The sequence below is a fragment of the Floricoccus tropicus genome (genome assembly GCF_001832905.1).
Taxonomy (GTDB): domain Bacteria; phylum Bacillota; class Bacilli; order Lactobacillales; family Streptococcaceae; genus Floricoccus; species Floricoccus tropicus.
The window spans coordinates 1-115343 of the sequence record NZ_MKIR01000026.1; the positions used below are offsets into that span (position 1 = coordinate 1).

The window sequence follows — 115343 nt, forward strand, 5'->3', positions numbered from 1 at the left end:
ATACACCCACAACAGTTGACAAAGAGCCAAAAAGATGAACTCTTCCGAGTTCACCTTTTTTTACTTCACAATAGTTAATTTTTTCAAATCTTTTTCAGTCTCACGAATAATATAAATTGGACGACTTTTTGTCTCTAAGAAAATTTTACTAATGTACCGACCAATAATTCCAAGCATGAGAAGATTTATACCACTACAGAACAATATAATAATTACAAGCGAAGGCCATCCACTTGTTCTGTCGCCAAAAACCAATGTGCGAACAATAATAAATATCGCTCCAATTATCGAAATGAATACCGATAACATTCCACCATAAGTAGCAATATTTAATGGTGCCTCTGAAAAATTAATAATACCTTCCAATGAGTATTTTAATAATGACCAAAAATTCCAGCTAGTCTCACCAGCAACTCGTTCACGATTTTCATACTCTAAATAAATTGTATTAAAACCAACCCATGTGAAAATACCTTTTGAAAAACGATTATATTCTCTTACTTCCAAAATTGCATCAACCATTTGTCTAGTCATCAATCGGAAATCACGCGCTCCATCAACCATTTCTGTTTGCCCAATTTTATTGATAATTTTATAAAACATACGAGCAAAAAAACTGCGTATTGGTGGTTCACCAGTACGGCTAACACGACGACATCCAACGCTATCAATATCTGGATCTTGGATTTTATTGAACATCTCTAACAGAAGCTCAGGTGGATCCTGTAAATCAACATCCATCACAGTTACATAATCACCAGTAGCATTTTCAAGACCTGCATACAAAGCAGCTTCCTTCCCGAAATTACGAGAAAATGAAATATAATGAACGTTGGAATTATTCTTAGCTAAGCTTCTTAAAACATCAAGTGTCTTATCTTTGCTTCCGTCATTAATAAAGATATACTCAAAATCCAAAGGTAGCTCGTCATTTACCTTTTGCATCTCAGCAAAAAATAATGGGATTGACTCTTCTTCATTATAACAAGGTACAATTACTGATAATTTCATAACTATCTCCAAATTTCTTTCTCATAAAATTTCTCAAGTGTTCTTTACATTATTTTAGCATATCTTTCACAAGATGTCGCTTTCCTACAAAAAATACAGCTAGGTCTAGCCAAGCTGATTATACTCTAATAAGATTTTATCAAGTAAAGATTCTTTTTCAATATCTGTTATAAATGATCCCTCTACTGCATTAATATTTACCTTCAAAAAATCAGCAATTGTAAAATCATACCAATCTCTGATTCTGCAGTACTCTTTCACCAAGTTTGTATTACTTACCGTCCTATTATCAGTATTGATAGTTACTGCAACACCAGCATCAAACAGTTCCTTAAAGGGATATAGTTCCAAGCTTTCAATAGCCTTAGTCTGAAAGTTACTAGTTGGAGCCATTTCAAAGGTTATCTTTTTTTCTTTAAGAAAAGAAAATTCATCTGGATTTTCATGAATAGCAACACCGTGGCCAATTCTACTTGCTCCAAGTTCAATTGAATCAAAAATATTTTGAGCACAGCCACATTCACCAGCATGAAGTGTCAAATTCACTCCTTTTTGCTTAACTTTTTCTAAAAGAGGGGTAAAAAGTTTTGGCGGAAAATTCTCTTCATCTCCGGCCAGATCAAAACCTACAATATAGTCAGAAATTAGATTTTCATCCTCTTCCGCAAAAATGTTCAATAAAGTCATTAATGTATCAACGCTTTCATGACGCAAGCCACATATGAGACCACGGACTTTAATATCAAAATCAGCTTCTGCTTGTTCAAAGCCTTTACAAATAGCTTTTGTAACTTCAATAATATTTAAGTCTTTTTTTGCATGGTGCATTGGGGCAAAACGAATTTCAATATATTTAACATTTTCATCAGCTGCCTGTTTAGCAACATCGTATGCTGCTAATTCAAGATTTTCTTTTGTTTGTAAGAGAGGTAATACGTAATCAAAACACGCTAGATAATCGAGTAAAGAATGAGTTTCTTGAGGTGCATGAATATTTACTTTTAAATCCTCATCTTTTTCTGGGAGCTGAATATTCTCATTTTTTGCCATTTGTCTGATGGCATCTATTGATAAAGAGCCATCTAAGTGACAGTGTAATTCAATTTTTGGCATTTCTTTAATAGTCTTATTGTCTAACATTTTTCATCTCCCAAAATTATTTCTCACCATAATACGACTTTTTGCAATTCTAGTCAAGCACTTTTTTGATTTTTTAAAGTTTTATATATAAAAACCGAACATTATTTCTGAAAATAGGAATTTAGTTCGGTTTAGTTTTAAAAATTTATTTAATAAATAAATTTGAATTGTTGAATAAATCACCAATTGCTTGCTGAATGATAATCTTATCCCTTAGAGTTAAAAACTTCTGTTGTTCAGTTTCTGGAATTTGGTATAGTAAAATCTTAATTCCTTCAAATAAGGGATACCAACTTATCTCAAGACCATCTTCTTCTTCGTGTGTATCCAAATTTTGATTTTGTACATTTTTATTACAAAGTTTCGCTAAGAAACAATAATTTGTTTGCTTATAGTCTTGCTTATTTCGTAATTCCACTACATTAGGAAGTTGTTTTATTATTTCACATCTCAATCCTGCTTCTTCTAATACTTCCCGTTTAAATGACTTAGATGGCTCTTCATCATTTTCAATTCCACCACCTGGTAATGTATAAAGATTGTATTTCAAAAATTTTTCAATCAGAATTTCATTTTTATCATTTAATACAATTCCTCGACTAGCATTACGAACTTGAGAAAACTTAATTGATTGATTATTACTTTCCTCATCTGAAATAATGATAGATTTGTTCATCCCATACCTCAATCATAATATTAAAATAGTATTTAATTTTATAATAAAACTAGTAGTGTTTCGTTGTCAGCTACTAGTTTTATTTATATTTGAAAGCAAAAGTAACTTTGGAATCAAAATTATTTTTACAACTTGCACGGCAAATTTTTAAGCTTCAAATCCTTCTGTTAATACTTCAGGAAATTCTTCTGTTACGATGTCTGCACAACGTTTACAGAAGTGCGCTAGGTGTTCGTTTTCACTTTGTCCAACTGTTAAGTCAGTACGACGACAACGATCACACACTTCACCTTCAGCATGCTTAACTGAAATAGCTACATCTTCAAATTGTTGAGCATCTGCTGGAGCATCACCATTAGCTACAACAAATTCTGAAACGATTAGAAGTTTTGCAATATCTTCATCCATAGATGCAAGAAGAGTTCTTACAACTTCATTCGGATAAACAGTAACGCTTGCTTCAAGTGATTTACCGATTACTTTTTCATCACGAGCTACTTCAAGAGCTTTTAATACTTCATCGCGGAAGTCCATAAATGCTGACCATGTATCAGTTAATTCTTGTGAATTAACATATTCAACAGTAGTTGGCATTTCAGCAAGGTAAACATATTCTTCCTTTTCATCCAAATATGACCAAATTTCTTCGGCAGTATGAGGGATGATTGGAGACAATAATTTAGTAAGTTTAACCAAAATTTCGTTAAATACAGTTTGCATTGAACGACGGGCTTTACTATCAGCTCCTTCGATATAAACAACATCCTTAGCGAAGTCTAAATAGAATGCTGATAGATCATTAGTTAAAAAGTTAAATACAGTTTTGTAAACAGTCATAAAGTCATATTTATTATATGCTTCAAGAGAGGCGGTAACAACTTCATTCAAACGGTTTAAGATATATTTGTCAGATCCTTGTAATTCTTCATAATCAACACTATTATCATCTTTAGAAAAATCACTTGTATTTGCGATTAGGAAACGAAGAGTATTTCTGATTTTACGATATGTTTCTGATACTTGACCAAGAATTTCCATTGAAACACGTACATCGCTCTCAGCATCAACACTTGCAACCCAAAGGCGAAGGATATCAGCACCGTATTGTTTAACGACTGTCCCAGGTGCGATGATGTTTCCAATTGATTTAGACATCTTACGTCCTTGTCCATCAAGAACAAAACCTTGTGAAAGAACTGCTTTATATGGAGCAACACCATTGATTGCTACACTTGTAGTAATACTAGAGTTGAACCAACCACGGTATTGGTCACTTCCTTCAAGATATAAATCAGCTGGGAATGATAATTCTTTACGTCCACGAAGAACTGCTTCGTGTGAAGAACCTGAATCAAACCATACATCCATGATATCTTTTTCTTTAGTGAACTCACCATTTGGTGAACCTGGGTGTGTAAATCCTTCAGGAAGTAAATCCTTAGCATCACGTTCCCACCAAACTTTCGAACCATGTTCTTTAAATAAATCAGCAACATGATTAGTTGTTTCTGGAGTAATAATTTCTGTACCATCTTCAGCATAGAAGATTGGAAGTGGAACACCCCAAGCACGTTGACGAGAAATTACCCAATCACCACGGTCACGAACCATGTTATAAAGACGAGTTTTACCCCAAGGCATCACCCAATCAACTTTTTCAACTTCCGATAAGATATCTTGACGGAATTTATCAATTGAAGCAAACCATTGAGGAGTAGCACGGAAGATAACAGGCTTCTTAGTTCTCCAGTCATGAGGATAGCTGTGAGTAAAGAAACTTAATTTTAGTAATGCACCTTTTTCTTCAAGTAATTCTGTAACTTTTTTATTACCTTCATCATAGAATAGCCCTTCAAAACCTGGTGCTTCCTCTGTATAGTAACCACGGTCATCAATTGGACTTAATACTGGAAGGTTATATTTACGACTAAAGAAATAGTCATCTTCCCCGTGTCCAGGAGCTGTGTGGACTAAACCAGTACCACTATCAAGAGTTACATACTCAGCATTCATTACAAGACTGTCACGATCATAGAATGGGTGACGAGCTATCATCCCATCAAGTTCACTTCCTTTGATAGTTTGAATAACTTCATAGTCAGTCCATTCAAGATTTTCAGCAACGTCATTTAATAAATCACTGGCAATAAGGAATTTACGTCCATCTACAGCAACTAAAACATATTCATAATCTGGATGAGTAAAGATACCCATATTTGATGGAATTGTCCAAGGAGTAGTTGTCCAGATAACAAATTCAGTATCCTCTGGTAATTTACCTTTAGTATCTACAGCTTTAAAAGCTACATAGATTGATGCAGATCGTACATCTTGATATTCAATTTCAGCTTCAGCTAAACTTGATTCACTAGATGGAGACCAATAAATTGGCTTTTGTCCTTTATAGATGTATCCTTTTTCAGCCATTTTGCCAAATACATGAATTTGAGCCGCTTCATAACTTGGATCAAGTGTAATATATGGATTTTCCCAATCACCCATAACACCAAGACGTTTAAAATCTGCTCTTTGTGTATCAACTTGACTAAGAGCATATTTACGACATTCTTCTAAGTAGTCTAGAAGATCCATCTCTTTACGTTTAACACCATTTTTTGCTAATACTTGTTCAATTGGTAGTCCATGAGTATCCCATCCTGGAACATAAGGAGCACGGAAACCTGCCATATTTTTATAACGAACAATTATATCTTTTGAAATTTTATTTAATGAGTGTCCCAAATGGATATTTCCGTTAGCATATGGAGGTCCATCATGTAGCATAAATGATGGTTTACCTTCATTTAATTCTTGACGTTTATTGTATAAATCAGCTTCTTCCCAGTTTTTTTGCCATTCTGGCTCTTTATTAGGAAGACCAGCTCGCATTGGAAATCCTGTTTTTCCTAAATTTAAAGTATCTTTAACTTTCATTATTCCTTACCTCGTTAATTTTTTAATATAAAAAAACGATCTCTCGTCAAGGGACGAAAGATCGTGGTACCACCCTAATTTATATGATAAATAAAGTTTATCATATATCTCAAACTCTTAACGCGAGTAACGTTCCAACTTACTATTTTCAGGAGAAATTTGAATCAGATGATAAAAGTACACTGAGTGATTACAAGGCTTACACCATATCCTTGCTCGCTTTAAATATCATAGTCTTTCTTGTTCTGAATTTTTACTTATTTTATTCTTATTTAGCTTCTGAATTAACTTTAATTTCTGGAACTACATCAACTTCTACTGTTGATTTTTCAGATTCAGCATTTTCAGCAAGTTGTTTAGCAGCTGCTTTAATTTCTTCAGCTGGCAACTTTGTTGTATATTGTTGATTACCTAGTGCTTCATCAATAACATTTTTCAAAGTTTCATCATGGGTTGGGATATATGTTGATACTGGTTTGAAAATTTCATCCCAATCTTCATTATTAATATTGTCCATTTGAGCTTGGACCAACAATTGTATTTTTTGATGGTATGAACGCATATTTCTCTTCAAATCATCAGTTTCTTTAACTAAACGAACTGCATCATTACGTGCTGTATCAAGAATCAATGCTCCTTCTTTTTTAGCACCTTCAATAATAATATCAGATTTTTGACGAGCATCTGTCAAAATGTTATCAGCTTCACTTTCAGCCTGTGCACGAACATTATCAGAAGTGTCTTGAGCAATTATTAATGACTTGTTAAGAGAATCTTTCATTTCTTCAAAGTAGCTAACTTTTTCTTTCAAATGTTTATTTTCACGTTCCAAATCTTTAACTTTTTGCGCGTATTCATCATAATCTCGAATAATAATATCCATAAATTCTTCAACTTCTTTTTTACTATAACCGCGCATTTCTTTAGAAAAGACTTTATTTTGGATATCTAAGCTATTTAAAACCATCACGTTCCTCCATTATTTTTTGTTTGTAATTTCCACTTCAACTCTATTCTTATCTTTTTTACTTAAAGAAAGCTTATTTATCAAAGTGAATCTTCCATATCCCCTAACACTTACTAAATCTCCGATTTCAAGTATAGTTTCTTTTCGTTCTTCTACTGAATAATTTAATTTAACAAGTCCTTTATCAATTAAATCTGCTGCTGTTTTTCTTGAAATATTAAAACTTGAAGCCACAAGTTTATCAAGACGCAGACTAGAGACGACTAATACTTTTTGTCTAGTATTAGAAACATTATTGCTTATAGTTATTAACATATCAAAAGGAACCTGATATAATTTTACACCTAATTTACCTATTTTACTAATATTTTCAGATAAAAGATTAGTAAATTTAGAATCTACGAAAAATTGAGCTTGACTATCAGAAACTATAATGTCACCAATTTTATTTCTTTCAAGTCCAGTTTGTCCAAGAATTGTTCCTAGTATTTGTGGATGACTAATCTTTGCAAATTTACTAGGGAAATCAATTTCTATCAAAGATAATTGAAAATCATCTAGAGTAAGTTCATAAAAATTTGGTGCTAAAATAATTTTCACCATTTCAGTTCTCACTATATCAAAACTTGAAAATATTTTTATATCAGCTCCATTAGCCAATGATTTCAATATCTCAACTTCTCTAGGGTTTAAAAAATTGGTAGAGATAACTTCGTAATTTTCTCTTACCCTATCCACCCAATCGCTAGCTTTGTCTATAAATTCCTTTTCTTCATGTTTAAAATGCTGATATATTTCATTCATATTAGAAAAGCATATTATAAATAATATATATAAATCTTTTAATTAATTGTAGTGCTGTAATTCCCGCTACAACAGTAAAATCAAATCCACCAAATTGTAATGGTAAGCTTTTAAAAAGATTTAAATAAGGCACGGAAATTTTCGAAATGATTTCTCCTACTTTTGAATCTCTCAAAGAAGGTATCCAACTTAGTAGCGCATATATAACAAGAACCCAGCTATATAAATCTATTAATTTAAAAATTAAATATAACAATTTTATCTCCTATAAGTCAAAATCATCATAATTTTGACGCGCTAACAAACTCATCTCTGCACTTGCCTCTACTGAAACACTTGATGGCGTTAATAAGAAAATTTGTCCACCAACATTTTGAATGTCCCCATCTAGAGTGTATACAACCCCGGTAAAGAAATCAATGCTTCGACGAGCTTGGTACTCATCCATTGTTTTAAAGTTAACTAAGACGCTTTCGTCATTTTTCACGATTGTTGCAATTTCCATTACATCGCCGTAAACTCTTGGCTCTTTAATTACAATTGTTGAAAATTTATCATCATTAGTCATTCTTTTATCTTGGCTCTTTCTTGTATTATTCTCTGTTTGTATTGGTTTATTATAAGTTTCTGTACTTTGTCTAGTAGGGGCAGATTGTTGTACCCTTTGATTCTGTCTATTTGAATCAGATTGTTGATTATATGTAGTATGCTGACTTTTACTACCAATAGTTTGTTTGTTTTCTTGTTTATTAACAGGTCTTGAATTTGGAGTAGTTGATTCTTGACGCTGCCTAATTGGTCGTTCTTGGTTTTTAGGAGAGCTAGTTTGATTTCTGTCTGACTGTTGACTAGTACTACTAGCTACATATCCAGTTGAACCTTCCTCAGAAAATTCTTCTTGCTCATCTTCGTCATCACCAAGAAAAAAATCTCGCATTCTTCCAAACACATCTTTTACATTATCCATAATTAATCTCGTTCCTTAAAAAATTCACTCCCGATCCTGACAAAAGTTGCTCCGTTTTCAATCGCAAGTTGATAATCTCTACTCATTCCCATACTTAATTCACTACAAGGAATATTTGGTAAGTTTAATTTCGAAATAACTTCTTGTAATTCTTTGGTTTCTGAAAAAATTACAGCAAGTTCTTCTTCTTGAGCATCAAACGGTGCCATAGTCATCAAACCGACAATTTTTATGTTTTTCAATTCGTTTAGGTCTTTTACTATATCAAATGCTTCTTCTTTTGTAAAACCATGCTTACTTTCTTCGCCTGAAACATTAACCTGTAAAAAACAATTAATCTCATGTTCTGCACGTTTACTAATTTCTTGCGCTAATTTCATCGAATCTAAAGCATGAAAGTAATCAACATAATTTATTACATCTTTAACTTTGCGTCTTTGAAGCGTCCCGATTAAATGCCATGTTATATCTAAATCATTCAAAGCATGATACTTATCTAGAAATAATTCAGCCCTATTTTCAGCTATGTTATTAATTCCTGATATTACAAGTTGTCGCGCAGCGATTTCATCTACGTATTTGGTTACACCAATTACAGTTACTGAATTCTCTGCACGACAGGCATGTTTTTCTGATTTACTCACATTATCGAGAACATTTAGTACATTCTCAGATATTGTCATGTTAATTATTTATTGTTACGGAAGAATGGAGGTGTATCTAAGTTTTCACCTTCATTTTGTGATGTTTGACTTGGAGCATTATATTTACTCACTGAAGCTTGTTCTTCACGATTTGTACTTTGTGCTGGACGTGGAGCACTTGTCTCACGTCTCAAATCCCACTCGCCAAAAGCAGATTGTTGATTTTGGTTATTTGAAGCTGTTTCTTTACGACGAATATCATTATTTGTTGAATATTCCCCAGAAGATGCACCTAAAATACGACGACGTGGTTGCTCTTGTTTTTGATTAACAACACGATTAACTTCTTCTTTATCAACACCAGTTGCAACAACAGTTACACGAATTTCACCTTGCAAACTATCATCAATTGCAGTTCCTAGTAAAATATTAACATCATTTCCAGCTGCTTGAATAACAATTTCCGATGCATCTTGAGCTTCAGTAAGACTCATATCAAGTCCACCTGTAACGTTTAAGAGAACATTTTCAGCTCCATCGATAGTAGTTTCTAATAATGGTGAATAAATGGCTTGGCGAGTTGCTTCGATAACACGATCGTCTCCCTCTGCAACACCAATACCCATTAGCGCATCACCTTTGTTTGCCATTACAGTCTTAACATCAGCAAAGTCTAAGTTGATCATACCAGGGCTTGTAATCAAGTCTGTTATTCCTTGTACACCTTGACGTAAAACATTATCAGCCTCACGTAAAGCTTCAGTCAATGGAGTTTTCTTATCAACAATTTCAAGTAAATTATTATTTGAAATAATTAATAAAGTATCAACATTTTCTTTAAGTTCAGCAATTCCTTCAGCAGCATGATAACCACGTTTTGAACCTTCAAATCCAAATGGACGTGTAACAACACCTACTGTTAAAGCACCTAAATTTTTAGCGATATTTGCAATTACTGGAGCAGCTCCTGTACCAGTTCCGCCACCCATACCTGCTGTGATAAATACCATATCACTTCCACGTAGGATTTCTTCAAGAGCTTCTTCACTTTCTTCAGCAGCTTTTCTTCCAACTTCTGGTTGAGCACCTGCTCCAAGTCCGCGAGTTAACTTTGGACCAATTTGAATTACTGTATCTGCTTTCGAAGAACGCAACGCTTGAACATCAGTATTAGCAGCAATAAATTCAACTCCACCAACTTGTTCTTCAACCATACGGTTAATTGCGTTACCGCCACCGCCGCCGACACCGATTACTTTTATAATTGCACCTTGATTTAAATCACCATCAAATGAAAATTCCATGTTTATTCCTCCTATTAGTCGAACATGTTTCCAAACATGTCTCTTACTCGGTGGAATACCCCACCTTCTTTTTTATTATCTTGTTTTACCTGCTCAGATGTTGATGTGACATTAGAAACAACCACATCATTTTCTTGATAAACAGGAATAAAGTTTGTATATTCTGTACTTTGAGAATTATGGCTCATAACGTTTTCTGTAGGTGACTCTAACTTAACCACCGCATTTTGAACTAAAGTTTCAATTTCACTTCGACTTCCAACATAGTTCACAATGCTTAAAACATTAGCGAAAATTGGATTTCTCAATCCCATTTCTGCTGGGACAAATAGTCGAACATTAACACCAAGAATTTGACTTGCTAATTCTACAATTCCAGGCATTGCTGCACCACCACCAATTAGAACAACACCTCCAGGATAGTCAATTGCTCTGCTTTGCTCTAATTCACGTTTAACGTGAGTAAATATTTGAGATAGACGGGCTTCTAAAATCTGTGCTAAATAATATTCATTGATAGCTTCAGGTTCATTTTTCCCAACTACGTCAACCAAGAAACGTTCCTCTTTACTCGCTCTTTCAGTGCTAGCTTCACCGTAATTAATTTTTAGATCTTCAGCAATCTCAATCGAAGTATTTAAAACAGTCGAGACATCTTTAGTAGCATAATCTCCACCTTCAGGACTTACATCTATATTTTGCAATTCTTGATCTTTTATTGCAATAGTTGAAGTATGTCCGGCACCCATATCAACAATTACAGTACCAAATTCACGTTCACCTTCATTTAAAACATATTTTGAAAGTGATAATGGAGTGATAACTATATTATCAACCACTAGTCCTGCACGTTCAACTGCCTTACGCAAGTTATGAATAATAGTCTTTGGTCCTGTATAAAGTAGACCTTTCATTTCAAGACGAACTCCAAACATTCCGCGTGGGTCAGTAATTCCTTCAAAACCGTCAACAGTAAATTCTTTAGGAACTACTGCGATAATTTCTCTCTCAGGAAGAACGCTACGTAGTAATGCATTGTCCACAACTTGATCGACATCATTATCTGTAATTTCTTTTGATTCATTTGATATTGGAATCATTCCTTGACAAGGATCAACTTCCAACATATTTGCAGGTAATCCCACATTAACATTTGTAATTTTAATTCCAGAACGTTCTTCTGCTGCTTCTACAGCTTTACGAAGTGAGGTTGCTACTTTATCGATATCAACGATAATTCCGTTCTTCAACCCTTCACTTTTGGCATTTCCTACACCAATTATATTCATATCCCCACGGATGTATTCAGCAACTAACACCTTGATTGTGTTTGTTCCGATATCTACACCCGTAAAAAGTCCACTTTTGGCCATGAAAGTGACTCCTTTCCTATTCTTAAAGTACATTATTATTAAAGTAGATAATATTCCTAATTCTAGATATTAACACTCATTCAATATTTTAACATAAAAACCGAGTAAAGCAATAACTTACCCTTGTTTTTATCACATTTCTTTTGGATTTTATAACAAAATTTTAAAACAATTTTTTAATATTTAATCCAGTTTATTCATAAGATTTTTCAGCTGATTTATCTGTTCTTCACTCCACTGAGTTGCTCTTGGTTTCACATCCATCAGAGAATTTGTAAAAGATTTCACATCTTTTTGACCTAAGTCCACCATTTTTTCAAGTTCTCGAGCGGAAATCCGAGCAGCCCCTTGGCTGAAAACAACCCATTGTTCTGCTAAGTCACTTGTAGCAACAAATACCTGTGTTAATATATCATTACATTCACCCGCTAAGCGTTCAATGTAATCATCAGCTGTTTCATCTTCTTCTGTAAAAACAACTAGTACATTGTACTTTTTATACGATGTTCTAACTCCTGGTACATATTGTGCATCAAAGACACACACAACCTCTATTCCTTCAAAATTGGCATATTCAGAAAGCTTTTCAAGTAAGTAATCACGAGCTTCTTCTAATCTATTTTGTTGAAATAGTGTATGAGTTTCTTTCCATGATCCAATCATGTTATACCCATCAACTATCAGTAGCTGTCTCTTCATCTAGAAGCCTCGCTTTCTGGCTACCTCATACATTAAAATTGCCCCAGCTACACTTGCATTAAGGCTTTGAACATGTCCACTCATAGGAATAGTGATCATCTCATCAACTTGTTTTTTTATGTTTGTAGAAACGCCTTTGCCTTCGTTACCGATAATTAAAGCTATCTTCCCTTGAGTATTCCAATCTGTGTACTTTGTACCATTCATATCAGTTCCAAAAATCCAGAAACCATCATCTTTGAGTTTATCAAGTGTTTGGCTAAGATTTGTTACTCGACTTACAGGTACATACTGGACAGCTCCCGTACTTGCTTTTACAGCAGTTGGTGTAATTCCAACTGCCCTATGTTTAGGAATGATTACACCTGTAACTCCAGTTACATCTGCTGTTCTTAAAATAGAACCTAAATTATGAGGATCAGTTAATCCGTCAAGAATAATTATGAATGGATTATCTTGGTCTTCTGAATTTGCCAATTTCAGCAGATCATCAAGATCTGTGTATGCATATGCGCTAACCTTCAATACAAAACCTTGGTGAACTCCATTATCGCTCATTTTATCAAGTTCTTGTTTTTTCTCAAAAGATATTGAGACTTTTTTATCAGCTGCAAGAGCCTTCATCTCCTCCAAGTTCTTTCCTCTGAGATCTTCTTGGATATATAACTTGTTACCAGTATCAGCCTTCAAAGCTTCTACAACAGCATGTACTCCATAAACAATGTCATTAGCTCTAGTTTCATCTTCCCATTCATTTTCTTCAGCTTTTTTATCTTGCCTTACAAAATCTTTTTTATTATTTTTTCTTGGGCGATTAAAATCTTTTTTAAAATTTCTGTCAAATTTCTTATTATCTTGTTTTCTCATGTCTTTTCCTATTTCTATAAATAATAAAGTCTTACACTAATTATAGCATAAGACTTTATATCAATTAATTACGTTCACCTAACAGTTTTGCTTGTTCCTCTTCGATTTTCGCAATACACCAGTTAACAACTTCATCCAATCTTTCAGTTTGTCCAGTAAGATGAAGATATCCCATAACTGCTTCAAATCCTGTTGATATACGATATGTTAAAATATCAGCATTTTTTGCTTTAGTTTTACTGTTTGCATTTCTTCCTCGTTTGAAATAAGTCCATTCCTCTTCAGTCAAAAGGCTCGCTTCTTCCATCTGACTAATTAGCCAAGCTTGTGCTTTTGCTGAAACAAATTTAGTTGCAGATTTGTGAAGTCTATCCGGTTTTGTCAAACCATTAAAAATCAAATGATCCCGTACGTAGACTTCATAAATCGAGTCTCCCGCATAGGCAAGAGCAATTCCATTCAATAATTTAACATCAACTTTAGCCACGTTTCCACCTTACTCCATCTGGAGTATCTTCTAAAATAATTCCTTGTTCTGACAATTCATTTCGAATTGCATCAGCAAGGGTAAAGTCACGATTTTTTCTAGCAGTTTGTCTTTCCTCAATTTTTGCTTCAATATATTCATCATCAGTTTCTTTTGAAGAATTTTCTTCAAAATCTAAGCCAATAATTCCATTTATTTCGTCAAAAAGTTTTTTTGCTTCTTGGCTCGAACCACCAGAATTAATAAATTTTATAAAGTCATAGAAAACTGTTAATCCATTGGCAATATTGAAATCATCATCCATTTCTTGGATAAATCTGCCACGAAACTCATCAACTTGAATTTCATTGTCAGCATCTTTTCCATTTGATAAATCAAAGATTAAATTTTCGTATGCATTCTTTATCTTTTGCAAGTTATTTTCAGCATCACGAACATTATCATCTGAAAACGGCAATGGTTTACGGTAATGAGTAGTTGCTAAAAAGAATCTCAAAACTTGAGGATTTGCTACTTCAAGCATTTCATGAACAGTTTTAAAGTTTCCAAGAGATTTACTCATTTTTTCACCGTCAGCTGCTGTTACAAATCCATTATGCATCCAATAATTAGCAAAAGTTTTTCCAGTTTTACTTTCAGATTGTGCAATTTCATTTGTGTGATGTGGAAACTCTAAGTCTTGTCCTCCACCATGAATATCAATTGTATCACCTAAAATTTCAGTTGCCATTACTGAACACTCAATGTGCCAACCAGGACGTCCTGGTCCCCATGGACTTTCCCATGATGCCTCATCATTCTTGACTGATTTCCATAATGCAAAATCAAGCGGGTCTTCTTTAAACGATTCATTATCTAATCGTCCACTTGCACCTTCTTCAAGTTCAGAGATATTCTTGTTGGCTAATTTCCCATAATCAGGAAATTTACGAACTCTAAAATATACATCTCCATTGACTTCATATGCAAATTCTTTTTCAATCAAAGTCTCTACAAACGAAATTATCGAGTCCATAAAGTCAACAACACGTGGATGTTGACTTGCTTTTTTGACACCCAAAGAAGTTACATCATCGAAAAAGGCTTCAATAAATCCATCTGAAAAATCTTTAATATCAAGACCTGCAGCTTTTGCACCTCTAATTATTTTATCATCTACATCCGTGAAGTTTGAAATATAGTTGACTTCAAAGCCACGGTATTCCAAATATTTGCGTATCATATCGAAGGCTACTACACTTCTAGCATTTCCGATATGGATGTAGTTATAAACTGTTGGTCCGCAGACATACATCTTAACTTTCCCAGCTTCCAATGGTATGAAATCTTCTTTTTTTCGACTTAAAGTATTATAAATTTTAATCATATTAAATCTCTTTCGCTATTTTCAAGGCAATATCCCAAAATACCAAGACATCTTCTTGTCGCTCATCTGTTCTCTCTTCCCATATTTCATCTTCGTGATTAACAAAATCAGCTGTATAGAAGAACTGGTAGGCAGGTAAATTCCTAAATTGTGACCAAGCTGTTATTGCTGAGCATTCCATATCAACAACTTGAACGCCACTTTCAAGTCTTCTTTTGACCTTGGCAGGCGTTTCACGGAAGAAAGCATCTGTAGTCCAAGCCTTGGTAAGAACATAACCAATATTATTTTTCTTAAAAATATCTATCAGCTTTTCTGTAATTTCTGTTTTAATATCAATTTCATCACTAGTAGGGGCATAATGATAACTTGTCCCTTCATCTCGTACAGCAGAAGTCGGAAGAACAATTTTATCTGCCTCTAGATCTCTATCAAGCACACCACATGAACCCATATAGATAAATTTTTCAAATCCAAGTGCATGCAGCTCTTCAGACATACCTACTGTCGACGGAGCCCCCAAAGTAGCCAAACAAAAGGCAACTTTTATGTCCGATTTTTCATAAATGTAGACTGGTAATAATCCATTAATATTAGATATATTGCCGATGTGTCTACTTTCAGGTTGAGCAATAAGTGTATCAACAATCACTCCAGAAAATGGCATTATCATTACATCACATACTTCCTTAAAATCAGGATAGTGTGAACGTAAATCTTCAGGGTTGATAACAGCTTTTGTATTTTCAAATTCCTCTAAAATCATAAATAACACCTTTCTAGATAAATATCTTTTTCTAATATTAATAAATGGAATCAATTTAGTTATAAGCATATACAGAAAAAGGAAATAAAAGCTTTTCCTTTTTTGCATATTATGAGTATTAATTTTAACCTTGTTTTTCTTCAGCTTTTTCAGCAGCTTTTACAACTTCTGATTTTTCTTCTGTTTTTGGCTTAGCTGGTCTTTCAGGTCTTGGCAGTAGTCTTTTACGGCTTACATCAATACGTCCACGGTCATCAATTTTAATAACCTTAACTTTTACAACATCACCAATATTTACCACGTCTTCAACTTTATCAGTTTTAGCCCAATCTAATTCAGAAATATGAAGTAGAGCTCCTACATTTCCAAATAGATTTACGAAAGCACCGAATTTTTCAACTCTTTGTACCTTAGCTTCGTAGACGTCGCCAACCTTAGCAACACGAACAAGTTCTTCAATGATTTCTTTAGCACGTGCAATTGCTGCTGCATCGCTAGAGAAGATTGCAACAAGTCCATCTTCATCAATATCAATTTTAACGCCAGTTTCTGCGATAATCTTATCAATTGTTTCTCCACCTTTACCGATAACAATCTTAATCTTATCAACATCAATCTTGATTGTTTCAATCTTAGGAGCAGTTGGTGCAAGTTCAGGACGAGGAGCTGGGATTGTAGCTTCAATTACATCAAGAATTTCAAATCTTGCTCTCTTAGCTTGTGCTAGGGCCTCAGTTAAAATCTGAGGAGTAATACCATCAATCTTAATATCCATTTGAAGGGCAGTAATTCCTTCACGAGTTCCTGCAACCTTAAAGTCCATATCGCCAAAGTGATCTTCTAAACCTTGAATATCAGTTAAAACAGTGTAATTCTCACCATCAGAGATAAGTCCCATTGCAATACCTGCTACGGGTGCTTTGATAGGCACACCACCAGCCATTAGAGCAAGAGTTCCGGCACAAATAGAGGCTTGCGAACTTGACCCATTTGATTCCAATACTTCAGCAACTAAGCGAATAGCATAAGGAAATTCTTCCAGACTTGGCATAACTTGTTCAAGAGCACGTTCACCTAGTGCACCATGTCCAATTTCACGACGTCCAGGAGCACCATAACGACCAGTAGAACCTACTGAATATTGTGGGAAGTTATAGTGGTGCATGAAGCGTTTTTTGTATTCATCATCAAGTCCATCAATAGTTTGAGCTTCTCCCATTGGAGCAAGTGTTAATACTGATAAAGCTTGAGTTTGTCCACGTGTAAATAGACCTGAACCATGTACTTGTGGTAAGAAATCAATTTCTGCATCTAGTGGACGAATTTCATCAATTTTACGACCATCAGGGCGAACCTTGTCTTCTGTGATAAGACGACGAACTTCTGTATGTTCCATGATTTCAAGAATTTCATTTACTTCGCGCATTAAACGAACTTTATTTTCATCTTCTGCAAATTTTTCTTCATATTCTTCAATCGCACGGGCACGAACTTCGTTTGTTGCATCTTCACGAGCTAATTTTTCTTCAACTTGAACCGCTTTTTGCAAATCGTCATTGTATTTAGCAACAATTTCTGCTTGTAAATCTGCATCAACTTTTAGAAGTTCTACGTCTGCTTTTTCAACTCCCACTTCTGCAACGATTTTATCTTGAAATTCAATCAACTCAACAACTGCTTCATGACCTTTTAAAAGGGCTTCTAGCATAATTTCTTCAGAAAGCTCTTTAGCTCCTGATTCTACCATATTGATAGCATCTCGGTTACCTGCTACTGATAGATTTAAAAGGCTTTTTTCCTTTTGTTCAGCAGTTGGGTTAATTATAATTTCGCCATCAACGTACCCTACTTCAACACCAGCGATTGGACCGTTGAATGGGATATCAGAAATTGATAGTGCCAAGCTTGAACCAAACATGGCTGTCATTGCCGCTGTTGCATTTTCATCATATGAAAGCACAGTGTTGATAACTTGCACTTCGTTACGGAATCCTTCTGCGAACATTGGACGAATAGGACGGTCAATCAAACGAGCGTTTAAAGTTGCTTCTGTTGAAGGGCGCGCTTCACGTTTGTTAAATCCTCCAGGGAATTTACCTGACGCATACATTTTTTCGTCATAATTTACTTGAAGAGGGAAGAAATCTCCATCTTTCATTTGTTTACTCATTGTTGCTGCTGTAAGAACTGTAGTTTCACCGTAGCGAATTACTGCTGCTCCATTAGCCTGTTTAGCAACTTGACCAACCTCAACAACTAGAGGACGACCATAAAATTCCATTTCAAAAGTTTTTTTCGACATTTTCTCACCTTTACTTTAGTGGTGTTTTAACACCCTTGATTTACAAACATAGCTTCTTAGTCTACTCACTAGTCAGTTTTTCCTAGGAAATTGAATATTAACTATATTTTTTTGATAACGTCTTTCTAGACAAAGATCAACTAGATTTTCCAAAATTTAGCTCAACTTTGCTTAGAATTTGACGTATCGTCTCATTTTACCAAAAAAAAAGCAAGCTTTCTAGCTTGCAGTCAAAATATATAAGATTAAAATTTTATTTTTTCAAAAACAGTTTTATTATTTTCTATTTATATACAAAATATCATTAATTCTGTTGCTATTCGTCATTAGTATTAGTTTGAATTTCAGAATCTTGTTTCTCTTGAGAGATAGGATAACTGAATATTCCAGCTTCCATATCAATAACACTAGGCACTGACAAGCTCTTCTTAACACTACTATAATATGGAAGCTTGATATCCATTTCAGAAAGCGGAACCAGCACCTTATTTCCATCTCTCATATCCAATGTCAAAAAATCAGGCGTTGATTTAGTAGGAGTTTTATTAACGACAGAAATTTGACTTCTGACCTCTACATTCAACTCAGAATATGAATCAACAAACGATTTAACCTCTTTTTTATCTAACATTTTATTTAAGACTGGTAATTTTTTATCAATTTTATTCTGTTCGATTTTTTCAGTATCAATATAACTACCATTTGAAATAATTGGGTAATAAGTATTATTATTTTTAACATATGCTACTACCGGATACTCTTCAACATTTACAACAACAGTGTTAGGCAATTTAATTTTCAAATCTGCATTTTTAATTCGTAAAAATTTTTCTTCAATTTGTTTTGAAATTTTAGTACGATGTTCATAAATATTTAAAATTTTATCATTCAACCTAATGCCGCTTGCAGCAGCTATTGCCTCTGTAGATTCGTGAGTTTCACCCTTAACAGTAAAGGTCTTAACACTACTATACGGACTCACATTATAGAGGTTAAAAATAAGCACAACCAAAAAACCTAGGATAACCCACCACATTTTTTTCAATATAGGAAAAATTTTCCTTTTATTAACTTCTTGTGCTTCCGATTCACCGAAATTCTCAGATTCAATCTGTTCTTCTTCAAAAAATTCTACATCTTCAACTTTATTTTTTTTGGATTTTGATTTTTTATCCTTTACATTCTCAGATGATTGAACTTCTTCAGTTTGTTTATTTTTCTCTTTTTGATATTCCAAGTGCTTTTGTTGCCAAGGACTCAGTTCTTTATTCTCGTTATTTTCTTTTTTATCTGACATATAATTTATTCTAAACACCTATTGATCACTTTTAACAAGCGAACACTTGAATCTAAAACTCCCTCTCTAATCGAAGCATCTGACATATTGCGATACATCTTCCCATCATCTAAAATTCTTTCAATTTGTTTTATAATCTTATCACCCGTTAGTTCAGCATCAGTTATTATAAGTGCAGCACCTGATTTTTTAAGGGCTTCTGCATTCTTAGTCTGATGATCTGCTGTAACATACGGGCTTGGAATAAGAATTGAAGGAATACCTAGGGATGTCACCTCTGCAAGAGTAGTAGCTCCAGCGCGACTTACCAATATATCTGCATTAGACATTACTTCAGACATATTTTCTATATATGACCTAATGGCAATATTAGGCTCAATATTATATTTTTCAAATACTTCCTTAAATTCATTATAGTATATCTCACCAGATGCATATATAACCTGATAATTTTTACCAACAAATTTAGGAAGTGCTTCTACCATTGCTTGATTAATCTTCAGTGCACCACGAGACCCACCAAAAATCAAAACTGTCTTCTTATCCAATGACATTCCAAACTCACTTATTGCTTCTTCTGCATCAATATCAGCAATTTCTTGTGATCTTGGATTACCAGTAAAATGTGTTTTCTCTTCTGGAAAGTAATTAGCTGCCTCTTGAAAACCAACAGCAATTTTTGTTGCAAATCTACTCAAAAATTTATTGGTCATTCCAGGAATGCTATTTTGTTCGTGGATTACCGTTGGGATATTGAGACGACTAGCACCGTAAATAACAGGTGCGGACACATAGCCTCCCGTACCTAAAACGATATCAGGACTAAAGTCTTTTATAATTTTTTTTGCTTGGTTTGTTGATTTAATAAATTTAAAAATAGTTTTTATGTTTTGAGGGCTCATACTTCTTTTCAAGCCTTGAACATCAATTGTTTCAAATGACAATCCAGCTTTAGGAACTATTTTACTCTCCAAACCTTTTTCTGTACCAATGTATAGAACTTCAGCACCCGGTGTAATTTTTTTCAAGTAACTAATAAAGGCAAGGGCAGGATAAACATGCCCTCCTGTTCCTCCACCTGTCACAATAATTCTCATATTTCTTCTTTCAACTTGTTAAATTCTTGAATAAAAACATCTCCGCGAATTTCAAAATTCGGATATTGATCCCAGCTTGCATTTGCTGGGCTCAAAAGAATTACTTCACCTAGTTCGGCATTATCAAATGCAAGTCTCGCAGCAGTTCCTACATTTTCACTCTCCAAAACAGTGATATTTAATTTTTCTGCAATTTCTTTTAGCTTGGGAGCTGTTTCCCCAAAAACAATCATACCTTTTAGATTTTCAATATCAGGTATGAGATCATCAAAACCATTACCTCTATCAAGACCTCCAGCCAACAACCATAATTTATTATTTTCAAAACCACTTAATGCTTTTTGAGTAGCTAAAATATTTGTGGCTTTACTATCATTATAGAACTTCACACCCTCAATGTCTCCCAAATATTGAAGACGATGCTTAACACCTGAAAAAGTAGTCAAAATATTAATAATTGATTGATTAGATACACCTTTCAACTTCGCCACTGCAATTGCTGCTAGAGCATTTTCAACATTATGCTCTCCTGGAAGTGATAGGCTGTCCACATCTAATATATATTCATCGCGGAAATAGATTTTACCATCAAGCGCGTATGCCCCATCAACCTTTTCAAGAGTTGAAAACGGTATAACCTGAGCCTTAGTTTCTTCACTAAGCTTTCTTAGCTTTTCCTGGTTAAAATTAATCACCAAGAAATCAGAGTCTTTCATATTTTCCTGTATACGCCACTTAGCTGCCTCATAGTTTTGTTGATTGCCATGATAATCTAAATGTGCAGAAAAAATGTTAGTAATTACTGCAATTTCAGGTCGAAACTTTTCAATTCCCATAAGTTGAAAACTTGACAACTCCATAACTAGAGTATCATTTTCAGTAGCTTTTTCAGCAACCTCACTAGCAGGAAATCCAATATTACCTGATAATTTCGCCGAAAGACCACCCTCATTTAAAATATCCGCAATCAAAGTAGTTGTTGTTGTCTTACCGTTCGTACCAGTAATACCAATTATGTCAGCCTCGCTAATTAAATAAGCAAGTTCTACTTCAGTAATTACTGGAATATCTTTTTCCATTGCTTTAACAACCATAGGGTTTTCGTATGGAATGCCAGGATTTTTAACCATAAGCGAAAAATCTTCATCTAGTAACTCTACTGGATGACCTCCACTAATGACACGAATACCATTTTCCAAAAGATCCTGAGCTTCTTTATTTTCACCAAGCTCTTTTCCATCATTGACAGTTACTATCGCTCCCAAATCACTGAGAACACGAGCTGCGCTTGCTCCACTCTTAGCAAGCCCTAAGACTAAAACTTTTTTATTTTCAAATGTTGATATTTTCTTCACGTCAAAATTCCGTCACTTTCTCTCATTATATATGAGTTTACTTGTTTTAAATATTTTTTTCAAGTTTTTGACGTAATTAAATGAATAAAAAATATGATATTTTTAATATAATTACATAAAAAAGATGGTCAATGGACCACCTTATGATTATTTGTTTTTTTCAATCTGAATTCCTGTTAGATTTAAACCGTTAATATTATCTTTTTCCTCAGCAGCTGTACGAATCTTAATTACTTTTTCAATCGGATAAATAAATATTTTCCCGTCACCTGCCTCTCCAGTAGTTACAGCTTGACGAATCTCTTCAACGATAGCATCAACGTTGGCATCCTGGCATACTACTTCAATTTTCACCTTAGCGAGTAACATTGGCTGAACTGCCTTACCACGTACATACTCTTTAAATCCTTTTTGCTCTCCAAAACCTAATACTTGAGATACTGTCATCCCCGTAATTAATGTTTCATCAGCAAATTTCATTTTTAAATCTTCAAGTTTCTCAGTTCTAATTACGGCTTCAATTTTTTTCATAATAACTTTGTCTCCCAATTAACTATCTAATCCCATGAACGTTGGATATGCTGTTTCATCTAATTCACTATCATCCAAGCCAATTGCCTCGGCTTTATCTTCAACACGTAGTTTAGTAAATAAACTAATAACTTTTGCAATAGCGAATGTCACTACTGCAGAAAAGATGATTGTAAAAACGATAGCTTCTACCTGAGCAATTAATAACTTAGGATCTCCAAACACTAAACCAATATAATCCTTATCAGGTGCTAAAGTTTTGCTTGTAAACAATCCAGTTGTAATTCCTCCAAAAATCCCTCCGATTCCATGGCATCCAAATGCGTCTAAAGAATCATCATATCCTAACTTTTCTTTTATACTTGATACTGCAAAATAGCATACAGGACTTACTAACAATCCAATTACTAACGAAGCCCATAAAGGTACAAATCCTGCTCCAGGTGTGATACCTACAAGTCCAACCACTAAACCTGTTGATGCTCCTACGACGGTTGGTTTCCCAATATGAATCATTTCAATTAACATCCAACTAAACATTGCCGCTGCTGCTGCAATATGAGTAGTCATGAATGCATGTACTGCAAGTCCATCTGCAGCAAGAGCACTTCCCGCATTAAAACCAAACCAACCAAACCAAAGTAATCCAGCACCAAGTAAAACAAAAGGTACATTATGAGGACGATAGACTAACTGGTTATATTCTCTACGTTTACCCAGAACCAATGCCAAGACAAGTCCTGAAATCCCACTAGAAATGTGGACCACATTACCACCAGCAAAGTCAATAGAATGTATTTTATCAAGGAAACCTCCGCCCCAAACCATATGTGCTAACGGATAATATACTAAAACTAGCCACAAAGGAATAAAAATCATTAGCGGAAGAATCCTGATTCTACCTGTAACAGAACCTGTAAGTATCGCTACAGTAATAATTGAAAACATCATTTGAAAGCCTGCAAATAAACCATCTGGAATTTCAAGTCCATGAAGTGTGTTATTGGCCATGTCTACTCCTTCAAAAAAAACATGTTTGAAGTTCCCTATAAATGAACCATCCCCACTAAAAGACAATGTATAACCAACTGCAAGCCACAAAAGTGAGGCTAATGCAATTGGGATTATAGCCATCATCATCGTGTTCAAGACATTTTTCCTTCTCTCTAACCCTCCATAAAAGAAGGCTAATGCCGGTGTCATTAAAAATACTAAAGCTGCACATACAATAATAAATGCAATACTTGCTCCATCCATAAATAAACTCTCCATTCTTCTTAAAAAATATATTTCATTTCCTATGTTAGAAAATATAACATATGATCTTAGAGATGTAAAGTATAAATTGTCAAAAAATTCAATTAATTAGTATAGGCCAAATTAAAAAGCACTGCCATAGCAATGCTTTAAAGGAATTAATTTATTTCAATTATATATTCACACTCAAATTTTTCATCCGGAAGTAGCTCATTGATTCCAAATTTTGTAGCAATATTACCATCAGTTTGGTCATCATCAGCTATTCCACACCATGGCTCAACACAAACGAATGGCGCTTCTGCTGGATAAGGACTCCAAATTCCCAAAAATGGCATATTTTCATAAGAGATTTTTACATTTCTATCATCAATAGTGTTAGAAATTATTACATCTGTTTTTTCAGGAGTTTCAAAAACTAGAGCATCCCCAGAAAAAAGCTCCCTTGTTAATGGAAATTCACTTTCACCTTTCACAACAGACTGATCCAAAAATAAAGTACCTTCTGCTGTATTTAGCGGGATTGTTTTTCGCTCTTTATCAGGAAGAATTGAAATTTTGTAATCTTCAAAATTTCCTTTTTTAATCGGTGCATTAAAAGCTGGATGTGCACCAATTCCAAAAAACATTACTTTTTCATCAAGATTTTTTACAATATATTTTACTTCAATAGCACTATCATTTAGTTTGTATTGAACTTTTAAAGAAAATTTAAAAGGATAAGTATTTAGAGTCCCTTCATTTTCTCTAAGTTCATATTCTAGTTCATGTTTTAACTCACTCAACAATCCTTGTTTAACTTCAAACTCATTGTCTCGTGCAAATCCATGTCCTGACATATTATATTTTTGATCATTATAAATGTAAGAACCGTTTTTCAACTTTCCAACAATAGGGAATAGAATAGGGGCACGTCGTGACCAAAATTCTTTATCACCTTGCCATAGATATTCCGTCCCATCTGCAGTTTTTATACTTTGCAACTCTGCACCTAAACTATCAACAATAACGGTCAGTTTTTGATTTTTCAAAGTTTCTTGGCTCATGCCCATTCTCCATTTCTAAAGATTGGAACTATAGTACCGTCTTCTTTAACTCCATCAATATCCATCTTATCGCTTCCTATCATGAAGTCAACGTGAACGTCACTTCTATTAAGCCCTGCTTCATCAAGTTGTTCTTGACTCATTTCAGTCCCACCTTCAACACTAAAAGCATATGCTTGTCCAATAGCTATGTGATTAGAAGCATTTTCATCAAATAATGTTTCAAAGAAAATAATACCACTTGCAGAAATTGGGCTAGAATTTGGAACTAGAGCGATTTCACCAAAATAATGACTTCCTTCATCAGTAGCAACTAACTTTTCTAACGTTTCTTGTCCTTTGTCTGCATAAACATCTACGATTCGACCTTCTTCAAGCGTCAATTTAATTCCATCAATTATTGTACCAGCATAACTTAAAGGTTTTGTACTTGATACAACCCCATCAACTCTTTTTTTATCTGGTGCTGAAAAAACTTCCTCAGTTGGCATATTAGCGATAAATCTTTCATTACGCGAATTGTATGAACTTGGTCCTTCAAAAACATAATTTTTAGGCAATCCAACGACTAGGTCAGTACCTGGTGCTGTGTAATGAAATCTATCAAATTTTTGCTCATTTAGCCATTTAGCTTTTGAAGTCAATAACTTATCGTGTTCATTCCAAGCTTTAACTGGATCTTCTAAATTAGTACGTGTTGCTTTAAAAATTTCATCCCAAAGCTTATTAGTTGCCTCGTCTTCCGATAATTCAGGAAAGACTTCTTTAGCCCATTCAGGACTTGCTGCTGCAACAACCAGCCAAGAAAACTTATTAGCTTGTAAACATGCACCTAATTTACGACTTGCTTTACCATTTGTTGCTTGAGCAAGAGCAATCCTTTCAGGATCGACACCTTCATATGCTGCTGGATTATCTGACACTACGCTAATACGACTGGCTCCATCTTCAATCCATTCATCAAATATTTTTGTTGTTGATTCCTTTATCTCATCTAAATTTTTTGCTGAAATCAATCTTTCTCGATTAACAGACTCATCAGACCATCTCACAATCACATCACGTGCACCTTGCTTGTATGCTTCTTTTACGATTAGGCGAGCTAATGGTGCTTGATCAACTGCAATATTTAACACCACAGTATGATTATCTTGAACGTTTACTCCGATTTTAACAATTAATTCTGCATATTTTTTTAAATTTTCTTCAAATGTTGCCATGATTTCCTCCAATTTTATGAGATAATTATATCATAATGTACACAGATAAACATTATGTGGTACTGCAAAATAATAAAACATAAGTTATAATGTTAATAACAATTCAGGGGGATTAATATTAATATGGCAAGAACTCAAGAAACTAGTAAGCAAGATATTCTAGAAGCAGCCTCTAAATTTATCGTCTTATACGGACCAGCAAAATTTAAAGCAAGACAACTAGCCGAATATATGGGAATTTCGACTCAACCACTTTATCAACAATTTGAAAATATGCAAACCCTTCGAGATGAACTTCTAGAATATTTTTACGAAAAATTAAAAAATGACTATGATAATAATATTTCCCAATACACTCCGATTGTCAATCTAATGATTGGATTTTCAAAATTTCCTAACGGACATCCCATAGCAACTGAAGATCTTCTAAAAGATTTATTCAGTACAAAAAAAGATACCGCAAAGAAAACTGCAAATTTTTCTTATGAATTATTTTTAAAATTTTTATCTGAAAGCTCTGAGTCAGATGATTTAAACGAAGAAGAAAATAGAACGCTTGCATACTGTCTTTGGATTTCAGCAACAGGTATCTCAAATTTTATGAGAAGCGGGACTGCTGAACTTACGGATGATGAGTTAGGCACTTACTTCAATGGTGTTGTTAAAAATATGAAAGAAATAAATTTAGAAAAACTAAAATTATAGTTTTGAAAGAATTAAAAAAAGATTTCCTTGAACCAATTGGTTTAAAGAAATCTTTTTTTGTTATTCAAAACCTCCCCAGCTACTTATTCTTTTTCCATTTAACGATTCACCAGTAGGTAGATATCCATATCTTCCATCTTGTCGAATTTGTCTTATCCATATGTACCCTTTGTCATCAATCTTATATTGATCATATCTAACTACATCACCTTCTTTAAGCAAAATTTCATCACCACTTAACGGATATTCAAAACTTAAATACACGGGTGTATTAAGCGTGAAGGTACCAACTTCTTTTACCCATTCACCTTTTTTAGGTGATATTTCAAAATCATCTTTTGAGTATTTATTTCTATAGATATAAAAGTATGGAGAACCGGCATTACCCCAATAATTGTCAAATTCATACTCTTGAATTGCTGTATTAGCAACTCCACCAGTTGAATAATCACAAGAAATTTCTCTGGCAATAGGATCACCACTTATTAAAACTCCAGTATGACCTGCGCTTCCTCCAGACATATCTTTCATACCAAAAATATAAATATCACCGATTTTAGCATCCCACTCTTGATTCTCGCTGATAAGCTCATATCCATTTTTAATTAAATAGTCATGTAAACTATCAGTATTATATAACCATGTTGGTTCTAACCCACCAGCTTCATAAATAGCTTGAACGACAGATCCTGAGCAATCTGCTGTTCCGTCATCTCCATTTCTACTTCCGTACATAGAATATGTAATTTTACCTATATTATTAACAAACCACGAAAGTACTTTTTCATTGTTTACTGTCATCAATATTCTCCTTATTTATTTTTTCTTTCTCTTTTAATTGCATTTCAATTACCTTATCTACAAGCTTCACATTATCCATACGCCTTTGCTTTGATTGCAACTCCTGGTCCGCAGATAAAGATTTACTCAAGAAATCTCCAACATCAAATTCATAAATAATACTCAGATTAGCAACTATGCTAGATAATTCTTTTCTCCCATAAGCTATTATAGTAACAGGTAAAGTAATTTTTATTAGTCTTATGTATTCTTCCATTGACGGTATATTAAAAAAATCAGCAAAATCAGCAACTAATACTACAACTGTAAATAAGATAAAAGCGATAAATTTTTTCATTAATCCTTCATTTCCTTTTTCAGAAGAGTACAGATTATGTTTTTTTGCTACAAAACTGCCTAATATATAATCTACAGTTAATATAACGGCAAAAATAGTAAGTAAGACCAACATTGTTTTATTGAATACTAAATCCATTTTTCCTCCTTTCTTCAAACAAAAAATCCAGTAAAATTATTTACTAGATTTTTTTAATATATTTACATAGTAATAATGTAGCATGCCTGTCGTTTACCAAAATTACTATACTATCATAATATCTCATTTTATAAGTTTTTTTCCCCGTACTATATTCAAAAAATCCCCGTTTAAATACTACAAGTTATTAATTCATAGTTTCTTTAATTATTTGCCCTTTATGATATGATTCCGCAAACATTATAAGCGCTTTACGCATCTGTCTATCATAATGGCTTGATGAGTAACCTATTTCATTTTCGTAAAAACACCTTCCTTTATCATCTTTTGTTTCTATATATCTTAATTTCAGCATATCATAAAATATTGGTTCAAATATCTTTATGCTTTCCACAGCTCTTTCAATTTCTTCAATTTCTACACCATAATCAATCCAAGATTCCCACAACTCATTATTAGTTTTTCCTTTTACTCTTGGTGCACTAGTAACTAATTTTGAATTTATTGGAGAAGGCTTCATTTGAATGTATCTTCTCTTTTTATCATGATATGTTTTCAATAATTTCTTAGCTGATTTTGCAATTTCTTTTTCATTTAATTTAATCATACTTATCCTCTCTTTTTATAATTATCTATCTCTTCTAACCCAATTTTCACCATCAACAATATATTCCACTTTATTTTTATTATCTCTTACTATTTCTATGACTCTATCACTATCACCAAAAGGTACTACTTTTTCAATTTCAAATTCATTCTCCATAAGGACATCCCTCCTATTACTTTTGTGGAGTATTAATAAAAACATGGTCATGTTTAATATTATAAGTGACACTAATAAATACACAGCTTTTTTCTTATTTTTCATTTTCTTTCCTCTTATTATCTAAATATAATAGATAAGTTTCATTAATTTATTTTTCTTCTTCAAGACAAGATAGAGTTAATTCAAATACTCTATTTTGTTGTAAATTTCTCTGGGCACTTCTATACTTTGCTCTATCGCTTTTTGTCAAAATACGACTCTCATCCCCTACTTCAATCCTATCAGTACCTGGACTAGTTATCATTTTCCCATCATTATCAAAAATTTGTGGTATTAAATTTAAACTATTGTCAATTACAATTTTATATGAATAGCCAAATGTATTACAAAGATTTTCAAAAATTTCCCACCTTACTTTTGATTTATTTTTTATTTTAATTGTTCTAAAAGTCATCCTTACCTCCTAGCAAATATTTACCAAGAAACAAATTAATTATATGTTTCCCTTGACCAAAAGAATATAATTATATACAATTGGATTAACAAAAAAGTCAATATTATGTGTTTTATAAACTTATCAATAAGTGTTTTCACTTAATATTTACTTAACAAAACAGATTATAGAATATAATTATATTCCAGTCAATAAAAACATCTATAACATTATATACTTTTAGGAGGAATTTTATGACCTTATACGATAAAATCCAGTCACTCGCTAAAAAAGAGCATATAAGTTTAAAGACTCTTGCCCTAAATCTTGGATTTAGCGAAAATTATTTTTACATAATGAAGAGACAAAACTCTAGGCCCTCTCAAGATAAACTAGAAAAAATAGCTGATTACTTCCATATTTCAGTTGATTATCTTCTTGGAAGAACTGATAAAAACGCCTCAGAAAATATAGAAAATGACCTGGAAGTAATGGTCAATAGTGCAATGAGCTTTGGTGGAAAACCCTTATCTGACAATGATCGCGAGTTTGTAAAAAAAATGCTACGTTTGCATTTAGAATCTAAAGAAAACAATTAATAACACCGTCAAGAGATATTCTTAGCTATCTCAATACAACACCCGGTCAACACACAAAACTAAGGATGTTTCATATGGATATTAAAGAAAAACTAAAAGAATTAGGAATTACAATTGTTTATACTTATGGTATTGATGCGCCAGGACTATATCTACCCGAAAATAGCACAATATACATTAATAACAACCTTATTGGAGTTGAAGTTGAAAATGCTATACTCCATGAGCTAGGTCACTATTTAAATAAACACGATTTAACATCCCTATCATCAAGTCATCTCCACTTCAAACAAGAGGCAGAGGCTGATAAATATTGGATAAATGAAAGAGTCAAAGAATTCCTTTCTCTCTACGAGAACCCGCCTGAATATGTAGATATATATCGTTTTTTGAATGTCTACCATATAAAAAACTGCTACTATGATGTAGCTGAAGAATTATTTAAAGAATATTTAACTATTTAACAAAAATACCTCATAAAAGTTAGAATAATTCTAGCTTTTATGAGGTATTTATTTATTTAAATTTATAATTTATATTATTTTATAATTTTGCCAATTCAGCTGGTCTAAAACCAGAGAAAGCTATACTATCATCTTTAGTAATGACTGGTAAAGCCATAAACCCCATTGATTTTATTTGATCAATGAACTCAGGATTTTCATCAATATTTATTTCTTTGTATTGAATAACTTTATCATTCAACCATTTTTTCACCATCTTACATTGCATACAATTATCTTTAGAAAATACTGTTACCATAATAAAACTCCTAATATTTTTTCTTTTCATCTTTTTTGAATATGAAGTTATTTTAAACCTTTTCCAGTTCATTATCAAGAGCAAAAATCACAATATATAGTATTATTTTCGAATGAAATGTCTACATATGGTATAAATGCTTATAAATAGAGTATTTTCAGCTGTGTATTTCAGTGTCTTTTTTTATAAAAAATCCAAAAAACACAATATGTAGTGTTAAAGATAGAAATAAATACTTCGAAAACACCGCATATTGTGTAAAAGAAAACCCTTTAGATTAATATCCAAAGGGGTTATTTTTATAAACTACATCATTCCGCCCATCATAGATGGATCCATTCCCATTCCTGGCATTGGAGTTTCTGGTTCAGGTTTATTGGCAACAACTGCTTCTGTTGTTAAGATTAGGCTTGCAACTGATGCAGCATTTTGAAGTGCTGAACGAGTAACTTTTGCTGGATCAACGATACCAGCTTCAAGCATGTTAACCCATTCACCAGTTGCTGCATTGAATCCTTCATTAGCATCGCTATTTTTAAGTTTTTCAATTACTACGCTACCTTCGTAACCAGCATTTGTGGCAATTTGACGAACTGGCTCTTCAAGAGCACGTACAACAATATTGCGTCCTGTAGCTTCATCACCTTCAAGCTCAAGTTTCGCAACTTCTCCAATTACGTTAACAAGGGCAGTTCCACCACCTGAAACAATACCTTCTTCAACTGCAGCACGAGTTGCATTGAGTGCATCTTCAATACGAAGTTTCATTTCTTTAAGTTCTGTTTCTGTAGCTGCACCAACTTTGATTACAGCAACTCCACCTGATAATTTAGCAAGACGTTCTTGTAATTTTTCACGGTCAAACTCGCTTGAAGTTTGTTCCATTTGTGAACGAATAACTGCTACGCGATTTGCAATTGCATCTTTTGAGCCAGCTCCTTCAACAATAACTGTAGAATCTTTATCTACTGTTACTTTTGAAGCTGAACCAAGAGAATCAACTGTTGCATCTTTAAGTTCAAGACCTAAATCCTCAGTAATTACTGTACCGCCTGTAAGAATTGCAATATCTTCAAGCATTGCTTTGCGACGATCACCAAATCCAGGTGCTTTAACTGCTACTACATTGAAAGTACCACGGATTTTATTTAATACTAGTGTTGGGAGAGCTTCTCCATCAACATCATCAGCAATTATTAATAATGGACGATTTTGTTGAAGAATTTGTTCCAATAGTGGAAGAATATCTTGGATGTTTGAAATTTTTTTGTCAGTAATTAAAATATATGGATTATCAAGGTCAGCAACCATTTTTTCGTTATCAGTTACCATATATTGAGAAAGGTAACCACGATCAAATTGCATACCTTCAACTACTTCAAGTTCAGTATCCATCCCACGAGATTCTTCAATGGTAATTACACCATCTTTTCCAACACGTTCCATAGCTTCAGAAATGTACTCACCAACTTGTTCAGAACGACTTGAAACACTAGCAACTTGAGCAATTTCTTCTTTACCGTTTACTGGTTTTGCAATTTCTTTAATTGTTTCAACTGCCTTGGCTGTTGCTTTCTCAATACCACGACGAATACCAATTGGATTTGCTCCTGCAGTAACGTTTTTAAGACCTTCACGGACAATCGCTTGAGTTAAAACAGTTGCCGTAGTTGTACCATCCCCTGCAATATCATTTGTTTTTGATGCTACTTCTGAAACAAGTTTTGCACCCATATTTTCAAAATGATCTTCAAGTTCAATTTCTTTTGCGATAGTCACACCATCATTTGTAATTAAAGGTGATCCAAAGCTTTTTTCAAGAACAACGTTACGACCTTTTGGGCCTAATGTTACTTTCACTGTATCTGCTAATATATCTACTCCACGTACCATTGCGCTACGTGCATCTGATGAAAATTTAATATCTTTTGCCATTTTATATCTGCTCCTTTATTTTAACTAAATATTTTTATTGATTATTTTAATATCATTTACTCAACAATAGCTAAAATTTCTGCTTCACGTACTATCAATAGTAGTTCATCATCAACTTTTACTTCAGTTCCTGCAAACTTTTCAAAGAATACTTCATCACCAACTTTTACTGATGGTTCAACTAAATCACCATTTAATGTGCGACTTCCTGCACCAACGGCTACAACTTCTGCTACTTGTGGTTTTTCTTGCGCTGCACTAGCAAGCACGATTCCACCTATATTTTTTTCTTCTTCCTTTTTTACACGTAAAACAATACGATCACCTAATGGTTTTAACATTATAGATAGACCTCCAATTTTTATTTTTTAGCACTCATCGTTTTCGAGTGCTAACTACTCTATTATTCTAATGCTTTAGTCAAAAATAGTCAAGAAAAAATACTCAAAATTTACATATATTTTTGCTTTTAAATTCATAAAAAAAGAATCGATCTCCCAAACGATTCTTCTTTTTATGTATATTTTTACAATAAACTTTTCTATTATTTTATAGCTCTTTCAAGGCTGTCAATTACTTTAGCTACGTTCTTTTTCCCTTTATTTATTCCATAACTAAATAACATCATTCCTAAAATTCCAAGTAATATCAAGACAACACCAAGAATTAATAGTATTAGATTTTTATTATGAAACAAATATGCTAGCATTGCACCGATACTCGAAACTAGAAAGAATAATGCAAACCATCTTCCCAAGTTATCAATCATGTGTTTTTGATAAGAAATTTCGTTTTCATATGCTTCTATTAATACTTGATTTTCCATTTATTACTCCTATTATTTTTAATATGATAGTCCTGGATTGAAGAACCCTACAAGCACCCCAATAAAAGCAATGACAACTAAGAGTAGCATAACTTTGATTGGAGAAAGATTTTTCTTAGCCATTAACCACCAACAGAATACAATAAAGATTGCTGTAAGAAGACCTGGATAAACAGAATCCAATTTATCTTGCAAAACAAGATAGGGTTCACCTGATTTATCTTTCAATTGGAAAGCTGTTTTAATTGGAACCCATGTTGCTGCAACAGCACCTATAACCATACCACCAATAAGTGAAATAGCTTTTCTAATTGCTTGTCCTTGAGGACCAACTAGGAATTCTACTGCTTTATCCCCTAATTCGTAACCTTTGAAATATGCAAATCTCATCCCGAAGTAGGCAAGCAAGTTCCATACAATAATATAGAATATTGCTCCAATTGGTGACCCACCAGTTGAAAGACCTAATGCGATACCAAGAATAATTGGAATTAACGTTCCAACAATAAGTGAATCTCCAATACCTGCAACTGGACCCATAAGACCTGCACGTAAACCATTAATTGTTTCATCATCTACGTCAGTTGCTCCATTAGCACGCGCTTCTTCAAGACCTGCTGTAATACCAACAATAAGTGATCCTAATTGAGGTTCAGTATTAAAGAAGGCAGTGTAAGTTTGCATTGATCTTGCTTTATCATCTTCGTTATCATATAATTCTTCAACGATTGGAAGCATTGAAGTTAGATAACCAAATGTTTGCATGTGTTCTTGAGAGAAACAAGTAAGGTTACCATAAAACCAATGGTGAAAAGATTTTGTTAGTGTTTTTTTAGAAATTTTCTTTTGTTCCATTTTTAGATATCCTCCTCGTCATCATCGTCAAAATCTACTTGTCCACCACCTGCACCTGCGGCGACTTTCATATTTTTAACCATTTCAATTTCATAAGTAATTACAGCAAATATTAATGATATGACTGCACATGATACTAAATTTAATCCAACTGAAGCAGCAAGAGTAAATCCAACGAAGAATGGTACGAAATCAACTGCCTTTTCAACGATTTGTTTTAATAAAATAGCAATCCCTACACATGGTAGAAGAGAACCAACTGTAAATAAGGTCTTCATTGGAATACCATCCATTGGAAGAGCATTTTTAAGTGCTGTAACCGCTGTTGATCCTAGTTTACACATAATCAAGGTTGGTAAAAATGAAAATACAAAATGTGAAATCCATGGTAAACGCCAGTTTACTGTATATAATTTCTTAAAATTCCTATTTTCAACTTCTTTCCAACCCATATGTTGCCAAATAAGGTTCATTGTAGCAGTTCCATAAAAGAGAACTGTTCCAATAGTACCAACTAATGTACCCATTGATTTTGCTAAATTTGCTGCTTCAGCAGAATCTGCTGAAAGTCCTTGTGAGTGGATCGCAACCATTGCAAGAGGAATACCAATATACGATACAGCACGTAAGTCTGCAGATACAGTTCCTCCTGGTGTTACAAGTGCTATATAAACCAATTGCATAGCAACACCACAAATAATACCTGTTTTTACATCACCAAGAATCAAACCACAGACTAAACCACCTACTAAAGGACGGCCTAGGGTGTAGTTACCAACGGTAGTACCACCAAGACCAGGCATTGATGATAAACAGGCAAATAAGCCAAGTAAAGCGGCTTGTAGCCAACTTATTGTCATAATAATTACTCCTTAAGTATTCTATTATTAATTCCTAAAATCCAAATTTTCCTTTAAAGTCATCCCAGTAGCCAATAGATACATCTGGTAATAATTGAAATTTAACCTTGTATCCTGCTGCTTGAATTGCTTGAAAAGCTTCAGCTTCTTCTTGTGTTATTGATTGGTTATTCCCCAATTTAACAGCTCCTGGTCGATCATTACAAGGACCAACAATAACTTCTTTTACATCGCTTGGAACAAAAGCTTGATCAACTAAAATTTCTTTCATATCAACTGGGGTCTTAGTTATTAAGAAATACTTATCATTTGAATCCAAAACTTTTTGAGATTTTGCTTTCCATGCTTCCTTAGTCCAGACAAAGGTTTTTTTATCTGATGCAGCTTTGTATGCTTGTTTAAGAACTGAATTTCCTGCAGCTGCATCATTAACTGCTACTAATCCATCACATGGATATTCTTTAGCCCAACGTGTTACTGTTTGACCATGAATCATACGGTCATCGATTCTTACAAATGAAACTGACATAATTTTTCTCCTTATATTTACAAAATTTTAAATATCGTCTTCATCGTCATCAGCTTCTTCACTGACAACTTTAAATTCTTGAATTGAAGCTTGTGCTTCCGCAAGCACTGCATTTACTAAATCTTCTCCGCTAAGTACATCTTTCATAACAATTGATGTTAAAGCCATTGAGAGGTTCATTCCTCCCATAACAGTAGCGTCATTTAGTTTCCCTAATTCGGATAAAACATTTAAAGCTGTTGTTAACGGGCTTCCACCAACAATATCAGCTAAAACAACAACAGAATCATCCTCCGTTAAAAATTTTATAGACTCTCTAAACTTAATGGCGAATTCATCGACTGAACTACCATTTGCAAGACCAACTGCAACAACTTGATCCATTTTGTCTTCAGCAAACATCGCTAGAGAAGTTTTTAAACCTTCTGCAAATCCTCCATGACTTACAAGCAATAAATATCTCATTTCATATCTCCTATCTATATTTTTATTTTATATAAATTGTAAACGCTTTTAAATTGAAGTTTGTCACTGTTCAAATATGACAATTGCAATATTTAAAGTGACAAATGTCACATTCAAATCTAAAAAAAATAGACTTTCGTCTATTTTAATTCATCTTCAATGGACTTTTGTATATTAGCTAATTCCGTATCAATATTATTATTGCTAATCGCCTTTGTAATAAGATAATCAGCTTTCTCTTCAACAGAATTATACTTTTTAAATTTAGGTTCATTTACTGCATTATCCATCATAGTATTCAATGTATCTACACTTAAAGCATTTGAACCAAAGTCGTCATCCTTTAATAATGACTTTGTTGCACTGCTCTCCATGACTCTTTTCAAAACAGATGTGCCTTGCGATGTAGCAAATACTTCTTGCTGAGTATTATCATCATCACATAGAAGCTTTAAAAATTTCCATGACAACCTTGCATTCTTTGTTTTAGAAGATACTCCAAATAAGGACGTACTGAGTTGAGTTCCATTAATATTTTTTTCAAGCGAAGGCATCTTTACACATGTCCAAGAAAAAGTTGAATACTTAGAAACATGGTATGGATATGGTTTGTAAGTCCTATACTGAGCCAAAGTCATCGGCGAAAATGCTACATGTCCCTCATCAAAATCATCTGATGTCACCTTATAGTTACCACTTAGTTTGTTCAATTGAGAAATAAAATTCAATGATTTTTTTACAGGTGTGGTATTGAAATATGCTTTTGTCCCTTCATCATTAAAAATTTTTGAACCAGTAGCAGCAATTGCCATTTGCCAGGTATAATCAGTGGATCCGAACTGATCAATTATCCCATTATTATCAGTATCACGAGTTAGTTTACTACAAATATTATAAAAATCATCAAGGGTCCAGCTTGAATCAGGTATCTTAATTCCCTCTTTTTCAAGTAAATCTTTATTAATGCACATCATAGTTGGATTACTTTCAAAAGGTAGGGCATACTGAGACCCTCCATACTGTCCCGATTTAAATGTACTTCCATAAAAATCATTAGTGTCAATAATATTATTTACTTTTCCATCTAATTTCATCAAAGCGTTAGTTGATGCTAATAGGTTAAAATCATTTTCTGGAATAATAAATACATCTGGCTGCGTGCCTTTTATTATATTTTCAGACAACCAATCTGAATAATCATCTTTTGGTATACCACTCTCATATTCAACTTTTACATTTGGATTTTCTTTTTCAAATCTTTTAATTGCATTATCAATAACTTTGTTTTCCTTAGCATTTGGAACATTCCAACTGCTCCCAGAATATGTGCCAAGTCTCAGAACTGTTGTCTTTTTTCTATTGTAGATGATAATTACAAAAATTAATATTGATAGAGCTGTAATACATATTATTAAAATTTTATTTTTTCTAGTCATATCAATCATCAAAATTTCTTGTAGTAATGCCAGTTTGAACAGCCCAAATAGCTAATTGTGTCCGATCACGTAAGTCTAATTTTGATAGAATATTTGAAAGGTAATTCCTAACTGTACCCTCTGATAGAAAAAGTTTAGCGGCAATCTCTTTATTTGAAAGTCCAAAGCCAACTTGTTGAATAGTTTTCCATTCAGTTTTACTCATATCAGATAAGTTATCTTCTTCAACTTGAATTGTGTAATTTGATTGAGCCATTTGAGAAAAAATTTTAAATACTTTAGTAGCAATATCTGGATTGATCATTGCCCCACCACTATTAACAGTAATTATAGCTTGATAGAGTTCATCCATTGAAATACCTTTTAAAATATATCCTGAAGCACCATATCTTAATGCACTATATATGAAATCATCATCATCAAAAGTTGTTAATATGATTATTTTAATATCAGGATACTTTTCCTTCACTGCCTTTGTACATAAAACTCCATCCATAACTGGCATACGTATATCCATCAAAATTACATCTGGTTTATTGTGCGGAATTTTTTCAAGTACTTCTTTACCATCACTTGCAGTTCCAATTACTTCAATATCACTATGTGCTGATAAAACAATTTTTAGTGATTCTCTAATCAGTTCTTGATCATCTGCTATTAATACTTTAATCATCCATCTCTCCTTTCACCTTAGGAATTTCAATATGTGTTTTAAAACCATTGTCATTACAAAATGTAACTTTACCCCCAATTATTGCAAGTCTTTCTCGCATTTGAGTTAAGCCATAACCATAATTGATTTCTTCACAACCAACTCCATCATCTTGAATATCAATTATAAACTCTTCTCCACTTAACATTGATATTTTTACGTTGTTAGCATGACCATGCCTTAAAGAATTTGTCAGAGTTTCTTGAATAACTCTAAATATTATATCTTCTTTAGTACTGTCTAAATCAACAGAATCCCACTCATATAATAAATCAATATTAATCTTAGATAAATCTTCATATTCCTTAATTACCTTGTCAAGAGCATCCTTCAATGTCCTCTCCTCTAGAGCACCTGGCCTTAACTTATTTAAAGATCTCCGTACATCCACAATTCCTTCTCTTACAACATTTGAAACACTGCTTAACTGCTTTTTCGCAATAGTAGGATCATAATCAATCAACACCATTACTGCATCGATTCCTGCTGATATACCTGTCAATGCATGGCCTAAAGTATCATGTATTTCTCTTGATATTCTTTTTCTTTCCCTGTCCTCAGCTATTTTTTCTGTTAGAGCAACATAATTATTCAATTGAGTATTAACTCTTGAAACCATTTTTACTTCTTCTTCAATATTATGCCTTTCTGTCACGGAGTACATAATGAAACTGACCATTGAAATTATGAATACAATTATATTAAGTGAAACCAAAAAGTTCTTCAAAAAAAGAATTAATATTTTAATCGAGGATGGAAGAAAACTGATGTAGGTATCTAGTGAGGGGATTTTTATGATTAACGACAATAAATCGTAGTTGGAAATGAGCATCATACCGAAACATAAAATGATAAATGATAACCAATATTTTTTGTCTTTTGGCGCAAAGAAATCTTTTGAGCTATAAAATATATCTGTGAAAACTAGTAATACGAGACCGTTATAGGATGATTGCAGTGAAATAAATACTCCAACCATTAAAATAATTTCTAAGATTGCAAAACGGTCAAATAAAACTTCTGATTTTGATTCATGACTTCCACGATAATAAATTACTCCCAAAAGAAGTGCAAATAAGGTTATCGACCAAAAAAATATTTTTGTTGGTGAGTTAGGAATCCGAGCTAAATTTTCAAGTAAGGAGTGACTTGCACCCGTAGCTACTATGTATTTCGTACAAAATAGATAGAGGGAAGCATTATAAACGACCGCTAAAAAATTTATAAAAATTAAAATATCCTTTGAAAATTCTATACTTTTAATTTTATTCATTTACTGCCATCCCCTTATATCAAAGTTGGTAAGTTTTTCTTTATCAATAAACTCAACTGGCACTATTATTTCCTTATCCGTCTTTTTTCCTTTCACTAAATCATAGACGACATCTATTGCATTTTGCCCAATTTTTACTGGAAATTGAGCTACTGTTCCTGTTACCTCATTTTTATCTTGTAAGAGCTTCTTCATATCTGGTGAGCCATCTATGCCGTAAACATATATTTTATTATTTATATTGTTTTCTTTAAGTGCTGCTAATGCACCTATTGCACTTTGGTCATTTAATGCCATGACTACATTAAATTTCTCACCCTTGGAAATTAAATTGCTAACAATAGGCATCGTTATTTCGGTTTGACCTAAGGTCTCTACCCTGTCAATAATCTTATAATTTGTATTTCCTTTGATAGTATCTGTAAATCCTTTAATCCTATCCGTTGCGGACATTGTGCTGCTATGCTCTAGCAAAAGAATTTCTGCGTTATTGATCCTCTTTTTCATATCCTCAGCACATAGAACGCCAGCCTTATAATTATCTGAAACAATTGTACTATCAACATTTGAACTATCTTTTAGTTGGGTATCAACGACAACAATTTTTATACCAGCATCTTTAGCTTTTTTTATTGCAGTATTTAATTTTTTATTATTACTATCAATTGGATTAATAATAATTGCATCAACTTTCTTATCTACAAACGACTCAATCTGTAAGCATTGCTTATCTATATCCAATGCAGGGTCTCGTGTATAGAGGATATCATGATTTTCATCAACTCGTTTTTCAATTTCATCATTAAGAGTCTTATAAAAGACATTATTCATAGTCATATAAGAAGAGCCAATTCTAATCTGGTTTGGTACTACTGGTAAAAATTTATAGCAAAGGAAAACAATTATTACAAATGCTATTCCACTTATTATTGAACAAATCAATAAAGTATTTCTTTTTTTCATGTAAATTTCCTTTTAAGTCTCATACTTCATTGTTAATTATATCACACTATAGTTTCTTAAATGATTTATCTTAAAAAGATATTCATAAATCAAAAAAATTATAGGAAGTGAATATTAATATATCATTTTATTTTTTGCAAAATTTGTCCAATACCATCATCATTATTACTTGGAGCAATATTATGTATTTCCTCTTTCATTTTTTCTGGTGCATTTTCCATCACGTATCCTATCCCTACTGCCCTTAGCATTTCTAAATCGTTAAAATTATCTCCGAAAGCCATTGTATCTTCAATAGCTACTTTATAGTGTTCAGCAAGAAATTTTACTGCAAAATCTTTCCCAACTCCTTTTGACATTATCTCCATAAAGGCAGGTGATGATTTTGAAATTGAAAGCTGGGGAAATATTTTCTTCAATTTTTCTTCCTGATAAGTAATTTCTTCAACGCTACCCATGAGCAATAATTTATGAACAATATTAAGATTTTTAATGTCTGAAATAGTTGAGTCTATAGATTTGACTTTTACAATGCTTTCTTCCAAATCAACCTTTGATCTATCATTTGATTTTTGCGAAAACCATTCATGCCCACTATAGACATTCCAAGTTGTAGATGGCATATTTTTTTCAACATAATTACAAATATCTACTGCCGTATCAACAGACATTGGAGAAGATGAAATTATTTTTCCACTCTCATCCTGAATTAAGGCTCCATTGTAAGATACTATCGGACTTTCAACAGGAATATCATTCATTATGTTCTTTATCGCTTCAGGCATTCTAGCTGAAACAGGGATAAACGGAATTCCTGCAGATATGATTCGTTTTATCTCATGACACGTTAAATACCCCACCACATGATCGTTTGTTAGCAGGGTCCCGTCTATATCACTAAATACTAATTTTGTACTCATAATTACCTCTTTTTTAATATTTAGATAGGTGATTAATAAATGAGAATAATTACAATACTACTTAAATAGTATATCACATTTGAAAACGCATACAAATATTATAAAAAAAGACTGAATAGCTTAATGGTTAAAGTAATCAGTCTTATTTATTTTAATTATATTATTTATTATCTTCAATAAAAGCTGGAACATCAGCGAGGCTATCTAGAACTGCAATTGTTTTAGAACGCAATTCTTCGTCAGGTTGGATAAGATCAGGAATCATTATTACCGGAATACCAGCAGCATGTCCTGCAATTACACCATTGTTAGAGTCTTCAAGAATAAGTAAATTATCCATATCAATCCCTAATACTTCATGTGCCTTATTAAAAATTTCTGGATCGGGCTTAGCATTTTTCACATCTTCAACTGAAACAATGTTTGAAAAACGATCAAATAAATTATTCTTCTTCAAGAGATCTTCAATTATATCTTTATTATTACTCGAAGCAACAATTTTAGGAATATTATTTTCTTCTAAATATGAAAGCAGTTCTAATAATCCTGGTTTCATTTCAGCAACTCCACTTTTAAGATAATCTACCACTCGTTCATAAGAAAGCTTAATAAAATCATTTACTAAATCAGATCCAAACTCTTCATCATACATTTGATGATAAGTTGCCCAGATTTCACTATCTCCAACACCTAAGAATCGATTATAGACCTCAGCATCATAAGGAATTCCTAATTCATCTGCGACTTCTTGACTTCCACGGTAGTAGATACTTTCAGTATCAAAAATTAAACCATCCATATCAAAAATGACAGCTTTTATATTTTTCATGTTAAACCCTTTCTTATTGTTATTACTTACCTATTAAAACATTTTTAGTCAGGGGCTTCAATCTAAAAATAAAGTTCCGAATAATCAGGCTTTAAAATTTAAAAAGGCATTTCCTCTTCCTCAAGAATCAAATCGGTTGTATCGTAATTATTTTCTCGCAATGCTTGGGCTGCACGGCTTTCAAGTAGTTCAAACGCTGTGCACAGAATTTCTGTTTGATAACGTTTTTGATCCTGTTTATCAGTGTATGAACTTGTTCGAACTTCTCCTTCAAGTGATAATAAGGCACCTTTTTTACCATATGAGGATAGGAGTTCCGCAAGTTTTCCCCAAGCAATAACAGAAATGAAGTCGGCTTCTTTTTCCCCTTCTGAATTTTTAAACTTTCGGTTAACAGCGACAATGAAACGAGTGAAATTTTTATCAGTTGGGGTTTTCTTTAATTCTGGTGTATCAGTTAAACGTCCAATTAGCATTGTTTTATTCATGAAAAGTATTTGAGAAAACTTATTTTTTATTTATGGATTTATCTATCTTATGACTTATCCATATTTCTAGCAGTTTTCCCTTCCTCCTACTTTTCTATACGAAAAAAGGTGAGATTTCTCTCACCTAAATTAAATAATATGCTTTTTCTTATCCTTGCCAATGTTTAGCAGGATCAAATTTTTCTCCAACGACTGCATCAGAAGATAGTTCAATAATTCCACGTTTTTGGGGAGCGTTTGGCAGTGCCAATTCACGAGGACTTGACATCATACCTGATGACGGAACACCACGGAGTTCCCCATCAAAGATTAATGAACCATTTGGCATAATAGCACCAGGAAGAGCTACAATTGTTTTCAAACCAACACGCGCATTAGGTGCTCCTGCTACGATTTGAACAGTTTCATCTTCAGAAATTTTAACTTGAGCAATATTCAAATGATCACTATCAGCATGAGGAACAAGTTCAACAATTTCTCCAACAACAAATTTAGGATCATTATCTTCTGGAATAACTTGGTCAAATCCTGATTCAGAAATCAAAGAGTTAACTTGACTAAGTTCTTCACTTGAAATCTCAACTTGTCCATTTCCAACAATCTCAAATAATTTAGAAGCTTCAAAGATATTCCATGCTACTGTTTCTCCATTATCTTGACGGAAAACCTTAGCTACATTGCCTTTGCGTTCAAAATCAAGGTCAGCACCTTTATTGTCAGCTACGATAAACATTAATACATCATTTAAATTTTGGTTATAAATTGCAATCACTTATTTTACTCCTGCTAAAAATTCATTTATTTCATTTTTTGTTTTTCTTAATTTATTTACTAAACGACCAGTTTCCTTACCATCTTCGGTAACTACAAAACTAGGTATACCCATAATACCCCACTCAATAGCAAGATCCATGAATTTATCTCGATTGATCTCAACAAAAGTAAATTCTGGGTTTTCCGCTTCAATTTCAGGCATAGATGGTTTTATAAAACGACAATCGCCACACCAATCAGCAGTAAAAAAGAAGACATTCTTCCCTTTTTCAACATATTCGGCGATTTCTTCATAAGAATTTGGAATTATCATAAAGGTTTCCTTCCTGTTTCTACTATTTCAAGAGTATCATCATCAACTTCGAACTCAATACTTTCAAGTTGACCATCCTCTTCCACAACCAAACCACCTTCAAAGACGTTGTCCCTTACAGGTTCTTCCATTAACCAAGAAGTTTTAATATTATCATTGCCTAGTTCTTCCTTGACATAACTAAGCAAAGTTCTCTGTCTTTTAGCCTCTTGACTTTGATAGAGCGCATAAAGTCCAGCACCTATTGCTAGTGTCGCAGTTAATCCGAGTCCTAATTTGTGAGAAGTTTTCATGCCTTACCTCCTAATTAATTTTCTTCCATACTATCAGATAATAAATATTTTAACATATTTTTAGCTTTCCTTATAGAAAAAAGAATGCTTATGAACAGAAGTCAATGTATTTTTTTCTCAGATGTAAGCTCCTAACTCCTAAATTGAATAGAAGAAATTTAGATGTTTTTTTGTTATTATTAGTAGTAAGAAATTGGAGGAAGTTTAAGAAATGGAACTATTTGATAAAATAAAAACTTTGACTGAACTACAAGCCGCACCTGGTTTTGAAGGTCCAGTTCGTGATTATTTGAAGAGGGAAATAAGCCCACTCGTTGACCGTGTTGAATTTGATGGTCTTGGCGGGATATTTGGAATTAAAGAAAATTCAGATGCCAATGCACCACGTATTATGGTTGCTGCTCATATGGATGAAGTTGCATTTATGCTATCTCGTATTGAGGAAGACGGTACTTTCCGTGTTGTTGGTCTTGGTGGTTGGAATCCCCTTGTTGTAAGTGGTCAACGTTTTACTTTATATACTCGGGATGGTTCGCAAATTCCTGTCGTAACTGGCGGAGTTCCACCACATCTTTTAAGAGGAGCAAATGGTCAAGCTAAGGTTCCAGCAATTGAAGATATTGTTTTTGATGCCGGATTTACTGATAAAGCTGAGGCTGAATCTTTTGGTATCCGTCCAGGAAATGTTATTATTCCACAAACCGAAACAATATTAACTGCTAACAAGAAGAATGTTATTTCAAAAGCATGGGATAACCGTTACGGTTGCCTAATGGTCACAGAACTTTTAAACAATCTTAAAGGTGAAAGTTTGCCAAATACTCTAATTGCTGGTGCTAATATTCAAGAAGAAGTTGGCCTTCGTGGTGCCCATGTGTCAACTACTAAATTTGATCCTGAACTTTTCTTCGCTGTAGATTGTTCTCCTGCCCAAGATACATTTGATAAAAATGCTGATGGGAAAATCGGCGAAGGTACTCTTCTTCGTATCTACGATCCAGGACATATCATGCTTAAAAACATGAAAGAGTTCCTTCTTGATACTGCAAGTGACGCTGGAATTAAAACTCAGTACTATACTGCAAAAGGTGGAACTGATGCTGGGGCTGCTCATTTGAAAAATGATGGTGTTCCATCAACTACTATCGGAGTATGTGCACGTTATATCCATAGCCACCAAACAATCTTCAATCTAGACGATTTTGCACAAGCCCAAGCCTACCTTCAAGCAATCATTAAAAACCTTGATCGAGCAACAGTAGATACAATCAAAGGGTATTAGTAGAAAAGCGTGACGACTGTTCATATTTCTGACATAATCAAAGCGCACAGTTTATTAATTCCAAACGAAAGTTTGGAGCTGTGTGCTGCATTATCGAAGAAATATAGGAGTAGAAGCTGGACAAAAGTAGAAAAGCGTTACGACTGTTCATATTTCTGACATAATCAAAGCGCACAGTATATTAACTCCAAACGAAAGTTTGGAGCTGTGTGCTGCGTTATGGAAGAAATATAGGAGTAAAAGCTGGACAAAACAAGTGCTAGAGTGACTGCTTAGACTTTAAGCACAAGAAAATTATACAGTTTATTAACTTCGATTGAAAAATCGAAGCTGTATAATTTTTTGTGTACGAAAGTCTAGGAATGATAGCATGACAAAACAGAAAAGCGTTATGACTGTTCATATTTCTGACATAATCAAAGCGCACAATTTATTAATTCCAAATATAGGAAAAATAACAATTCAACTTTCTATAGAAAGAGAAGTAAAAAATATATGAAAATAGGTTTTATTGGTGCTGGAAAAATGGCACAAGCAATCATATCAGGACTTGATAAGGAAAAGTTTGAAGTATATATTTCAAGCCGTGATTTTGAAAAAACAAGGATAATTGCTAAAAATCTTGGTGTTAACCAAGCTAAAGATAATATTGAATTAGCTAAATTTGTTGATATTGTAATTATGAGTGTTAAACCACAAGTCATGCCTAAAGTTTTAAGCGAAGTAAAAGACTACCTTGAAGGAAAACTAATGCTTTCAATTGCTGCTGGTTTAACTTTGGAAAACCTAGCTGACTTAACAAGTAAGCAACTAGAAATTGTTCGTATTATGCCAAACATCAATGCTACGATTAAAGAATCTACTACTGCTATTTGTCCAAATGAATTAGTAATAGATACTAATCTTGAGATTGCTAAAGAGATTTTTTCTTCTATTGGACAAATCTTCCAGATTGAAGAAAAAGATTTCTCAACATTCTCTGCTATTGCTGGATCAAGTCCTGCTTTCATTTACATCTTTATTGATGCCCTTAGCCGTGCAGGTGTTCTTCATGGTATGCCTAAAGACTTGGCAACTGAAATTGTTGCTTCAACAGTAAGTGCATCTGCAAATATGCTTGCTCAATCTGGAGAAAATCCTTGGTCACTTGTTGACAAAGTTTCAAGCCCTGGTGGAACAACTGTTGAAGGTATTGTTAGCTTGGAAGAAAATAGATTTGTTGCTTCAGTAATTGATGCAGTAACAAAAACAATTGAAAAAGATAAAAGATTATAAAATAAAGCGAATCTAACACATATCCAATTGGGGTTGTGATAGGTTCTTTTTTTCTTAAATTCCTATCGCAAATTTCATGTATACTTTATAATTTTTCAGAGATTTTTATTATGTCTTACAAGTATACCCGTCTAAATTTCAATTTTCCTTTAATGATTACGAAATGTTTTTGTAATATTATTGACATAGTGTGTAATAAATAGTAATATTTTGTGTAGAAGAATTTTTAAACATTCGTAAATTTAGAAAGTTTAAAAATTAATGATACAAGAAAATAAAAAATTTCAGCTGTAGTTAGGAATAATTATGTTAATCAACCTATGGATGAGCTATCTTGAGATTCTCATCGTAATTTTCGCTTTTCTTTTCTTAATATACAAAAAAAATAATTGGAAGCTTAATCTTGCTAATGTTTCAATCTTACTTGCGCTATTCATTTTCATTTATATAGCTGGTATCCATCCATCAGTTGCTACTTTTTTAGTCGTTTTATTTCTCTTTTTTATTTCAATTTATGAGAGAATACCGCAAATCTTTTTTACCATATCTATTCCCATCGTCACATCTCAAGCAATTATCAATTGCACCCCAAAATTAGATTTTTGGATTTTCGATGATTCAATGCAAGAAAATATCAGAATTCTTCTCATAATTTCAGGTATTTTTGTAATTATTTTCCTTATAAGTTTTTTTGCAAGGGAACTTATAGATACATACCCAAGCAGTAGGTTTCTTGCCAGTATTGGATGTGTTGGGTTTTTAATCGGCGCATGTATTTACATAAGAGATTTGATTGAGTACTTTCACCTTTACGCAAAATTTTTCAATACACAAGGCACTTTTTTTGTTGAAATACTATTTACAATTATACTGAGTTTAGCTCTTGTTTTGGTAATTGCCTTTTATGCTTATAAACGAAATCAGGAACTCCTATCTGAGAATAAAAGAAAAGATATTGAAAATGAAATATCTACAATCTATGTTGAACAGATTCAAAGACAGTATCAAGACGTTAGGAATTTTAAGCATGACTATCTGAATATTCTTCTTTCAATGGAACTTTACATGGATGAAGGAAATATGGATAATCTTAAGGAGTATTTTTATAAGGAAATTGTACCAACCAAAAAGATTGCTGATATAAATAGAATTGGGTTTCAAAATCTTAATAATATACAATCAATGGAAATTAGAGCAATCTTTATTAATAAATTAAGAAATGCTAATGATAAAATAAAAATTCATATTGATATACCTGAAATTATTATTCCTCAAAATATTAATAATTCTGTAAATCTAGTTCGAATTATCGGTATTATACTTGACAATGCTCTAGAAGAATTAAGTTCTCTTGTTGAAAAAGACAAACCTGGACAATTAAACATTGCTATTTTCCCTCTAGAAAAACGAGCCGTAATTGTTATTGAAAACTCTATGACTGAAGAAAGAAAAGACATTTTACATATTAATGAGAAGGGTATTTCATCGAAAGGAGAAAATCGAGGGCTTGGACTATATAATATTCAAGGTATTGTTAAATCTTCATCACATATTGATTTAACAACTAGTAGTGAAAATTATAAATTTAGGCAGAAATTATCTGTGAAAGGAGGGGCAATTAATGGTTGATATTATTATATGTGAAGATAACCCTGTTCAAAGAAAATTCATTCAGAACTGCATTGAAAATTATATAATTGAGCAAGATGCTGATGCTTACATAAAAGTTTCAACTGATGATCCAGATGAAGTCTTCCAATTTGTCAAAAATAATAATAATTACCCTAAAATATACTTTTTAGATATTAATCTAAATCAAGATATCAATGGAATTGAATTAGCTACCAAAATTAGGGATCTTGATACTACTGGTAAAATCATCTTCATCACTACTGAAGGACAAATGCTCCCATTAACGTTTGAATATATGTTAGAAGCTACCGACTTCATTGAGAAGTCTACTCCGGAAAATATACGTGATCGGATTCAAAAGGTTTTATCCTGTATCTTTAAACGATTAAATTCAGTTGAAGAAAAAATGATTGAGATAAAAATTGGTTCTGAGATTAAATTTGTTCCGCTTAAGCAAATTATGTTCTTTGAAACTTCACCTATATCTCACAAGTTAATTTTAAATTTAACTAATGACAAAATTGAGTTTTACGGTAAGCTCAAAGACATAACCAACCTGTCGGATGATTTCATAAAAGTTCACTCTTCTTTTGTGGTTAATAAAAATAGTATTTCAAGTATTGATTATAAAAATTTTGAAATCAACTTCATAAATGACCAAAAATGTTTCGCCTCAAGAAGATTTATTAAAAATTTAAAGCAAATATAGATTTAAAACATTGTAGTAATTTATGCTGTAGTGTTTTATTGATTTGTAAATATATTAATACATATAGAGTTTTTCTCAAAATTAATTTTTCATAAAATATAGATAAGTAACTTTTAAAAAAATAAATTCGAACTCCTAATTATTTTAGAAGTTCGAATTTTTTATTATTTTTTAATTACTTCTTGTCCACGTAAGTTCCATGTTAATGAGAACAAAGCTGCAGCGATTAGACATGACGCTATGATTGCTGTAAAACCTGCATCCCATCCCATGTTATCTACTATTACTCCCATTGCTGCGTTGGCAGCTACTGAACCAAATAAATATCCAAATAGTCCTGTCAATCCTGCTGCTGTTCCGGCAGCTTTTTTAGGTACTGAGTCTAAAGCTTGTAGTCCGATTAACATTACAGGACCATAAATTAAGAAACCTGTCATAAATAAACCGATATTTACAAACGTCATACTTGGTGCCTTCCAATACATAAATACAAAGACACTAACTAGAAGCATAAGACAGAAACCAGCTGGTCCACGACGACCTTTAAACACCTTATCAGAAAACCATCCAGCAAAAATTGTTCCTGGAATTCCTGCAAGTTCATAAAGTGCATATGAATGAGATGTTGCTGTTAGAGGAAGATTTTTAACCTCAAATAAATATGTTGGTGACCAATTACCTATTCCATATCTAACAAAATAAACAAAAATATTTGCAAATGAGATTATCCAAATCCATTTATTTTTTAATACATATGTAAATAAAATTTCTTTTACAGTAAATTCTTCTTCATAAGTCACATGGTCACTATTTGCAAAGTCATTTTTATACTCTTCAATTGCTGGAAGTCCCTGAGACTCCGGTGTATCTCGAATAAGTAAGTAAGAAACCAAGGCTACCACAAGAGCTGCGAGAGCTGGAAAAATAAAAGCTCCAGTGTAATCTTTCATTCCTGTGAAATGAACACCAATAAAGGTGATTCCCGCTGCAGCAAGAGGTGCCATTATTGCCCCACCCACATTATGAGCTGTGTTCCAAACTGATGTCCACATACCACGCTCTGAAATAGAATACCAATGTGTCAAAATTCTTCCACATGGTGGCCATCCCATTCCACCAAACCATCCAACTAAAAAGAGAAGCACAAACATAGATGTAACCGATTCAGTCGCAGCAGGAACAAATCCAAAAATTAAATTAACAATTGCCGTCAAGACCAGTCCTAGAGGTAAAAAGATTCTTGCATTACTCCTGTCAGACAGAATCGCCATGAAAAACTTACTAAAACCATATGCAATTGATACAGCTGAGAATGCCCAACCAAGCTGGGCTTTTGTAAATCCTTGTTCAATAAGCTTTGGAATAGCGATTGAAAAATTATTTCTAACAAGATAATATCCTGCATAACCAATAAATATACCTATAAATACTTGTAAGCGTAATTTTTTATAAGTAGGATCAACCTTTTCAGCAGAAACTAATGCCTTTGCCTTTGGTGGTTTTAAAAAACTCATAATAAACTCCTCCTTTTTCTATAATCACATTATACTCCGAAAACGCTTACTTTTAAATAGGATTTGTGAATTTTATATACTTTTTATTAGTATATCCCAATTTTATAAACACTTATATTTGTGAAATATTCACAAAATATTGCATGTTTTATTTACATATTTTTCATTAGAACAATTAACAAACCTATATATTATTGAAAATATATTTACAAAGGTCTATTATAAAAATAGTTTATTTTTTAAATAAGGGAGATTTTATGAAAATATACTTTCAAATACTTATAATTTTTGCTTTTTCATTTATTGGAGATAGTATTTCAAATGTTTTTAATTTACCAATTCCTGGTAGCATTATTGGTATGATTTTTCTTTTTCTAGCTCTTCAATTTAAGCTTTTAAAGACTGAGCATATTGATGTAGTTGGGGACTTTTTAATCAATAATATGACCATTTTATTTTTACCAGCGGGTGTTGGAATTATGGCTAAATGGGGTTTAATTTCAAAATACTGGATTCAAATAGCTTTCATAGTTGTCTTAGCTTTGATAATTAATATTTTTCTCCTCGGACGTATTGTACAGTTTATAAAGAACAAATATGAAGGAGATTATGTGCCTAAGAATGGTCAAGGAGGTGAAATAAATGATTGATACTATTACTTCGACTCCGCTTTTTGGAATTACTCTAACTATTTTTGTCTTTATTGTAGCTGTGAGGATAAATGAGTTTAAACCTAGAGCTTGGACAAGTCCACTATTGGTTTCAACGATAATTATTATTGCTATTCTTTTAATTTTTAAGATACCTTACAAAAATTACTATAAAGGTGGTTCAATCCTAACTGATCTAATTGGTCCATCTACCGTGGCACTTGGAATTCCTTTGTATAAAACCTTCCATCTACTAAAACATCATATAAAGTCGATTCTTATCAGTATTGGTGTTGCGGCTATTGTAAATACCAGCCTAACTGCCATACTTCTTAAGTTATTTGGACTCCCCAAGCTTGCCAGTTTATCTCTTTTTCCAAAATCTGTAACTACTGCTATGGCAATGGGAATTACTGAAAAAATTCATGGTGTTACTACAATTACTATTGTGGTGGTTGTAGCAACCGGCATACTGACAAGCGCTCTAGGTCTACCTCTTCTTAAACTTTTTAGGATTACAGACCCTGTTGCTCAAGGAATAGCTCTTGGTGGAACTGGTCACGCTGTCGGAACAGGAACTGCAATCGAACTCGGTAAAGTTCAAGGTGCTATGGGAGCTTTAGCCATTGGCATTACTGGTATTATGTATGTAATATTCGTTCCCCTAGCAGCACATTTGATATTAGAATATTAAAAAAGGTAATAGTGAATGATTCTAAAAACATTCATTACTACCTTTTTATTTTATATTTTTGATTTAGTAATTTTAAATTCTCTAGACTTAACTAACATAGGGATACACTCGGAGAGATATAGTTCAAAAATATAGTTTTCCTCATCATGTATACATTCCATTACTAAAACATCTCCAAATCCATTATTCATTAGATTATTAAAACTTTTTGTAAATGAAAAATCTTTAACATCTTCAAAAAGTACTTCATATTTCGTACTTTTATCATAAGAAAGAAGATTGATTTTTAAATCAATGTACTTTTCCCAATCATTTTTAGCTTTAGATACTTCGCTTAAAGTCACGTTAACAATCTTTGCATCATGATAGTCCATTTTTGCTAAAATCTCGATGGTATTTTCATCGAAATTGTCCTTATTATTTATTAAATATTTTTTATATTCTCTGTATTCCTTATCAAGGATAGACTGGCTTGAGTCGTCATCAAAGTATGATTCTAAATATTTCATATATCCTACCTATTTTATTTTAATAATTTAATCTGACATTAGAATAACTAAATTATTTTTGTAAAGCAATACAATTAATAATTATATTTAGTATTCTTGTGTTATAATTATTAAAATTTATAAGGAGGTTAAAATATGACTAAAGCAAAAAGATTAAAACAAGGCGATAAGGTTGCTATTGTTAGCCTATCTAGTGGACTACTGGGAGAGGACTTCGTCAAGCACAATTTGGAGCTTGGGACAAAGCGACTCAAAGATTTCGGTCTAGAACCTGTTTTTATGCCCAATAGCCTGAAAGGAATCAAGTATCTGAAAGAACATCCTGAAGCGCGTGCACAAGACTTGAAAGATGCTTTCGCTGACAATTCAATCAAAGGTATAATCTGCGCTATCGGCGGTGATGATACCTATCGTCTTCTACCTTACTTATTAGAGGACAAAACTTTCATTGAAAATGTCAAAAATCACCCCAAACTTTTCACTGGATACTCTGATACGACAGTCAACCACCTCATGTTCCACAACCTAGGATTAACAACCTATTATGGTCCATCATTCATAACTGACCTAGGCGAAATGGCATCGGACATGCTTCCCTACAATAAAGAGTATTTTCTCAAATATATTGAGGGAAATGGCACTTTAGATACAATAAAATCAAGTCCAATTTGGTATGAAGAAAGAACAGATTTTTCTGAAAGTGCATTGGGAACTGATAGAGCTAGCCATCCAGATACAAAAGGATTTGAACTTTTACAAGGAGATGCTGTATTTTCAGGAAAACTTCTTGGTGGATGTCTTGAAAGTTTAGGGGACGTTTTAGGTGATCAAAGATATCCTGATGAATTCGAAACCTGCGCAAAATACAATCTATTTCCACAAAAGGACTCATGGGAGGGCAAAATACTTTTCATTGAAACCTGCGAAGAGAGAATTTCTCCAAAGGAGTTTTCTCAAAACCTAAACTATTTGAAAGAAAATGGAGTTTTTGATGTAATTAACGGCATTATTATTGGTAAACCACAAGATGAAGTTTATTATCAAGAATATAAAGATGAACTAATTAAAGTCATTGATAATCCAGACATTCCAATCGTCTACAATGTTAACTTTGGTCACGCAAATCCACGTTGCGTATTACCTTACGGAATAGAATGTCAAGTTGACTCAGAAAATAATGAAATAAGATTTACTGAAAATGCATTTGCGGAGTAATTACTAAAAAAGCCAATCCTAAAATTTAGATTGGCTTTTTACACTTCCCACTTATGGTTTCTTTCATAATTTTTTATTACTTTTTTAGACATTGAGGTTATTTCGTCTGGATAATTTAGTGATTCTAGAGTATTAACGGCATTCTTGGTAATAGCACTTCCCTTTTTAATCTTATAGTCAAAAATAATTTTCTTGTTCTCATATTGACTATCAAAGTGGTAACTATCAATACTTTTACTCATCAGTTCTACTAATTCAACGTCATGGCTGGAAACCATATATATACAATTTTTATCTTCAAGCCAGTTAAGAATTCCAATTCCTGAGCCAATTCGCTCAATGGTATTAGTTCCTTTGAAAAGCTCATCGATAAAGAAGTATGAAAAATCATTTTGCCCAAGGGCTTCTAGCATCCGTTTTATAGACTTACTTTCAGATATAAAGTAACTATCTCCCGTCTCAATGCTATCACTAACCCCCATGGAACTCATGACATTCCCATATGAGATACTTAAATTACTAGCGAAAGCAATGTTAAGGGTTTGGGAAGTAATAAGACTTATGGCAACGGTTCGCAAATAAGTTGACTTACCTGAGGCATTGTCGCCACTGATAATCATGTTTTTAGAAAAATTAGCATCGTTTGCTACGGCGCCATCAACCAAAGGGTGGTAGAGGTCAGTCCCTAGAACAGCTTTTTCACTGACAAATTGCGGTTGGCAATAATAAGCAAGGGTATTCTCATAATGAGCAAGAGAAATTGCAGCCTCAAGCTTAGACATAATATCTATAATCAACTGCGCATCACTTGCGTTCGCATGAACCTTATTAGGAATGTAACTAGCCGCAATATTTGGAAGCATAAACATTATATTGATGTATTCAAAAAGAATATCGGTTTCTGAAATCCCTCCTTTATCTCGGAAGAAAAATCCTAATCTAGATACAATATTGAAATTTTTGTTCGCTTTTGCTAACTCATCTTTTCCTGGAAAATTATATTTAGTTAACTTCCTGGCAATGTATATTGACTTAACTAAATATTCAAGGCTATCCATATTGTTCTTTCTTGTATATTGAGTTGTGAAATAAACAATAATATTGATTGAAATACTGAAAAGTAAAAGAGATAACCCTAATGTTGAATTAAAAAGCGCAATAACCAAACATATAATGGGGAATATGCCTAAACAAAGATATAGAATATAATTTTCTTTTTTTGTGGCTTTTGATACAACAAAACTTGAAGCATTATTGTAATTTGACTTACCAAGTTTCGAAAATAGAAGCTGTAACTCTACTCTCTCTTCAGGGTTACTTACAACATATTCTTTCATATCTTCAAATTTATTATCAAATTTTTTGTTAATCAATCGCATTTTTGAAAAAAGAAATTCAGCTCCAAGACTAGAGGTTGAAATATCAATTTTGCGAAATAAATCTTGTAAGTCAAGGTCAGACCACGTTTGGTCATCAACAAGATAATTATAAGATTTGCTTTCTTTATTTACTTGAAAACTTTCATAAAGACTACTATCACTATCACGCGCCTTACGTCTCCTTGTATTATGATTCCATTCATAGCGAAGCCTCTTACGAGTTCGATAGTCGCTGATAAAATCTGAAACTAAAATTATTACAGTCATTAGAGCAACAAGTATCAAAATAATTTTTATCATATAAACTCCTTCTTATATTTCGAGTTATTAAACAAAAAAATAAATTCAAAATAATTGTATATATCTTAATTCAAATTATACACTCAATATCTTTGCTGTCAATGCAAGACAAAAAAGCCAGGCCTTCGCCTGACTTGATTGTATTTTGTAGGAATTTTTTTATTAAGGAGTTTTGTATTTATGAAAAAAGTTTTTAAGATAGGTTTATCACTTATCTATGTATTAATAATAAACTTTTTTTAACATCAGCACATCATACTTTAGGACTATTTATTAATCTTTATTAAATTTTCGACTATTTCTTTTAAAGTCAGCAATTCATCTATCTGACCTACTGCTTGTCCGCATGGAATTATCTTATCACTTTCTTCCCTGACTCCGCGCATGGCAAGTCCATTTGACGAAACTACAATTTGTGCATCAAGAGAACTTGCCTCTAATAAGGTGAGTTTTTCTTTATCAGACAGAGAAGATTCCTTACTAACTAAGAACAAGGTTCCAACTTGAATTCCAGATATACCAAACTTTTCTAGAGAATCAATAGCTTTCCTTGAAGAGATACCTCCAGCAGCAATCAATGGAATTTGGATTTTTTCACTTAGTTCTTGCATTAAAGTTAAAGTGGTTAGCTGTCCAATATGCCCACCTGACTCCATTCCTTCTGCGATTATCCCATCCGCACCTAAACTCTGCATTTTCAAAGCTTGCTTAAGATTAGATACAACAGCTAAAATTTTTATCTTATGATACTTTAATTTTGAAATTACCTGCGGATTGTAGCCCGCACTTACTGTCACAATCGGAACTTCAAGCTCAATAAGTACTTCAAGTAATTCTTCAATATTTGGATTTTGTAACATCAAATTACAGGCAAAGTTTTCCTTTGTCTTACTCTTTATAAAAAGTATTTCTTCCCTAAGCTCCTCGGCACTTAATCCATAGCTTGAGAGAGTAGCAAGAGCACCTATTCTCATAACTTCAAGGACAAAACTACTATCTGAAATACATGCCATAGACCCTTGTATTATAGGATATTTTACACCCAGTAGCTGGGTTAGTTCCTTTTTATCAAATATCGAATTTTTCACATTTAGGCTCCTCATATAAGACTATGTTTTCCCCATTTATTCCAAAAATACGACCAGTCATTCCCTGCAAATTGGCATCTAGTCTAATCAAAGTTTTGGCAAGCTCATCGCTAGTTCCAATTTTCCAGTAATCGGGAAATGGTTTATTTTCAAGCTCACATTTGGCTTCAACCTTTTCAATAATTGGTCGAGTCATATCAGTGAGGGCAGCTGGTGAAATTGCATTGACAGAAATATTAAATTTCTTACCTTCAAGTGCTAAAGCTTTGGCAAAACCAATCATACCAGCCTTTGAAGCACTATAATTAACTTGACCGAAACTACCACTAAGCCCAGCAAGAGAGGTCATCAGATAGATCCTCTTCTCCCCATCAGTTTCAGCCATTTTCTTGAAGACCTTTTGAGATAGGGTGAAAATACTTTTCAGATTGGTCTCAATAACTTTATCCCACTGTTCTTTTTTCATTTTCAAAAAATTTGAATCAGCATAAATTCCCGCGTTGAGATAAAGTACATCTATATACGAAAATTTATCAACTACTTGATCAACAAAATCTTCAACATCTTTGGGATTATTAATATCCACTTTTTCAAGAAGCAAATTATCATCATTTGGATGTAGTTTCCTCAAAGAATTTACATTATCTACACTTTGTCCAAAAGTCGCAACCTTGTGACCTTGAGCAAGATATAAATCAACTAATGATTTCCCTATACCTCGAGTTCCTCCTGAAATTAAAACTACATGACTAGTCATTGTACTCCCCCTCTCCAATAAGCTCCGCATCTAAAAACAAAGAAAAACTCTTACTATCATAAATTTTTAAAGTAGCTGTATGTTCAGTATATAGGGGTTTCAAGAACCTATATTCAATCTCACTGAACTTTATTCCTTTATTAGATAATATCCCTTCAATTCTTGCCATAATTAGCATACCGAAAACCAATCCAGTATCATGGACAGAATTATTATCACCCGAAATTAAGCGAAATTTTTCTAGGTCACTACTTGAAAAAATAATTTCTTCAATCATTTTTCACCCTCACATATAGTTTAGTAAAGGCTTCAATATAAAGTCTTTCACCTTCTTTTAAAGACAATTTATATTGCCATATCTGTCCATTAGCTTTTTTAACTACATCTACTCTTTCAAGTTCAAGTAAGTATTCTCTATCAAATATTACTCTTGAATGCTCCGTAATGTTTTGTTCCAAGAGAAAATGCTCATGATTATTCAATTCTTCTAGATCAAACTCCTGCCAGAGTGTTAAAAAGTACGACTTTGGATAATCATTACCCTTATAAGAAACAACATCTTTATATTGGCTAATCTTGTTTAAACTTAATCTTACACTTTTCTTATACATTTGATACTTTCTTAATCATGATAGCTGAACCTTGTCCACCTCCAACACACATGGCAACAATACCTAATCTCAAAGATTCTTCTCGCTCTAACTCAGTAATCAACCTTCTGATTAATATGGTTCCACTTGCTCCAAATGGATGTCCAAAGGCAATAGCACCTCCAGAAACATTCACTTTTTCAGAGGGAATATTTGATACAACCATGGAAGCTAAAACTTGAGCCGCAAATGATTCATTAATTTCAAAACGATCAATATCATTAATACTGATATTGGTCTTCTTAAGCAACGCTTCAATTGCCACTGCAGGACCAAGTCCAAAATCAATTGGATCAATACCAACTGATGCTGAGGCTATAACTTCGAATTTAGGAATTATTTTATTTTCCTGACAAAATGATTGACTGGCCAAAAACGTTAATCCTGCACCATCATTTAATGGACAGCAATTTCCAGCTGTAATCGTGCCATTCTTTTCAAATGCTGATCTTAACTTAGCTAATTTTTCAATTGTCGTTCCAGCGCGTGGGCACTCATCTTGATTAATTCCATCAAATTCAATGATTTCTTTGTCAAAAATCCCTAAGTCTTTTGCTAACTCATATTTATTTTGACTGTTACATGCAAACTCATCTTGTCTTAAACGAGAAATCTCATATTTTTCTGCCAATCTTTCACAGGCATATCCCATATCAGGATCACCATACTCTCCAGTAGATAACTGTTGTCGAGCCATAACACGAGGGTTTCTACCATATAAATTATGAGGTTTTTCCATTTGCCACGGTGCACGACTTGTACTTTCGACACCACCACAAACTATCAAATCAGCATCATCTGCTATAATTTTTGATCTAGCAATATTTATTGCTTCAAGTCCTGATGAACATTGCATATCAACAGTTACCGCAGGTGTTGTGACAGGAAGTTTGCTTAATAAACCTACTTTTCTCGCTACATTTCCACCACCTGCCACAACATTTCCTAATATAATTTGATCAATTTCTTTAGCATCAATACCATTTCTTTCAAGCATTGCATCTAAAAGGTGAGCTCCCAACTCCTCTGGTAAATTATCTTTAAAAACACTACCATATCTTCCAACTGCAAGCCTTGCACTATCAATTATAAAAACTTTTTCACTCATCGCTACTCACTTTCTGACACCTGTCTTTTAATCCACTTGCTCAATCTTCAAACTTCTTTTCCCACTAGGATTAATAGAAAATTCTTTTACTTCACTAATTGAATCAATGACAGATTTTCTTTTAGCCTTTTGCTTCAAATACTTATTTATTTGGTCAATACTTAACCTATTATCCTTAGAGAAGATAATGTAGGCTTTAACTTTTTGACCCAGAATAAAGTCTTCTTGACCTACTATTAAGATGTCTTTGATAGCTGGATGTTCTATAAGTAACGCTTCAAGGTACTTGGGAAAAATCTTCTCACCGCCTCGATTTATCCTACTGTCTATTCGACCAATGTTATATATCGAATTATTTTTAACAAAACCAAGATCACCCGTGAAAATGGGCTGCTTAGCTTCTTTGAAAATTCCCTTATTATAGTAACCCATAAAACTCATGGGACTTTTTATGAATATTTCCCCGATTCCATCTTTAGCATTTTCAATATCTACAGTAACATTTGGAAAAATTATTCCTGACTCATTAATTTCCGGCTTTTTCTTACGATTCATGGCAATAAAACTAGCTTCTGATGTACCATAAAAATCAACTAACTCAGCTTTCGGAAAACGCAGATAAAAGTCATCGCGAAGATCTTGATTGACTGGCTCACCTGAAAGGAAAAGTCTAAAATTTTGCTGGGATATATTAGAGTTTTTGAGAAAGTTTATTCTTAAAATACTTGGCACTCCGTACATTTCAGTCTTATCAAGATTTAATGCTAAAATATCCTTGAAACTGTCATTATCCATTAGAAAACTCTGCCCTAGATATAGACTTTGGCAAAGGACATAAAGTCCTAGTGAATAATTTAAGGGGGACAAACAAGCTACATGTTTGGCTCTAAAAGGAAAATTTTGCTCTTCAAAAGCTTGAAAGGTTTCTACCCAACTTTCGTGGTCGCGAACAAAACCTTTTTGCTGACCTGTTGTACCTGATGTAAAACCTATAAAAAGAGTTTTCTCTGGAAATTCATATTTCCCAGCATCCCAATTTACTTGATGTAATTTTCCTTCTTCATCCCAAAATAAACTTGAGTGAAATTGATTACCAATAGTTGAATATTTTTGAATTTCAATATCACTTGCCAAGGGAACAAAAACTTTGTTTAACTTAATAATTGCAAAAAGCTTTGATACCGTGGATAGTCTAAAACTCATAGGTAGCGCAATAACTTGATTGTTTATTTTATTGTCCTTTTCAAAATCTTTGATTATCTGAATTTGAATATCTATTTCTTTTTTTAATTGACTATAAGTGATATTTTCACCATTCTTAAATATTAATGCAATATCTTTATCTCTACACTTCCATTCATCAATTCTTCTGTATATTGTATTCATTATAAAAACCTTCTCTATTTCCAAAAAACTTTTGTAACCCATAAAAATATTTAAGGTTAACATTTGTATTTTTAGTATAACTTATTTAAAAGATCTTTTAAAGTTCATAGAAAATTTTGCACAGCAAAAAAGTCAGGCTTTCACCTGACTTAATCGTATTTTGTAGGAATTATTTTATTAAGGAGTTTTGTATTTATGAAAAAAAGTTTTTAGATAAACTTATCACTTATCTATATGTTAAGAATAAACTTTTTTTCATAAGAGCACATCATACTTTAGGACTATTTATTAATATAGTCTTTAGCCTTCATTTTTTCGAGTTCCTTAGCTTGTTTTTCTTTTCCACTTTCATATCCAACTAGCCAAGATCCTAATGCCATAAAGATTGATAAAAATATCATAAAAACATCCCATAATGTTTTAATTTGTCCATTTAAAATAAATAAAATTGATATGATTAAAAATATCAATGGAAGTATCGCTCCCAATATTTTATAATCTTTTTTTCCAAAATATTTTTGTAAATATAATATACCAAAGCCAATAATTATTAGTACGATTCTATTATTAAATAAATCCATTATATTTTCTTTCATTTTTATTCCTCCAATTTGAATAACTACTTTTCAGATATATCAATATTTGAAGACTAATTAATATTATCCTTGGCTTTCATTTTTTCGAGCTCCTTTTCTCGCTGTACTTTTCCAATTTTATTACCCGTTTCCCAGCTACTAATTAATGCGAGAAAAGATACTGGAATATAGAAAAAATCCCTTGATGAACCCAAGCCTTTGTATAAATAGATAGCCCATAAAATTAAAGAAATCACGAAAAGAATAGCCCCTAACTTCTTACTACCGATTTTGCCAAAATATGATTGTATACCAATTGCTATAAAAGCAAATACAATTGCAGCTACTACGAATAAAACTGATTTAGTCATTTTTTTTGTCCTCCCTATGTAAAGAAATAATATTTTTTGCCGTTTCTAAATCAATTTTTTCGTCAATAACCATTTGCATCATCTTAACTTCAAATTGATTTTTTGCATCCTTATCCCGTAGTTTAATTTTTTCAATTAATCTATCAAGTCGAAGCCTCACAGTCGGATATGAAATTCCATATATTTTTGCTAATTCCCTCAACGAACCAGACGAAAGGACAAATTGTTTAATAAAATTTCTATCTTCTTCATCCAATTCATAAAACCAATCCATATCCATCCCTCGCTTTAACTTTGTTAAAGTTATATTAACATATTTAAAGTTTTTGTCAATTAATATTTAATTTTTTAAAGAAATATTAACTTTATTAAACTTGATAACACAAAAAAGTCAGGCTTTCACCTGACTTAATCGTATTTTGTAGGAATTATTTTATTAAGGAGTTTTGTATTTATGAAAAAAAGTTTTTAGATAGGCTTATCACTTATCTATGTGTTAATAATAAACCTTTTTTCATAAGAGCACATCATACTTTAGGACTATTTAAAACATTTCCTCAATATCTTTCAAACTAGAAATTTGTTTATTAATATCGCTATCAGGAACAATAAAGTTAATACTTTTGATTCCTGAATTTAAGGCAACTTCATAATCAAGTGACCTATCACCTACATAGTAGGTATCTGCTCTATCCAAATCATATTTTTCCACCAAATAATCAACACCTTCTGGGTGAGGTTTACGTATAAAACCATTATCACTAGTTATAACTTCTTTGAAAAAGTGCCCAATTCCCAAGCTATCCAGAACATCATAAGCATTTCTACCCTTATGAGTATAAACAAAGTGCTTAGATCCATTGTCAAATAGATAATCCAGAACCTCTAACGCACCTGGCATTAGAACAATCATATCGTTTTTTTGGTTATTAGTATTGGTGAAATACTTTTTCAATTCATCAAAAGATATATTATTCTCACTAGACAACTTATTAAATAAGTCCTTAACTGACATGTCAATAATAAATTTGGAAACATATTCCTTATCAAAATCTAAGTCAAAATGCTGGTAGGTCTCAAAAAGAGATTCAATTATTGCAGGATAAGAATCAAGAAGAGTGCCATCTAAATCCCAGATAAAATTTTTATTATTCAATTACTTTACCTCCTTAAAATTTTTTATATTTTCGTAAACGACTGTCGTGTTGTCCATTATAATCTGTCCATTTTCATCAGAGTACTCATTAAAAATTTCTTCAAGTCCTTCTCTTATTAGCAGATACTCTTCTTTATCCTTAACAGGTATATAACTACCAGTTAAGTTTCTATTGACGAAGTCATTTTTACTATAAATAAGAGGATTTTCATATTCGGTTAACTTGTAGCCTGTTTCTTGAAAGAAATTTTCCAGAGGTTGAATATTATTCCAAATTCCTCCGCCAAATCCTTTGAAATTCGGGCAGTATTTTTCAAAGAGTAATCTACACTCATTATTTACAGTACTATCTCCTCTTTTATTCCATATAAGATTAACTTTACCTTCATCTTTGAGGATGAAGCGAGTCTTATCTAAAAACTTTTGCCAATCAAACCAATGAAAGGCTTGGGCAACAATAATTCTATCAATAGAATCTTCTTCAAGGTTTGCATTCTCTGCACTATCATTAATAACTTCTAAACTTTCAAAAGTTCTAGCAAGATCATGCAAATTCTTACTCATATCAATGTTTGGTTCAACAGCAATTAAAAGTTGTGGTTCTCTTTCTTATAGTATTTGCGAAGTTAATTTTCCAGTACCAGCACCAAATTCAGCTATTTTCAAACCTTTCGGAATAGAGTCTAGATATTTTTCAGAGTAGGTTGGTCTTGCAGTCTTATAAAGTTCCGAAACATGTGAAAAATCAGCCTTTTTATCTTGCATAAAATCCTCCATTTTAAATAATATTCTAACTGTTTAGTTTATAGAATGCAAAAATTTTTCAAATAAAAACCACCTATTATATAAAGATAGATGGTTTATGTTAATTATTTTACTTTTATAGTAGATCTTTGATCGAGTACCTAGACAATCCTTCATTAATTGAATGTACATATAGAGAAGCATTCAATTTTAAATCTGGTAGATAAAACGCCGGCGTTTGTTCAGGATAAAATCGATTAAGAAAGAAGCGGTCTTCATATACATAACAAGCAAATAATAGATAGTCTTCTTTAGTCATAGAATGTTCAAAGCTAATATAATTTGCTTGATCATACTCTGCTATATTTATTCCAAGCTCTTCACTTTTACTATTTATACTCAATGGTTTTAAATTTCTACCACAACAAGATATACTTGCATCTCCTGTACTTATTAATATATTTTTACAAGATTTACAGACATAAAACTTTATTCTGTCTATTTTTCCAATATCTTTTGGATTGGATTCAAGTTTACCTTGAAGCAGATTAAGTAAGTCAGCACCAAGAATGTTTGACAAGGGTTGCCACATTGATGAGTCTGGAGCTCCTTTCCCACATTCCCACTTAGAAATAGTTTTGTTGGAAATATTCAATTTGTCTGCCAGTTCTTTTTGAGTCATATTTCTTTCCTTCCTTAACTGGAAAATTAATGTTCCAACTTTTTCGACATCCATAAGCTACCTACCTATTATCTATTTTCAAAACGTCAGGGTTCTCCTCTAAATAAAGCTCTAGTAAATCCTCCAAATCACGGGTCTGATCATCTTGAGGGTTATCGTATTTCAACTTGACCTCTAACTTGTAGTCAAAGGCATCATCACCATATTCATTCCATAATTCTAACATTTTTTTATTAGAATGATTACCCATTTTCAACTTAAATAAATTACTGTTGTAAACCGATTGAGTATCCCGGCTTATCCCGACAAAAACGTCATTTGAGTGCCTACTTCTAAAGGAAACAATTCCCATCTCTGGCATTCTGTTTTTATAGTCTTCTTTTAATTTTTTTCTTCTATCTCCGTTCATATTATCACCTCATAGTATATTCTAAAAGAAAAAGATTTTTTATACAATCTACTAATCGTAGACTTTCATAAAAGTCAGAAATTGGTATTCAATGGATAAGAAAAAAAGCCCTAAGGCTTTTTTTTATGCTCTGACAGTTTTACTTGTCCCATCTTTTTGATAAAGATTGATAAGGCCCTCACCATGGCGACGAATCATATCTCCTGGTTCAACTACTTGTGGAACTGTCATTGTTAGTAATTCCATTGGATTTGGTGCACGGTCAATTAATTCACCATCTTCATTGCGAAGATTTTCAACGAATGTTGTAAAGTGTCTAAATCCTGGACCATAAAATTCAATTTGGTCTCCAACTTTAATTACATTTCTTTGACGTACAGTTGCTGTCATTGTAGCTTGATCAAAGTCAACTACTTCTCCCACGAATTTATACTGTGGTATTTTACGACGGGCTCCAAATAATTGTTGTTCTTCAGTTGGTGCTCCGTAATAGAAACCTGTAGCAAGCTCACGTTGTGCTACCTTCCAAAGTTCATCAACTAAGGCTGGCTTAATTTCTTCAAAGGCTTCTGGACTTTCCAAGTAAGCATCAACACCCTTTTTATATACATTAGCGACAGTTGAAACATAGTGAATTGATTTCATACGACCTTCAATTTTAAGGCTATCCACTCCATTTTCGATAATATCTGGCAAGTGTTCAATCATGCTCATGTCAACGGCAGACATTGAGAATTCCTCTGGAACTTCTCCTGTAATACTACGTCTTTCCTCACCATAAGGCATATCGAAAAGATCGTATTTCCAGCGACATGATTGCGAGCAACCTCCACGGTTGGCATCACGATGACTCATATAATTTGAAAGTACGCATCGACCAGAATAAGAAATACACATTGCTCCGTGAACGAATGCTTCAATTTCAATATCTGTATTTTTACGGATTTCAGCTAACTCTTCCATTGATACTTCACGTGCTAGTACAACACGTTCAAGTCCCAATTCCTTCCAAAATTCTAGTGTCTCAAAATTAGTTGCACTAGCTTGTGTAGAAAGGTGGATTGGAAGTCCTGGTGCTTCTTGTGCACAGATTGAGATAAGTGCCGGATCACTAACGATTACTGCACGGATACCGATATCTCTAAGTTTACGGAAGAAGTCTCCTGCACCCTCTTCATTTCCTTCATGAGTTACCATATTTGCAGCTACATAGACTTGTGCACCATATTTCTTAGCAAACTCTACTCCCTCAGCCATTTCTTCAAAGCTAAAGTTTCCAGCACGACTACGTAGTCCATATGCATCACCACCAATATAGACAGCATCTGCTCCATATTGAATGGCTACTTTCAGTTTTTCTAAAGTTCCAGCGGGTGCTAAAACTTCAGGACGTTTTAAATTTCTTGTGTTTGACATTTTTTTACTCCAATTTTCAAGATTAAAGTTTTCTTTTTAATAAAATACTTAGCTATTTGAAAAGGTCATTCAAAATAAGTATGACCAAACCTTTAGCGATTAGATGATAGTTATTATTAAGCATTAACTTTAGTTAAGTCAGAAATATGACTAGTCGCTAAAGCTTTTCTATTTGTCTAGCTTTCAGCTCCTATATTCCGTCCTTAACTCAGCACACAGCTCCAATCTTACGATTGGAGTTAATGAACTGTATGCTTTAGTTAAGTCAGAATATGACCAGTCGCTAAAGCTTTTCTATTTAATATCATCTGGGGCGAAGTCATAGAATCCACGTCCAAGTGTTCTTCCTTTTGGATGTAGTTTTCTAACTTCTTCATCAAGTTGGTATGCTTTATCTGCTGTAAATTTTCCAGATTCGATTAAAGCTCTTGCCTCAACGAATAATTTTGCTATTTCAACAAAATCATCACCTGGGCAATAAATTCCTTCTAATTTCCAGTTTACAAAATCCATATCAGTCAATTCTTTAAGAACAGGCATCATATCAACATCATCACTTGCGAAGATATGAGTTCCGTGATCATCTTCAAAAACTGAATAATGAGTCGTTTCATCTTTTGGTTCAGAAAGGAATAGTCCACGTTCGTAGGAATAATCTTCATCAGTTTTGATGAAATTATAATAGTTCTGTAAAAGAGGACGTTTAGTTTGATGAATAATTGTTGCTCCGTAAACTAAAATCTCTCCAGGGATATTTAGCTTTTGAGACATTGAAACTAATTCATCTTTTGGTAGTTCACGAGCTAATACTGCAGCATTTGCATCATGCTCAGCCCAGAAGTTAACTTGACGCGCACTTGTAACCATAGTTGATGCATCATAAATGTAGGGAAGATTATAACCATCTCTCTTCAATACAAATATCACACCAGTGTCGCCTACTGTAAGTTTGTCAACTTGAATATCCTGCAAAAAATCCAGATATTCTTTAATGTTTTTCATTTTTTCAGGATGCATTAAGGCATTTACTGCAACTGTAACAGTCTTTCCAGCCTCATGCGCAAGATTAGTAATTTCTCTAATCTCCTCCCATGTAAAGTTGTGAGGTAGACGAAGGCCATAAGTACCTTCTCCAATGTAGAGGGTATCTACCCCTGCATCTAATAATTTTTTTGCCTGCTCGATGCTCTCAGCAGTTGCCGTTATTTTTATCATTATATAGTCTCCCAAACCTTAATTATATCATGAATCGCGATTATGTAAAAAGTTTTTTAATAAATAAGTATTAATTTTCACATTAAATATTACAAATATTACGTTTTCAAAAACTTTCTGAAACTTAAATATCTGCTTTGTATTTATGTCTTGTAGAATACAGCATCGTTTCAGAAATATTACCGTAACAATTGTAAAGTTTTTTGTAACATTGTATTCTATATTTTTATGTTATGCTTAAATCACTAAATGAAGGGCCAATTAGTAATGCAAGCACATAAGGACGATAACTATTATTATAATCAAGAAGAAGAGCGCCCTCTAACAAGAGAATTTATTCCCAAAGAGGATCACGCTAAATACATGGATGCTAGATTGAAGGAAGTCATTTTTTTCGCTAAAATGTCATTTTTTTCAATTACCTTAGTTATTTTAAATTATCTTTTCATGATGATTTTACCAACTTTTGTATCAGTATTAGTATCCTTCATTATTACCTATTCTGTTTTTGAAATAAGCAGTAGGTTACTTAATTATAATAAACATAACAACGAATGACAGAAAGTTTTTCCACTTTTAGGTAAAACTTTTTTATTTGTCCTTAATAACATTTTAATACTGAAATAAAAAAACTGATAGATAAATTCTACCAGTTTTTTCGTATACAATTATGAGATTATTTTACAAAGTTTAACAATGCTAGGAATGATTCTGCTTCTAGTGATGCTCCACCAACTAAAGCTCCATCAATGTTTTCTTTGCTCATGTACTCATCAACGTTTTCAGGTTTAACTGAACCACCGTATTGAATACGTACTTTATCAGCTACTTCTGAACCATAAAGTTTTTCTACTGTAGCACGAACAACTCCACAAGTATCATCAGCAATTTCAGATGTTGCTGATTTACCAGTTCCGATTGCCCAGATTGGTTCATAAGCGATTACTAAATTAGAAACTTGTTCTGGAGTAAGATCTTTAAGTCCAGCAGTAATTTGTCCTTCAACCCACTCAGCAGTTTTACCAGCTTCAAAAGTTTCAAGAGTTTCACCACAACATAAGATTGGTGTTAAACCATTAGCGATGATTGCTTTTGCTTTTTTGTTAATATCTTCGTCAGTTTCGTGGAAGTATTCACGACGTTCGCTGTGACCGATAATAATGTATTGAACTCCAAGATCAGCAATTGCTGCTGGAGAATTTTCACCAGTGAAAGCACCTGAATTTTCCCAGAATGAATTTTGAGCAGAAAGTTTAAGTTCAGTTCCACGACTAGAGTAAGCCATAGGAGCTAAAAATAGTGCTGGAGCACCAATAACAGTATCTACTAATTCGCTTGAAGGAATATTATCTTTAACAGCATCAACAAATTCTTGAGCTTCTAATAAAGTTTTATTCATCTTCCAGTTACCAGCAATAATTGGTTTACGTGACATGTTTATACCTCTTTTTATTTTTTTAAGCTCTTAGTTAAAATTTTAACTAAGAATCTCTACATGAACATTTTATCACAAATAATTTAATTAGACTAACATAAAATGTATTATACCGCTTACAAAATATTAGTAATTTGTGTTACTTATTAAATCAAATAATATATAAATTCAAATAATTATTTGTAACTTTAATAATCCATAAAAAGGTTACAGAATAAGTAACCTTTTTAAAATATTATTTTTTATATTTTTCAACAACTTCTTCAATTTGTCCGATTAATTTTTCATCTGATAAACCAGTTACTTCCTTAATCACTTCAACAAGAGGAAGAGTTGTTAATTTTTCTTGTAATTCAACTGATTGAGGATCTTGTGGGTCATTGTAAGCAAATATCTTACCCACAACGTCCAAATGATTTTGGTAGCTTAAACCTCGTTCAGAAAGTTCTCTGATTGGACGAATAAATCTTTCATCATAACCTAATTTACGAATAGGAGTTCTTGCCACACGAGTAATTTCGTCTGAAATATGAGTATTAGCAAAACGAGAAATTATCTTTTCATGATATTGTTCTAAATCTTTTTCATCAAAATCCCATTTTGCGATTAATAATGTACGAGTTTCTTTTTGGACATTCTTAAGTGCATCAAGGACACGTTCATCTTTAAGTGCTCCATCAATAGTTTCAAAACCATAATATGCACCTGTATAGGCAACGGTAGCATGACCAGTATTTACTGAGAACAATTTTCTTTCAATAAATGGTTCAAGTGATGTTGCATAATGGACACCTTCAAGCTTAAGATTAGTATTCTTCATTTGGCTTTCATCAACAACCCACTCACTGAATGGTTCAACGACTACAAATAATGGATCTTCATGTTGTTGATTCGGAACAATTCTATCTACTGCTGCATTTGGGAAACCAACAAATTGATCAACAAAGTCAAAATCTTCTTCAGTCAAATATTCTTTAACTTTTTCAAAAAGAAATTCACTTCCACCAATCATATTTTCACAAGCAATAACATCAATAGGATTAATATTTCCTTCTTCACGACGTGCTTGAATTCCTTTTGCAATTAATTCTGCAATGAATGGTAAGATATTTGGACCAATAGCTGTTGTAATAATATCAGCGTCTTTTATTGCTTTTACAACTTCTTCAGGATTCTTTCCATTATTAATTCCACGAACATTATCTACTTTAATACGTTTTTTATCATCTTCTGCTAATTCAATTTCATATTCATGACGGTCATTTAAAGCGTCAATAATTTTTTCGTTTACGTCTACAAAGGCAATTTCGAAACCATTTTCATGGAGAATTTCTCCAATAAATCCACGTCCAATATTACCTGCTCCAAAATGTACTGCTTTTTTCAATTTGTTACTCTCTTTCTAATTGACCGATTTTATAGGTCAAAGTCAAAATATTCAACAATTTCATCTTTACTTTGTGCATCAGCAAGTTTCACGACATTATCAACATCAGCACAGAAGATTGAGATTTTCTGAATTAGATCTAAGTGTTCATTTCCAACACCTGCTATTCCAAATAGCACAGTAGCTACTTTAGGATCATCTTCAGTTCCGAAGTCTACACCTCTAGGAACTTGAACAATAGTAATCCCGCTCTTCTTAACTTCTTTCTTTGCAGCGTCAGTTCCATGAGGAATCGCAATGAAGTTCCCCATATAAACAGACAATTCTTCATTACGTTGAATCATTGCTGGAACATAATCAGGGGTTACGTAACCGCCTTCAACTAATAGCTTACCACAAAATTCAATAGCTTCCTCTTTTGAAGCAAAATTTTCATTTAATTTTACTAGGTTTTTGTTGATTTTCATTTCATACCTCATATTCTTTTAAACCATCAGTAATTATTTGATTTAATAACTGATAGATTACGTCATAGTTACCTGAATTATAAATAGTTGTATAGAGTTTATTTTCAATAATTGAACTTGATATTTTTCCAAGAAGATAAGATACAACTTCATCAGAATCTTCAGGAGCAATAAGTAAAAGTATTCTTGATACAGGCATCTTCTTTTTGTCCATACCCAAAAGTTCAACTTCTGTTTCCAAATTAAATATTTCAAAATCTGGACGCAATATATTATCACTTACAGCATGGAAAAGAGCCATTTTCGTTTCTGGAATACCGAACGGTGTTCTTACAAAACGATTTGCGATTACTTTCCCTACTTTTTTTTTATCTGTTACCGTATCTTCATCAATCGCACTTGTAACATTAGCTACGAGTGATTGAAAGTCTTTTTTGTTCTCTAAATTTGAAATCTTGAAATTCTCTAAAATTTCCGAACTAACCTTGAAAAACTCTTGGATATTTACAAAATTTCTCGAAGTTCTTCTTTGAATCCTACGACCAGACACCTTCTGTTGAATTTTTCTCAACTCTTTAGAAATATAGTCTATATTTTGCCTACTAAGCATCTCACCAAGTTTGATATAATCAAAATCAACTTCTAAATTATCAGTTGAAAAGATAACATCAAATCCTGAGAAATCGATCTGTCCCATTTGACTTGACTGAATAATGGAGATGTCCTTAATAAAGGGAAATTGTGTTTTGATACTTCGGCTTACAATCTCTGTTGTTACAAAACCGTTTGAAGTTATAAGTGCTGCAACTAGAGGCAGAACGCTATCACTTCTCTCAAGAGTTGATACAAAATGGAGTGTTATGTAGGCCACTTCTTTCTTCGAGAATTTCTTTTCAAAAACTTCGTTTAACAATTCATCTACGGCAGCAAATATTTTTTGATTGCTACTTTCAATTTCTTTTATCATTGATACATCATCACTTCTGTCAAAGAACGATGGTAAAAGCATGGTACTTCTTAAGTGAGCATTTAGTAAATCGAATAATTTTTCATCTCTTTCAAAATCAATTTGTAACTTTTCACTCATTAAATTGATAAATTTACTAATTCTATAAGAAAAGTCGGTATCAAATTTTTCTGTAAATAGGAAACTAGCTCCTCTTTCAAAATGTAAAATATCAGCAATATTAGAGAGATAGGCAATTTCTTTCTCAGAAATCACCTCATCCATCTTTTCAATTATTTTTTTTGTTTTATTTAATGATGCTTTGCTTGGTTGAACATTTGACTCTTCAATCTCATTATCATCAACAAGGCTTGCGACGAAAAACAATCGCCAGATAGCTTGTGTTTTATCACTAAAGTCCTTAAAGTCAATTCCCTGGAATGCACGATTTACCTTATCATAAACCGAATAGTCAATGAGATTTGCAACTTGATTTTTTTCAAGTTTTTTTTCAGTTAAATTGAAGATTTCAAATGGTTTAAGAACTTTTGAAAGGACACCAACCATTATTGATCTTTTAGTAAATTCTGAGGCTATAATGGATAAACCATTTTTTCTACTTAATTCAGCAGAATTGTAAGTTAACTCTTTTTCAATAGCCTGCAAATCATTACTTATTGTTGGCTGACTTGCACCAAAGTAGTCCATTAACTCAGTTAGACTTGTCCTTCCCTTAATTAGAATCAAGAGCTCGGCTAGCAATCTATCCTGAGCTCTCCATTCTTTCTGAGAATTCAAATCATCAAGAGCTTTAAGGTTTCCTGATAATAGATAGCCTTCATCAGTACGCTGAAGAATTATGTCATATTCAGCCAAACTATCTTGTAAATTTTGTAAATCTCGGTAGAGGGTACGTCTGCTGGTCCCAGTAATTGCAAGCATATCTTCAATTTTTAATACCTTTTTTTTCTTTTTAAAGGCGTCAATTAATTTTTGCTCTCGAACTGTGATTATCATAGCAGCTTACTCCTTATACTTATTTTACTCTACTTACTATTTTATCATATTCTGGAGTAGTAACGAGACTATCTACGTTCAAATGTTGAGCAGTTGGAGCATATTTTTCTGCAATTCCTGCATATTTATTTTGTGTTACTACTAAGATATTTGGAGCATTATATGCTACTAATTCAGAGAAATCATGATCTGAAATTGGAATAGCGATATTATTATGTTTGAAAATTGCTTTGAGTGTTTCTTTACCCATTGTTGAGCTTCCAACTTTTTCACCATGAGCGAAAACTACTTCATCAATTACATTTAAATCAACATCTGATGATGGTGCTTCTGTATACTTAACTACTGGGCTATTATCAATTCCTTTTCCTGAAAGTGATTCAATAATTTCATCATATTTAGGACTGTTAAGGAAGTTTGAAACTGCTACTCTGACTGAGCTTGGAGCCATTGTTGCTGCGCGTGGAGCTAATTCTTCTTGAGTTACTACTAAAGTATCTGCACTATCTTTAAGATTAGCGATTGCTTTATTTGTTACATCAATATTTAAGCCAGCTTTTTTAACTTTATCACGAAGGATACTTGCACCCATTGCTGAGCTACCCATACCTGCATCACATGCAAAGATAATATGTTTGATATGTCCAGTATCGCCTAATTCATCTACGAATGCTTGACCTGATTGAGCCATACCTTTAGAAACTGCTTTATCAGCAGCAACTGCTGCTTGTGCTGCTTCAAAATCATCTTCAGCAACATCTGATTTATCACGACGAAGAATTACTGCTGCTACTAAGAATGAAACTACTGTTGCTGATAGAACACCCATAATTACAGGAATAAATGTTCCTTTTGGTGTCATACCTAAAATTGCAATAATTGAACCAGGACTTGCTGGAGCACGAAGACCTGAACCAAGCATATTGTTAACTGCAGTACCAGTGACACCACCAGCAATTGCTGCAAGGAATAATGCTGGTTTCATCATTACGTATGGGAAGTAAATTTCATGAATACCACCTAAGAAGTGAATTAAAGCTGCACCTGGTGCAGTAGCTTTTGCACTACCTTTACCAAAGAACATGAATGCTAGTAAGATACCAAGACCAGGTCCAGGGTTAGCTTCTAGTAAGAATAAAAGTGATTTACCAGTTTGTTGTGCTTGCTCAGTTCCAAGAGGAGTTAAAATACCATGATTGATTGCGTTGTTCAAGAAAAGAACTTTTGCTGGTTCAATAAAGATATTTGCTAGCGGAATTAGATGGGCATTGATTAATGTATCTACTCCTTTAGCCATGAAGCTTGTGAGTGTTTCAACTGCAGGTCCAACTGCAATATTTGCGACTAATGATAATAAGAAACCTAGGATACCAGCTGAAAAGTTATTTACAAGCATTTCGAAACCAGTTGGTGTTTTAGGCTGAACCCAAGCATCGAATTTTTTGATAACCCATGCTCCTAGAGGACCCATAATCATGGCACCTAAAATCATCGGAACGTCTGGTGCCCTATTTGCTAAAGCATCAGCATATTTTGTTGCAAAATCAGCCATTTCAGGTTTTAGACCACCAATTGCAGAATAAAATCCTAATGATCCTTGAGTTGCAACAATAGCTCCAAATGTAGCAATAGCACCAACAACTCCACCACGATGTTCATAAATATTCTTACCACCAGTATAACCAATCATGATTGGAATTAAATACGTAAGCATTGGACCAACCATTAATGCAAATTTTGCATTAGGTAGCCACCCATCTGAGATAAATAATGCTGTCAAAATTCCCCAAGCAATTAAAATTGGGATATTTGGCATTACCATGTTAGAAAGTGCAGTTCCAAGTTTTTGAACTCTGACTTTCAATGAAACTTGTTCTTTTTCCATGAAAAGAATCCTCCTATAAATTAATTTTTAAATAATTTCCATACTTTTATTGTAACCCCTTACATTAAATAAACAATAAAAATCGTGACACAGAAATTTGTGACACGACCTAATGGACACAATCTTCGTCAAAATAAAAAAACACCCTTCAAAAGATGTTTTTTAATCATTTATAACTACCTATTAAAATCCTCACATTTACAGTTGCGGTTTTTGGTGGGTTATTTTTAACCTCATCTAACAACTCATCATCTACTTGCCATTCTAAAGGACTCATTTTTAAAAAATCATTTCGCTGTTCTTCAGGAATTTGAAATTCATAGTAAATTTCTTCTTCTGTAACTTTTGGAAATTCTTCCTTAAACTTAGCTACTACTTTTGAATTATCATAATCTAGCGGAAGCTTATATGCCTTACGTAGTTCTTGTAAGTAATATTTGTCAGGAACAACTTTTATAACTTGACCATTTTCTGATAGAACACGTCTGAATTCATCATAATTACTTGGAGTAAAAATGTTTAGGATATTATTCATTGAAGAATTTGCATATGGAAGTTTTGTCAAATCAGCGACTGCCCAAAAAGCTTCAATATCTTGGTTTGTTGCCAAATTTATTCCATCACGCGCAATATCAAAGGCAAAATTTTCACCTTCAAAATTAAGTAAAGAAAGATGCGATCCTTCTCCACACCCAACATCAAGCAAGGTTTTGCCTAAAAGGTTTTGCTTAATATATTCAAGGACTCCTTCGTACATTCCAGCTCTAATCATTCGGCCACGAGGCTCAAACATTTCCTTGGTATAGTTTTCCACAACTTTATGATTTAAAAAGTTAACAAATCCCTTTTTATTGATATCAAATTGATGACCTTTTTGACACCTAAGCGAGTATCTTGATAGGTCAAACAATGACTGGCAAAGGGGACAGGCTAACTTGTCTATGTTTTTTTCTAAAAAATTATAGGATTTATCGATTTTTTTCAGCATTATTTTTCCTCAATCTACTGCATACATTCAAAATAAATAGGAAATCAGGCCAAAACCCGACTCCCTATATGAATTTTATACTATATAATATTTTTTGTAAATGCTAGCATTGCTTACAAAATCTTTTTCTAAGAAAAAATACAACCTACAATGTCCTGAGCACTAATATCATGGATGGCTTCATCTTGTGACATATAAACTTGATCTAATTTTTCTTTGATAATCTCTGGAATTAGTGGTTTACCAACTAAAGCATTTTCTAACTGGTCAACATCATTAGCAGAGAAAAAATCACCATTTATTTTACAGTCTTTAATTGTTTCATTTTCAACATTTAAGTTAATTGTGATAAATCCACCCTTAAAACGCATTGTTTTAGAAATTGTGTAAGGAGGATTTTCACCAAAGTTCCATTCCCATGTAGAAAACTTATTATCAATTATTGATTGAATTTTCTTTTCGTCTTCTTCTGTTAATGTATATAAATCAGCACTTCCCTGAAGAAGAATATCTACAAACTTGTCATAAAATTCTTCAATTGTTAGTCTTTCAGGCAACTTTTCAATGATATTTGTTGTCCTTTCACGAACTGAAGTAATACCTTTTGACTCTAATTTATATTTTGGTGGGTTTAAGTAACGCGCCATTTTTGAAAAATCCATATCATAAAGAAGTGAACCGTGATGTAATGTATAGCCATTCTTATAGGTTTGAGCATTTCCAGAAACCTTTAAGCCATCAATAGTTAAATCATTTCTACTACTATACTTTACTTCTACACCCATTTTACCAAGTACTTCGATAATTGGATCCATATAGCCAGCAAAGTCAATCTCTCTCTTAGGTACACGTTTAATAAATGAAAATTGGAAACCATCTAAGTCGGTATAGATTGTTCCACCACCAGTATTACGACGAACTACTGCAACACCATCTTCTTTTACCGCTGGTAAATTGATTTCTTGGTATACATTTTGGTAATTACCAAGCATTGTTGTAGGTTTAGTACGCCATAACATAAATACTGTTTCGTCGAAACATTTTTCCTGCATCAAATATTCTTCTAAAGCGAAGTAATATGCTGCACTTTGCTCATCCGACTGTATGAATATCATTTAAAACTCCTCTTTGATAAGCTTCAAGTGCCTTGTATGAACTTCTTACAGCTGGTGAACTTGCAACAAACTTAAATCCTTTTTTCATCCCAAGTCTGCGATAAATACCAAATTTTCTCATTGATACGTATTCTTCAATAGGATAATGTTTTTCAGATGGTTGTAGATATTGACCGATTGTTAAGAAATCAACACCTGCAGCTATTGCATCTTCCATCATTTGTTCAACTTCATCATCTTGTTCCCCGATACCTAGCATGATACCAGTTTTTGTAAAGATTTCAGGTGCTTGTTCCTTGATATAAGTCAATACTTCAAGAGAGCGTTTATAAGTTGCACGATGACGAATTTTTGGACTTAGTCTTTCCACAGTTTCTAAATTATGATTGATAATTTCAGGACCTGCAGCAATTACCGCATCAAGACTTTCCTTGTTACCCATAAAGTCAGGAATTAATACTTCTACAGTTGTATTTGGACTAACTTCTTTGATGGCTTTAATAGTTTGAGCAAATTGGAATGCCCCTCCATCAGGTAAATCATCACGCGCAACACTTGTAACTACTACGTGATTTAACTGTAGTTGGCTACTTGCTACGGCAACATTCATTGGTTCATGTGGATTAACAAGTTCCATACCACCAAAGTTTACATCACAAAAACGACAGTTACGAGAACAGTTTTTACCAAGAATCATAAAAGTTGCAGTTCCACTTGAAAAACATTCTCCAAGGTTAGGACAAGTTGCTTCCTCACATACTGTATTTAACTGTAGACCTTGCATAAGGTCATTCATTTTAGTTGTTTTTTCGTAATTAAACCTTACACGAGGTTTTTCAACCATTAATCAACCTCCATTTCAGCAATTACTTGGTCAACCTTTACAGTATCGCCTTCTTCAGCTTTGATTTCTTTTAAAACTCCAGCAAGAGGTGATTCAACTTCAATAATAGTTTTTTCTGTTTCAACTTCGTATAATACTTCGTCAAGTTCAACTTCTTGACCAACTTTTTTATTCCATTTAACGATTACACCATCATTAGTTTTTGCACTAAGCTTAGGGAAAAGAACTTCTTTAATCATTTACTGACCTCTTTCTCAATATATAATAATCCAATATTAGTTTAATTCTAAATATAATTCTATTTAAGCGTTTTCAATTAAAAAAGTCTAGAGATTTGTCTCTATCTGTTCTATATAATTTCCACTATTCAGTAACAAATTAACATTTCCTCAAAAATGTAAAACATCTTTGTCATTATTGATGTGTATGGAGTTACAAGCTTTAAAACAAAAATACTTTTTTATGCAAACTATAATAACAAATTCTACTGTACTAATTATTTATTAATCTAAAAATATTTATTCATATAGGACTTTGTACCTATTGCTCTCTAATAAATTTTCAATTAAAATTAAGTTAACAAAATACTCATGGAGGGTAACAAAATGAAAGCAAAGAAAATTATTCCAATTCTTCTACTAACAACTCTGGCTGGTATTAGCCTCGCTGCTTGTACAAGTAAGAAGAGTAATGACAAACCAATTGAAACAAGTACTAGTACTAGCACTAGTACGACTACACAAGAGTCAACTAACGAGTCAGAAGGTACTTTCACAGCAGTTATTGATGGTGATGTGAGCCAAAATGAAACTGTTGATAAGTCATACCGCTTCTTGCTAAAAGATGTTGATTCTACTGACGATCCAAACGATATCCTACCAGTGATGAAGAATAATGGAGTTGTCCTCAATCTTGAGAAGAGCCAACTACCTGATGACTTTAAAATTGAAGACTATAAGGATGGACAAAAAGTTAAATTCATAATTAAAGGATTGGCACCAATGACTGCATCTATCCCACCACAAGTGGCTGGAAATGCAGTTAAATCTTTAGAAAAAAATTAATAAAATCTCTTATAACAGGAAAGAGATGTAAAAAGAACATGATTTTCGGTCATGTTCTTTTTCTTTTATATATTTTGATAACGTGAAGCCTGAATTGAATATAAATGATTGTAATCCTCTGATTCTTTCATGACCTGTTTATGACTTCCACGTGCTTGTATTCGCCCATCTTTCATAAACCAAACTTCATCAGCTTTAGTAGCTGCACTTAATCGATGTGAAATTAAGAAAATAATTTTTTGACCTCTTAGTCTAGCAATGGAATCATAAAGTTCTTTTTCTTTTTCTATGTCAAGAGCTGCTGCTGGTTCATCTAAAATTAGAATATCACGGTCTTGATACAATGCTCTAAGTACTGCTACTTGTTGAGCCTGTCCTCCTGATAATTCAACATAATCATCATCAAGCTCTTTTCCCAAACTATCATTAATATCAAAAGTTGTATTCCAATTCAACTTATTAATGTCAGATTCAATGCGATCCTCATCGATTTTATTCAAACTGCAAGCTATATTTTGCTTTATTGATAAATCATTGATAAGAGTAAAATCTTGATAGACACTCGAAATATTTTTAAATTTGGATCCATACATTTTTAATTTCTTATAGGATAATTGACCTATTTCAGGCTGGTACAATCCTGATATCAGTTTAATAAGTGTTGATTTTCCTGCTCCATTTTCTCCAATGACAACAATTAACTTCTTATCATCAACTTCGAAATTAATCCCCTTTAAAATCTTATGATTTTTGTAACCAAAGGACAGATCTTTAGCGATTAAAGATTCTTCTGAAACTTGACTCGCTTCCTCCTCAACTGCTTCAATATCTAAAAATTCAAGTATTGGGCTTGCATATTGTGAATATCGCCAAAAGTCAACAATACTCTCTGTAATCCCATTGATGGCTAACGAAAATTTTATGATACTTGCAATTGATATATTAAAAATAGCAAGATCTATTTTCCCTTCAAAGAAGTTCCTCGCAGAAAATAGGACAATAAGCATAACTGAAAAATTAGCAATGAAATCAGAGATTGCAATTCCTGCTCCTTGCCTTTGATAAAAGTCCTTAAATTTAAGGTTAAACTGCTTACGAATTTTTTTAAATGAAGCTGACATAAATTCTTCCATATGGTTTACTTTTATATCCAACATTTTATTTTTATCAAAAGGAAACATCTCATAGTACCAAAAGCGTCTATTTATTGGGGCTAGTTCTTCATAAAATTTATCATCTTTTTGAGCAAATTTTATTTTAATATAAAAATTTAAAAATGAGCAAACTAGAAGTACGATACCAAGAAATGGAGACATACTGGTAATTACAGCAATTGTTGTAATAATTACTACAAGATTTTCAATACCATTTGTTATGGCTTCAAGTAAATTTTCAAGGCAATATTGATTTCTGAGAGAAAATTCTGCTTGTTCTTGCAAGATATAAAAACTTGGACTCTCTAATTGACTGAAACTTACTGACATCGATTTATCAAGAAGCATCTTTTCCAAATTCATGATATAAGCATGGCGAAATTGCTGCATTTTTGAATTTATCAAGGTTTTTACTAATTTAATTAAAACTATAATAACCAATAAAATTATAAGCCTGTTAATTTCTAGTTTATTTTGTAAGACAAGTGTCATCTTTCCTACTAAATCTAGAATGACTAAGGTTTCAAAAACGCTCAAAATTATCTCAAGTACGAGTGCAAATAGAAAAGTCTTGTTAGCCTTATATGAATGAGCCAAAAGTTTCAAACTTGTTTTAATATTTTTCAATTTATTTAGCCTCACTTTCATACATACTACTTGCTAAATCCCTTAAATGACGGTAGTAGTCCGACCTTTTAATAAGTTCATCATGACAACCAATATCTTCAATCTTATGGTTCTTTATGACAATCACCTTATCAACAATATTTGAAACGGCAAGTCGATGCGAGATTACAATGAATCCACGTTCCTTACTTTCTTTCTCAATTCTCTCATAAAACTCTATCTCTTTTGAAGGATCAAGTGCTGATGTCGGTTCATCCAAGACAAGCATTCCTGCATCTTGAACCAGGGCACGTAGAATTAAGAGTAACTGCTCCTGACCGCCTGATGGTTTAAAGGCGTCATCGTAGAAATCCTGCCCAATATTAGTTGTTAAATCAATTAGCTGACCATCTTTCTTAAGAGTATTTTCTGCAAAATAACTTCTAGCATACTCCACTTTATCTGAAGCAAGACTATCTTCATTAAAAAACAGATTATCTCCAATACTTCCTGCAAAGAGTAAAGAATTTTGGAAAACTGATGAAAAATATTCCAGTCTTTGATCTGCAGTAGACGGCTTGTTATTAATCAAAATTTGTCCTTCGCTAGGGTCAAAAAGCCCAATTAAAAGTTTTATTAAGGTAGTCTTCCCTGCCCCATTTTCTCCGATAATACCAAGTTTATCCTGAGAATTTATATTGAAATTCAGATTATCCAGAACAATATTTTCGCTTCCAGGATATGCGAATGAAACATTTTTAAACTCAATATCAAATCCTTCTAGCTTATTAACCATTTGGCTATCATTGTATTCTTGACCACTATTATCAAGCGTAGCATCATAATCTGTAAAAAGTTTTGCATTTTTATTGAGATCAGCTAATGTTTCCAGAACTTTTTTAAACATTGTTTTAAGTAAAATATACATACTAAAAATCAGGAAAATTAAAGCAAGAGATAGCTCATTTCGACTTAGATAAAGAATATAAAGAACTAATCCATCATTTAATACTTCAATTAGAAGAGATAAGATTGCAAGGACTGTTGCTAAATTTGTACGACGATTAATAATATCTTTTGCTGCTTTTGCTAACTCTTCATATCTCTCTAAAATTATTGGTTTAAGTGCAAATGTTCTAATATCTTTTCCATATGAATTATCTGTTGTTATTTCCTGAAAGTATTCTAATTTCTCACCGATTTGACCATTCTCAAGATCAGTATCAATATCAAAATCATTCAATTTTTGCTTGATAGGAAAGCTCAAGCCTGTAAGTATCAATGTCAAAAGTACAATAAAAATATTATTTTTCCCGATTGTAACCCCACTTATTATGACTAAAAATAAATAGGGAAAGAGATAGACCATATCAATAATTACGTTTTGATAACCAATGTTGTCGCCACCAAAAAAATCTATAGCTCTATTAAGTGTTGACATGAAGTTATTATCTTCAAAATATTGATATTTACTTTTATAAGTTTTATCGACTAGTGACTGTACTTGTTCCATACGACTTTTAAAGGCAAGATAGACTATTTTCTGCCCCAAAATATCTGACATAAATTTACAAATAAAAATGATTGCATAGAATAATAAAATAATTCCTGTAAATTTAGTGAAATTCATATTTTTTTCTTCTAAAAGCGATAGTATATACCCAAAAGAGTAACTATCGAGAAAATAAGCAATAATGAATGCCAGATAAAAAATAAGCAGGATACAAATATTCTGCTTAAAAAAATCTTTGATTTTCTTTTTCATAATACCCTCCGTAATGTTGTATATTATATCATTAAAAGTTATTATTTTAAAAATAAATATTAAAATCAATAAAAAAACTTTACTCAGATGGTAAAGTTTTTAAATATATTAAAGTAATCAAACAATCAAAGTATTATGTCTTACAAACCTATCAACATAATCAAGGCCTGACAGTATCTCTTCTTCGGTTTCACCCTTTAAAGTTATTCTACATATTGCTTGAACGCTACTTTCGTGTTTTTTATATTCACGACCAACTTTTGCAAACATCTTTGTATCAATGACATCAAACTTTTGACTTATAAGTTCCATATTATCAGGTAGACTAACAAGTTTACCGATTCCAGAATTTACAAGAATGAAACCATAATGAGAGCTATTATTCTTTTCAAAGACTGAAATTTCATCATAGTCACCTATCTCTGCTAAAAGACTTGCTCTAACAGGGTCAATACCATACTCATCTCTGACTATATCATGTACTCCTCCACCGCCTAAGCGAGAAGCTATTTCTAAGAAATAAATATCTTCTCCATCAAAGAAGACTTCCAAATGAAGTAAACAATCTCTTGGTACTGGAATCCTCTCAATTAGTTCTTTCAAGTAGTCACTAAATATCACTTCATCTTCCCTATCAAGTTGGATACTTGCTGTAGATTTATTTTCCAAATGAGCCAAGGTTGGATATAGATATCTCGATGGTTTAACATAGCGTAATTCATTGTTAGCAATAAAGCCATCAATATGATACAAATCACCTTGAATAAAATTCTGAATTATAAATTTTCCAGCGTGGAAATCAATATGACCATATTTTCTGATTTCATCTTCACTATTGATTTTGTAAGTTTCCATAGTTCCTGCTCCATCAATTGGTTTAATAATTAATGGATAACCATTCTTCTTTCCAAAGCTAAAAATATCTAATATGCTTCCAAGTGATTTTGTGATAGGTGCGTTAAATCCATTTTCCCTTACAATTTTATTCATTACTAATTTATTTCTGAAAAATGTTGCACTATCTATATTTTGGCCTTCAATTGAAAAGTATTTGCGAAGATTTGCGGCTACGTCAATATCAAACTCGTCAATAGCAAATATTCTTTGGCAAGGAGTATTCTCCATTATAAGCATCGACTTTAAGATAATACTATTTTCAGACCATGAATCAATGACATAAATTGAAACATTTTCCCCTAAATCTTTATAGGATTCTTTTACACGTTCTGGAACAATTATGTGGAACTCATGTTCCATTTTATCTAAGCCCCATTCATTCATTTTAATATATTTTGCACTCATTTGTGATAAAATCAAAACCTTCATATTTCTCTCCTTTTAAAAAAATATATTTTTATTTTTATATCTATCATACATGGATGTAGAAATTTGAAAGTTTTTTGTACACTTTAGTCACATAATTTATGCCTTAAAAATTAAATGATGGAAAAATGCGATATTTACAAAATCTGAGTTTTCATATGTTTTTCTTTCTAGTTCCAACATGTTATCATACCATTCATCTGTAAATTTAACTTCTGTATTCGATGACAGTCCGTAAAAGATCCTAAGTCCATAAAGGGAATTTTGTTTAAGGCCTGCTCCACCTAGAATATCTTCCAGAAAATGATTTTCGTATTCATTAATGGTGCCAAAATTTTCTGATTTCTTTTCTTCACCATTAAGTAGATTCAGTGCTTCTTTGGGATTATCCTGTAAGACTGCTTGAGATAAGATTGCTCCTTTGGGATTATGTTTAACAATAGAAATCTTTCCACCAGTATTCAAAAGATTTACTAATAATGAAAGAATTCCTTTTTTGTCGCTTACATATTCAAGTACATTGTGGATTACAATAAAATCAAACTTTTGCTTTTCTTCTTTCATGACATCAATAAATCCATCTAAGTCACCTGTTAGTTGGCGAAAATTTCCTTCATTAACTGAATAAGATATCATCTGAGAGTTTGGTTCATATGCAATAACTTCATGATTTTTAGCAAGATGCTTAGCTGTAAATCCAAGTCCACTCCCAAAGTCTAAGACTTTTGCTCCTGAAGGTATATTCTTATCAATTTGTTCAAATAAAAGTTGATAAAACAATTTTCCCCAAGGCATTTCTGTCATATCTTTATAGTACGCTTCCACATTAATTGTCATTTATTCACTCCTCTTTTCTTTCTTTTTTTTATGATACAATAAAAAAAAGAAATTCAATTTTTTTGTACACACTAATCACACTTCAAGGAGAAAATATGCGCTGGGATATTGGTTCAGTTTATAAAGATATAAGAAAATCTAAAAATCTATCTCAAGAAGAGATTTGCGGAAATACAATTTCAAGGACTACTTTATCAAAATTTGAAAATAATAAGCTTGTACCATCCTATCAAACAATGGAGTTTTTGCTGAGACAAGTGAATGTCAGTTTCCAGGAGTTTAATTTTCTATGTAATAAGGATGGAAAAGATAAACGGCAAGAGATTTTCAATGAGTTTAAAACTATAAATAGTAGTAGTGAAATTGATAAGTTAAAGACATTAATGTTTAAATGTGAAGAATTACTAAAGACGGAGGATGATTTAGTAATTAAAAACTATCATCGCATCCTTACATCATACCTAAATATTTCCTTGAACAATAATAGTATCTCTGACCAATCTAAAGAATTCGTTTCAGAGATATGGGATGATTTAAAATCAATGGATACATGGTATTATAATGATTTATTTATTATCAACTCAATAATTCATCGCATTCCTATATCTACTCTTCCTGAAATCATTAAGCCGATATTAGAGAGCGCAGATAAATACAAAAATTATAATAATAATAGTTTAAACATTTTGCGAGTCTGCCTTTTTCTAAATATGTCTACTCTTTATTTACAAAACAATATGATTAAAGAATGTATTGAAATTACTAATCTCGGCTTAGATTACGCAAAAAAACTTAAAAATTATTATTACTTATCATACTCATGGGTTAGACTGGGTCTATGTCAAGGAAATAAAAAGATGATAGAAAAAGGAATTAGTCTTGCTGAACTTACTGAAGAACCTGGCTTATTGAAGGAAATGCTTGATGAAGTTGAATACTATAGTGATAAAATTACTCCAGTTTCATAATATATTAAAACTCCCACCACAAAAGTGAGAGTTTTTTTACAGGAATTTATTTACTTTTCTGATGATAATCTCTCAATCAAAAAGATAAAGATTATACTTATTATTATCATTACAATACCAAGAAAAATAAAATTATTTGGATTGTTAGCCTTCAAGAATGCTGAGAAAACTAAGCTTCCAATGGGCATAAATAAAACTGCAACAGTAAATATTATTGAAAAGACTCTTCCTAAATATTCTGTATCAACTTCTGATTGTATTTTTGAGAAAAATTGAATATTAAAATTTGATAAACAGAAGGAGAATATTGCAACTATGATAAAAATAACTGGGATGCTCTGAAAATATTTAAAAACTATTCCTAATAAAGCTAGTAACAAACCATTTGCAGTGATAAAAGCGATTATCTTTTTCTCACTAAGCTTTTTATTAAAGAAACTGCTTAATAAGGCACCAGCAATTCCACCCACGGCTTCTGCTGTTAGAATAGTTCCATATATATTAACATTTGATCCATTAAACATTCTATCTGTAAAAGGAATAATTAAATTATAACCAGCGAGTAAAAAATTACAAAAAGATGAAAGAGCAATTAAATAAAAGATTTTTTTCCTCGAATACACATAGATGAATCCTTCCTTGATATCATTTACAAGATTGGAAAGAGAAAATTTTTTCTTTTCAGCAAGAGTAACTTCAACGATTGGAATTACTGCCATTGTAATCAACCCCGATAAAATAAAACTTGTACCATCAACAAGAAGGGCCCCTCTCATCCCAGCTTGTTTATAAATAAATACAGCAATAAGTGGTCCTAATACCTGGGTTATTCTTGATGAAGTTTCAAGTACAGAATTAAATTTTTGAATATTATCTTTTTCAATAACTTCTTTGACAATTGATTTATATGAAGGTCCAGATAGACAGTCAAATATTGCTAAAACAACATTAGCTAAAACAATCAAATATAATAAATACTTTGCTTGACTTACAAAAAAGGAAAGCAATAAACAAAGTATTCCACTTAAAAAGTCAGTAATAATTATTATTTTCTTCCTGTTAAACCTATCTGCAATAACACCTCCAAATAAGTTGAAAATAATGCTTATAATACTTTCTGATGCCTGATAAATTCCAACAAATGCAAGGCTACCATTACTCTTACTTGCAAGATAAGTGACATTTGAATAATCAAAAACAATATTACCAAACCTTGAAATGACCTTTCCTGCCGAAATTGCTAGGGTATTCTTTTTTTCTATTTTATTCATAAAACATTCTCCTTTCGATTGTTTATATGGTACAATAGAAAAAATTAATTTGAGATTTTTGTACACACTAGTCACTTTTTCTATTTATGTTACATATTGAAATGAATTTGAACTATAATATAATTGAGGTAGATATAGGCTATTCTGATGAAAAATAAATATAAGAAAATAATTTTAGCGGTCATATTTGGGTCATTACTTGGTATTGCTATTGAATATATATTTAATTGAGATTTTAGAATTTCTGGTCTATCATACACTTTGGGCATAGCAATAATATTGTTAATAAGTGCAAAATTAAAAGATAGAAAATAGTTTTCAAAATTAGATAATAAGTAGAAAAAAGCTTTTCCTTTTTGAAAGGAGAAGCTTTTTATAATATATTTCATTTACCCCTTCTAAGTATAATTACAATAAAAGCGATGAAAAGTAGCACTGCTCCCATAATTGCTGGTGCAGAGTGACCTAGTAGGATATAGATTTGTCCTGCAATTAGCGGTCCAAAAATTCTTGTTAGAGACTGAATAGATTGAACTCCACCTTGTACTCGGCCTTGCTCACTTGCTCCAACTGATTTGGAAAGTAGACCATTAAACGATGGACCGAATACTGAGTCACCAAAGCCATATATAAAGACTCCAACTACAAGTATTACAGGAATTGCTGTGATAATTGAAATTGCCATTAAAGTATAGCCAATCACTTCTGCAACAATACCAGTACTTGCAATTTGTTTGTCAGACATAAATTTTAACATCTGAGGCATAATAAGACTTTGTGAGATAATGTCTTGCAAGCCCATAATTGAAAACATTAGTCCGATAAGGGCTGGATTCCAGTTAAATGTATCAATAGAAAATTGTGAGAATACGGCTTGAATTGAAGCACTTGAAATCCAGAGTAAAGTTGCTGCTAACAGTAATCTTTGAATTGTAGAGATTGAGAATATATATTTTAATTGGCTGAGTGGATTGAATTGACTGATGGATATTTGTCCACTTCTATTTTCAGATTTAAGACTTTCTGGCATATAGAAATATCCATATAGAGCATTCAGAAGTGCTAGTAAAGAACCGAAGAACATTGGTGCTGAGTTACCGAATTGAGCTGAGATTAGACCACCGAGAGTTGGGCCTAATATTGTCCCAACGCCGACAATTGCACTTACCCACCCAAAGTATTTTGTACGTTCTTCAGTGGGAGTTATATCAGCAAAATAGGCAAATATTGTACCGATACTGCCTCCTGTGATTCCTTCAATTATTCGACCTAGAAATAGAACCCATAAGGCTCCACCAAGTCCAAAGATGAAGAAGCCAAGTGAGGCTCCAAGTAAACTGATGAGTAGAATTGGTCTTCTACCATATCTATCACTCATAGCTCCAAGAATAGGTCCTGAAAAGAATGTACATACTGCATAAATTGAGGTAAGAAGTGTGACTATTAGAGCTTGACTTGATGCTGACGAAACATAAGGGGCTACTAAAAAGGGAATAACTGGCATGACAATACTGAAACTGATACCAATTAGAAAAACTGATATGAGTCCAAAGACCAGTGAGTGTTTGTTGATTTGTGAATTGTTATTTGTATTCATGATTATTATTAGTCCTTTGTTAATATTGTTTCCTAAGAAACAACTATATAGTAATCTTTTTTAGTTTCCTTGTCAACAATAATAACTATAAAAGAAAAAATGCAGAATTAACTACATTTCAAGCCCTGACTTCTCGATTTCTTTATCTAGATGTCCACTATACTTTTCCATGATTTCAATGATTCGTGCGTATTCCTGGTCAGTTACATCTTCAAACACTTGTTCGTCCCTTTTCTCAAAGGAGTCATGTAGTGACTTATGAGTATCAAAAACTTCTTGTCCCTTATCTGTTAGTAGAAAGTACACTTCCTTTTTATTATCAGACTTTTTAACAGTTTCAATTGCACCTTTGGCAATCAGTTTTTTAGATATTTTACTGATAGCACCTTTGGTCATGTATAAACCTTGAGCTAATTTTGTAACATTTGCTTGATTATTTTCTCCAATAAACTCAATCACATGTACTTCAGAAGGTGTATATTCACTAAGCTCTGAAGCCATTATTGATGCATTTAGCATTGCCATTTTATTAAAAACTTGGCGTATTTTTTTCGATGCTTCTTCTTTTTTATCCAAAATGACTCACCACCTTTTGTTCTTTATCTATATTGTATAGCCTTTTTGTTTCCTTTTCAATGAAAATTTTATAAAAGTAAAAAGATGCATGAATTTGTTAAATGACATACACCTTTATTTTTTTATTTATTATGAATCTGCCATGCTTGATACATAATCACAATTATCAAGATTATGTAGCAATAGGATGGAATCACAGTATTCCCCGAAAATAGTTGAATTAAAGCTGCCACCACAAGCAAAGTCAAACTAAAAGAAATTGGTACATATGATAAGTGATTTTTCACCCACCATGGATATGAAGGTGTTAAAACCACAAGTAATAATATTATTATACATATTAAAAAAGTCCCCATAACTGTCTACCCACAATATTCTTCTAATATTTCATATATTCTATTCTTATAAAGAAAGACTTTATCCAAATTAATAAGTATAGTTTTTTATCCTATTACTTATTTTCTATCTAGTTCTTTAAGTCCTAATACTTGTCGTCTTATTATATCAAACATGTCATAGACTGCTCGTTCTTGATTATCCAAGTGGTCTTTTGCATATACTCTTGAGTAAACTATTGTTTCTTGACCTTTTCTTGAAAAAGCCAGTTGGAAAGATTCTTCCTGGTATTTATGAATATCTTCAACTTCACCATCGCTTCCAAATACAAATACACAAATATCTGCACCGCTTAATTGTCTCGTTTGATCTGCTAAAGTCTTAGCTACTTCTCTTTTTTCTTCTTCTGACTTGACCTTATCAACTGATTCATAAACTGCCACATCAGCCATGAATCCTTCAAAGAGTTCCAAATAGACTTCATTAAATCGGTCTACTTTTGAGATTTTTTTCTTAAAAAGTTCATTAGTTCCAAGTTCAACAGAAGAAAGTGTCAACTCTCTATCTTTCAATAAATCATAAACTGCTTCTTCTAAACTATAATCATCCCCATAACCATAGAAATAATCTCCAACTAATGCATTTATCTTTTTCTCACCCTCGTCGAGCAGACTATCAACTTCTGCTTGATCTTCTCCGTTTGCTGTTAGACGAATTGTTGGTTCTTGCTTCTTAGCATACGTAGCAATAGTCGGATTTGTTTGATTTTCAATTAAGTCATCTAGAATTGTTGAAAGGCGTGACTCTCCGATACCATAATAGCGTAGAACTCTTGAAGTTATTATCTGATTTTCAAAATATGCCTTGTTGAAAAATGGTTCAACATATTTTTCAAACATTGGTTCAAGTTCCCATGGAGGTCCTGGCAAAAGCAAGTAGTCGGCATGATTCTTTTCTTCATCTTGATAAAATGACCCTACGGCAAATCCAACATCATTTTTTACAGGATGACCGCCTTCTAGGTATTGAGCCTGAAGTTTATTATTTTCAGCCATTGGTACACCTGAATTCTTATGCCACTTAACAACTTTATCAAGTGCCTCATCGTCGGTAGCTAGCCCTACACCTAAATGTTTGGCTGTTGCTTGCTTGGTCATATCATCCTTAGTTGGGCCGAGTCCCCCTATTAATATGATTAAATCTGCTCTAGTATCGGCAAGAGTTAAAGCTTCCTCCAAGCGTTCAAAATTATCTCCAACAATTGATTGATGATAAGTTTCAATACCTTTTTCAGTTATTTTTTTAGCAATAAAAGCCCTATTGGTGTCCACTATCTGACCTAAAAGTAGCTCTGTCCCAACAGATATAATTTCAGCAATCATTTTCAATTCTCCTATCAGTTTCTTGGCTCTATTCTACCACTTGAAACATGATTTGTAATATTTAAAAGTGCCTAGTTATACAAATTTTTAGCATTTTCAATATCGCCAATCAATAAATATTGCTCATCTTTTTCAAAAACAAAGCTTTCAAAATCATCTAAATAATAACCTTGGCAAAAAAGGTAATCTCCTTCATAGTGGTCAATGAAATAGTCTAATATGTAATTATTTTTCTCCTCAACTTGATTTAAGGAAATTTCCTTCAGATAGAATAACCATGAATCATAAGTTTCTTTTGCTTTTAACATTTCAATTTCTTTTTTATAAAGATCTTCACTATAGTCTTCTATTTTTATCTGAAAAAAATAATCAAGTTCAGATTGATTTTCAAAAATGAAAATTGATGATTCAGATAATCTTGAAATATTAATCCAACCAATAACCTTTTTATCACTGTCTTTAAAGTATTCAAGTCTATCTTCTAAAATTTTGATAAATTCACTTGCCAGCTTCAAAACATACGACCTGTGTTTACGACGTTTGTATGTATCATCTAGAACTTCCGCAACAAAAACTTCATCGACTAAATAATCATTTTTCATCAATTCTAAATTTTCAAAAGCAGAATTCCACCTTCTTTTAAAATCCCTAGTTTTCTTATTATAAATACGTCTATTCACTTCCTCACCTTATCAATAACTTTTCCCCTAACTGATACAAGTTCAATTTTTGCGATTTTCTTTTGTTTGATTTTTAATTTTGATAGTTTATCTAGATTATCATAGAGTGCGAGGAAATTAATATTATTCTTTTTAGTAATTTTTTCTATCCAACCTGAACGTGTATTATCATCATTAAAATCCTTATCATTATTTTTAGCTTCAATGGTGACAAATATTTTCTCTTTTATTAAATTATTTAAAATGTTTGTTAAATCTTGCTCGGTATTTGTTTGAAGAAGCTTGTTTTGAATTGTTAGTTTATAAGGATTATAGAGATTATTTTTCTTATTATAAGAAATAATTTTTTTGTATAAATCAATGTATTTTGATTTTTTAATAAATCTTTGTTTTTTATTTTTTCGTGCTATAAGTATTGATTCAAGTCGACCTGACAAATCAACTGATTCAAAGATAATAAATTTATCATTTTCTTCCAGTATATACCCTAGTGAATAGTAATGGTTTTTCTTACTATCATGAAATTCTACTAGTCTAGTTTTTCCCATGCTACTTCCCCCTTTTTCTTGATTATAGCAAACATTATTTTCAAAATCACAATAATATCATAGATGGTAGCTCTAAATTCCCAAATGGAAAAAGCGCAGATTTCTCCGCGCCTACATCTTATCTTCAATAATTTTCATAGCCTTATATAAGTCAGGTTCGTTAATCTGATATGGAGCCTGCTCACGAACAATTGGCTTAGCATTAAAAGCAATTCCAACACCTGCAGCTTCAATCATAGGCAGGTCGTTTGCACCATCTCCCATAGCCACCGTATTTTCAATACCTAAACCATTTTCCTTAGCCCATTTAAGAAGGTTATTTTTTTTGACGTCTTTTGTGACGATTTCACCTACTACTTGTCCGGTTAAAATACCATTTTCAACTTCCAAGCGATTAGCTTGAACATAATCTAAGCCAACTTGTTCAGCTAAAATATCAACAATTTCATGAAATCCGCCTGAAACAACTCCTATCTTAAAACCTTTTTCTTTAAGGTCATGAATAAGCTTTTCAGCCCCAGGTGTGAAATGCACACGTTCAAGTACCTTATCAAATACTGTTGTTGGAAGTCCCTTCAAAAGAGACACTCTTTCTCGCAGAGCACCTTCAAAGTCAATTTCTCCTCGCATGGCTTTTTCAGTGATTTGAGCAACCTGCTCCCCGATTCCAGCTTCTTCACCCAAAAGATCAATTACTTCTTCCTGAATAAGGGTTGAATCAACATCCATTACTAACAATCCTGTTACTTTATTTTTCATTATCTACTCCTTGAAATTATTTAAATGTGAGATGTATTCTAAATATTTAGCTATCTTGTATCAAAGTTATTAGTTACCCATATTTTTATTTAAAAATTATATTCCATTATTTAATATTCCTCTTTTTCTATGTATTTTCCTTAAGGAAATATTTTCTTCTAAACTAGATTTTGCTTTAAGAAGCCATGGATGCAAAATTTTTATATCATTATTCATTATATATTGGATGTAATACAAAGCAGCATCTTCTAAAGATTCTTCTAGCCTTTCTAACATTTTGTCTAAGTATGGTGGAATACCTCTTTGATCCCATTTTATCTTGTCAGCGACGAAAACTAATAAATCAGTTTCAGAATAACCACCCTTTAACGTTGTATGGCATTCAATAGCCGAAAGTATTTCATCATCAATAACAAAAAAATAATTATTTGCTAGATAAGCAGATATTTTTTGATGGATAATTAAAGGAAAGATTTTTTCTTCAGGCAATAAATTAATCTTAAATTCTTCAGCAGCATGAATCCGTTCTTCAACTGGATAAATAGCTGAAATATCATGGAAATATCCAGCAATTAGTGCTTTTTCTTCATTAAATCCAAAGTCATTGGCAAGAATAGCTGCGTAATCTCCCACTTCAATACAATGTTCATAGGTTGAAATGCAATCTCTTGAAGCTAAAAATTCATAAATTTCCTTTTTATAATTTTCTTTTCCTTGCATACTTCTCCTTATCTACCTATTACTATTGTTATTATTCTACAAGATATAAAACTTTCTTACAAGAAAATTAAAAAGCAAATCATAGATTCACCTTTTAATATCTCAACTATTTTATATAAAAACATTGAGATTTGACTTATATCTTTTCCAATTGGATTATTCTGTCTGTTCTATTGGCAAGTTCCATACTATGGGTAACAACAATTATTGTTTTTCCAAAATTATCACGCAATTTTTCAATTATTGAAAATACATTTTCTGCCATTAATGGGTCAAGAGAACCTGTCGGTTCATCAGCTAAAATTAAATCTCCTGGTTTCAATATAGCTCTTGCAATAGCCACGCGCTGCTGTTCTCCACCAGATAACTTATTTACCTTTTCATTTATTAATTTATCAATATCTAGCCAAGTTAACACTTCTATAATTCGCTTTTCTTTTTCCGATTTCTTTATATTCATAAAATTCATAGCTAAGAGCAAATTTTCTTTTACAGTAAGATCAGATACCAAAGCAAAAGATTGGAAAAGATAATTAATATCATCTCTTCTCGCTAATGTTGCTTTTTTACTAGTTATTTTTGGTAATTCTTTTCCGAAAAGCTTAATCTTTCCTGAGTCAACTGTTTCAAGCATACCAATCATATTTAGTAAAGTAGATTTACCACATCCTGATGGACCAACAAGAGAAACTATTTCATTTTCCATAACTGTAAGATTGAGATTATCAATTATTTTTCTATTTCCAAAGGATTTACTTAATTTTTGTATTTCAATAGCTTTATTCATATTTTTTTACCTTTCTTTAAATGCAATTAAAATATTTTTGAATTCATTTTTTGAAACATATCTCCAAAAAATTATTAATTGTAGAATAAATACCATACTAATCGTCATGACACCTACGGTAGATTTTGCAATAATTACTGCTACTAACTCAATTACTAATGCTATAGAGAGAAAAATTACAGGTAATTTATATATATTCCAAAAGCTATATCCGATAAATTTCTTAACATTTATTTTTTCTTGATTAACCATTCTGTATATAGTAGCAAGTGTAATTAATAGAACTGTTAAAATAGACACTACAACAATTAATATCAAAATAAGAAACTGAATAATCATGTACATTTCCTTACTTATTCCATCAATATAATTGCTTACGGAGATGAATGAAATATTGTTATCATCTAAATTATATTTAGTAAAAATTGAAGAAGAAGTATATTTTTTACGGATATCTTGACTCTCAAACTTTATATACCCATTTTCTAATCCCCTTGCAATAAAGCTCTCATTTTCAATAAAAGATGTATTTTCTGGTGTTGCTAGATAGATGACTGGATTTCTACTTGTTACATCATCATCTTTATTTGTAGTCCAGGTAAATAAGTCTCCAACAGGATTATAAAATGCAAATTTATAATTTTTATTTCTCTTATAATTGTTGTCAATATCTCCATTGGATGCTGAGCTTTTTTCTTCTATTTCAGTATAATAGTCTTCAATTTCTTTTTTATCTTTATCACTTAATTCACTTGATATTAAATATACACGAACACCTTGCTTAGCTTCTTCTATTGATCCTCCATCTATATCAATTCCATTATATTTAAGAAAATTAGGTGAATATACAAAGTACCAGAAAGGATTAGTGGGAACTTTTTCATAAGCACCAGAATTTCTTTGATTATCAATTATTTCTTTACTATAAAAGGTGCTGTTAATCAGATAAACCCCATCATTATCAGCAATAGATTTATACCAATTAAACATATTTTCATTTAATTTTGTTGATTGACCCGAATTAGATAATTTATCATTCCCTAAATCATATGAACTTAGAACTTGGTAATTATCATATTTCTGCCATTTTTGAGCGAGTTTCACATTTCCCTTAATTGTTTTAATTGGAATATCTAGATAAATACAACTTGCCACAAGACCCATACCAATAAAGATATAAACTAAAATTCCAAAAATATAAAGAAGCCTATGAGGAATTCGTCCATGAATTGCATTCAAAGAATTAGTAAGCATAATTATTAAACTTGCAATCGAAATAGCTATAATAACTAGAAGAAGATTTATTACATTATAAAATATAAACTTATTTAAAAGTGGAAAAGAAAAATGTCCCCATCCTGATAGCATATAAGCAAAAACACTTAAAACAGGAATTAACATTAATGTATAGAAAATAAATTTTTTAAATATAAACTTAACATAGTCTAAGTTTGACCATCCCAATAATGACAATTTCCCATATGCTGATAAAGAACGTACTGCAATTACAACAAAAATCAAAACAAGAGTCATCGCTGTAACTATAGTAACAATTACAATTGACCTGGAAATTAGGGAATTATCATGAACTCCACCCGCACCTTTATCAAGTAATTTATTTTTATCAATTTTACTTATTTTTGATAGGTTATCTAAAAAATTTTCCAAATCTTGTTCATCATTAAATCCCAATATTTTATAATCACCACTTACAGTACCACTCTCCTTAAATAATTGAGTTAATTTTTTGACAACTACTGTGCCATTAAATCTAAAGTTTGGCAATTGGTAAATACTATTTACTGAGCCTTTATCTATACCGATTGTTGCCTCTTCATTTTCTATAGTCAACAACTTATCAAGATTTTCAGTATTTAAAATATTTGTATCTAAATATGAAAAATCAACATTATTTCCATTTGCTATTCCGCCAATTCCAAACTTATAGCCACTAAAATCACCATTTTTGTTGCTAGCACTGTCCCTTCTACTAACAAATAGATTATGTTCTTGACTATAGCCTAGTAAAAAATTTAAAGTTGCTTGTTCTTGATTTTTTCCAATATCTTTAATATAAATTTCTTGGGCATTTTCAGTGTTAGGATAAGACGACCACTTATCTAAGTAATCATTTCCTATGGTAATTAAAGCAAGAATACTCAATAAAATACCTTGAAAAATAATTAAAGCATATGCGACAAATTTAAAATTACCAACAAGTTCTATCCTTTTTTTCATTCAACTCCACTCCTTTTTATGAAATATATTTCACCTAGCTACTTTCTACTTACATTATATAAGACATATAGCATACTTTTTCTGACAAAAAGATAACGCTTTCTTACAGTGTTGTAAGGAAAAGGAAAAACAACAAAATCATATAAGATTTTGTTGCTTAAAGTCAATTAGTGATTTCATTTATCGTTAAACGCTTATCACAAATTTCAATCTGACTATCGTAATTATTTTTCCTATCCTCATCATAATGGTGGGCTACTTCTATTACAGTCATATCAGATTTAAAGAAAATATCTTGAATTTTTTTAGACAATTTTTTATCAACTGATGAGGTCCCTTCATCAACTAATAATATTTTCTTATCATGTATCAAAGCACGCGCTATTTCTATTCTCTGTTTTTGTCCACCTGATAATAGAGAGCCATTTTCTCCATAATTCTCACTTAAACAGTTTTGCCCTAATTCTTCAAGTAGACCTAACTTATTTAAAATATCAAAAAGTACTTCATCACTTACACCCTCTAACTCCATTATCAGGTTATCCCTAAGCGAAAGCTCAAAGTAATATGGTGCTTGCTGAATTCTTGCCATTGCTTGTGGTTGATTATTAATCTTTTTCCCCTCATCAATCATATAAATATCACCAGAATTCGGTATTAGTACTCTTTGTATCAAATCAAGGATTGTTGATTTTCCACTTCCAGATTTACCAGTTATTAATACTTTTTTTCCATAAGGAATATTTATATTTATATCTGAAAATAGTTTTTCCTCGCCATTATAACCAAAGCTAAGGTCTTCTATGACAATCTCTGGAGCAATCGTAGTATCTGCAGGACTATTCTCCAACTTCTCAACATCACTATTTGCAATGAGACTCGCGATATTTTCTCTTGTACTCTCAGTTGATTTTATTATCCTAAAATACTCAGAAACATTTCTAAAGGGATAAATTACTCGGTCGCTCGCGAGTAGAAGTGCTATGACTGCCGTTGCCTCAAGTTTTCCATTAATTACAAATATTAAAGCCACAGCGAGAGGGAACATGTAACTGAACCAAGCGAAAACTGATGAAAACATTCCGACGATAGCGTGACGGTTACCCATTACTTGCGATTTCGTCTCCAAATTTTCGATTGAATCTTGTGACCTTCTAAAGAAGGTTGAAAATGCCCCGTAAGTTTCAATAACTGAATATCCTTGGAACAAATCCTTAATGTTTCTTATAAAGTTTGTATTTGCACCAGTATAATCATCTGTCGCAGTCTTTAAATACTTACCAAATACCATAGATGGTAACATGGGTAAAAAAGAAAACACTATGAATAACAGAGCTATGAAAGGGCTCAGATAAAGTAGATAAATCATCGAAATTAGACCAAGGATAAAATAATAAGTACAGTTAAATATTACCGAGAAGTATTTATCTTCTATGAGTTTCAAATCAACTGTTAGAGTTGATATTGACTGTGCTACATCCCTATTTTCTACTTCTTTTGCTGCTAAGGACTTTATAACCTTCATTTTATATTCTTCATTCAAGTTCTTCAAAATATCATTTTGTAAAAGTGACTTAATGAGAGCTGAAAGTTCAATTAAAATATAAAATCCAATGCTATAAATAATAAAAATCGTAACCTGGTTTAGGGTAGATTTTTTTGAGAATTTTGATACTGATGAAAACACCTGTGACATAATTATCCCATCAAAACCAGCTCCAATCATGGCTATAAATAATAATAAGAGCTTCCATTTAGGAATGTCATTCCAAAGCTGTCTTAGATTCATTTAAATACCTCTCTCTTACTTTTTTTAAAAGTATAGCAAGGTTTTTATTCGTTTTTTAAAATTGTGAAAATCTACAACCCTAAAAACAAGACTCTACACCTCCTAAATGCTTATATCCAAAGCTTTAAGAGATACAAAAAAACTATTTAAGGCAATATAATTTTTCCTCAAATAGTTATTCATAATCTGGAATTTGCGGAATACCGCCATTATCTTCGAACAGCCCCTCATATAAATGATAGAGTGCTTCATAAAGATAATTATCATCAACATACTGTGCATAATCTAAAATTTTCTTTAAATTATCAATATAGACAAGCTTAGGGTTTTCACGATAGTTGAGAATATTTTTAAACCCTTCAAGACGAGTTAATTCAAATAAATTTTGACTAGGTATTAGCGGTTCAACTTTTCTAACCAAAATTCGACAATCATCATACTCTTTTCTTTCATAGAATAGATGAACAGAAATTAAAATTGCCCCTATATATTGACTAGCCCCATAGTTATTTGGAAGTAATTCCTCCTCAATTAACCTTAAAATTTCAAGTGATAGGCTCAACAAGGAATCATTATTCAATTTATGGGAAGTACTTCTGAAAAAAACAATATCAAACTCTCCCCATTCGTCAATATCCCAAAAGTAATCCTTTATAAATTTAGCCTCTTCATCATCAATATAAATCGACTTATCAAGCATATTAATGAAATTTTTTAGGATTAATATTTGACACTTATCAGATTTAACTTGAGAATTACTTTCTAAAAGTTCAAGTTCCATCTTTAACGCTTCAAGCTCACGAGCATCAAACAAATCTTGAATTTTCCATAACCATGTGTAAAAAGCAGTCGCTGGCTTATTCATATATCTTGAAAATTCACCAAGAGTAATATTTAATTTATCAAGAATTTCGACTAATACTTCAAATGCCAGTTGACTTTCTCCTCGTTCAAAAGCCGCCAATGTTGAGTAAGAAGTAATACCGTCCGACAACTGTTTTAATGTATATCCCCTACTTTTCCTTATATTTCTAATTACTTGACCCGCACTTTTCATGTTTAACCACCATTTTGAAAATATTTTCTTAGATTGATTATACTATATATTATAAAAAACTACTAAACCAATTTTGGTCTGGTAGTCTTTGAGTGTTTCTTTATAGCTATTCAATTATTCATATCTATGATGTCAATTCTGTTAGTGCGAGCATAAATCGCAACTAAATTGGTTCGACTTGCTTGCACTCTTTACTCCCCTTGGTCGTAAAATCGTGACACTTCATTTCATTACGATGTCCATAGAACTAAAACGACTGAAAGTCGTTAGTTCTATTGGCAGGGTTCGAACGACTTTTCCGTACTTCACTTCGTACGATGTCCATGAAACTAAGACGAGTAAAACTCGTAAGTTTCAATGGCAACCGTTCGCAATTTTCATAAATTGCTCCTTGGTAACTCCAAAGGTCATTCAACTGATTTTAGGGCATCCAACATGTTAACATTTTTTATTTTATTATGGATAACTACGCTTATTACGGCTGTTATTCCTAGAGTGATGGCTGCTGAGATTAGGTAGTTAGCCCAATTCAATACTGGATTAAACATGGCATCTTCTGGTGGAAGCGATGAAATTATGAAACCGTGAAGGAAAGTACCAAGGAACCAACCAGCAACAATACCAAGTACAGAAAGGATAATTGTTTCACGGTAGATATATAGTGTAACTTCTTTATCATAAAATCCGAGTACCTTGATAGTTGAAAGCTCTCTAATACGTTCACTAACATTAATATTTGTAAGGTTATATATAACCACTACCGCAAGCAAAATTGCACATATTATCAAGACAAGGATTACACTATTCAAGCCCTCCATGACATTATCAATAACACTCTTGGCATCAAGGTTTTGCTGAATTAGAGCAACACCTTCGGTATCAATAAGTTGACTAGAAACTTTTTCAACTCCTTTAGCATCACCATTCTTCAAAATTACCAAATTTGAGTTGTCTTTAAAATCCTTACCAAAAGTCGCTTGATAATTCTTAGAATCCATAAATATAAAGTGTCCCATATACATTTCAGTAACAGCAGAAACTTTTAGTTCTACTTCTTTACCATCTGAAGTTTCCTTAGATGTTTCTACTTTAAATTTATCTCCTACTTTCAGGTCAAAAAGCTTAGCAAATTTCTCGGAGATGACTACTCCATCATCTGTTAATTCTATTTGCGAATGACTTTCACGATTTCGCAAATTAACAAAGTCTTTAAAATTCTTGGTGTCCTGAGTTGCAATTAGGTTAATTGTCTGTTTACCTTCATTTTTAGCTACTTTTGTAACTTGTTCAAAACGAACTGGCTCATGACTTTTCACTTGTTCTGAAGATAAAATTTTATTGATTTCTTCATTTTCTTTATTTGTCGCATCATCTTTTTTGACTTCAACTAAGTCATATTTGATAAGCTCATCATATTGTTTACTTGAAATACCATCTAGGGAATCACGAATACCAAAGCCTGTAATCAAAAGAGCTGTACAACCAGCTACCCCAAAGATAGTCATAAACATTCTAGACTTGTAACGGAAGATATTCCGCGCTGTTACCTTATGGGTAAATGACATTCTATTCCATATTGGAGTAATGTATTCTAGTAATATTTTAGAACCAGCTTTTGGTGGTTTCGGTTGTAAGAGACTTACTGGAAGTTCTTTTAGCTCACGCCATAAGATGAATAAGCTTGATAATACTGTACAAACAAGGGCTATGGCAAATGCAATTAAGGTGTACTTCCAAGAGAATGTTAATATTGATTTGTCAAAGGTTGTTGCTGCTGTATATGCTTTAAAAATTACTGTTGGAAGCAAGGTATATCCAAGAGCTGCTCCTGCAATTGCTCCAAGAAGCCCTGAGACCAATCCATAGACAACAAACTTACGACTAACATCAGCTTTGCTGTAACCTAATGCTCGGAATGTTCCTGAATTTATCCTCTCTTCTTCAATAAAACGTGTCATTGTTGTGAGTGATACAAGTGCTGCAATGGCAAATAAGAAAACTGGAAAAACATTTGATAAAATGTCTACTCGCTTAGAGTTTTCCAAATATGTTTTGTATGCTCTATTATCAGAACGTTCGCTAACAAGATATACTGGTTCAGAAAGTCCATCAAGTTCTGATTGCTTTTCTTTTAAATCTTTTTCTTTATCCGAAACTTCCGATTTAGCATCTACAATCTTCTTTTTAGCATCATTTAATTGTACTTTTTGTTGGTCAGGTACTGACATACCTGCTTTTTCTGCTTGTGATAATTGATTTTCTTGCTCTTTAATTTTTGCTTCTTGATTGCTGATTTCTTTTTTAGAGCTTTCAATTTTAGCTCGACCATCATCAATTTTGCTTTGAGGCTCTGCCTTAATAGCTTTTAATCGACTATCTTTTTGAGTATCCAAACGGTCCTGTAATTCACCCTTGTGTGTTTCCACGCGGTTTGAGTATTTCTTGCTATAGGCTGAAAGACTTTCAGTGTCCTTATACCTAAGTCGAGCAATCATATAAACTTCCGAATCAAATACGCTTGGTGTAACTACTCCATAAGAATTTAGCTGTCCAGTTCCTATATCAGTTGTTCCTAGACTTGTTTTCGAGGTATACTCACTAGATTTTACGAAGCCAGAAATTTTAAACTTTGTTTTCTTTAGGACATCTTTATCACTTGTAAACTCTATTTCTTGACCAATTTTATAGTCGTCTTTATATAAATAATCGAGAGCAATTTCATCATCAGACTTAGGTAGATTGCCTTCAACTATTTCATATTTAGAAATATTATCAGGTTTGGAAAAAATTCTGAAAGAAGTCTTCGTATTTCTAAGTAGGGCGTCTGTAAAATATCCAAATTCTGCCTTATCCAAGCCATCAGAAGAATTTATTATTTTTTTATCTTCATCATTTAAACCATAATTTGACATTACTTCAACATCGGCTAGATTTGTTTCCTTATAAAATGTCTCAGCTGTTTGTCTAAGGTTTGGTCCCGATATTTTAAGCCCTGTAAAAGCAAAAACGCCAAGTAAAATTAAGGCAAAAATTGAAAAGAATCGACCTTTTGATTTTAAAATGGATTGCCTTATATCCTTATTTAATATTTTTTTACTCATAGTATTATTATCTCCTGCCCTACCACTCTATATCAGCAATATTTTGTGGATTTTCATTGACCTCAATTGATTTAACTTGTCCATCGTGCATTCGAATAACCCTATCAGCAATCGGTGCAATCATTCCATTATGGGTAACTATGATTACTGTTGCTCCATCAATGTGACTTTTATCTTGCAGGATCTGTAGAACTTGTTTACCAGTATTATAGTCAAGGGCTCCTGTTGGCTCATCACACAAAAGAATCTTGGGGTTTTTAGCAACCGCACGCGCAATAGCTACACGTTGTTGTTCACCACCAGAAAGCTGTGCTGGGAAGTTATCCATTCTTTGACCTAGTCCAACATCTTCTAATGCTTTTTCAGGGGACATAGCATTTTCAACAATTTCTGAAGCAAGCTCTACATTTTCTTTGGCTGTTAGGTTTGATACCAAATTATAGAACTGGAATACGAAACCAACATCATACCTTCTATAGGTTGTTAACTCTTTAGATGTATAATTTGAAATATCTTTACCATCAATTAACACTTGGCCACTATCATTAGTATCCATTCCGCCTAAAATATTTAATACTGTTGATTTTCCTGCACCAGAACTTCCGAGAATAATTACTAACTCTCCTTTTTCAATTGCAAAGTTAATGTCTTTGTTAGCATTAACAGTAGTTGAACCTGTTTTGTAAGACTTAGTTGAGTCTATCATTTCAATATATGCCATTTATATATCCTTCTTTCTATTCGAACAACATGTTGATTTAATTAATTTAAAAAAAATATAAGCAGAATGTCGCTTCCACCTCTATTCGAACAACGTGTTGATTTAATTGTAAAGTAATTGTATAATATAAATATAAATAAAGCAAGAAAAAAATATTTTTTTAAAAAAGGAAAATTATGGTAATACATAGAAATACAAACTCGAAAAAAGTTATAAAAAACGCTTTTTCAAAATTACTAAACGAAAAAGGATTTGAAAAGATGACAGTAAGTGATATTACTCGTGCTGCAGATGTTAATCGAGGTACGTTTTACTCTCACTATACTGGCAAGTATGATCTACTTAATGAAGTTGAAGATGAGATTTTGGGTAATTTAAAAGGTTATTTTGATGAATCAGGACCAAAAATTATTAAACCTGTAGATTATACTGAAAAAGAAAATGTTCAACTCTTTTCCAATGATTCCATACTTCATGCTGCCACTTATGCTAAAGACAATTTTGAAATGATTCATGGTTTGATCTCAGAAGGTGGAAATTCAAAACTTATTCCTAAGTTTAAAGAAATCATGGTTGATATTTTACAAGAACGAGCAAAAAAAATTGGTGTTTTAAACTTCAATAAGTTTAAAATGCCAGACGGATATGCATATGAAATTATGCTATCAAGTGTTGTATCAATCCTTGAATATTGGATTTTAAATGACACCAAAGAAAGTCCTGAAGAAATCGTAAAGATAATAAATACAGCAGCTTTTGTTGCTCCTGCAGAACTTTTAATGTAAAAAAAAATGGGTTATCTAATTAGATAGCTCATTTTTATATTATTACATACCTTCAATTCGGTCACTATCAGGCGTTGTATTGAACGCCATATAGATTAATTCTAAGAAAGTTAGTAATAATCCTGATGGTGGGAAAAAGTAAACTGCTCCTATAGCTACAATAATGGCAATTGGGAATAATATACTAGTCATAAATTTGTATGGTGGCATACTTCTAATCTTCGCTGCTTTTTCTGGATTTGTCACATCCAAATCTTTAGCAATAGATTTTGTTAAGAAAAGATATGCTAAACTCCATAGAAAGAAGATAACTATGTAAAAGTATTCTGGTACTCTATCATCTATAGAATTACCAGCCCAAGCAGCTGCCATAGGTAAAAGAGACATTGTAAACATCCAAAAATTATTTATCCAGAATGTTCTTTTCGAAATTCTATCAGCCAAAGCAAACATATAATGATGATTGTACCAAGCAACACAGATGAATACAAATGAAACTATATAAGCAAACAGATATGGTGCTTCACTGAAAAGTGCTTCAAGTGTTGGTTCTTCCGGTGTTTTAAACTCCAAAACCATAATGGTCATAATGATTGCCACAACAGCATCCGTAAAGGCTTCAACGCGTCCTTTGTTCATAAATTCCTCCAAAAAAAATAATTAATAACTAAATACTACTGTATCAAACTATATTATTCAAGCAAAAGACATTTTAGATTTTAATCTAAAAATTTTGTTCGTAGAAATTTTGTTATTTTTGAAAAATCATATTTTTAATACACATTTAATTGCTTTTTTCAATTGTTTTTTTATTAATATTAATTGGCTCTATTAACAAGCAACAAAAGATATTCATTTAATTTTTATTGTTACAACTACTTTTTCACAATATCAGCATTTAATAATACACTGTTATACCAAGCTTTTCGTTAGTTTACGAGTATAAGTTTGTGATATTATATATTTGTAACTAAGAACCAAGCATGCATTAAATATATAATATATGCCATTTTTATCGGAGGATAACATAATGACTACAACTGAAAAAATCTTATACCCAAACGCTTACTATGAAATGTCAGCATTAATGTTTTACCCAGACAATTTTGATGCTTCAAAAAAATATAAAACTATCGTCGTATCTCATCCTGGAGGAGGAGTAAAAGAACAAACTGCAGGTTTATATGCACGTAAATTTGCAGAACAAGGATTTTTAACAATCGCTTTTGACTCATCATTCCAAGGAGAATCTGGAGGATATCCTCGTCTACTTGAAAGTCCTTCTGCTCGTGTTGAAGATATCAGCGTAACAATTGATTATCTATCAACTTTACCATTCGTTGACATGGATAATATTGCTGCTTTCGGAGTATGTGCAGGCGCTGGATATTCAGTAACTGCTACAACTGTTGAACGTCGTATTAAAGCTTTAGTGACAGTAAGTCTTGTAAATATTGGTATCTTATTCCGTGAAGGATTAGACCATGTTGTTCCCGTAGAATCTCAAATTCAAGCTCTTGAAGCTGCATCTCTAGCACGTTCAAAAGATGCAAACTCTGATTCTTCTACATATATCAACTATGTGCCTTATACAAAAGACGAGATTACGGATCAAACTCCTACATATGCACGTGAAGCTTCTGATTACTACCGTACATCTCGTGCAATGTACTCAACATCTCCAGACTTCTTACTTCAAAAGAGTATGCAAGAAATCTTCCAATATGATTCACTTCACTTAGTAGATACGCTTCTTACTCAGCCACTTCTTGTTATTGCAGGTTCAGAAGCAGATACTAAATTCCTCACAGATGAACTTTATAATAAAGCAACAGCATCTTCAAAACGTGACTACTATGTTGCTGAAGGAGCAACTCACGTTGACCTTTATGATAAAGAAAAATTCATTGATCCAATCGTTGACTACGCATCTAAATTCTTAGAAGAGCAATTAACATTCTAATACGCTAAAAGCTTGAGGTAACATATTCTACCTCAAGCTTTTAAATTACATAAAATAATTCGTATATAAGTATGAAAGGATATAAAGGATGTAGATATGAGCTGGATAAAAGATATAGAAAAAATATTTTAATCCCTTTCCCTTTTGACCATTGTAGAATGAAATTGGGATTATAGAAAATACCATCATCCATTGAACGTTTTCAGTCAATAATGTACTATTAAACTGAAAATTCGTAGATATAAGAGCAACTAGAGCAATCAGAAAATATTGAATTGCTCTTTTTTCTCTAAAGATATATAATCCAAGGGCTAAAAATACACTAATAAATCCACCTTCAACTGCTAGGTAATTTGGAATATCAATCATTATATTTGCAGCAAGCATTGGGTGACTGTTGCTTAAAAGCATACCTACAGCTGCTGGAACTAATGGTAAAACTAAGATTCCTGTACCCAATAAGTATCTACGCTCACGAAATTTATCATAAGCAAACATTGTCAAAGCTCCAAGAAACATTGTCCCAAAAATTCCGTTCATAAGAACAACTGTATCAAGTGGAAAAGCCTTGGTAATTATTTGAGTCATAATCATCATTATGACATGAGCAATAAAAAGACGTGCTAGATACTTGTGCTTATTGCGCGTGTAATGGAAACCTTCAGCAAGCATAAATAAAAATATAGGTAAAACTAGGCGACCAAGCATTGTTAATATCATTGGGGCACCTGCATAATAAAACATCTGATGTATGTGATCGAGAACCATGAGGAAAACTCCAATTAGTTTTAACTGTGTTCCAGTGATTCCCTTGTAATTTGTTTTCATTTATCAAATCTCCTCTATTTCTAGTAACTAAGAAATAATTATAAATTATATTATCCTATAAAAACTTACAACTTTGCATTTTAACCTTACAAGTTTGTAAGAATAATATAAATCAAATTCCTTTGACTTTAAACGAATCTTCATTTATTATTAACACATGAGAATAAAAGATGAAAAAAAATTAGAAAGTATATATGAAGCTACACTTCAACTTATTATTGATGACGGTCTCCACCAAACTTCGATTAGCAAAATAGCCAAAGGAGCAGGTGTATCTCCAGCAACAATTTACATTTATTTTGAGAATAAAGAAGATCTTATTAACAAGTTGTATTTATCTGTAAAAAAAGAGATGAGTGATTATATCTTTGTAAAAGTAGACAATCAAAAAACTGTACATGAAAATTTTGAAAATATAATGAGAAAGTTTAGCCAATATATTCAAGATAATAAAAGTCGTTTTCTATTTGTAGAGCAATTGCAAAATATGCCTATACTTTCAAGCGACATACTTGACCAAACTAACCAATACTTCTATCCCATGGAGAAAGTATTAGAAAAAGGGATCAGCGAAAAAGTTATTAAAGATGTTGACACAAAAATATTATTTTTACCAATTTTTCAACCATTGTCAGCTTATTTTAAAGAGCAGTTTAACTCTGAAGAAAGACCCAAAAAAGCGGTTATAAATACACTTATTGAACTAGCTTGGAATTCTATTTCTATATAATAGAGTTTTATGCTAGTTTTTTTATTATTAAAAAAGTCATTTCTTTTGACAATAAATGAACGTTCGTTTATTATAAGTGTATTGAAATATTAATTATCTCAATAATATTATTATTAAATCAGGAGACAAAAATGATTAAATCAGAAAAAGTACTTTTCCCAAATTCATATTATGACATGTCTGGAATTATTTACTACCCAGAAAATTTCAATGAAAATAACACATATAAAACAATAGTTGTTTCTCATCCAGGTGGTGGAGTAAAAGAACAGGCAGCAGGTCTTTATGCTCGTAAGTTAGCTGAACATGGTTTTTTAACTATCGCATTTGATGCCTCATTTCAAGGAGAAAGCGGTGGATATCCACGCTTATTAGAAAGTCCATCAGCCCGAATTGAAGATGTCAGTGTTGCAATTGACTACTTATCTACTTTATCATTTGTTGATATGAATAATATCGCAGCATTCGGTATATGTGCAGGTGCTGGTTATTCTGTAACTGCGGCGACAGTAGACCGTCGTATCAAAGCGGTTGGCGCTGTAAGCTTAGTAAATATTGGTATCTTATTCCGTGAAGGTCTAGATCATGCTGTACCAGTTGAATCGCAAATTCAAGCTCTAGAAGCCGCATCACTTGCTCGTTCAAAAGATGCAAATTCAAAAACATCTACATTTATTAATTATGTTCCTTATACAAGAGATGAAATTACAGAAGATACACCTGTATATGCTCGTGAAGCTTCTGACTATTATCGTACTCCTCGCGCGATGTACCCAACTGCTCCAGATTTCTTATTACAACGTAGTATGCAAGAAATTTTCCAATACGACACTCTTCATTTAGTAGATACCCTTCTTACACAACCACTTCTTGTTGTAGCAGGATCAGAAGCAGATACTAAATTCCTCACAGACGAACTTTATGAAAAAGCTACCGCATCTTCAAAACGTGACTATTATATTGCTGAAGGAGCTACTCATGTGGATCTTTATGATAAAGAAGAATATATTAATCCCGCAGTAGATTATATTGCAAAGTTCTTCAATGATCAATTAAAATTCTAATATTAGTATTTAAGTTCAAGATGATGTATTTTATCTTGAACTTTTCCTTTATTAAAAATTACAAAAAAAGAAGCATCTCTGCTCCTTTTAATTATATTATTTAAGTTTACTTTTTTCTTTTGCCTTAGCAAATACTAGAATTTCAACTACCTTACTCAGCGGTTTAGCAATAAAATAAGCTATATTATAGTCAATTAAGCTATGGACAACACCACCTAGACCCATGATTAATAATAGAATTCCAAAATTGTTTGGTGTAACGCCTTGACCACTTAAGAAGAAGATAGCTACAACTGTAATTTCACAGACTGTGTGGATTATTGCAATTACAAAGTTGTAAATTTGAAATTTTTTATTACTCAACACTGTTTCAGGTTTCTTTTGTAAATATACTGAACCAAGAATTGCAAAAACTAGATGCGATAATGCTCTCAATGCAATAATGAATGGTGAAGTGATGAAGAAGCCAAATGCCGTTCCAAGTGCCACTGCAATTGCTACGCCTGGTGAAAAGAACATAGCAATAAAAAGTGGTACATGACTTGCTAATGTAAATGATGCTGGTCCAATCGTAATACGTGGCATAATCATTGGTATTACAATTCCCATTGCAATTAATAAAGCAACAATAGTTAACTGTTTGACAGAATTCTTTCTCATTTATCCTCCAATATTTTAAGTAAAGAACTATTTGTGATATTTTTAATTTTATCAAGTAAACTATCTAGTAGCAAGCAATACTAATATTTAACTGCTGTAGTCAATTGTGAATTGTTCTACAAAATGTATACAGGTTCAAATTTGGTTCATATTAAATATTGAAATAACTTCCTAACATCTTTCAATATTATAAATTACTTGATCTTCAGAGTTATTAGTAACATTAGCAAAAGTAAATTTATATTCTTGACTATAGATCTTTCCATTTTTATCTTCATACTTGCATATTAACGATATTAATAAGTCTCGCTTATTGAATTCTTGTATTTTATCTACTAAGGTGTCGCTTATTCCAAAAGAATGTTCTTTGTATGGTAAAGTTATCATGAATTCCTTCTCTTCTTGATAATCACTTGATTGATCAAAACTAATTTTCAAACAAGCTGAAAGATTAAAGATAGGACTTTCTCCTCCATTTATTAAAGTAAAGATTTTATCTAACTTCTTACCTTCTTCTAAAATAATATTTTTAGAAGAATTAACAACTAGTATTGGGCGATTGGAATCTTTTAATTTTTTTAACTGGTGACTCGTCACTAAGTATACTCCAAGAACACCTATTATCGAACCAATAATAGCACCCCAAAACCCCAGATACTTAGCATCCATATTAATAAAAAGTTCAAAAATATTTTTAATTATACGGTTTACTATTGCAAGTAAAATTAAAATAAGTATAACTAATGCTGCCGTTGTTAAATTTGGATATTTATTTCCTATTGTCTCAATTTTATTAACTAATTTTTTCATAGACTAACTCCTTAAATTTATAAGTAAATTATAACACAAGAAAAAATAATGATATATTTTGATGTAAAATATTAATAAACTAATACCTTTTACAAGTCCATAAAAATATTGTATGATAAATTTTTGAATAGAATAAATGAGGTAAATAATAATGATTATCAAAGAATTTTGTGCTGAGAATTTTACTGATATCCCAAAAGCAATTCTAGCGGGAGCTACACGTATTGAACTTTGCGATAATTTAGCTGTTGGTGGTACTACTCCTAGTTATGGGGTAATTAAAGAAGCTGCAAGCTATACAAAGGACGATAATATTCCTCTAGCAGTTATCATTCGTCCCCGTGGTGGTAACTTTGTATACAACAGTACTGAAGTTAAAATTATGGAAGAAGATGTCTTGAAGGCAGCTGAAGCTGGGGCAACTGCTCTTGTCATGGGTGCTCTAACTGAAGATAATAATATTGATAAAGAAACTATGGAAACTCTTCTAATTGCAAGCCAAGGGCTCCAAATTACCTTCCACATGGCTTTTGATGAAATTGAAGATTGGAAACCTGCTATGGATTATTTAATCGATGAAGGTGTCGAAAAAATCTTAGCTCATGGTGGTCCATTAGATAAGCCATTAAATATTGATAAAATCAAAGAGATGGTTGAATATGCTGACGGTCGAATTGATATTATCATTGGTGGCGGGGTAACCTATAATAATGCCGAAGAACTTGCCCATCAAACTGGTACTAACTATGTTCATGGTACAAAAATTGTAGAATTTTAAATCTTTAAGCAAACATTTTTCAAGCTAATTGAAATTATGGTTTGCTTTTTTTGTTTCCAAATTTATTTTTCTGTAATCAAAAAAATACCCACTAAGGTAGGTATTTGTGTGCTTAATATAGGGTATTAAGTAGATTATAAAATTCATTGATAGAAATTATTTCATCAGTTTCTGCCATTTTGCTTATCATTTGGTCTTTTTCTTTTTCAAGCACTGCAAGCTTCTTTACTAAATTATCATAGGTAAATTCTTCATCATCTATAACTTCTGAATAACCTTTTTCCTTAAAGTAGTTGGCATTCTGGATTTGATCACCTCGACTTGAAGCAAGAGATAGGGGAACTAAAATATTTGGTTTCTTTGAGTAGAGAATTTCAAAGATTGAGTTGCTTCCAGCACGCGCTATAACTATGTCCGACGCTGCAATTATGCCAAGCATTCCACCGTCAACAAACTCAAACGGGTAGTATCCCGGTTTTGCTTCATATTTATCCACACTACCAGTCTGGTGGATGATATTATATTTTTCAAGTAATTTATCAAGGTTTTCAGCTACTAAATTATTGATGTTTTTGGCTCCAAGACTTCCACCCCAAAATAGTAGAGTTTCCTTGCTTGCATCAAAATCTTTAGGCAGTTCAAATGGTTTAATTGAGTTTGAGTTGATAACAGCTCCAACCTTCTGTACTCCGTCGTGTCCTGCTATATCAAACGTTGACAACATTTTTGTTGCGAATTTCGAAGATATCTTGTTGGCTAAACCGATTGATTTATCTGACTCATGAATAACAACTGGAACCTTATTCATCTTAGCACCAATAACTACAGGAACTGACACGAAACCGCCCTTGGAAAAAATGAAATCCGGTTTTACTTCTTTAATTATTTTTCGAGCCTGACCAATACCTTTTGTGATTTTAAAGACATCAGTAAAGTTCTCCATTGAAAAATAACGTCTTAATTTACCAGTTGAAATTGGATAATATTTGACATCTGGATATTTGGCAAGCATCTCTCTTTCGATTCCTTTTTCAGAACCAATATAATATTGCTCCCAACCAGCTTCCCTATATAATTCAATTAACTGTAAATTTAAAGTAACGTGACCTGCAGAGCCACCACCTGTATATAAAATTTTCAAAACTAATACCTTCTACTTCTAATATTAAATATCTACTACCATTATACAATTTTACAAAGTAAAAAGCACCTACTCATAAAGTCGGTGCTTCAAACTTAAATTCTATTATTTTTTATAAAACGTTTCTTAAGAATAATGAAGTCTTCTAAGTCCATTAATATATGGTACATACGTGCTCTTGCAGCAAATTCATCATGAGTTTTTGGAAGTTCTTCTTTTTCTAATTGTTGTAAATATTGACCGAGTTTTTCAAGTTGAATTTTTGGTTCTTCTCTATCAGAAAAATAAGTATGTATTGTTTCCAAATAATCAGCAACAATTTGGGCCTCATGAGGGTTTTTACGTAATTTTTTAATTTCATAATGAAGATTATGAAGAATATTAACTTGTTGTAATCGCATCTCAAAATAATTTACATAGAAATCATCTTTTACAGGCAAGCGATTTTGTTGATATTGATGAGCCATTGTCTGGTATGGTGTAAGTTTTTCTTCTAGTGCAATCACATCATCCCATACATGCATTTCATCAGTATCTTCACTTGATAGGTAATTCTTCAATTTAGCAAAAATTCTTTTAAATTCAATCTCAACATCTAGTATTCCAGCATCCAATCTTTTTTTCTGAGCTGAAAAATCTTGAACATGATTGATTATAATCGCAATTACAATACCAATAATCAGTAACCAAAATTCATTCCAAATCGATGTCCAAGTCAATTGCTTTGCTGACATCATATGAGTTAAGAATACAGCATTTACTGACAAAGTTGCCTGTAAGTTATTGATAGCAAGACCAAAAGTTACAATGGTTAAAACAATACCAAAAGCTATCCAATTATAATCAGTTATAAAAAGTGCAACCCATGCTAGAAATACAGTAGCTATAAAAGTAATTATTCGATCAAGACAGAGCCTCCATGTATCCATCTTAGTTGGTACAATTGATAGTAATGTAATAATTCCTGCTGAACTAGCATATTCTAATTTCATGAACATAGCAATAAAAATTGCTAAAGTTGTACCAATTCCTATTTTTGCTGCATAAAAACCAACACTTCCTATTTTTATTCTACTTGTTATTTTATTCAATAAAGCCTCCTATTAATAATACGTATTCTCTTAAATTTATTATAAATAAAAAACGCTTTCATTACAATTATGTAGAATTAAACTATACCAATTTATGTGTATCGATTGTGTTCTTTTGAAATTTCAACTTAAATATCCATTGAGAGTCTGACCATATCCTTTAAAATAAGCCCATTTTCTTCAATTTCCTCTTTATAATGTCTAATAAAAAAATCTTTATCAATATAAGATAATCTAAAACCAACCTTTTGATATAAATAAAGTTGACCAAAACTTGTTGTTCCAGTCCCTATTTCAATTGTTTTGTATCCTTCATCTTTAGAGTATTTAATAGCATATTCTAAAAGTTTCTTACCGTATCCCTTACCTTGCTCAGAATCTGAAACTGAAATATTCACAATTTCAATAGTCTCTGGCCTTGTAGGTAATAATACAATCAAACCAATCATTTTATTATCTATAACCATCTCATACGCTTCACTTCTTTTAAGATAAGAATTAACTAAATCTCTGTCAGGATCAGCATTTAATAAAACCAAGTAATGCTCTTCAGTAAAGTCCTTTATTTTTTTAATGTCCATTATTTCTCCAATTATATTTTTATTCAGATATTATAATATTAACATAAGCAAACTTAATTAAGTTCAATATTAATAATTTAAGTATAGAATCAGAATAAATCTTGTGAAAATAGTATAACCGATAGTGGACCAAATTGGCTATGATAATTCCAAGACCACTTTAAAATATATTCCCATACAACAGAAAATCTGAAAGAATATTTAACAAATAAATTGGATAGTTTATATTTATAATTCCACCCCTTTTATAAAATAACTACAAATAAAAAAGAGCTAGACACCTTAGTATTAGGTTTTCTAACTTTTTTTAAATCTATAAATATAATAATTTTCTAGATGATATGACCGACTTGCTTCGACTCTTTGCTCACTATTCGTTCACAAAATCATCGAGGGCGTCGGAGAACCTTTTCCGTACTTCATTTCATTACGTTGTCCACGAAACTTACAAGAGTAAACTCTTGAGTTTCAATGGCAGGAGTTCATCATCTTTACAGATGATTCCTTTCCAACTCAGTTTGTTACAAAGTCATAAATAATATAAACAAAAAAGTTGCGAGTTTTAGTCGCAACTTCGATGGAGCGAATTTACTATCTACAAGGGTTACACCCATTTCGCTGTCGATAGAACTATGTCAAATAAAATTTGACAGTTCTAATCGCAGCCTCTTTACTCCTTATGCAGTCGTAAAATCGGCACTACACTTTGTTTCGATGTCGATTATACTACAGTGGGCAGAAGCTCACAAGTATAAGTCGCAAGTGATTCGGAGAACCTTCTCCGTAAGTGTTCGCTATCCTACTGATAGCTCCTTACTAACTTCGATGGTTTTATTCAAATACAAATTGGTTATGATAAAGTTCTGCATAGAATCCTTTTTGGCTAAGGAGTTCTTTATGGCTTCCTTCTTCAATAACTTGACCGTCACGTAATACGACGATTTTATCTGCATTAAGGATTGTTTTAAGTCTGTGGGCAATTACGAAACTTGTACGTCCAGCAATTGCTGCTTCCATAGCTTGTTGAATCTTACTCTCAGTTACTGTATCTACGTTACTTGTTGCTTCATCAAGAATTAATAATTCAGGATTTGTAAGGATGGTACGAGCAATTGAAATAAGTTGTTTTTGACCTGTTGAGAAGATGTTTTGTTCATCATCAACAATAGTATCGTATTTATCAGGAAGACTATCAATGAAGTCATGAATATGAGTAGTCTTAGCTGCTGTGATTACTTCTTCATCAGTAGCATCTGGTTTACCAAATTTAATGTTATCACGGATTGTACCTGAGAATAATACTGAATCTTGAAGTACAATACCAACATTTGAACGTAGACTATCAAGATCCATTTCACGAATGTCAGTTCCATCAAATTTAATTGAGCCAGAATCTACATCATAGAAACGATTCATAAGGTTCATGATTGTTGTCTTACCAGAACCTGTTGGTCCTACAAGGGCAACCATTTGACCTTTATTAACATCAATTGAAACATCTTTTAAGATTTGTTTTCCTGGTGTGTATGAGAAATCAATATCTTTGATAGCTACACCAGATTTAATTTCTTCAAATTTAACTCCATTATCAGGACGAATTTCATCAGGTTCGTCAAACATCTCTTGTAAACGACGAGCACCAGTAATTGCCATTTGAAGTTCTGTAAAGCTTGAAGAAATTTGCATGATTGGTTGGTAATATTGTTGTGAATATTGAACAAATGTTACTACTAAACCAAGAGCTGCTGCACGTGATAAAGATGAATCATTAAGTGCAATTGTTGAACCAACAAAGATTACTACCGCAGTATTAATCAAGCTGATACCATTCATCATTGGGAATAGCATACCACCAAATACACGAGCTTTAAATGTAGCACCTTTAACGTTTTCGTTATGTACTTCAAAACCTTTAACTACATCATCTTGAAGACCTTCAACAATGATAGCTTTTTGACCTGAAATTGTTTCATCCATATAAGCATTTAATTTACCAACCTCATTTTGTTGAATGTCAGTATATTTTTTAGCTTGACGGATTACAAATATTGCAAGGATGATGGCTACTGGTGTTGAAGCAATTGTAAGCCATGCAAGACTCACATTTTGACGGAACATCATAATTAGTAAACCAATAAATAGAGCAAAGTTTGTTGCAACTTGTGATACAGATTGGTTAAGTGAGTTTTGAATATTATCTAAGTCACTTGTAAAACGACTCAAGATGTCACCATCTTTATGACGGTCAAAGAATGAAATTGTTAAACGTTCTAGTTTACCAAATAAGCCTTTACGCATTTCATTTGTTGAATAACTTACTACTCTATTGAATAGTAGTGAGTAAATTAAGTTTGCTACTGTAGTAAAGACATAAGCTAAGAATAACTTAACCATTACATCATAGAAAGGTTGCTTACTTGGACTAACAAAAGCTGCACCAGTTGCATCAGCAACTCCTTTAGCTTTCATATATTCTCCCAACCATTCACCTAAGCTAGTAAGTGCTTGACCAAGAAAGACAGGAGCCTTAACTTGTAAATATGTAGAAGCGATTATAGCTAGGATAATAACAATAAATGAAAGTTTATATTTCTTAAAATATTGCCAAAAGAATTTTATAGCTTTTCTATATTCTCCCATTATTCATCACTTCCTTTCTGAGTTTCGTAAATTTCACGATAAACATCATTATTTTGAATCAACTCTTTATG

Annotated in this window: 120 protein-coding genes (1 of these 120 running past the window's edge); 18 read left to right on the forward strand and 102 right to left on the reverse strand. The window is 32.4% G+C overall.

Features of this window, described 5'->3' with window-relative positions:
• Window positions 1-60: 60 nt before the first annotated feature.
• The 24 genes from BG261_RS09790 to BG261_RS09905 form a co-directional block, all read right to left on the reverse strand.
• Entirely contained in the window at window positions 61-1011 is a 951-nt protein-coding gene (locus BG261_RS09790) for a glycosyltransferase family 2 protein (RefSeq protein WP_070793147.1), read from the reverse strand.
• A gap of 105 nt (window positions 1012-1116) precedes the next feature.
• Entirely contained in the window at window positions 1117-2151 is a 1035-nt protein-coding gene (add, locus tag BG261_RS09795; RefSeq protein WP_070793148.1) for an adenosine deaminase, read from the reverse strand.
• Between the two features lie 145 nt (window positions 2152-2296).
• Complete coding sequence (locus BG261_RS09800) at window positions 2297-2827, reverse strand: NUDIX hydrolase (RefSeq protein ID WP_070793149.1); 531 nt, start codon at window positions 2825-2827, stop codon at window positions 2297-2299.
• A gap of 147 nt (window positions 2828-2974) precedes the next feature.
• Window positions 2975-5761: an isoleucine--tRNA ligase gene (gene ileS / locus BG261_RS09805; RefSeq protein ID WP_070793150.1), complete on the reverse strand. Its 2787-nt coding sequence runs from the start codon at window positions 5759-5761 to the stop codon at window positions 2975-2977.
• A gap of 268 nt (window positions 5762-6029) precedes the next feature.
• The gene (locus BG261_RS09810; RefSeq protein ID WP_070793151.1) at window positions 6030-6728 is read right to left on the reverse strand and encodes a DivIVA domain-containing protein; all 699 of its coding nucleotides are present in this window, start codon (window positions 6726-6728) and stop codon (window positions 6030-6032) included.
• A gap of 12 nt (window positions 6729-6740) precedes the next feature.
• The gene (locus BG261_RS09815; RefSeq protein WP_070793152.1) at window positions 6741-7532 is read right to left on the reverse strand and encodes a YlmH family RNA-binding protein; all 792 of its coding nucleotides are present in this window, start codon (window positions 7530-7532) and stop codon (window positions 6741-6743) included.
• A 1-nt stretch (window position 7533) separates the two neighbouring features.
• On the reverse strand, window positions 7534-7788 hold the full coding sequence (locus BG261_RS09820; RefSeq protein WP_070793153.1) for a YggT family protein: 255 nt from the start codon (window positions 7786-7788) through the stop codon (window positions 7534-7536).
• A 9-nt stretch (window positions 7789-7797) separates the two neighbouring features.
• Window positions 7798-8499, reverse strand: a complete 702-nt coding sequence (locus tag BG261_RS11645) for a cell division protein SepF (RefSeq protein WP_233278926.1) — start codon at window positions 8497-8499, stop codon at window positions 7798-7800.
• A gap of 2 nt (window positions 8500-8501) precedes the next feature.
• On the reverse strand, window positions 8502-9182 hold the full coding sequence (locus BG261_RS09830; protein WP_070793154.1) for a YggS family pyridoxal phosphate-dependent enzyme: 681 nt from the start codon (window positions 9180-9182) through the stop codon (window positions 8502-8504).
• Between the two features lie 5 nt (window positions 9183-9187).
• Entirely contained in the window at window positions 9188-10447 is a 1260-nt protein-coding gene (gene ftsZ, locus BG261_RS09835; RefSeq protein WP_070793155.1) for a cell division protein FtsZ, read from the reverse strand.
• Between the two features lie 14 nt (window positions 10448-10461).
• Entirely contained in the window at window positions 10462-11820 is a 1359-nt protein-coding gene (gene ftsA / locus BG261_RS09840) for a cell division protein FtsA (protein WP_070793156.1), read from the reverse strand.
• A gap of 183 nt (window positions 11821-12003) precedes the next feature.
• Window positions 12004-12519, reverse strand: coding sequence for an NYN domain-containing protein (locus BG261_RS09845; protein WP_070793157.1), 516 nt, complete (start codon window positions 12517-12519; stop codon window positions 12004-12006).
• Window positions 12520-13386 (reverse strand): 23S rRNA (guanosine(2251)-2'-O)-methyltransferase RlmB, encoded by an 867-nt coding sequence (rlmB, locus tag BG261_RS09850; protein ID WP_083318325.1) that lies wholly within the window; start codon window positions 13384-13386, stop codon window positions 12520-12522.
• A gap of 64 nt (window positions 13387-13450) precedes the next feature.
• On the reverse strand, window positions 13451-13873 hold the full coding sequence (locus BG261_RS09855; RefSeq protein WP_070793158.1) for a Mini-ribonuclease 3: 423 nt from the start codon (window positions 13871-13873) through the stop codon (window positions 13451-13453).
• Window positions 13866-15239, reverse strand: coding sequence for a cysteine--tRNA ligase (gene cysS / locus BG261_RS09860; RefSeq protein ID WP_070793159.1), 1374 nt, complete (start codon window positions 15237-15239; stop codon window positions 13866-13868). Before cysS ends, BG261_RS09855 begins: the two co-directional genes overlap by 8 nt.
• Before the next feature lies 1 nt (window position 15240).
• The gene (locus tag BG261_RS09865; RefSeq protein ID WP_070788256.1) at window positions 15241-16005 is read right to left on the reverse strand and encodes a nucleoside phosphorylase; all 765 of its coding nucleotides are present in this window, start codon (window positions 16003-16005) and stop codon (window positions 15241-15243) included.
• 124 nt (window positions 16006-16129) lie between these two features.
• Window positions 16130-18307 carry a polyribonucleotide nucleotidyltransferase gene (pnp, locus tag BG261_RS09870; protein WP_070793160.1) on the reverse strand — a complete coding sequence of 726 codons (2178 nt, stop codon included), beginning with the start codon at window positions 18305-18307 and terminating at the stop codon, window positions 16130-16132.
• Window positions 18308-18623: 316 nt separating this feature from the next.
• Window positions 18624-19604 (reverse strand): cell division protein FtsQ/DivIB, encoded by a 981-nt coding sequence (locus tag BG261_RS09875; protein ID WP_070793161.1) that lies wholly within the window; start codon window positions 19602-19604, stop codon window positions 18624-18626.
• Between the two features lie 5 nt (window positions 19605-19609).
• A complete protein-coding gene (murG, locus tag BG261_RS09880) occupies window positions 19610-20701 on the reverse strand; it encodes an undecaprenyldiphospho-muramoylpentapeptide beta-N-acetylglucosaminyltransferase (RefSeq protein WP_070793162.1) in 1092 nt (363 codons plus the stop codon).
• Window positions 20698-22056: a UDP-N-acetylmuramoyl-L-alanine--D-glutamate ligase gene (gene murD, locus BG261_RS09885; protein WP_070793163.1), complete on the reverse strand. Its 1359-nt coding sequence runs from the start codon at window positions 22054-22056 to the stop codon at window positions 20698-20700. Before murD ends, murG (BG261_RS09880) begins: the two co-directional genes overlap by 4 nt.
• Window positions 22057-22203: 147 nt before the next feature.
• The gene (locus BG261_RS09890; RefSeq protein WP_070793164.1) at window positions 22204-22587 is read right to left on the reverse strand and encodes a P-II family nitrogen regulator; all 384 of its coding nucleotides are present in this window, start codon (window positions 22585-22587) and stop codon (window positions 22204-22206) included.
• Window positions 22588-22605: 18 nt separating this feature from the next.
• Complete coding sequence (locus BG261_RS09895) at window positions 22606-23844, reverse strand: ammonium transporter (protein ID WP_070793165.1); 1239 nt, start codon at window positions 23842-23844, stop codon at window positions 22606-22608.
• 158 nt (window positions 23845-24002) lie between these two features.
• Window positions 24003-24890, reverse strand: coding sequence for an aldose 1-epimerase family protein (locus BG261_RS09900; RefSeq protein ID WP_070793166.1), 888 nt, complete (start codon window positions 24888-24890; stop codon window positions 24003-24005).
• On the reverse strand, window positions 24887-26110 hold the full coding sequence (locus tag BG261_RS09905; protein ID WP_070793167.1) for an aminopeptidase: 1224 nt from the start codon (window positions 26108-26110) through the stop codon (window positions 24887-24889). The genes BG261_RS09900 and BG261_RS09905 overlap by 4 nt, the downstream gene beginning before the upstream one ends.
• Before the next feature lie 123 nt (window positions 26111-26233).
• On the opposite strand from BG261_RS09905, the gene BG261_RS09910 reads away from it, so the two are divergent.
• Window positions 26234-26815 carry a TetR/AcrR family transcriptional regulator gene (locus BG261_RS09910; RefSeq protein ID WP_070793168.1) on the forward strand — a complete coding sequence of 194 codons (582 nt, stop codon included), beginning with the start codon at window positions 26234-26236 and terminating at the stop codon, window positions 26813-26815.
• Window positions 26816-26875: 60 nt separating this feature from the next.
• Here BG261_RS09910 and BG261_RS09915 read toward each other — a convergent pair whose 3' ends face one another.
• From BG261_RS09915 to BG261_RS09930, 5 genes are all read right to left on the reverse strand, one after another.
• The gene (locus tag BG261_RS09915) at window positions 26876-27616 is read right to left on the reverse strand and encodes a peptidoglycan amidohydrolase family protein (RefSeq protein ID WP_070793169.1); all 741 of its coding nucleotides are present in this window, start codon (window positions 27614-27616) and stop codon (window positions 26876-26878) included.
• A complete protein-coding gene (locus tag BG261_RS09920) occupies window positions 27600-28091 on the reverse strand; it encodes a phage holin family protein (protein ID WP_070793170.1) in 492 nt (163 codons plus the stop codon). The genes BG261_RS09915 and BG261_RS09920 overlap by 17 nt, the downstream gene beginning before the upstream one ends.
• Window positions 28092-28278: 187 nt before the next feature.
• Window positions 28279-28698, reverse strand: a complete 420-nt coding sequence (locus BG261_RS09925) for an ArpU family phage packaging/lysis transcriptional regulator (protein WP_070793171.1) — start codon at window positions 28696-28698, stop codon at window positions 28279-28281.
• A gap of 21 nt (window positions 28699-28719) precedes the next feature.
• Entirely contained in the window at window positions 28720-28959 is a 240-nt protein-coding gene (locus BG261_RS11520) for a hypothetical protein (RefSeq protein WP_158007201.1), read from the reverse strand.
• A gap of 46 nt (window positions 28960-29005) precedes the next feature.
• Window positions 29006-29311, reverse strand: a complete 306-nt coding sequence (locus tag BG261_RS09930) for a hypothetical protein (protein WP_070793172.1) — start codon at window positions 29309-29311, stop codon at window positions 29006-29008.
• A 233-nt stretch (window positions 29312-29544) separates the two neighbouring features.
• On the opposite strand from BG261_RS09930, the gene BG261_RS09935 reads away from it, so the two are divergent.
• Window positions 29545-29889 carry a helix-turn-helix domain-containing protein gene (locus BG261_RS09935; RefSeq protein WP_070793173.1) on the forward strand — a complete coding sequence of 115 codons (345 nt, stop codon included), beginning with the start codon at window positions 29545-29547 and terminating at the stop codon, window positions 29887-29889.
• A 74-nt stretch (window positions 29890-29963) separates the two neighbouring features.
• Complete coding sequence (locus BG261_RS09940) at window positions 29964-30353, forward strand: M78 family metallopeptidase domain-containing protein (protein WP_070793174.1); 390 nt, start codon at window positions 29964-29966, stop codon at window positions 30351-30353.
• Between the two features lie 79 nt (window positions 30354-30432).
• Here the strand turns inward: BG261_RS09940 and nrdH are convergent, their stop codons facing one another.
• The 18 genes from nrdH to BG261_RS10030 all read right to left on the reverse strand — a co-directional run bounded on the left by nrdH (window position 30433) and on the right by BG261_RS10030 (window position 44122).
• The gene (nrdH, locus tag BG261_RS09945) at window positions 30433-30651 is read right to left on the reverse strand and encodes a glutaredoxin-like protein NrdH (RefSeq protein WP_070793175.1); all 219 of its coding nucleotides are present in this window, start codon (window positions 30649-30651) and stop codon (window positions 30433-30435) included.
• Window positions 30652-30957: 306 nt separating this feature from the next.
• Window positions 30958-32586, reverse strand: a complete 1629-nt coding sequence (gene groL / locus BG261_RS09950) for a chaperonin GroEL (protein WP_070793176.1) — start codon at window positions 32584-32586, stop codon at window positions 30958-30960.
• Between the two features lie 56 nt (window positions 32587-32642).
• Window positions 32643-32927 (reverse strand): co-chaperone GroES, encoded by a 285-nt coding sequence (gene groES / locus BG261_RS09955; protein WP_070793177.1) that lies wholly within the window; start codon window positions 32925-32927, stop codon window positions 32643-32645.
• 203 nt (window positions 32928-33130) lie between these two features.
• On the reverse strand, window positions 33131-33412 hold the full coding sequence (locus BG261_RS09960) for a PTS fructose transporter subunit IA (RefSeq protein WP_070793178.1): 282 nt from the start codon (window positions 33410-33412) through the stop codon (window positions 33131-33133).
• An 18-nt stretch (window positions 33413-33430) separates the two neighbouring features.
• Window positions 33431-34267, reverse strand: a complete 837-nt coding sequence (locus BG261_RS09965) for a PTS system mannose/fructose/sorbose family transporter subunit IID (protein ID WP_070793179.1) — start codon at window positions 34265-34267, stop codon at window positions 33431-33433.
• A gap of 2 nt (window positions 34268-34269) precedes the next feature.
• Window positions 34270-35127: a PTS mannose/fructose/sorbose/N-acetylgalactosamine transporter subunit IIC gene (locus BG261_RS09970; protein WP_070793180.1), complete on the reverse strand. Its 858-nt coding sequence runs from the start codon at window positions 35125-35127 to the stop codon at window positions 34270-34272.
• Window positions 35128-35161: 34 nt separating this feature from the next.
• Entirely contained in the window at window positions 35162-35656 is a 495-nt protein-coding gene (locus BG261_RS09975; protein WP_070793181.1) for a PTS sugar transporter subunit IIB, read from the reverse strand.
• A 27-nt stretch (window positions 35657-35683) separates the two neighbouring features.
• Window positions 35684-36121: a PTS sugar transporter subunit IIA gene (locus tag BG261_RS09980; RefSeq protein ID WP_070793182.1), complete on the reverse strand. Its 438-nt coding sequence runs from the start codon at window positions 36119-36121 to the stop codon at window positions 35684-35686.
• Between the two features lie 140 nt (window positions 36122-36261).
• Window positions 36262-37566, reverse strand: coding sequence for an ABC transporter substrate-binding protein (locus BG261_RS09985; RefSeq protein ID WP_414653956.1), 1305 nt, complete (start codon window positions 37564-37566; stop codon window positions 36262-36264).
• On the reverse strand, window positions 37559-38230 hold the full coding sequence (locus BG261_RS09990; RefSeq protein ID WP_070793183.1) for a response regulator transcription factor: 672 nt from the start codon (window positions 38228-38230) through the stop codon (window positions 37559-37561). The genes BG261_RS09985 and BG261_RS09990 overlap by 8 nt, the downstream gene beginning before the upstream one ends.
• On the reverse strand, window positions 38223-39542 hold the full coding sequence (locus BG261_RS09995; RefSeq protein ID WP_070793184.1) for a sensor histidine kinase: 1320 nt from the start codon (window positions 39540-39542) through the stop codon (window positions 38223-38225). The genes BG261_RS09990 and BG261_RS09995 overlap by 8 nt, the downstream gene beginning before the upstream one ends.
• Window positions 39543-40505, reverse strand: a complete 963-nt coding sequence (locus tag BG261_RS10000) for a sugar ABC transporter substrate-binding protein (RefSeq protein WP_070793185.1) — start codon at window positions 40503-40505, stop codon at window positions 39543-39545.
• 122 nt (window positions 40506-40627) lie between these two features.
• On the reverse strand, window positions 40628-41425 hold the full coding sequence (locus BG261_RS10005; protein WP_070793186.1) for a Cof-type HAD-IIB family hydrolase: 798 nt from the start codon (window positions 41423-41425) through the stop codon (window positions 40628-40630).
• A gap of 160 nt (window positions 41426-41585) precedes the next feature.
• The gene (locus BG261_RS10010) at window positions 41586-42254 is read right to left on the reverse strand and encodes an HAD family hydrolase (RefSeq protein ID WP_070793187.1); all 669 of its coding nucleotides are present in this window, start codon (window positions 42252-42254) and stop codon (window positions 41586-41588) included.
• 98 nt (window positions 42255-42352) lie between these two features.
• Window positions 42353-42742: a single-stranded DNA-binding protein gene (locus BG261_RS10015; RefSeq protein ID WP_070793188.1), complete on the reverse strand. Its 390-nt coding sequence runs from the start codon at window positions 42740-42742 to the stop codon at window positions 42353-42355.
• A gap of 148 nt (window positions 42743-42890) precedes the next feature.
• A complete protein-coding gene (ytpR, locus tag BG261_RS10020; protein WP_371827965.1) occupies window positions 42891-43475 on the reverse strand; it encodes a YtpR family tRNA-binding protein in 585 nt (194 codons plus the stop codon).
• A 39-nt stretch (window positions 43476-43514) separates the two neighbouring features.
• The gene (locus BG261_RS10025; protein ID WP_070793189.1) at window positions 43515-43829 is read right to left on the reverse strand and encodes a thioredoxin family protein; all 315 of its coding nucleotides are present in this window, start codon (window positions 43827-43829) and stop codon (window positions 43515-43517) included.
• Window positions 43826-44122 (reverse strand): hypothetical protein, encoded by a 297-nt coding sequence (locus tag BG261_RS10030; protein ID WP_070788280.1) that lies wholly within the window; start codon window positions 44120-44122, stop codon window positions 43826-43828. The genes BG261_RS10025 and BG261_RS10030 overlap by 4 nt, the downstream gene beginning before the upstream one ends.
• Window positions 44123-44333: 211 nt before the next feature.
• Between BG261_RS10030 and pepA the strand changes: the two genes are divergently transcribed.
• The 4 genes from pepA (at window position 44334) to BG261_RS10050 (ending at window position 49020) form a co-directional block, all read left to right on the forward strand.
• Window positions 44334-45404: a glutamyl aminopeptidase gene (gene pepA / locus BG261_RS10035; RefSeq protein ID WP_070788281.1), complete on the forward strand. Its 1071-nt coding sequence runs from the start codon at window positions 44334-44336 to the stop codon at window positions 45402-45404.
• A gap of 495 nt (window positions 45405-45899) precedes the next feature.
• A complete protein-coding gene (gene proC / locus BG261_RS10040) occupies window positions 45900-46679 on the forward strand; it encodes a pyrroline-5-carboxylate reductase (RefSeq protein ID WP_070793190.1) in 780 nt (259 codons plus the stop codon).
• A 306-nt stretch (window positions 46680-46985) separates the two neighbouring features.
• On the forward strand, window positions 46986-48308 hold the full coding sequence (locus BG261_RS10045) for a GHKL domain-containing protein (RefSeq protein ID WP_070793191.1): 1323 nt from the start codon (window positions 46986-46988) through the stop codon (window positions 48306-48308).
• Complete coding sequence (locus tag BG261_RS10050; protein ID WP_070793192.1) at window positions 48301-49020, forward strand: LytR/AlgR family response regulator transcription factor; 720 nt, start codon at window positions 48301-48303, stop codon at window positions 49018-49020. The genes BG261_RS10045 and BG261_RS10050 overlap by 8 nt, the downstream gene beginning before the upstream one ends.
• Before the next feature lie 164 nt (window positions 49021-49184).
• Here BG261_RS10050 and pgtP read toward each other — a convergent pair whose 3' ends face one another.
• A complete protein-coding gene (gene pgtP, locus BG261_RS10055; protein ID WP_070793193.1) occupies window positions 49185-50534 on the reverse strand; it encodes a phosphoglycerate transporter protein PgtP in 1350 nt (449 codons plus the stop codon).
• A gap of 257 nt (window positions 50535-50791) precedes the next feature.
• Between pgtP and BG261_RS10060 the strand changes: the two genes are divergently transcribed.
• Both BG261_RS10060 and BG261_RS10065 read left to right on the forward strand, forming a co-directional pair.
• On the forward strand, window positions 50792-51184 hold the full coding sequence (locus BG261_RS10060) for a CidA/LrgA family protein (protein ID WP_070793194.1): 393 nt from the start codon (window positions 50792-50794) through the stop codon (window positions 51182-51184).
• A complete protein-coding gene (locus tag BG261_RS10065; protein WP_083318338.1) occupies window positions 51180-51878 on the forward strand; it encodes an LrgB family protein in 699 nt (232 codons plus the stop codon). Before BG261_RS10060 ends, BG261_RS10065 begins: the two co-directional genes overlap by 5 nt.
• Window positions 51879-51928: 50 nt before the next feature.
• Here the strand turns inward: BG261_RS10065 and BG261_RS10070 are convergent, their stop codons facing one another.
• Window positions 51929-52387: a hypothetical protein gene (locus BG261_RS10070; protein ID WP_070793196.1), complete on the reverse strand. Its 459-nt coding sequence runs from the start codon at window positions 52385-52387 to the stop codon at window positions 51929-51931.
• A 135-nt stretch (window positions 52388-52522) separates the two neighbouring features.
• Here BG261_RS10070 and BG261_RS10075 point away from each other — a divergent pair, with 135 nt between their 5' ends.
• A complete protein-coding gene (locus BG261_RS10075) occupies window positions 52523-53602 on the forward strand; it encodes a S66 family peptidase (RefSeq protein WP_070793197.1) in 1080 nt (359 codons plus the stop codon).
• A gap of 38 nt (window positions 53603-53640) precedes the next feature.
• On the opposite strand, the gene BG261_RS10080 is transcribed toward BG261_RS10075, so the two are convergent.
• The 17 genes from BG261_RS10080 to BG261_RS10155 all read right to left on the reverse strand — a co-directional run bounded on the left by BG261_RS10080 (window position 53641) and on the right by BG261_RS10155 (window position 66838).
• Window positions 53641-55281 (reverse strand): MutS-related protein, encoded by a 1641-nt coding sequence (locus BG261_RS10080; RefSeq protein WP_070793198.1) that lies wholly within the window; start codon window positions 55279-55281, stop codon window positions 53641-53643.
• A 266-nt stretch (window positions 55282-55547) separates the two neighbouring features.
• The gene (locus tag BG261_RS10085) at window positions 55548-56369 is read right to left on the reverse strand and encodes an NAD(P)H-dependent flavin oxidoreductase (RefSeq protein WP_070793199.1); all 822 of its coding nucleotides are present in this window, start codon (window positions 56367-56369) and stop codon (window positions 55548-55550) included.
• Window positions 56350-57126, reverse strand: a complete 777-nt coding sequence (locus BG261_RS10090) for an SDR family NAD(P)-dependent oxidoreductase (protein WP_070793200.1) — start codon at window positions 57124-57126, stop codon at window positions 56350-56352. Before BG261_RS10090 ends, BG261_RS10085 begins: the two co-directional genes overlap by 20 nt.
• Window positions 57119-57403, reverse strand: a complete 285-nt coding sequence (locus tag BG261_RS10095; protein WP_070793201.1) for a hotdog family protein — start codon at window positions 57401-57403, stop codon at window positions 57119-57121. Before BG261_RS10095 ends, BG261_RS10090 begins: the two co-directional genes overlap by 8 nt.
• On the reverse strand, window positions 57396-57737 hold the full coding sequence (locus BG261_RS10100) for a hypothetical protein (RefSeq protein WP_070793202.1): 342 nt from the start codon (window positions 57735-57737) through the stop codon (window positions 57396-57398). Before BG261_RS10100 ends, BG261_RS10095 begins: the two co-directional genes overlap by 8 nt.
• A complete protein-coding gene (locus BG261_RS10105) occupies window positions 57730-58884 on the reverse strand; it encodes a thiolase family protein (protein ID WP_070793203.1) in 1155 nt (384 codons plus the stop codon). Before BG261_RS10105 ends, BG261_RS10100 begins: the two co-directional genes overlap by 8 nt.
• Before the next feature lie 27 nt (window positions 58885-58911).
• Window positions 58912-60270 (reverse strand): AMP-binding protein, encoded by a 1359-nt coding sequence (locus BG261_RS10110; RefSeq protein ID WP_070793204.1) that lies wholly within the window; start codon window positions 60268-60270, stop codon window positions 58912-58914.
• A gap of 281 nt (window positions 60271-60551) precedes the next feature.
• A complete protein-coding gene (locus BG261_RS10115) occupies window positions 60552-60866 on the reverse strand; it encodes a hypothetical protein (protein WP_070793205.1) in 315 nt (104 codons plus the stop codon).
• Between the two features lie 53 nt (window positions 60867-60919).
• The gene (locus tag BG261_RS10120) at window positions 60920-61216 is read right to left on the reverse strand and encodes a hypothetical protein (RefSeq protein ID WP_070793206.1); all 297 of its coding nucleotides are present in this window, start codon (window positions 61214-61216) and stop codon (window positions 60920-60922) included.
• Window positions 61209-61490 carry a DUF2089 family protein gene (locus BG261_RS10125; RefSeq protein WP_070793207.1) on the reverse strand — a complete coding sequence of 94 codons (282 nt, stop codon included), beginning with the start codon at window positions 61488-61490 and terminating at the stop codon, window positions 61209-61211. The genes BG261_RS10120 and BG261_RS10125 overlap by 8 nt, the downstream gene beginning before the upstream one ends.
• A gap of 270 nt (window positions 61491-61760) precedes the next feature.
• Entirely contained in the window at window positions 61761-62372 is a 612-nt protein-coding gene (locus BG261_RS10130; RefSeq protein WP_070793208.1) for an HAD-IA family hydrolase, read from the reverse strand.
• Window positions 62373-62936, reverse strand: coding sequence for a methyltransferase domain-containing protein (locus BG261_RS10135; protein WP_075201867.1), 564 nt, complete (start codon window positions 62934-62936; stop codon window positions 62373-62375).
• A 45-nt stretch (window positions 62937-62981) separates the two neighbouring features.
• Entirely contained in the window at window positions 62982-63137 is a 156-nt protein-coding gene (locus tag BG261_RS11525) for a hypothetical protein (RefSeq protein ID WP_158007202.1), read from the reverse strand.
• A gap of 115 nt (window positions 63138-63252) precedes the next feature.
• Complete coding sequence (locus BG261_RS10140; protein WP_070793210.1) at window positions 63253-63852, reverse strand: helix-turn-helix domain-containing protein; 600 nt, start codon at window positions 63850-63852, stop codon at window positions 63253-63255.
• Between the two features lie 7 nt (window positions 63853-63859).
• Window positions 63860-64207 (reverse strand): GIY-YIG nuclease family protein, encoded by a 348-nt coding sequence (locus BG261_RS10145; RefSeq protein WP_070793211.1) that lies wholly within the window; start codon window positions 64205-64207, stop codon window positions 63860-63862.
• Between the two features lie 123 nt (window positions 64208-64330).
• Complete coding sequence (locus BG261_RS10150) at window positions 64331-65623, reverse strand: peptidase U32 family protein (protein WP_070793212.1); 1293 nt, start codon at window positions 65621-65623, stop codon at window positions 64331-64333.
• A 294-nt stretch (window positions 65624-65917) separates the two neighbouring features.
• Entirely contained in the window at window positions 65918-66838 is a 921-nt protein-coding gene (locus tag BG261_RS10155) for a peptidase U32 family protein (RefSeq protein ID WP_070793213.1), read from the reverse strand.
• A gap of 267 nt (window positions 66839-67105) precedes the next feature.
• On the opposite strand from BG261_RS10155, the gene BG261_RS10160 reads away from it, so the two are divergent.
• Window positions 67106-67396, forward strand: a complete 291-nt coding sequence (locus tag BG261_RS10160; RefSeq protein ID WP_070793214.1) for a DUF3270 family protein — start codon at window positions 67106-67108, stop codon at window positions 67394-67396.
• A gap of 118 nt (window positions 67397-67514) precedes the next feature.
• Here BG261_RS10160 and tpiA read toward each other — a convergent pair whose 3' ends face one another.
• The 9 genes from tpiA to BG261_RS10205 all read right to left on the reverse strand — a co-directional run bounded on the left by tpiA (window position 67515) and on the right by BG261_RS10205 (window position 77161).
• Window positions 67515-68273 carry a triose-phosphate isomerase gene (tpiA, locus tag BG261_RS10165; protein ID WP_070793215.1) on the reverse strand — a complete coding sequence of 253 codons (759 nt, stop codon included), beginning with the start codon at window positions 68271-68273 and terminating at the stop codon, window positions 67515-67517.
• A 235-nt stretch (window positions 68274-68508) separates the two neighbouring features.
• On the reverse strand, window positions 68509-69660 hold the full coding sequence (locus BG261_RS10170) for a mannitol-1-phosphate 5-dehydrogenase (RefSeq protein WP_070793216.1): 1152 nt from the start codon (window positions 69658-69660) through the stop codon (window positions 68509-68511).
• Window positions 69661-69689: 29 nt separating this feature from the next.
• Window positions 69690-70127, reverse strand: coding sequence for a PTS mannitol transporter subunit IIA (locus BG261_RS10175; protein WP_070793217.1), 438 nt, complete (start codon window positions 70125-70127; stop codon window positions 69690-69692).
• 1 nt (window position 70128) lies between these two features.
• The gene (locus BG261_RS10180; protein WP_070793218.1) at window positions 70129-72090 is read right to left on the reverse strand and encodes a BglG family transcription antiterminator; all 1962 of its coding nucleotides are present in this window, start codon (window positions 72088-72090) and stop codon (window positions 70129-70131) included.
• Window positions 72091-72109: 19 nt separating this feature from the next.
• Window positions 72110-73975, reverse strand: coding sequence for a PTS mannitol transporter subunit IIBC (locus tag BG261_RS10185; protein WP_070793219.1), 1866 nt, complete (start codon window positions 73973-73975; stop codon window positions 72110-72112).
• 166 nt (window positions 73976-74141) lie between these two features.
• On the reverse strand, window positions 74142-74963 hold the full coding sequence (locus BG261_RS10190; RefSeq protein WP_070793220.1) for a putative RNA methyltransferase: 822 nt from the start codon (window positions 74961-74963) through the stop codon (window positions 74142-74144).
• Window positions 74964-75091: 128 nt separating this feature from the next.
• Window positions 75092-76078: a lipoate--protein ligase gene (lplA, locus tag BG261_RS10195; RefSeq protein ID WP_070793221.1), complete on the reverse strand. Its 987-nt coding sequence runs from the start codon at window positions 76076-76078 to the stop codon at window positions 75092-75094.
• On the reverse strand, window positions 76056-76922 hold the full coding sequence (lipA, locus tag BG261_RS10200) for a lipoyl synthase (protein WP_070793222.1): 867 nt from the start codon (window positions 76920-76922) through the stop codon (window positions 76056-76058). Before lipA ends, lplA begins: the two co-directional genes overlap by 23 nt.
• Window positions 76922-77161, reverse strand: a complete 240-nt coding sequence (locus BG261_RS10205) for a biotin/lipoyl-containing protein (protein ID WP_070788308.1) — start codon at window positions 77159-77161, stop codon at window positions 76922-76924. The genes lipA and BG261_RS10205 overlap by 1 nt, the downstream gene beginning before the upstream one ends.
• Before the next feature lie 366 nt (window positions 77162-77527).
• Between BG261_RS10205 and BG261_RS10210 the strand changes: the two genes are divergently transcribed.
• Window positions 77528-77986: a hypothetical protein gene (locus tag BG261_RS10210; protein WP_070793223.1), complete on the forward strand. Its 459-nt coding sequence runs from the start codon at window positions 77528-77530 to the stop codon at window positions 77984-77986.
• 65 nt (window positions 77987-78051) lie between these two features.
• On the opposite strand, the gene BG261_RS10215 is transcribed toward BG261_RS10210, so the two are convergent.
• The 4 genes from BG261_RS10215 to BG261_RS10230 form a co-directional block, all read right to left on the reverse strand.
• Window positions 78052-79767, reverse strand: coding sequence for an ATP-binding cassette domain-containing protein (locus BG261_RS10215; protein WP_158007203.1), 1716 nt, complete (start codon window positions 79765-79767; stop codon window positions 78052-78054).
• A 1-nt stretch (window position 79768) separates the two neighbouring features.
• The gene (locus BG261_RS10220; protein ID WP_158007204.1) at window positions 79769-81376 is read right to left on the reverse strand and encodes an ATP-binding cassette domain-containing protein; all 1608 of its coding nucleotides are present in this window, start codon (window positions 81374-81376) and stop codon (window positions 79769-79771) included.
• A 252-nt stretch (window positions 81377-81628) separates the two neighbouring features.
• Window positions 81629-82837: an ATP-grasp domain-containing protein gene (locus BG261_RS10225; RefSeq protein ID WP_070793226.1), complete on the reverse strand. Its 1209-nt coding sequence runs from the start codon at window positions 82835-82837 to the stop codon at window positions 81629-81631.
• 96 nt (window positions 82838-82933) lie between these two features.
• Window positions 82934-83671 carry a class I SAM-dependent methyltransferase gene (locus tag BG261_RS10230; RefSeq protein ID WP_070793227.1) on the reverse strand — a complete coding sequence of 246 codons (738 nt, stop codon included), beginning with the start codon at window positions 83669-83671 and terminating at the stop codon, window positions 82934-82936.
• Window positions 83672-83766: 95 nt separating this feature from the next.
• On the opposite strand from BG261_RS10230, the gene BG261_RS10235 reads away from it, so the two are divergent.
• Window positions 83767-84639 (forward strand): helix-turn-helix domain-containing protein, encoded by an 873-nt coding sequence (locus BG261_RS10235; protein ID WP_070793228.1) that lies wholly within the window; start codon window positions 83767-83769, stop codon window positions 84637-84639.
• Window positions 84640-84689: 50 nt separating this feature from the next.
• On the opposite strand, the gene BG261_RS10240 is transcribed toward BG261_RS10235, so the two are convergent.
• The 14 genes from BG261_RS10240 to BG261_RS10310 form a co-directional block, all read right to left on the reverse strand.
• Window positions 84690-85910, reverse strand: coding sequence for an MFS transporter (locus BG261_RS10240; RefSeq protein ID WP_070793229.1), 1221 nt, complete (start codon window positions 85908-85910; stop codon window positions 84690-84692).
• Between the two features lie 385 nt (window positions 85911-86295).
• Window positions 86296-87507 carry an MFS transporter gene (locus tag BG261_RS10250; RefSeq protein WP_070793231.1) on the reverse strand — a complete coding sequence of 404 codons (1212 nt, stop codon included), beginning with the start codon at window positions 87505-87507 and terminating at the stop codon, window positions 86296-86298.
• A 111-nt stretch (window positions 87508-87618) separates the two neighbouring features.
• A complete protein-coding gene (locus BG261_RS10255) occupies window positions 87619-88083 on the reverse strand; it encodes a MarR family winged helix-turn-helix transcriptional regulator (protein WP_070793232.1) in 465 nt (154 codons plus the stop codon).
• Window positions 88084-88538: 455 nt separating this feature from the next.
• A complete protein-coding gene (locus BG261_RS10260; RefSeq protein WP_070793233.1) occupies window positions 88539-89801 on the reverse strand; it encodes a CinA family nicotinamide mononucleotide deamidase-related protein in 1263 nt (420 codons plus the stop codon).
• Window positions 89802-89872: 71 nt separating this feature from the next.
• Entirely contained in the window at window positions 89873-90481 is a 609-nt protein-coding gene (locus tag BG261_RS10265; protein ID WP_070793234.1) for a hypothetical protein, read from the reverse strand.
• Window positions 90478-91029, reverse strand: a complete 552-nt coding sequence (locus BG261_RS10270; RefSeq protein WP_070793235.1) for a hypothetical protein — start codon at window positions 91027-91029, stop codon at window positions 90478-90480. The genes BG261_RS10265 and BG261_RS10270 overlap by 4 nt, the downstream gene beginning before the upstream one ends.
• A gap of 111 nt (window positions 91030-91140) precedes the next feature.
• Complete coding sequence (gene serB, locus BG261_RS10275) at window positions 91141-91788, reverse strand: phosphoserine phosphatase SerB (protein ID WP_070793236.1); 648 nt, start codon at window positions 91786-91788, stop codon at window positions 91141-91143.
• A 96-nt stretch (window positions 91789-91884) separates the two neighbouring features.
• Window positions 91885-92508 (reverse strand): bis(5'-nucleosyl)-tetraphosphatase (symmetrical) YqeK, encoded by a 624-nt coding sequence (gene yqeK, locus BG261_RS10280; RefSeq protein WP_070793237.1) that lies wholly within the window; start codon window positions 92506-92508, stop codon window positions 91885-91887.
• 136 nt (window positions 92509-92644) lie between these two features.
• A complete protein-coding gene (locus tag BG261_RS10285) occupies window positions 92645-93295 on the reverse strand; it encodes an ABC transporter ATP-binding protein (RefSeq protein WP_070793238.1) in 651 nt (216 codons plus the stop codon).
• 6 nt (window positions 93296-93301) lie between these two features.
• Window positions 93302-95533, reverse strand: coding sequence for a bacteriocin-associated integral membrane family protein (locus BG261_RS10290; protein WP_070793239.1), 2232 nt, complete (start codon window positions 95531-95533; stop codon window positions 93302-93304).
• Window positions 95534-95696: 163 nt separating this feature from the next.
• Window positions 95697-97322, reverse strand: coding sequence for an ATP-binding cassette domain-containing protein (locus BG261_RS10295; protein WP_070793240.1), 1626 nt, complete (start codon window positions 97320-97322; stop codon window positions 95697-95699).
• 175 nt (window positions 97323-97497) lie between these two features.
• Window positions 97498-98379 carry a helix-turn-helix domain-containing protein gene (locus BG261_RS10300; RefSeq protein ID WP_070793241.1) on the reverse strand — a complete coding sequence of 294 codons (882 nt, stop codon included), beginning with the start codon at window positions 98377-98379 and terminating at the stop codon, window positions 97498-97500.
• Between the two features lie 407 nt (window positions 98380-98786).
• Window positions 98787-101480 carry an ABC transporter permease gene (locus tag BG261_RS10305; protein ID WP_070793242.1) on the reverse strand — a complete coding sequence of 898 codons (2694 nt, stop codon included), beginning with the start codon at window positions 101478-101480 and terminating at the stop codon, window positions 98787-98789.
• 19 nt (window positions 101481-101499) lie between these two features.
• A complete protein-coding gene (locus tag BG261_RS10310) occupies window positions 101500-102201 on the reverse strand; it encodes an ABC transporter ATP-binding protein (protein WP_070793243.1) in 702 nt (233 codons plus the stop codon).
• Between the two features lie 176 nt (window positions 102202-102377).
• On the opposite strand from BG261_RS10310, the gene BG261_RS10315 reads away from it, so the two are divergent.
• Window positions 102378-102986 (forward strand): TetR/AcrR family transcriptional regulator, encoded by a 609-nt coding sequence (locus BG261_RS10315; protein ID WP_070793244.1) that lies wholly within the window; start codon window positions 102378-102380, stop codon window positions 102984-102986.
• 42 nt (window positions 102987-103028) lie between these two features.
• Here BG261_RS10315 and BG261_RS10320 read toward each other — a convergent pair whose 3' ends face one another.
• On the reverse strand, window positions 103029-103625 hold the full coding sequence (locus BG261_RS10320; protein ID WP_070793245.1) for a TMEM175 family protein: 597 nt from the start codon (window positions 103623-103625) through the stop codon (window positions 103029-103031).
• Window positions 103626-104016: 391 nt separating this feature from the next.
• Here BG261_RS10320 and BG261_RS10325 point away from each other — a divergent pair, with 391 nt between their 5' ends.
• Window positions 104017-104949 carry an alpha/beta hydrolase gene (locus BG261_RS10325; RefSeq protein ID WP_070793246.1) on the forward strand — a complete coding sequence of 311 codons (933 nt, stop codon included), beginning with the start codon at window positions 104017-104019 and terminating at the stop codon, window positions 104947-104949.
• A gap of 45 nt (window positions 104950-104994) precedes the next feature.
• Here the strand turns inward: BG261_RS10325 and BG261_RS10330 are convergent, their stop codons facing one another.
• Window positions 104995-105777, reverse strand: coding sequence for a TraX family protein (locus BG261_RS10330; RefSeq protein WP_070793247.1), 783 nt, complete (start codon window positions 105775-105777; stop codon window positions 104995-104997).
• Between the two features lie 157 nt (window positions 105778-105934).
• On the opposite strand from BG261_RS10330, the gene BG261_RS10335 reads away from it, so the two are divergent.
• Both BG261_RS10335 and BG261_RS10340 read left to right on the forward strand, forming a co-directional pair.
• On the forward strand, window positions 105935-106507 hold the full coding sequence (locus BG261_RS10335; protein ID WP_070793248.1) for a TetR/AcrR family transcriptional regulator: 573 nt from the start codon (window positions 105935-105937) through the stop codon (window positions 106505-106507).
• Window positions 106508-106638: 131 nt separating this feature from the next.
• Complete coding sequence (locus tag BG261_RS10340) at window positions 106639-107571, forward strand: alpha/beta hydrolase (RefSeq protein ID WP_099098658.1); 933 nt, start codon at window positions 106639-106641, stop codon at window positions 107569-107571.
• Window positions 107572-107667: 96 nt separating this feature from the next.
• Here BG261_RS10340 and BG261_RS10345 read toward each other — a convergent pair whose 3' ends face one another.
• Both BG261_RS10345 and BG261_RS10350 read right to left on the reverse strand, forming a co-directional pair.
• Window positions 107668-108231, reverse strand: a complete 564-nt coding sequence (locus tag BG261_RS10345) for a hypothetical protein (protein ID WP_070793249.1) — start codon at window positions 108229-108231, stop codon at window positions 107668-107670.
• A gap of 171 nt (window positions 108232-108402) precedes the next feature.
• On the reverse strand, window positions 108403-109041 hold the full coding sequence (locus BG261_RS10350; protein ID WP_070793250.1) for a hypothetical protein: 639 nt from the start codon (window positions 109039-109041) through the stop codon (window positions 108403-108405).
• Window positions 109042-109192: 151 nt separating this feature from the next.
• On the opposite strand from BG261_RS10350, the gene BG261_RS10355 reads away from it, so the two are divergent.
• A complete protein-coding gene (locus BG261_RS10355; protein WP_070793251.1) occupies window positions 109193-109819 on the forward strand; it encodes a copper homeostasis protein CutC in 627 nt (208 codons plus the stop codon).
• A gap of 112 nt (window positions 109820-109931) precedes the next feature.
• Here BG261_RS10355 and murG (BG261_RS10360) read toward each other — a convergent pair whose 3' ends face one another.
• From murG (BG261_RS10360) to BG261_RS10380, 5 genes are all read right to left on the reverse strand, one after another.
• Window positions 109932-110960, reverse strand: a complete 1029-nt coding sequence (murG, locus tag BG261_RS10360) for an undecaprenyldiphospho-muramoylpentapeptide beta-N-acetylglucosaminyltransferase (protein ID WP_070793252.1) — start codon at window positions 110958-110960, stop codon at window positions 109932-109934.
• A 95-nt stretch (window positions 110961-111055) separates the two neighbouring features.
• Entirely contained in the window at window positions 111056-112051 is a 996-nt protein-coding gene (locus tag BG261_RS10365; protein WP_070793253.1) for an aromatic acid exporter family protein, read from the reverse strand.
• 128 nt (window positions 112052-112179) lie between these two features.
• Complete coding sequence (locus tag BG261_RS10370; RefSeq protein WP_070793254.1) at window positions 112180-112632, reverse strand: GNAT family N-acetyltransferase; 453 nt, start codon at window positions 112630-112632, stop codon at window positions 112180-112182.
• An 831-nt stretch (window positions 112633-113463) separates the two neighbouring features.
• Window positions 113464-115272, reverse strand: coding sequence for an ABC transporter ATP-binding protein (locus BG261_RS10375; protein WP_070793255.1), 1809 nt, complete (start codon window positions 115270-115272; stop codon window positions 113464-113466).
• A protein-coding gene (locus tag BG261_RS10380) for an ABC transporter ATP-binding protein (RefSeq protein ID WP_070793256.1) crosses the window boundary here: on the reverse strand, window positions 115272-115343 show its end. It continues 1635 nt past the right edge of the window; 72 of the gene's 1707 nt are visible here — the last part of the coding sequence; the start codon falls outside the window, past its right edge; the stop codon is at window positions 115272-115274. Before BG261_RS10380 ends, BG261_RS10375 begins: the two co-directional genes overlap by 1 nt.

Coding starts and splice junctions, on each gene's coding strand:
- BG261_RS09790 (WP_070793147.1), bottom strand. CDS start 1,011: ATGAAATTATCAGTAATTGTACCTTGTTATAATGAAGAAGAGTCAATC.
- add (WP_070793148.1), bottom strand. CDS start 2,151: ATGTTAGACAATAAGACTATTAAAGAAATGCCAAAAATTGAATTACAC.
- BG261_RS09800 (WP_070793149.1), bottom strand. CDS start 2,827: ATGAACAAATCTATCATTATTTCAGATGAGGAAAGTAATAATCAATCA.
- ileS (WP_070793150.1), bottom strand. CDS start 5,761: ATGAAAGTTAAAGATACTTTAAATTTAGGAAAAACAGGATTTCCAATG.
- BG261_RS09810 (WP_070793151.1), bottom strand. CDS start 6,728: ATGGTTTTAAATAGCTTAGATATCCAAAATAAAGTCTTTTCTAAAGAA.
- BG261_RS09815 (WP_070793152.1), bottom strand. CDS start 7,532: ATGAATGAAATATATCAGCATTTTAAACATGAAGAAAAGGAATTTATA.
- BG261_RS11645 (WP_233278926.1), bottom strand. CDS start 8,499: ATGGATAATGTAAAAGATGTGTTTGGAAGAATGCGAGATTTTTTTCTT.
- BG261_RS09830 (WP_070793154.1), bottom strand. CDS start 9,182: ATGACAATATCTGAGAATGTACTAAATGTTCTCGATAATGTGAGTAAA.
- ftsZ (WP_070793155.1), bottom strand. CDS start 10,447: ATGGAATTTTCATTTGATGGTGATTTAAATCAAGGTGCAATTATAAAA.
- ftsA (WP_070793156.1), bottom strand. CDS start 11,820: ATGGCCAAAAGTGGACTTTTTACGGGTGTAGATATCGGAACAAACACA.
- BG261_RS09845 (WP_070793157.1), bottom strand. CDS start 12,519: ATGAAGAGACAGCTACTGATAGTTGATGGGTATAACATGATTGGATCA.
- rlmB (WP_083318325.1), bottom strand. CDS start 13,386: ATGAGAAAACAAGATAATAAGAAATTTGACAGAAATTTTAAAAAAGAT.
- cysS (WP_070793159.1), bottom strand. CDS start 15,239: ATGATTAAAATTTATAATACTTTAAGTCGAAAAAAAGAAGATTTCATA.
- BG261_RS09865 (WP_070788256.1), bottom strand. CDS start 16,005: ATGATTTTAGAGGAATTTGAAAATACAAAAGCTGTTATCAACCCTGAA.
- pnp (WP_070793160.1), bottom strand. CDS start 18,307: ATGTCGAAAAAAACTTTTGAAATGGAATTTTATGGTCGTCCTCTAGTT.
- BG261_RS09875 (WP_070793161.1), bottom strand. CDS start 19,604: ATGTCAGATAAAAAAGAAAATAACGAGAATAAAGAACTGAGTCCTTGG.
- murG (WP_070793162.1), bottom strand. CDS start 20,701: ATGAGAATTATTGTGACAGGTGGAGGAACAGGAGGGCATGTTTATCCT.
- BG261_RS09890 (WP_070793164.1), bottom strand. CDS start 22,587: ATGAAAAAAATTGAAGCCGTAATTAGAACTGAGAAACTTGAAGATTTA.
- BG261_RS09895 (WP_070793165.1), bottom strand. CDS start 23,844: ATGGATGGAGCAAGTATTGCATTTATTATTGTATGTGCAGCTTTAGTA.
- BG261_RS09900 (WP_070793166.1), bottom strand. CDS start 24,890: ATGAGCCAAGAAACTTTGAAAAATCAAAAACTGACCGTTATTGTTGAT.
- BG261_RS09905 (WP_070793167.1), bottom strand. CDS start 26,110: ATGGCAACATTTGAAGAAAATTTAAAAAAATATGCAGAATTAATTGTT.
- BG261_RS09910 (WP_070793168.1), top strand. CDS start 26,234: ATGGCAAGAACTCAAGAAACTAGTAAGCAAGATATTCTAGAAGCAGCC.
- BG261_RS09915 (WP_070793169.1), bottom strand. CDS start 27,616: ATGACAGTAAACAATGAAAAAGTACTTTCGTGGTTTGTTAATAATATA.
- BG261_RS09920 (WP_070793170.1), bottom strand. CDS start 28,091: ATGGATTTAGTATTCAATAAAACAATGTTGGTCTTACTTACTATTTTT.
- BG261_RS09925 (WP_070793171.1), bottom strand. CDS start 28,698: ATGATTAAATTAAATGAAAAAGAAATTGCAAAATCAGCTAAGAAATTA.
- BG261_RS11520 (WP_158007201.1), bottom strand. CDS start 28,959: ATGAAAAATAAGAAAAAAGCTGTGTATTTATTAGTGTCACTTATAATA.
- BG261_RS09930 (WP_070793172.1), bottom strand. CDS start 29,311: ATGACTTTTAGAACAATTAAAATAAAAAATAAATCAAAAGTAAGGTGG.
- BG261_RS09935 (WP_070793173.1), top strand. CDS start 29,545: ATGACCTTATACGATAAAATCCAGTCACTCGCTAAAAAAGAGCATATA.
- BG261_RS09940 (WP_070793174.1), top strand. CDS start 29,964: ATGGATATTAAAGAAAAACTAAAAGAATTAGGAATTACAATTGTTTAT.
- nrdH (WP_070793175.1), bottom strand. CDS start 30,651: ATGGTAACAGTATTTTCTAAAGATAATTGTATGCAATGTAAGATGGTG.
- groL (WP_070793176.1), bottom strand. CDS start 32,586: ATGGCAAAAGATATTAAATTTTCATCAGATGCACGTAGCGCAATGGTA.
- groES (WP_070793177.1), bottom strand. CDS start 32,927: ATGTTAAAACCATTAGGTGATCGTATTGTTTTACGTGTAAAAAAGGAA.
- BG261_RS09960 (WP_070793178.1), bottom strand. CDS start 33,412: ATGGAAAATCAAGTATTAATAGAAGCATATGAAAACGAAATTTCTTAT.
- BG261_RS09965 (WP_070793179.1), bottom strand. CDS start 34,267: ATGGAACAAAAGAAAATTTCTAAAAAAACACTAACAAAATCTTTTCAC.
- BG261_RS09970 (WP_070793180.1), bottom strand. CDS start 35,127: ATGACAATAAGTTGGCTACAAGCCGCTTTACTTGGCTTATTTGCCTGT.
- BG261_RS09975 (WP_070793181.1), bottom strand. CDS start 35,656: ATGTCAGTTTCATTTGTAAGAATCGATGACCGTATGATTCATGGTCAA.
- BG261_RS09980 (WP_070793182.1), bottom strand. CDS start 36,121: ATGAGATATTTATTGCTTGTAAGTCATGGAGGATTTGCAGAAGGTTTA.
- BG261_RS09985 (WP_414653956.1), bottom strand. CDS start 37,566: ATGATTGATATGACTAGAAAAAATAAAATTTTAATAATATGTATTACA.
- BG261_RS09990 (WP_070793183.1), bottom strand. CDS start 38,230: ATGATTAAAGTATTAATAGCAGATGATCAAGAACTGATTAGAGAATCA.
- BG261_RS09995 (WP_070793184.1), bottom strand. CDS start 39,542: ATGAATAAAATTAAAAGTATAGAATTTTCAAAGGATATTTTAATTTTT.
- BG261_RS10000 (WP_070793185.1), bottom strand. CDS start 40,505: ATGAAAAAAAGAAATACTTTATTGATTTGTTCAATAATAAGTGGAATA.
- BG261_RS10005 (WP_070793186.1), bottom strand. CDS start 41,425: ATGAGTACAAAATTAGTATTTAGTGATATAGACGGGACCCTGCTAACA.
- BG261_RS10010 (WP_070793187.1), bottom strand. CDS start 42,254: ATGAAAAATATAAAAGCTGTCATTTTTGATATGGATGGTTTAATTTTT.
- BG261_RS10015 (WP_070793188.1), bottom strand. CDS start 42,742: ATGAATAAAACAATGCTAATTGGACGTTTAACTGATACACCAGAATTA.
- ytpR (WP_371827965.1), bottom strand. CDS start 43,475: ATGTTTATCGTAGCTGACAATAAAGGTGCTGACCTTGATTTTGAACGC.
- BG261_RS10025 (WP_070793189.1), bottom strand. CDS start 43,829: ATGATAATTCCAAATTCTTATGAAGAAATCGCCGAATATGTTGAAAAA.
- BG261_RS10030 (WP_070788280.1), bottom strand. CDS start 44,122: ATGAAAACTTCTCACAAATTAGGACTCGGATTAACTGCGACACTAGCA.
- pepA (WP_070788281.1), top strand. CDS start 44,334: ATGGAACTATTTGATAAAATAAAAACTTTGACTGAACTACAAGCCGCA.
- proC (WP_070793190.1), top strand. CDS start 45,900: ATGAAAATAGGTTTTATTGGTGCTGGAAAAATGGCACAAGCAATCATA.
- BG261_RS10045 (WP_070793191.1), top strand. CDS start 46,986: ATGTTAATCAACCTATGGATGAGCTATCTTGAGATTCTCATCGTAATT.
- BG261_RS10050 (WP_070793192.1), top strand. CDS start 48,301: ATGGTTGATATTATTATATGTGAAGATAACCCTGTTCAAAGAAAATTC.
- pgtP (WP_070793193.1), bottom strand. CDS start 50,534: ATGAGTTTTTTAAAACCACCAAAGGCAAAGGCATTAGTTTCTGCTGAA.
- BG261_RS10060 (WP_070793194.1), top strand. CDS start 50,792: ATGAAAATATACTTTCAAATACTTATAATTTTTGCTTTTTCATTTATT.
- BG261_RS10070 (WP_070793196.1), bottom strand. CDS start 52,387: ATGAAATATTTAGAATCATACTTTGATGACGACTCAAGCCAGTCTATC.
- BG261_RS10075 (WP_070793197.1), top strand. CDS start 52,523: ATGACTAAAGCAAAAAGATTAAAACAAGGCGATAAGGTTGCTATTGTT.
- BG261_RS10080 (WP_070793198.1), bottom strand. CDS start 55,281: ATGATAAAAATTATTTTGATACTTGTTGCTCTAATGACTGTAATAATT.
- BG261_RS10090 (WP_070793200.1), bottom strand. CDS start 57,126: ATGACTAGTCATGTAGTTTTAATTTCAGGAGGAACTCGAGGTATAGGG.
- BG261_RS10095 (WP_070793201.1), bottom strand. CDS start 57,403: ATGATTGAAGAAATTATTTTTTCAAGTAGTGACCTAGAAAAATTTCGC.
- BG261_RS10100 (WP_070793202.1), bottom strand. CDS start 57,737: ATGTATAAGAAAAGTGTAAGATTAAGTTTAAACAAGATTAGCCAATAT.
- BG261_RS10105 (WP_070793203.1), bottom strand. CDS start 58,884: ATGAGTGAAAAAGTTTTTATAATTGATAGTGCAAGGCTTGCAGTTGGA.
- BG261_RS10110 (WP_070793204.1), bottom strand. CDS start 60,270: ATGAATACAATATACAGAAGAATTGATGAATGGAAGTGTAGAGATAAA.
- BG261_RS10115 (WP_070793205.1), bottom strand. CDS start 60,866: ATGAAAGAAAATATAATGGATTTATTTAATAATAGAATCGTACTAATA.
- BG261_RS10120 (WP_070793206.1), bottom strand. CDS start 61,216: ATGACTAAATCAGTTTTATTCGTAGTAGCTGCAATTGTATTTGCTTTT.
- BG261_RS10125 (WP_070793207.1), bottom strand. CDS start 61,490: ATGGATTGGTTTTATGAATTGGATGAAGAAGATAGAAATTTTATTAAA.
- BG261_RS10135 (WP_075201867.1), bottom strand. CDS start 62,936: ATGAGTAAGAATTTGCATGATCTTGCTAGAACTTTTGAAAGTTTAGAA.
- BG261_RS11525 (WP_158007202.1), bottom strand. CDS start 63,137: ATGCAAGATAAAAAGGCTGATTTTTCACATGTTTCGGAACTTTATAAG.
- BG261_RS10140 (WP_070793210.1), bottom strand. CDS start 63,852: ATGGATGTCGAAAAAGTTGGAACATTAATTTTCCAGTTAAGGAAGGAA.
- BG261_RS10145 (WP_070793211.1), bottom strand. CDS start 64,207: ATGAACGGAGATAGAAGAAAAAAATTAAAAGAAGACTATAAAAACAGA.
- BG261_RS10150 (WP_070793212.1), bottom strand. CDS start 65,623: ATGTCAAACACAAGAAATTTAAAACGTCCTGAAGTTTTAGCACCCGCT.
- BG261_RS10155 (WP_070793213.1), bottom strand. CDS start 66,838: ATGATAAAAATAACGGCAACTGCTGAGAGCATCGAGCAGGCAAAAAAA.
- BG261_RS10160 (WP_070793214.1), top strand. CDS start 67,106: ATGCAAGCACATAAGGACGATAACTATTATTATAATCAAGAAGAAGAG.
- tpiA (WP_070793215.1), bottom strand. CDS start 68,273: ATGTCACGTAAACCAATTATTGCTGGTAACTGGAAGATGAATAAAACT.
- BG261_RS10175 (WP_070793217.1), bottom strand. CDS start 70,127: ATGAAAATCAACAAAAACCTAGTAAAATTAAATGAAAATTTTGCTTCA.
- BG261_RS10180 (WP_070793218.1), bottom strand. CDS start 72,090: ATGATAATCACAGTTCGAGAGCAAAAATTAATTGACGCCTTTAAAAAG.
- BG261_RS10185 (WP_070793219.1), bottom strand. CDS start 73,975: ATGGAAAAAGAACAAGTTTCATTGAAAGTCAGAGTTCAAAAACTTGGA.
- BG261_RS10190 (WP_070793220.1), bottom strand. CDS start 74,963: ATGCTGAAAAAAATCGATAAATCCTATAATTTTTTAGAAAAAAACATA.
- lplA (WP_070793221.1), bottom strand. CDS start 76,078: ATGATATTCATACAGTCGGATGAGCAAAGTGCAGCATATTACTTCGCT.
- lipA (WP_070793222.1), bottom strand. CDS start 76,922: ATGGTTGAAAAACCTCGTGTAAGGTTTAATTACGAAAAAACAACTAAA.
- BG261_RS10205 (WP_070788308.1), bottom strand. CDS start 77,161: ATGATTAAAGAAGTTCTTTTCCCTAAGCTTAGTGCAAAAACTAATGAT.
- BG261_RS10210 (WP_070793223.1), top strand. CDS start 77,528: ATGAAAGCAAAGAAAATTATTCCAATTCTTCTACTAACAACTCTGGCT.
- BG261_RS10220 (WP_158007204.1), bottom strand. CDS start 81,376: ATGAATTTCACTAAATTTACAGGAATTATTTTATTATTCTATGCAATC.
- BG261_RS10225 (WP_070793226.1), bottom strand. CDS start 82,837: ATGAAGGTTTTGATTTTATCACAAATGAGTGCAAAATATATTAAAATG.
- BG261_RS10230 (WP_070793227.1), bottom strand. CDS start 83,671: ATGACAATTAATGTGGAAGCGTACTATAAAGATATGACAGAAATGCCT.
- BG261_RS10235 (WP_070793228.1), top strand. CDS start 83,767: ATGCGCTGGGATATTGGTTCAGTTTATAAAGATATAAGAAAATCTAAA.
- BG261_RS10240 (WP_070793229.1), bottom strand. CDS start 85,910: ATGAATAAAATAGAAAAAAAGAATACCCTAGCAATTTCGGCAGGAAAG.
- BG261_RS10250 (WP_070793231.1), bottom strand. CDS start 87,507: ATGAATACAAATAACAATTCACAAATCAACAAACACTCACTGGTCTTT.
- BG261_RS10260 (WP_070793233.1), bottom strand. CDS start 89,801: ATGATTGCTGAAATTATATCTGTTGGGACAGAGCTACTTTTAGGTCAG.
- BG261_RS10270 (WP_070793235.1), bottom strand. CDS start 91,029: ATGGGAAAAACTAGACTAGTAGAATTTCATGATAGTAAGAAAAACCAT.
- serB (WP_070793236.1), bottom strand. CDS start 91,788: ATGAAAAATAAAGTAACAGGATTGTTAGTAATGGATGTTGATTCAACC.
- yqeK (WP_070793237.1), bottom strand. CDS start 92,508: ATGCAAGGAAAAGAAAATTATAAAAAGGAAATTTATGAATTTTTAGCT.
- BG261_RS10285 (WP_070793238.1), bottom strand. CDS start 93,295: ATGAATAAAGCTATTGAAATACAAAAATTAAGTAAATCCTTTGGAAAT.
- BG261_RS10290 (WP_070793239.1), bottom strand. CDS start 95,533: ATGAAAAAAAGGATAGAACTTGTTGGTAATTTTAAATTTGTCGCATAT.
- BG261_RS10295 (WP_070793240.1), bottom strand. CDS start 97,322: ATGAATCTAAGACAGCTTTGGAATGACATTCCTAAATGGAAGCTCTTA.
- BG261_RS10300 (WP_070793241.1), bottom strand. CDS start 98,379: ATGAAAAGTGCGGGTCAAGTAATTAGAAATATAAGGAAAAGTAGGGGA.
- BG261_RS10305 (WP_070793242.1), bottom strand. CDS start 101,480: ATGAGTAAAAAAATATTAAATAAGGATATAAGGCAATCCATTTTAAAA.
- BG261_RS10310 (WP_070793243.1), bottom strand. CDS start 102,201: ATGGCATATATTGAAATGATAGACTCAACTAAGTCTTACAAAACAGGT.
- BG261_RS10315 (WP_070793244.1), top strand. CDS start 102,378: ATGGTAATACATAGAAATACAAACTCGAAAAAAGTTATAAAAAACGCT.
- BG261_RS10320 (WP_070793245.1), bottom strand. CDS start 103,625: ATGAACAAAGGACGCGTTGAAGCCTTTACGGATGCTGTTGTGGCAATC.
- BG261_RS10325 (WP_070793246.1), top strand. CDS start 104,017: ATGACTACAACTGAAAAAATCTTATACCCAAACGCTTACTATGAAATG.
- BG261_RS10330 (WP_070793247.1), bottom strand. CDS start 105,777: ATGAAAACAAATTACAAGGGAATCACTGGAACACAGTTAAAACTAATT.
- BG261_RS10335 (WP_070793248.1), top strand. CDS start 105,935: ATGAGAATAAAAGATGAAAAAAAATTAGAAAGTATATATGAAGCTACA.
- BG261_RS10340 (WP_099098658.1), top strand. CDS start 106,639: ATGATTAAATCAGAAAAAGTACTTTTCCCAAATTCATATTATGACATG.
- BG261_RS10345 (WP_070793249.1), bottom strand. CDS start 108,231: ATGAGAAAGAATTCTGTCAAACAGTTAACTATTGTTGCTTTATTAATT.
- BG261_RS10350 (WP_070793250.1), bottom strand. CDS start 109,041: ATGAAAAAATTAGTTAATAAAATTGAGACAATAGGAAATAAATATCCA.
- BG261_RS10355 (WP_070793251.1), top strand. CDS start 109,193: ATGATTATCAAAGAATTTTGTGCTGAGAATTTTACTGATATCCCAAAA.
- BG261_RS10370 (WP_070793254.1), bottom strand. CDS start 112,632: ATGGACATTAAAAAAATAAAGGACTTTACTGAAGAGCATTACTTGGTT.
- BG261_RS10375 (WP_070793255.1), bottom strand. CDS start 115,272: ATGGGAGAATATAGAAAAGCTATAAAATTCTTTTGGCAATATTTTAAG.